Source organism: Polynucleobacter sp. MWH-Spelu-300-X4 (genome assembly GCF_018687515.1).
GTDB lineage: Bacteria > Pseudomonadota > Gammaproteobacteria > Burkholderiales > Burkholderiaceae > Polynucleobacter.
In genome coordinates this window covers 1,381,078-1,496,420 of sequence record NZ_CP061294.1, presented here as the reverse complement: position 1 = coordinate 1,496,420, position 115,343 = coordinate 1,381,078, and the positions used below count along the sequence as shown (strand labels likewise).

The window sequence follows — 115,343 nt, the reverse complement described above, 5'->3', positions numbered from 1 at the left end:
ATTGATCAAGACGACAAAGTAGTTTTAGATTTTGATGCTCCTGTAAGGCCTGCCGTCAAGAAGCTTGAGGCAGGCGATATGGAGAAGATTTAAGAGAGAAGGCTTAAGCGCGGCCAGTGCTACCAAAGCCGCCAGCACCACGGTCGCTGGCGGTAAACTCTTCCACTTCGTCCCATTCAACTTGAGCAACAGGAACAATCACGAGCTGAGCTAGGCGCTCCATAGGCTCAAGCTTGAAGCTAGTTTGACCTCTGTTCCAAGTGCTGACCATTAATTGGCCTTGGTAATCAGAGTCAATTAATCCTACTAAATTGCCTAAAACGATGCCATGTTTATGACCTAGACCTGATCTAGGCAATATCAATGCAGCATAGCCTGGATCATCTAAATAAATAGCGATACCTGTTGGTACTAAAACTGTTTGGCCTGGTTCAATCGTGATGGCTTCATCTAAGCAAGCCTTTAAATCAAGACCAGCACTGCCTGATGTGGCGTATTGCGGCAAATTATTTTTAATTCTTTCATCAAGAATTTTGACTTGTAATTTCTTCATACTATATTTTTTTAGATATATGGTTAATAAGCTGTCTGGCTAGTGTGAGCTTGTTTGCTCTTGGCATTTTTGAGGTGCCACTTTCTTCAACAAGTAGTAACTCGTTGTCATCAAGGCCAAAGGTACTTGGCCCTAAATTGGCAACTAATAAAGGAATATTTTTCTTTACACGTTTTTCTTTTGCATGACTTTCCAGATCATTTGTTTCGGCAGCAAAACCGACGCAAAATGGCTTTTGACTGGCTTGAGATTTCTTGGAGACTTCCGCCAAGATGTCTGGGTTTAATTTGAAATTTAATTCTGGGCTGGCCTGGTTTGAGCCGTCTTTTTTAATTTTTTGTGTTGCGGCATTTTCAACCGTCCAGTCTGCAACAGCAGCAACAGCAAAGAAAATATCCGCATCCAATTCTTGCATGACGGCATCAGACATTTCTTGCGCGCTAGTGACATTAATTCGATTAACAGAGCCAGTGAACTCAAGTGGCGTGTCTAAATGACATGGCCCTGCTATTAATGTCACTTTGGCGCCAGACTCGATAGCTGCTTGCGCAATCGCAAAGCCCATTTTTCCAGAGCTTTTATTGGTGATGCCGCGTACTGGATCAATGGCCTCATAAGTAGGGCCGGCCGTGATGAGTACTTTTTTGCCTGTTAATAATTTGGGCTGAAAAAAGGCAACGACACCTTCAAATATTTCTTTCGCCTCTAGCATGCGACCCATGCCATTTTCACCGCAAGCTTGTGTGCCGCTGGTGGGGCCTAAGATGCCAACGCCGTTGGACTTTAATTTTTGAATATTTTCTTGTGTTGCCGCGTTTTCCCACATTTGTTTATTCATGGCGGGCACAACGATGAGTGGGCATTCGCGAGCGAGGCAGAGTACGCTAATTAAATCGTCAGCTAACCCCAATGAAATTTTAGCCATCATGTCAGCGCTTGCCGGGGCAACTAAAATTAAATCGGCTTTTCTGGATAGCTCGATATGAGCCATGTTGTTTGGAATGCGCGCATCCCATTGATTGGTATATACCGGCTGTCCGGTTAACGCTTGCATGGTAACTGGCGTCATGAATTGTGTAGCAGCCTCACTCATGGCAACTTGCACGCTTGCACCGTCTTGAATTAATAAGCGAGCTAATTCCGCCACTTTAAATGCAGCGATACCACCTGACATAGCAAGTAGGATATGTTTGCCTTGAAGTGAGTTCATGACTTTTTAGCCTTTGTTTACTTGTTGACGCGTTTAATTTCGTCAAAGATTAACAGAATCACGCCTAAAGTGATGGCGCTATCGGCAATGTTAAAGGCTGGCCAGTGCCAGTGCAGGTAATACACATCAATAAAATCAACAACAGCCCCATACATAACGCGGTCAATCACATTGCCAACAGCACCGCTAAGTATGAGACTCATGGCCAAGCAAAAAAGAGTTTGTTGCGCATTTTTGCGAATTAACCAAACAATCAATAGCGCCGCTGCAATTCCTAGGCCTGTAAAAAACCAACGTTGCCAACCACCTGCTTGCGCTAAAAAAGAAAAGGCTGCTCCAGGGTTGTAGACAAGGGTCCAATTAAGAAAGCTAGTTACTGGATTGGAGACACCTTCCACCAAGTTGCCTTTTGCAAGAATTTTGCTCAGTTGATCAATAGCTAGCAAAAGTCCAGATAAACCCAACCAAAGTAGGAATGTTTGATTGCTGTTACTGCTTGATCTATTTGAGCGTGCCATGGGCTGTTAATCCTTAGGGTGTCTTTAAGCAATGTGGCGCTCTTCACCGGCGCCAAAAAGATTGCTGGTGCAGCGGCCACAGAGTGTTGGATGTTCTTGATCGTGACCAACATCATCACGGTAATGCCAGCAGCGGCCACATTTTTGATGGTCAGACGATTTAACTGAAACCAAAATATCTGTTACGCCGTCTTTCGCTTCAACCGTAGCACTTGATGTGATGGTAATAAAGCGCAAATCATCACCTAATGATTGAAGTAGCGCAGCATCCGCAGGACTTGCAACAATATGAATCTCTGCCTGTAATGAAGAGCCTACTTTGCCAGCCTCACGTTCATTCTCAATCGCTTTAGTGATATCTGAGCGCATTTGTCGAATCTGCGCCCATTTTTTAATTAATGTCTCAGCAGATGAGACTTCAGGGAGTTGGTAAAACTCTTCTGTAAAGATCGTATCTTTGCTAGAGGTGTTGTGTGCAAAGATCTTCCAAGCTTCTTCCGCGGTAAATGATAGGAATGGCGCCATCAATCTTAGGAAAGATTGGGTGATGTGGAATAAAGCATTTTGAGCAGAGCGTCTTGCTGGAGCATCTGCTGATAGTGTGTAGAGGCGATCTTTGAGAATGTCTAGATAGAACCCACCCATATCTTCAGAGCAGAATGTCATTAAGCGAGAAACCGCAGGATGGAATTCATAGCGGTTGTAGTGAGCTAGCAAGTCATTTTGTACAGATTGCGTGAGAGCTAGTGCGTATTGATCAATCTCTAACCAATCTTTCGCATCCATCTGATGTTTAGTGATATCAAAATCAGATAGGTTGGCTAATAGGAAACGCAAGGTGTTGCGAATGCGTCGATAGCTTTCAACAACGCGTTTCAAGATTTCATCTGAAATCGTCATTTCACCAGAGTAATCAGTGGAGGCTACCCACAAACGAATAATTTCAGCGCCCATCTTGTCGGCAACTTCTTGTGGAGCAATCACATTACCAATGGATTTACTCATTTTGCGACCTTGGCCATCTACGGTAAAGCCGTGGGTGAGCAATGCTTTGTATGGTGGTTTGCCATCAAGCATGGAGCCGGTAAGTAGGGAGGAGTGGAACCAACCACGATGTTGATCTGATCCTTCTAGATAAAGATCTGCCCACCGGCCTTCGGAGTTAGCGCGGCTAGCATCTTCAAGCGTGCTGGCATGTGATCCGCGAATCACATGCCAATGGGTTGTGCCGGAATCAAACCAAACATCCAATGTGTCTTTATTCTTTTCATACATACCAGCTTCATCACCCAACATATCTTTTATGTCGATGGCTTGCCATGCTTCGATACCTTCTTTTTCTATACGGGCAGCAATTTTTTCTAAAAGCTCTGGTGTGCGTGGGTGCAGCTCACCTGTTTCTTTATGAATAAAGAATGCCATTGGCACGCCCCATTGGCGTTGCCTTGATAGTGTCCAGTCAGGTCTGTTAGCAATCATGCTGTGTAAGCGTTGCTTACCCCATGCTGGATAAAACTCAGTTGCTTCAATGCCAGCAAGCGCTGTTTCGCGCAATGTTTTACCTTCATGCGGTTGCTTATCCATGCTCGCAAACCACTGTGCTGTAGCGCGATATACAACAGGTGTCTTATGTCTCCAGCAATGCATGTAAGAGTGATTCAATTTTGCTGAATTTAATAAAGAGCCAACTTCTTTTAAGGCTTCGACAATGTGGGGGTTCGCTTTCCAGATGGATTGACCTGAGAAGAGTGGTAGCCAAGACGCATAAACACCATCACCCATGACAGGATTTAAGATATCTTTATCTTTTAAACCATGCGCTTTACATGATTTAAAGTCTTCTTCGCCGTAAGCCGGCGCTGAGTGCACTAGGCCTGTACCGCTATCAATCGTGACGTATTCGGCAAGATAGATAGGAGAGCGTCTTTGATAACCTTCATGCGCTTTTGCTAGCGGATGGTGAAATTCAAGGCCGCCCAATGCCTGCCCTTTGCAGGTTGCCACAATCGTGCCTTCAAGGTTGTAATCCTTTAAGCAAAATTCCACGCGGTCTTTCGCCAGAATTAAAAGCCCTTTAGCTGTATCAACTAAAGCGTATTCAATTTCAGGGTGTAGGTTAAGCGCTTGGTTGGATGGAAGCGTCCATGGTGTGGTTGTCCAAATCACCGCCATGCCATCTTTTTTGGGAAGTTGGCTTAAGTTAAACGCTTTGGCAATTAAAGGTAGTTGATCTTCAGGAAATGCAAAGCCAACATCAACTGCGATATCAAGCTTATCTTGGTACTCAACTTCTGCTTCAGCTAGAGCTGATCCGCAGTCAAAGCACCAGTTCACTGGTTTGAGACCTCTGAAGACATAACCTTTTTCTAGAATTTTTCCTAAAGCTCGAACTTCATCAGCTTCATTTTTAAAATTCATGGTGAGGTATGGGTTTTCCCAATCTCCAAGAACACCCAAACGTTCAAAATCTTTTTTCTGTTTCTCAATTTGAACTGAGGCATAAGCGCGCGCTTTTGCTTGAACTTCTGCAGTTGGTAAATGTTTGCCGAATTGTTTTTCAATTTGAATTTCAATTGGCATGCCATGGCAATCCCAGCCGGGCACATAAAGTGCGTCAAAACCAGAAAAACCTTTGGCTTTAACAATCATGTCTTTCAGGATTTTATTAACAGCATGACCAATATGAATATCGCCGTTGGCATAAGGAGGGCCATCATGCAGAATGAATGTATTTTTGCCTGCTTTGGCTGCTCTAATTTTTTGATAAATCTTTTTTTCTTGCCATTCTTTTACCCATAGAGGTTCGCGTTTAGGCAAATCACCTCTCATAGGGAATGTTGTATCAAGTAAGTTAACTGGGTAGTTATTTTTTTTGTCAGACATGGTCGGTTATTTCAAAGTAATTTTTTGCTGCCATTGCATCTGCATGAATGGCATTTTTTAATGTTTCTAAATCGTTGTACTTTTCTTCATCTCTTATTTTTTGAATTAGTTCAATTTGTACTAATTTTCCATAAACAGTTTGATGAAAATTAAAAATATGGACTTCGAGTAAATACCTTCCGGAATCATCTACGGTTGGCCTTTTCCCTAAGCTTGCAACTGCCGGTAGTGGATTGTCGCCTAAGCCGTGAACCTGAGCTATGAAAATTCCTTCTGCGGCAGGTTTTCTTTTGTGAAGGCGATTAGCCATCGAGATATTGAGGGTTGGAAATCCTAGGTCGCGACCTAGCTTTTGTCCATGCAACACATGGCCGCTAATGGTGTAGGGCCTACCTAGTAAATTTTGGGTTAACTTCAGGTCGCCGGTGGCTAAGGCTAGTCTAGTGGCTGAGCTTGAGATACGCGTATCGTTTTCAGATAGCGTATCCATGCGTTCAACTTCAAACCCCCACTTCTTACCGTTATCAACCAAGGTTTGGAAGTTGCCGGCTCGTTTCGCGCCATAGTGGAAATCATCGCCAATGAGGATGTATTTCACTTGCAAGCCTTTAACTAAAACCTTTTCAATAAAATCATCCGGAGCTAGAGAAGCAAATGCTTGATTGAAATGCTCGACCAATACTTGATGAATGCCGGTTGATTGAAGGGCTTGTAATTTATCTCTTAAGCTTAAGATTCTAGAGGGGGCTTTTTCGGGGGAAAAATATTCAATGGGATGTGGTTCAAATGTCATCACGCATGCTTGCAGCCCTTTATCCCGGGCTTTATCTACAAGCTTTGTTAGTAAAGCCTGATGCCCCCGATGCACGCCATCAAAATTACCGATGGTGAGCGCGCAGGGGGTCCAATTGGATGCCTGAGGAATGCCTCTAATTACCTTCATGTTGAGGTATGAATTATATTGGCGGGCATGACTTCAATTGTTATTCTTATTTCAGGCCGTGGTTCCAATATGGAAGCCATTGTTAAAACTGCCCAAAAAGATGCTTGGCCAGCCAAAATTGCTGCGGTAATTTCTAATCGACCAGATGCCTCTGGCCTTGATTTTGCTAGGTCTCACGGCATTCCTACGGCTGTCTTGGATCATAAAAAATTTAAAGATCGTGCTGAATTTGACCATCAGTTAGTGCAGTTAATCGACTCTTACACACCTGATTTGGTTGTTTTAGCAGGGTTTATGAGGATTTTGACTGGTGATTTTGTGAGCCATTACGAGGGGAAATTATTAAATATTCACCCATCTTTGTTGCCTTTATTCCCTGGTTTACATACTCATGAGCAGGCTTTGGCGGCTGGGGTGTCTGAGCATGGAGCCACCGTTCATTTTGTGACCGAGGCTCTAGACCACGGTCCAATGGTGATCCAAGCCTCTGTACCGGTGCTTCCTGGGGATGATGCGGATACCTTAGCTAAGAGAGTTTTAAAGCAAGAACATATTATTTATCCCCGCGCTGTGCGCTGGTTCATTGATAATCGTATTTCTATTGACCAGGGTCGTGTTCTGGTTAGTCCACCAGAGTCCCAATTACTCGTATCTCAGGATAAGTAACTAATGCGTATTGACCAAAAAGCGGTAGCAGCAAGAGCGAAGGCTTTGCCGCAACATGTTGAGCACCTCTCTATTTTGATTACGGAGTTGGCTCGTTTTGCCCACCCAGCGGATATGGTGGTGAGTCGCTATTTCCGTTCTCAACCCAAGCTGGGTAACCGCGATAGGGCATTGATTGCCGAAGCTTCATTTGCTTTTTTGCGCCGTAAAACTGAGATTTCTCAATTTGCCGAGAGTGGCCAGGGCCCTTTGGGTCGCCGCTTGGCATTGCTATCTCTTTTCATCACGATGGTTGAGAGTGGCTTGGGAAGTGGTAATCGCGCAGAAAGCGCATTGGCAGATTTAGCTTTTGTGGTGCACCCTGGTGAAATTGATTGGTTGCAGCGTTTTGGCACAATCGAGCGAGAGTCTTTGGCACCTCTGACAAGAGTTAACCTGCCAGAGTGGATTTGGAATGCTCTTGGTTCTTCCGTGCCTAAGGATCAATGTTTGCCGCTTGCTGAGGCGATGCTGAAGGCTGCGCCTTTAGATTTGCGCGTGAACACCATTAAAGCTGCGAGAGAAGAGCTTCTAGGCGTTTTAAATGACCTTGGCGGCCGCTACGCTGCTGAGCCTACCCCTTATGCTCCAAATGGAGTGAGATTAAAGGGTAAGCCTGCTTTACAAACTCAGGAGTTCTTTAAGCAGGGGTTGGTCGAAGTGCAGGACGAAGGCAGCCAATTATTGAGTATGTTGCTTGAGCCTAAGCGTGGTGAGATGGTGGTGGATTTCTGTGCTGGCGCTGGTGGTAAAACATTGTCTTTGGGTGCAATGATGCGCTCGAGCGGTCGCCTATATGCCTTTGATGTATCAGAAAAGCGCTTGGCTAATTTGAAGCCTCGCTTGGCGAAAAGTGGCTTATCGAATGTTCACCCCGTATGGATTGATAACGAAAACGATGCCAAGGTGAAGCGTTTGGCGGGAAAAATTGATCGAGTTTTGGTGGATGCTCCCTGTAGTGGTCTGGGAACTTTGCGTAGAAACCCAGACTTAAAGTGGCGGCAGTCGCCCCAAAGCGTGGCGGAGTTAACTCAAAAGCAGTTGTCGATTCTTCAATCGGCTTCTAGATTGTTAAAGCCGGGTGGGCGCCTGGTTTATGCGACCTGCAGTTTAATTTATCAAGAAAATCAAGGGGTTGTTGAGGAATTCTTGGCAGCCAACCCCAATTTTGAACTTAAAGATCCTAAAGAAGTATTGCGCGATAGCTTCCCAGCTATGGATAATTTGCCGATTGGCGCTAGTGCTAACTCTAAGTGGTGGCAGTTATTCCCACATTTACATGGTACGGATGGATTTTTTGGAGCCATTTTGGAGCGCAAGTCTTAAAAGTCATTAATTTTCTTTAACTTGCATTTAAAAGTAGTGATTTAGGTCAAAATCTTCTATAACTTCAGGGCGGTATACAGCAATTTTTGGTAAAATTGCTGTATTACATTTATAGAGGGATGGCCGGATGGCTTTTTTAGATTCAACAAGAGACTTTATTTTGCAATGGTTGGCCCATGGTTACCTTGATTGGGGTTGGGTTCAGATACTTGTTTTCACACTGGTTTTAACTCATATCACTATTGCAGCGGTAACGATCTTCTTGCATCGTTGCCAAGCGCATAGAGCTCTTGAGTTACATGCTATTCCTTCACATTTTTTCCGCTTTTGGTTGTGGCTCACAACCGGTATGGTCACTAAGCAATGGGCGGCTATTCACCGTAAACACCATGCTAAGTGCGAGACAGTTGATGATCCTCATAGCCCACAAATTTTAGGTATTGAGACCGTGCTGTCTCGTGGTGCAGAACTATATCGAGCTGAAGCTAAGAATGCAGAGACGATTGAGAAATTTGGTCACGGCACGCCAGACGATTGGATTGAGCACAACTTGTACTCCAAGTTTCAGTGGCAAGGTGTTGGGTTGATGTTGATTATTGATCTGTTCTTATTTGGAGCGCTAGGCGCTACTGTATGGGCGGTTCAAATGTTATGGATCCCGATTACTGCTGCGGGCATTATTAATGGGGTGGGGCACTATTGGGGTTACCGTAACTACGATTGTGAAGATGCCTCTACCAATATTTTGCCGTGGGGCATCATTATTGGCGGAGAAGAGTTGCATAACAATCACCATACCTATGCAACAAGCGCTAAGTTATCCAATAAGTGGTACGAGTTCGATATCGGTTGGGCTTATATTCGTGCGCTTGAGATGATGGGTTTGGCGAAGGTTAAAAAATTACCGCCTAAGCCAGTTCTAAGTGAACTGCGTCAAGCCTCTGAGCAAACTTTGCAGGCTGTCATTACAAATCGCTATGAAATCATGGCGCGCTATGCCAAGGTTCTACGTCAAACTTTTGACCAAGAGGTGCAGCATATGCGTGATTTAGCAGTGCAGTTTGGTGATCGTGGTGCATGGCTATATAAAGATGAGTCTAAATTAAGTGCTGAAGAAAAACAGCGCTTAGAAAAGTTGATGATTGCTAATAAGTCAGTTCAGTTAATGGTTGAGATGCGTCGTGATCTAGCTGCTTTGTGGGAGAGGTCTCACGTGACTAAAGAGCAGTTGTTGGCGCGTTTGCAGGAGTGGTGCCATAAGGCTGAGGCCAGTGGCGTAACTAGCTTGCAAGATTTCTCATTGCGCCTGCGTCGCTATGTGGCGTAAATCAAATCCGAAATACGCATAAATAAAAAACCCGCTTTAAGCGGGTTTTTTGTTGAAGCCATTAAAACTAAAGCAAAGTAATAAAGTGCTTACTTGATCTTAGTTTCTTTGTATGAAACGTGCTTACGAGCTTTTGGATCAAACTTCATGATTTCCATTTTCTCTGGCATGTTACGTTTGTTTTTTGTTGTTGTGTAGAAGTGACCAGTACCTGCTGTCGACTCTAACTTGATCTTTTCGCGACCACCTTTAGCCATTTTGTTGCTCCTTAGATTTCACCGCGAGCACGCAAATCAACCAAAACTGCGTCGATGCCTACTTTATCGATTAAGCGAAGACCGGCATTGGTAATGCGTAAGCTTACCCAACGGTTTTCTGATTCAACCCAAAAACGACGGTTTTGCAAGTTAGGCAAAAAGCGACGTTTAGTCTTATTGTTAGCGTGGGAAACATTGTTGCCGACCATCGGCTTCTTCCCGGTGACTTGGCATACTCTTGCCATGACACACTCCTTGAAATGCGAAAAAAAGAGATTGTAGCAGGTGGAACAAAACAATGCCACTACTTCCCCTTTATTTTTCACTCATTCATGGGGTTGAAAATAAAATAATATTCAAAATTAATAGGTTATAGATTTTTTGGGTGAGCAAATAACAATGTTAGTGCTCACTAGCTTGATTGGGTAAAATCGCGAGTTCTAACATTGAAATAGCTCCATTTTTAGAAACAATGCAGTGGTCCAATAGGTGAACTTCAATAAGGGCTAAAGATTTGGCGAGTGTTTTAGTTACGGCAAGATCTTCTTTGCTAGGGGTTAAATGCCCACTTGGGTGGTTGTGAGCCACTATCAAGTTACTGCAATTTCTGAGTAGACACGCCTTTGCTACTTCTCGAATATAAATCGCAGTTTGATTAATGGAGCCTCTAAAAATTTCTTCGCTATGAAGAAGTCGATTGTGAATGTCTAAATAAAGGCACATAAACACTTCATGATCTTTATGACCAATCGTATTAATTAGGAAAGACTTCACCATGTCGATGGAGCTGAATACATCTTGCATATGCAATTGCTCTAACTGGCTTCGCCTGACGAGCTCATGAGTCGCTCTTAATTGAGTCCATTTGGAGATGCCAATGCCTTTGAAATTTTTAAAGTCATCCAATGTTGAATTAAGGATCGAAGTAATCGAGCCAAAGTGAGTAAGTAGTTTTTTGGATAGTTCTAAGGAGTTTTCTCCTTGGCTGCCTGTGCGAATAATGATGGATAAAAGCTCCGCATCATTTAAAGAGTTGGGTCCTGAATGTGAAAGTTTTTCTCTGGGTTGGTATGGCTTACCCCAGTGTTTTATGGAATTTTGTGCATTTTTATCAGGGGTCGCTAAAATGCCATCATGACTGATATCAACACCTCCCCTGATGCTGGCGACCTTGTCGTGACAGCTACTTCTTATTTGACCCTTAATTACCGCATTGGTTTGCCTGAGGGTGGGGATTTGATTAATACTTTTGAAGATAAGCCCGCTACGCTGATGATGGGTACTGGGCAATTTTCCCCTGGTTTGGAGCAAGCTTTGCTTGGTATGCGTGTTGGTGAAAGAAAAACTTTTACCTTGGACCCTGAATCTTCTTATGGGGTTAAAAATCCTGAGTTGGTTCGCCGCATTTCGTTGAAAACGTTGCATGAGAACAGTTCTCCAGAAGAAGATTACTTGCCAGGCGATATGATTGAGTTCAATGCACCTAATGGCGCCACGTATTCTGGAACGTTGGTTTCGATGAGTGAAGACTCTGCTTTGTTCGACTTTAATCATCCTTTGGCGGGTAAGACGATTCAGTTGGAAGCTCAGATCATAGGTATTCTTTAAATGGCAGACTTGACCAATGAAGTGATGGTTGATGAAATTTTGCTGGCTCAGCCCAGAGGATTTTGCGCAGGTGTGGATCGCGCCATCACAATCGTTGAGCAAGCATTGTTGAAGTTTGGCGCGCCAATTTACGTTAGACATGAGATTGTGCACAACGCTTATGTTGTTGATGATTTGCGCAAGCGTGGTGCCGTGTTTGTTGATGAGTTGTCGGAAGTGCCGGTAGGTAGCACGGTTATTTTTAGCGCGCATGGTGTCTCCCCCGCAGTTAGACAAGAAGCTGAAGTTAGAGGTTTGAAAATATTTGATGCGACTTGTCCTTTGGTGACAAAGGTGCATGTTGAAGTGATGAAAATGCGTAAAGAAGGTATGCAAATCATCATGATTGGTCATAAAGGACATCCTGAAGTTGAGGGCACCATGGGCCAGGCACCTGAAGGCATTCAGCTGGTGGAGACAGTGAGTGACGTGGAGAAGTTAACGATTCCCAGTCATCTTCCAATTGCCTATGTCACTCAAACAACCTTATCGGTTGATGAGACTAAAGAAATCGTTGATGCGTTAAAGGTTAAGTTTCCAGAAATTCAACAGCCTAAAAAACAAGATATTTGTTACGCCACTCAAAATAGACAAGATGCCGTTAAGTTCATGGCTCCACAAGTTGATTTGGTGATTGTCGTTGGTAGCCCTAATAGCTCTAACTCGAATCGTTTGAGGGAATTGTCTGAAAAACTGGGTGTTATTTCTTACATGATTGATCACCCTGATCAATTAAAGCCGGAGTGGTTTATTAATAAGAAGCGCGTTGGGTTAACCGCAGGTGCTTCTGCTCCTGAGAGTTTGGCTCAATCGATTATTGATCGCATTAAAGAGCTAGGGCCACGTACGGTTAGAAATCTAGATGGTATTGTTGAGAACACCGCATTCCCATTACCAAAGGGATTAAATTAGGAGCCGAATTAATTCCCTTCTCCCAAATAAAAAAGCGGCCTAGGCCGCTTTTTTATTGCTTGGAAAATCTAAATATTGCTATTTAGATTAAAGCTACATTTTTAGAGATTACTGCATCTCTTTAAGAATACCTTTGAGCATTTCTGCCATTTTCTTCAGTTCTTCTCTACTGATGTTTAACGCAGGCATAAAACGCAGTAGATTAGGTCTTGGTGAGTTAAGCAGTAGACCGATAGGCTCGAGATTGCGAGCACGCTCAACAATTTCTGGCCCAATATCTCTATTTAATTTGAGAGCTCTTAGTAAGCCTTCGCCGCGCTCGCCTTCAAAACCAAACTCTTGGCTAATATCCAGTAAAAGTTCTCTTAAATAAGCGCCCTTAGCAATGACTTCATCTAGGAAGCCTGGTGCTAGTAACTGTTCAATGACGCTGCATCCCACCGCTGTCATTAATGGGTTTCCGTTATAAGTGCCGCCTTGGTCACCTGGCTCAAAACAAGCAACAGCATCGGTTGCTAACAAGGCCGCTAGAGGCACGCCACCGCCAATACCTTTGCCTAGCGTCATGATATCTGGTGTGATGTTATATAGCTGGTGACCAAATAACTTGCCAGTACGACCACAGCCTGTTTGCACCTCATCAACCATTAAAAGAATATTCTTTTCTTTTGTTAATTGACGTAATTGGCGCATGAATTCATGATCACTTGGAATCACGCCACCTTCGCCTTGAACAGGCTCTAGCATGACGCCAACAGTTTTGTCATTGATTAGTTTTTTAACTGATTCAATGTCATTGAGCTCTGCCTTGGGGAATCCTGGTACTTGAGGCGCATACATCGTATCCCAACCATCTTTACCGGAAGCGCTCATGGTTGCAATGGTTCTGCCATGAAAGCCGTGGTTAAAGGTGATAATTTCATAAGCACCATTTTTATGGAGCTTGCCCCATTTGCGAGCCAACTTAATGGCGCCTTCATTTGCTTCAGCACCACTATTCGCAAAGAAAACCTTATCAAAGCAGCTATTGGAGGTTAATAGATCTGCTAGCTTGATCATGGGCTCGTTATAGAACGCAGGGCTTGGATTAATAATCTTGCGCGCTTGTTTTTCTAGTGCCGCAATCATGCCTGGGTTCGAGTGGCCAAGACAGTTAACAGCCCAGCCTTGCAAGAAATCAAGATATTTTTTCCCTTGATGATCCGTTAACCAAGACCCTTGGCCTTCTGTGAAGACTAATTCAGGGCGTTTAGTGATGTACATCACTGAGTGGGTATCAATATTCATAGGGTTTGTATTTTCAGTCATATTGAAAGAAGGTTAGCAGAGTCATGTTAAGAATTTGAGGCAGCTTTTTTGGCTAGATCTGCTGCTGATGTAAAGGCATCCGCATAAAACTCATCACTAGGAAGTTTAGATTTCGCAACAAAATCATTTTTAGCAGATTCAACGACAATTGGGGCCCCGCAAGCATATACCTGATAGTTCGACATATCAGGATGGTCCTCTAATGCTGCTAAGTGAACAAAGCCCGTGCGGCCAGTCCAGTTATCTTCGGGAAGTGCATCTGATACGACAGGAATGTATTTGAAGTTAGGAATTTCTTTTTCCCAAGACTGGCAAAGTTCGTTTTTATAAAAATCTTTCGGGCGACGGCCGCCCCAGTACAAGCTGACTGGGCGTTGAATGCCCTGATGGCGCATGTGTTCAATGATGGCTTTAATGGGCGCAAAACCAGTACCTGAAGCGATGAAGATAATTGGTTTTTGAGAGTCTTCACGCAAGAAAAAGCTTCCTAAAGGGCCTTCAAAGCGCAGGATATCTTTTTCTTTCATCATCGTGCCGGACTCGCTGCTGCCGAAAACAAAATCAGTAAAGGAGCCGCCAGGCATATGACGAATATGTAACTCAATCGGACCTTCTTCATGAGGGGCGCTTGCTAGAGAGTAAGCGCGACGTTTATCTTTGAGCAAGAATTCAATATATTGACCTGCCACAAATTGAAACTTTTCTGTTGCGGGTAATTGGAGCTTAACAATAACAACATCATCAGCCACTCTGTCTAAGCTGCTGACGCGACAAGGAATTTTCTTAACAGGGATGTCGCCCAGACCTTCTACTTCTTTTACATTAATCGTTAAGTCAGACTGTGCTTTTGCGCAGCAAAATAGCGCGCAACCATCTAGAGCTTCTTCAGGGCTAAGCGCTTTTTCACTATGATTGCCATGAGTTACTTGACCGCTTTCTACTTTGCCTTTGCAAGAACCGCATGCGCCATTTTTGCAACCATAGGGTAAATTGATGCCTTGGCGGATAGCAGCCTCAAGAACGGTTTCATCTGGATTGGCAGTGAAAATTTTGCCGCTAGTTTTTAGAGTTATTTGATAAGACACGCACATTCCTTTTTAAAGCATTACGATTGAGCTCATGCAACGTTTAGGTAAACCTAGAATTCTAATAGTTGGTTGCGGTGATGTTGGACTGCGCTTACTTCCTCAATTAACGTCCTTTTATAAGGTTTTTGCCTTGACGTCTTCTGAGGATCGAGCGCCTATTTTAAGAAAAGCTGGTGCTGTTCCCATTTTTGGAGATTTAGACCGAGCTGATACTTTATGGCGCCTACCGCAGTTAGCTTCACAGGTAATCCATCTTGCTCCACCGCCATCGATAGGGCAAACAGACACGCGCACGCACAACTTACTCAGGATTTTAGCCCAGGGGGGCGGATTTATCAGGCAACTGATCTATATCAGCACCACGGGGGTCTATGGAGACTGTGGTGGCGCTTTTATTGATGAGGTAAAAGCCGTTAATCCTCAAACTTTAAGAGCTAAGCGACGGGTGTCGGCCGAGGCTCAAATTAGGGCTTGGGCAATACAAACCGGAGTGGCTGCACATATTTTGAGGGTGCCAGGTATTTATGCTCAAGATCGCTTGCCACTTGAAAGAATTAAGCGTGCCACCCCTGCTCTAGAGGCGTCAGAAGACGTCTATACCAACCATATTCATGCGGATGATTTGGCTAGATTAATTAAATTAGCGCTTTACAGAGCAAAACCACAACGAGTGCTCAATGCTTGTGATGATAGTCAAATGAAAATGGGGGACTATTTTGATGCGGTGGCTGATACTTTTCAATTACCTAGACCTCCGCGTGTCAGTAAAAAAGAGTTGGAGGCAAGGATAGATCCCATGATGCTATCTTTTATGAGTGAATCAAGGCAGATTCAAAATCAACGCTTACGCGAGCTTGGATTCCGCCTTCAATACCCAACAGTCCAGGATTATTTGAGTTTTACTTCCAAGTATCTTTTAGGCCAACACAACGATTAAACACAGGGTTTGCCGGAGTGTGGTCATTGCGATCGGCCACAAAGTAACCATGGCGTTCAAATTGGAAGCGTTGCTCGGGTGCCACATTTGAAAGACTTGGCTCTAAGTAACAGGTCAAAGTTTCTTTTGAATGTGGATTTAATGCATCCAAGAAATTTTTATCCCCGCTATCTGGGTGTGGGTCTGTGAATAATCGATCGTAAATGCGCACTTCCGCTTTGATGGCGGTTTTAGCGCTGACCCAGTGTAAGTTACCCTTAACCTTGTAGTTGTCAGAGCCTGGTGTGCCACTTTTGCTATCTGCAAAATAATTGGCGTGAACAGCAGTTACTGCTCCATTTGCATCTACATCGTAGCCGGTGCATTCAATCACAAAACCATGGCGTAGACGCACTCGACTACCTGGTTGACCGTCTTTCGGTGGCGTTAGTCTAAAGAAACCTTTGATGGGCTCAACCATGAAGTCATCGGCTTCAATCCATAATTCTTTGGTTAGATTGAATTCGCGGCGACCCCAATCTTCATGGTGAGGATGTTTGGGAGCGGAGCAAGGTTCTGAGTGGTTTTCGTCAAAGTTATCAAGAATAAGTTTGAGTGGTTTTAGAACAGCAAAAGCTCGCTCTGCACGCGCGTCTAAATCATCGCGGAGAGCTTGCTCTAAGACAGACATGTCAATCCAGCTATCCGCTTTGGATACACCAATTCTTTCGCAGAATAACCGCAAGCTTTCAGGGGTGAAGCCTCTGCGGCGAATACCAACAATGGTTGGTAGGCGTGGGTCATCCCAACCATCGACACGTTTTTCATCAACTAGCTGCAATAGTTTTCTTTTGCTTGTGATGGCGTAGGTAAGATTTAAGCGTGCAAATTCATACTGCTTTGGTAGGGGGTCTTTAAATACACCAGCCTCTTTTAGTGCTTCAAGCACCCAGTCGTAAAGAGGACGGTTATTTTCAAACTCTAAGGTGCAAATCGAGTGAGTGATATTTTCAATTGCATCAGAGATGCAATGGGTGAAATCGTAGAGCGGGTAGATACACCATTTGTCACCAGTTCTATGATGGTGTGCGTGGCGGATACGGTAAATCACGGGGTCGCGCATCACGATATTTGGGTGGGACATGTCGATTTTTAATCGTAGGACGAGGGCGCCATCGGGATATTTACCCGCTTTCATATCCCTAAATATCTCAAGACTCTCAGCGTTGGGGCGATCTCTGAAGGGGCTATTTTTTCCTAATTCAGAAAAGTTACCACGGTTTTTGTGAATCTCATCCGCTGTTTGACCATCGACATAAGCTTTGCCCGCTTGAATCAGTATCTCGGCAAATTCATAAAGTTTGTCAAAGTAATCACTTGCATAGTGTTGATGAGCCACACCATCTTTAACCCAATCAAAGCCTAACCAACGAACCGCGTCAATAATGCTGTCCACGTACTCTGTTTCTTCTTTGGTCGGATTTGTATCGTCAAAACGTAAATGACAACGCGCGCCATTCGGGGCGTGAGCATAATCGCGCGCTAAACCAAAATTAAGGCAAATGCTTTTAGCGTGACCAATGTGGAGGTAGCCGTTTGGTTCTGGTGGAAAGCGTGTGATGATGCTGGGCAGAGGTTTGCCGGTTGCATCTACACGGTTGGCATGCTTACGAGTATTTAAGTCGCCATCAATGATTTGGCGCAAAAAATTCGAGACCTCAGGGGTCTCGAATTTTGAAGGATTTGGGTTCTTCTTTTCAGACATACCCATATTGTAGATTTATTCTTCGACGAAGGCTTCTTCTCGTGTTTTCTTAACCGCTGGCAAGGTCACAATCACCACTAACGCTGCAGCTGCAATTAAGAGACCTAAGGACAATGGGCGAGTAAAGAATACCGTGAAATCACCTCTTGCTAGAAGCATCGCACGACGGAAATTTTCTTCCATCATCGGGCCTAGAACAAAGCCAAGAAGTAATGGCGCACCTTCGCATCCTAATTTTGTAAATAAGTAACCAACAATCCCGAAGGCTGCTGTTAGATAAATGTCAAAAGTTGTGTTGTTAACTGTGTAGACGCCGATACAGCAGAACACCAGAATGGCTGGATATAAGTGTTTGTATGGAATAGTTAATAGCTTGACCCAAACACCGATCATTGGCAAATTCAAGACGATTAACATCAAGTTACCAATCCACATAGAGGCAATCAAGCCCCAGAATAATGCTGGATTGGAGCTCATCACTTGTGGGCCAGGTTGAATGTTGTGAATCGTCATCGCGCCTACCATCAAAGCCATCACCGCATTAGGAGGAATGCCTAATGTAAGGAGTGGAATGAATGATGTTTGAGCGGCTGCATTATTAGCAGACTCTGGGCCGGCAACACCTTCAATCGCACCTTTACCAAATTCTGCGCTGTATTTAGAGGTTTTCTTCTCTAATGAATAAGCGGCAAATGAGGCTAAAGCTGCACCACCACCGGGTAAGACACCCAGTAATGAACCAATTGTTGTGCCACGTAAAATTGGTGGGATCATGCGCTTGAAGTCTTCTTTACCAGGCCATAAGCTGGAAACTTTATCCAAGAAGGTTTCACGATTTTCTTTTTGCTCAAGGTTGGTCATGATTTCAGCAAAACCAAACATGCCCATGGCAACTGCCACAAAACCAATACCATCTGTTAATTCAGGAATATCGAATGAGTAACGCGCTGTTCCAGAGTTAACATCCGTTCCGACTAAACCAAGCAATAGACCTAGAACAATCATGGCAATCGCTTTAATCAGTGAGCCAGATGCAAGTACTACCGCGCCAATTAAGCCTAAAACCATTAAAGAGAAGTATTCGGCGGGGCCAAATTTAAATGCCAACTCTGATAAAGGTGCTGCAAAAGCAGCCAATACCAACGTGGCAGCGCATCCAGCAAAAAATGAACCCATGCCGGCTGTAAATAGGGCAACACCTGCGCGTCCTCGTCTAGCCATTTGATAGCCATCAATCGCCGTTACTACCGAGGAGGATTCTCCAGGGATATTCACCAAAATAGCTGTAGTTGAACCACCATATTGGGCGCCGTAATAAATACCCGCCAACATAATAAGAGCTGCAACTGGGGGGAGAGCGTAGGTAGCAGGTAATAGCATCGCAATGGTTGCAATAGGACCTAGTCCTGGTAGTACACCAATCAATGTGCCTAGTACGCAACCAATCAAGCAATAAGCTAAATTTTGAAGTGTGAGCGCTGTTGAGAAGCCTAGAGCTAAGTTATCTAATAATTCCATGATGTGCTCCTCTGTTTAAGCAGTAAAGAAACTTGGCCAAACTTGGAACTGGAGTTTTAAGCCCCAGACAAAAGCCACATAAGCAATCACATTCAGAATCACGGCATTAACAACCGTGCCTTTCCAGTGGAATTCGTGACTGGCCATTGCGGAGATAAATACCAATACAAATAAGGAAAGTACAAGACCCAAGTCAGCTAGAACAACGCCGAATAGAACTACCGAGCCTGTTACCCATAGAACGGAAGGCCAATCCCATTTAGGAATCTGATCTTTTTCACCCTTTTTAGAGAGTGCGCCCATTGTTACGATGGCTCCTAATATGGCTAAGACGATACCAAGCCAGAACGGGAAAAATCCTGGACCCATTTTTGCAGTTGTACCCATGTTGTATGTGGTGGCGACATATGAAAATATGAGACCAATCACCACAAACATGAGACCCGAAGCAAAGTCTTTTTGGCTGCGAATTTGCATCTTGCGCTCCTTTATATTTGTTATTTATTTATGCCTACTGCGGCACATTGTAAGCTTCATTAAAGGTATATTGATACCTTTGTTACTTAGGGTTTATACGGAAAGGCTCGCTCTGAGCGATAATCACGGCTATGAAAGTTACTCAAATTCGCGAAAATTTCCTTAAGTTCTTTGAATCAAAAGGGCACCAAATTGTTGCCTCTAGTCCAGTCGTTCCTGGTGATGATCCAACCTTGCTATTTACCAATGCGGGTATGAATCAGTTCAAAGATGTGTTTCTTGGCTTTGATAAGCGCCCTTACACGAGAGCAACCACGGCGCAAAAGTGTATTCGCGCAGGTGGTAAGCATAACGACTTAGATAATGTAGGTTATACCGCGCGTCATCACACTTTCTTTGAAATGTTGGGTAACTTTTCGTTTGGCGATTACTTCAAACGTGACGCGATTACCTATGCTTGGGAGTTGCTGACGACTGTTTATAAATTACCTGCTGATAAGTTGTGGGTGACTGTTTATGCGGAAGATGATGAGGCTTACAACATTTGGGCAAAAGAAGTGGGTGTGCCTACTGAGCGAATTATCCGTATTGGCGATAACAAAGGTGCTCGTTACGCATCTGATAATTTTTGGATGATGGGCGATACAGGTCCTTGCGGACCTTGCACTGAAATTTTTTATGATCACGGCGAGGAAATTCCTGGGGGTCCTCCTGGCAGCCCTGAAGAAGATGGTGATCGTTACATAGAAATTTGGAATAACGTTTTCATGCAATTTAACCGCGATGAAGACGGTGTGATGCATCCATTGCCGAAGCCAAGTGTTGATACAGGTATGGGCTTAGAGCGTATTGCTGCTGTTTTGCAACATGTGCACTCAAATTATGAAATTGATTTGTTTGTTAATTTGTTGGCAGCAGCTAAGGCAGCTGTTGATGAAGCTGGGGCCGGTAATTGTGACGCTGCTAGCCCATCATTAAAGGTTATTGCCGATCATATTCGAGCTTGCACGTTTACCGTTGTTGATGGGGTGATTCCGGGTAATGCTGGCCGTGGTTATGTGTTGCGCCGTATTACGCGTCGCGCGATTCGTCATGGTTATAAATTGGGTGCTCGCGCGCCATTTTTCCATAAGCTTGTTTCTGCATTAGTTAAAGAGATGGGTGATGCTTATCCTGAATTAAAAGCTAACGAGACAAAAGTTATTGAAGTACTTAAGCAAGAAGAAGAGCGTTTTTTCCAAACGATTGCGAATGGTATGGAAATTTTGGAAGCTGCCTTATCTGCTAGCTCTAAAGTGATTGATGGTGAAACAGCATTTAAATTACATGACACATTTGGTTTTCCGTTAGATCTGACCGCCGACGTATGTCGCGAGCGAGGTGTGACGGTAGATGAAGCTGGTTTTGAAGTGGCAATGAATCGTCAGCGTGATCAAGCAAGAGCTGCCGGAAAATTCAAGATGTCGCAAGGCTTGGAGTACAAGGGCGCGCCAACAGTGTTTCATGGCTATGATTCCTTAAATCGAGAGGGCGCTAAAGTTTTAGCCCTGTATGTAGATGGTACGCAAGTTAACTCTATTCAGTCTGGCGATAGCGCTGTGGTTGTTTTGGATCACACGCCTTTTTATGCTGAATCCGGTGGTCAAGTTGGCGATGCTGGGGAGCTGCGCAATGCTTCGAGTCTTTTTGACGTTGAAGATACTCTTAAGATACAGGCGGATGTGTTTGGGCATCATGGTCAAGTATTAGAGGGTGAGATTAAGGTGGGCGATCAGTTCAACGCTAAGGTCAATGCTGAGAGGCGAGCTCGAACGATTCGTCACCATAGCGCCACTCATTTGATGCATAAAGCTTTGAGAGAAGTTTTAGGTGCGCATGTGCAGCAAAAAGGTTCTTTGGTGGATGCCGATAAGACACGCTTTGACTTTACACACGCCAGCCCAATGACTGCTGATGAAATCGCTCGTGTAGAAGAGATTGTTAATGCTGAAATTTTGGTAAATGCGCAAGCTTCTGCGAAAGTGATGAGCTTAGATGATGCGCAGAAGACTGGTGCCATGATGTTGTTTGGCGAGAAGTATGGTGAAACCGTACGCGTTTTAGAAATTGGTTCTTCAAAAGAGTTGTGCGGTGGTACGCATGTGCAGCGTACAGGTGATATTGGCTTATTCAAGATTCTTTCTGAAAGTGGCGTGGCTGCGGGTATTCGTCGTGTAGAAGCAATTGCAGGTGATCGTGCTCTTGCTTACTTGCAGCAGTTAGATGCTCAAGTTAATCAATTGGCGGCAAGCTTGAAAGCAACGCCAAATGATTTAGCCCAACGTATTTCACAATTGCAAGAACATGCCAGATCTTTAGAAAAAGAACTTGAGCGTTTGGGTTCCAAATTAGCTGCTAGCCAAGGAGATGAGTTGTTATCGCAGGCTATTGAGTTAAAAGGTATCAAGGTCCTTGCAGCTCAGTTAGATGGCGCAGACGCTAAGGTTCTTAGAGAAACCCTAGACCAGTTGAAAAATAAATTGAAGTCGGCTGCGATTGTTTTGGCATCGGTGCAAGATGGCAAGGTTCAATTAGCAGCGGGTGTTACATCGGATGTTTTGGCAAAGGTCAAGGCTGGCGAGTTAGTTAATTTTGTTGCTCAACAAGTGGGTGGCAAAGGTGGCGGTAAGCCGGATATGGCGATGGCTGGTGGTACTGACCCTAAAGGCTTGCCTAGCGCATTGCAAAGCGTACAGAGTTGGGTAGCTGAACGTTTATGACAATTCCAGATGTTATTCATAAGGAAGTGGATGCTAGCGGACTTAATTGTCCGCTACCTATTTTGCGTGCCAAGAAAGCTCTAGCTGATATGCAGACTGGTGAAATTTTAAAAATCATCGCCACAGATAGTGGTTCATCTCACGATTTCCCAACTTTTGCAAAACAAACAGGTAATGAGCTAGTTGCTTCAGAAAGTCTGGGTGAAGCTTTTGTCTTTTATTTAAAGCGCCGATAGCAATAGACTAAATGTTGATGAAAATCCCTTGCCTTATATTTTCATGGCAATAACTAGTTGTTTTTTCTGAGTGCTATTTATTAATAGCAGCTTTGAATGTGTATGAGATTAACAGCAAGCTAATTTCTGCCCACAATGTTAATCATTGAAGTCGTGCCAATCTTTTCCTCGCTCTAGATCTACTCTGATAAGACGGGGGTGTCATTGAGAGATCCTCTATCTAGATTGCGAGTTACTCCAGTAATAGCAAAAAACAAAAGAACTGTTGCTAAGAAAGACGATCCAAAAATTAGCGGTGAAACATTCTTCTAGCTCACTTCGGATCCTAATAACCCATATAAATTAGAGGTAATTTATCTTCATATCTTGATTGAATATATACCAAGTTTCATATATTATTTACTTTAATATATGATTTAAGGTATAAAAAATGAAAAATACCATCAAAACTATCCCTCATGTCACCCAAGACCTTAAAGAATTAGGCTCGTTTCTGCGTATTGCCCGCAAGCGCAGAAGGCTCACCATGACAGAGGTCGCAGATCGCCTTAATTTAAGCTATCAAACGGTTACCAGAATAGAAAAAGGCGATCCGTCAGTTTCGGGTGGTGGCTACTTTAGTGCCCTATGGTTATATGGCCTAGATGGTGCTGCATTAAGCGGCGTTCATCCTGATAATGATAAGCAAGGCAAGGCGCTCGAGGTCTCTCGTCTGCCGACTCGCGTGGGTGCAAAACGGTTAACCAAGGATAAGCATGATTTCTGAAATTATTGTTTTTGTGTATTTACCAGGAGAACTCGAGGCAGTCCCCGCAGGTACTCTGACGCTTACTCAAATTGGCAAAGAACTTTCGAGTAAATTTGTGTATGGCTCGCGCTACATGCAGCGCAGTAATGCTATCGAGCTAGACCCCATTAGCTTGCCTTTTAAATCAGTTCCCCGAAATGCTGGTGAAGAAATTACTCCGATTGCAGGATTGTCGGTATTCGGTGCCTTTCGAGATGCTACCCCAGATGCTTGGGGGCGCAGAGTCATTGAGAAGCACCTTAAAGCAGTTAACTTACCGGAAATCGAATACATTAAATATTCTTACGATGACCGTGTTGGAGCGCTTGACTTTAGAGATTCGCCGACTGCCCCACCTCGGCAGCATCCTTTTAATAGAGTTTTAGATTTGCAATATCTTCTCGATTGCGCTGACAAAATTGAATGTGATGAACCCGTTCCAGATGACATGTTGCAAATGTTTAACTATGGTGCAAGCATGGGTGGAGCAAGACCCAAGGCTGTTGTTGAAGATAATGCTGGTCTATGGTTAGCGAAATTTCGAGCACGTAATGATAAATTTGATTACGCTAAAGTGGAGTCGGCTACTTTATTGCTCGCCAAAGAGTGTGGTATTAATATCCCTGAGGTTCGTGTCCAAGCAACGGGTGACGCCAATATTTTTCTAATCAAACGATTTGATCGCCACAAATCAGGAGCTAGTTATACCCGCACACATTTTATTAGTGCCCTAACTTTACTTGGTAAAGATGAGTCTGAATCTCTTGGCTCATCTTATACAGATATTTTGACTGCCATCATGCGTTATGGGCCGAAAGAAAATTCTCCCATGAAAAAAGAGTTATATCGCAGAATGGTCTTTAATATTTTGGTGGGTAATGATGATGACCATCTACGCAATCATGGCTTTATTTACCAAGATGGTTGCTACTGCCTCTCTCCTGTTTATGATATTGTGCCTGCCCCAGCGATTGCTACGGAGCGTTATCAACATTTAAATGTTGGTCAATATGGCCGCCTGGCTACTCTCAATAATGCCCTCAGCCAATGCGAATTATTTGGGCTCTCGAAAACTCAGGCAACTGTTTTAATAAAGGAAATGCAAAGCATTGTTTCAAATTGGAGAACTTTTTTTGCAGAGCAAGGGGTGAGCTCGAAAGATGTTGCTGTTCTGGAGAAGGCCTTTCACCGAGCGGAGACTCTCCCCCTCAACACATAATTTCTCACCCTAAATCATTAGGCTTAACGGATTGATTACTTTATCTATTTTTTAAGAAGTCAGCAAAACTATCTTTTACTTCAGGGTGTCTTAAAGCAAATTCAACTGTTGCTTTAAGGTAGCCAAGTTTGCTGCCGCAGTCATAGCGGGTGCCCTCGTATTCATACGCGAGGACTTGTTCTTGTTGTAATAGTGATTGAATCGCATCAGTTAGCTGTAATTCGCCGCCGGCGCCTGGTTTGATTTGGCGAATATGATCAAAGATTCTTGAAGACAAAATATAGCGACCTACAACACCCATATTAGATGGGGCTTTGGATGGCTCTGGTTTCTCAACTATTCCGTTTAATTTGTAGATGTGGTCTTCAAATACCTTGCCATCGATGACGCCGTATGACTTACTTTGTTCCGGAGCAATTTTTTCCACGCCTAAGATGGAGCTACGGTAGTGTTGGTATTTATCGACCATTTGTTTCATAACGGGAACTTTGCCATCTAATAAGTCGTCCGCCAAAATGACGGCAAATGGTTCGTCGTCAATTAATTTTTCAGCGCATAACACTGCATGGCCCAAACCTAGCGCTTCTGGTTGGCGGATGTAAATACAGTCCACATGACTTGGTTTAATGCTTCTGACTAATTGAAGAAGTTCTTTTTTATTTTTAGCTTCTAACTCTGCTTCTAATTCGTAGGCTTTATCAAAATGATCTTCAATCGCACGTTTGCTACGACCGGTTACGAAGATCATTTCAGTAATGCCAGCAGCCATCGCTTCTTCAACCGCATATTGAATCAATGGCTTGTCCACTACGTTGAGCATTTCTTTTGGGCTTGCCTTGGTGGCAGGCAAAAAGCGTGTGCCAAGACCTGCTACTGGGAATACTGCTTTGGTAATAGTATTTTTCATATTTATGATGGTAAACGACTTAATTGACTTTCCAATTTTTCGCGCAAAGATTCAAAATCTGCCAAACGTTGTTTTTCCTGAATCACTACAGCTTCAGGGGCTCTTGCAACAAAGCTTTCATTATTTAGTTTGGAGTTGGCTTTAGCGATTTCAGAAGAGATGCGTTCAATTTCTTTATTGAGGCGAGCGCGTTCAGCAGTGGCGTCAATTTCGACCTTGAGCATCATCTTTGTGTTGCCGACAATAGCAACGGGAGCTCCTGCGCCATCTTTTTCTAGCTGGGCATCATCTTCATAAATCTTTACTTCCGAAAGCTTAGCTAGTGCTTGAATATAGGGGGCTGCTATTTGCAAATAAGCGGAGTCTCCACAGATATATAGCGGAACTCTTTGAGCCGGGGAGATTTGCATTTCACCGCGAAGGTTGCGACACGCATCGACAAGAGACTTAATTTCCGCAACCCATTTCTCGCTTACCTCATCAATCTTTTCCGGTTGTGACATAGGGTAAGCTTGAAGAGCAATCGTTTGCTTTTCGTCTTTGGAAATATCCTTGCCAGACATTGGCGCTACGATTTGCCACAATTCTTCCGTGATAAATGGAATGATTGGGTGGGCTAAGCGCAGAATAGTTTCAAGAACTCTTAATAGAGTTCTGCGGGTGGCGCGTTGTTGAGCTGGCGTGCCATTTTGTAGTTGAACTTTGGCAAGCTCTAGGTACCAGTCGCAGTATTCATCCCAAACGAATTGATAAATAGAGGTGGCGATATTGTCGAAGCGGTAGTCTTTGAAACCCTTTTCAATATCTGCTTCTACTTTTTGCAATAAAGACACAATCCAACGGTCTGCTGCAGAAAAGTCTAGTTGGCCATCAGGCCCGCAACCACCTTTGCATTCACCAAAGCCATTATCTTCAAGAGAGCCTTGGCAATTCATGAGTACGAAACGAGTGGCGTTCCATAGTTTGTTGCAAAAGTTTCTATAACCTTCACAGCGTTTTTGATCAAAATTAATATTGCGGCCTAATGTTGCCATGGACGCAAACGTGAAGCGCAATGCATCGGTGCCAAAAGCGGGAATGCCGTCTGGAAATTCTTTTTTGGTTTTCTTAGTGATACTTTCAGCTTGTTTTGGATTCATTAATCCAGTGGTGCGTTTTGCTAATAAAGTATCTAAATCAATGCCATCGATTAAATCAATCGGGTCTAAAGTATTGCCTTTTGATTTACTCATCTTTTGACCTTCCGCATCGCGCACAAGACCATGGACGTAGACTGTTTCAAAAGGAATCTTGCCGGTAAAGTGACAAGTCATCATCACCATGCGAGCAACCCAGAAGAAAATAATGTCAAATCCAGTAACTAACGCTGATGAAGGTAGGAAGTGAGCTAATTCAGGCGTTTTTTCTGGCCAGCCTAATGATGAGAATGGTACGAGAGCTGAGCTAAACCATGTATCTAAGACATCTTCATCTCGACGAAGGCTACCGTTGTAACCGTTGGCCTTCGCTTTTGCCGTAGCTTCAGCTTCAGTGCGCGCAACAATAATCTTTCCATCTTCTTGATACCAAGCGGGAATTTGGTGACCCCACCAGAGTTGTCTAGAGATACACCAATCTTGGATGCCTTCTAACCATTGGTTATAGGTGGTAGTCCAATTTTCCGGAACAAACTTCACATCGCCACATTTCACGGCATCTAAAGCCGCATCGGCAATGGATTTTCCTGGGCGGTATTGATTGTGCTCAGTTGGTTTGGACATGGCCACAAACCATTGATCTGTGAGCATAGGTTCGATGACCGATTTTGTACGATCACCTCTTGGCACCATCAATGTGTGAGGTTGAACTTTTTCAAGTAGTCCGGCAGTTTCAAGATCGGCAACAATTAATTTTCTAGCCTCAAAGCGATCAAGGCCGCGATATTTTTCAGGAGCGTCATCATTAATCTTGGCATCGAGCGTCAAGATATTGATCATTGGCAATTGATGGCGTAAACCGACTGCATAGTCATTGAAATCATGCGCAGGGGTTACTTTGACAACCCCTGTGCCGAATTCTTTATCCACATAATCATCCGCGATGATTGGGATATCTCGATCAGAAAGCGGTAAGCGTACTGATTGACCAATGAGATGCTTGTAACGCTCGTCTTCCGGATGCACCATCACGGCAACGTCGCCAAGCATGGTTTCTGGTCGAGTGGTCGCAACCGTTAAATATCCTTGGCCGCTGGCGAGTGGGTAGCGAATATGCCACATCGAGCCTTGCTCTTCTTCACTCTCCACCTCAAGATCTGAAACGGCGGTGCCCAAGATGGGGTCCCAGTTAACTAATCGTTTACCTCGGTAGATAAGACCTTGCTCATATAGGCTAACAAATACCTCAACGACTGCTTTGGACATTTTGGCATCCATCGTGAAATATTCACGACTCCAATCAATGGAGGCGCCTAGACGACGAATTTGACGGGTGATAGTGGAGCCAGATTGTTCTTTCCATGCCCAAACCTTTTCTAGGAACTTTTCTCTGCCTAGGTCGTGCCTAGAGACCTTCTGAGCGTCTAATTGGCGTTCTACGACGATTTGGGTGGCAATACCGGCATGGTCGGTGCCAGGAACCCATAGGGTGTTTTTGCCGCTCATGCGAGCATGTCTGGCTAACCCATCCATAATGGTTTGGTTAAAGGCATGCCCCATATGAAGGGTGCCAGTGACGTTTGGCGGAGGCAGTTGAATGCAAAAATTGGCCTTATTGGCATCTAAAGTGCCGGTGGCAATACCCTGTTTTTCCCATTCGGGGCCCCATTGAGCCTCGATGTTGGCGGGTTCGAAAGATTTAGCGAGATCAGAAAGATTTTTTGACATATCCCCGAATTATAATTTTTTGTTAGAACTTAAAGGCGTATGTGACAAATATTCTTCAAAACCTCAATCCCGAACAGCTAGAAGCGGTAACGCTATCCCCTGTGAATAATGACGGCAAAGCCCAGTCAGCTATGATTCTTGCGGGTGCTGGAAGTGGCAAAACCAAGGTCTTAACAACCCGTATTGCATGGTTAATTCAAACAGGACAGGCCTCTCCTATTGGGATTTTGGCGGTTACTTTTACAAATAAAGCCGCTAAAGAGATGTTGACGCGCTTATCGGCCATGATGCCCATTAATACACGAGGAATGTGGGTGGGCACTTTCCATGGTTTATGTAATCGGTTATTAAGAGCTCATCATAAAGATGCGGGTTTGCCTTCAACCTTTCAGATTTTGGATACTCAAGATCAGTTGTCGGCGATTAAGCGTTTATTGAAGTCATTAAAAATTGATGATGAGAAATATCCGCCTAAGCAATTACAGTATTTCATCGCGCATGCCAAAGAAAAAGGTTTACGTTCTAAAGATATGGATCGTGGAGATTCTTTTCAGAACACCATGGTTGAGTTGTACCAAGCTTATGAAGAGCAATGCCAAAAAGAGGGTGTTGTTGATTTTGCGGAGCTTTTATTACGTAGCTATGAGCTGCTCAAAAACCACCAGCCCATTCGTGAGCATTATCAAGAACGTTTCCGCCATATTTTGGTTGATGAGTTTCAAGATACCAATGCCTTGCAATATGCGTGGCTTAAGTTAATTTCTGGTTATGGTTCATCTAATCCAAGCTCTGTTTTTGCTGTGGGTGATGATGACCAAAGTATTTATGCTTTCCGCGGCGCAGATGTTGAGAATATGCGCTTATTTGAGCGCCACTTTAAGCCTCACTTGGTTAAGCTTGAGCAGAACTATCGTTCTTTTGGGCATATTCTTGATGCGGCTAATCATTTAATCGCGAATAACACTGAGCGTTTAGGTAAGAATTTGCGCACAGATGCTGGTCATGGCGAGCCTGTAAGAATTTATGAGGCATCAACGGATGGCACCGAAGCTGCTTGGATGGTTGATGAGATTAAGAGTCTCATTAATACAGGTAGCGCTAGAAGTGAGATTGCTATTCTTTATCGTAGCAATGCGCAATCCCGCATCATTGAGCACGGCTTATTTTCCGCGGGCATTCCGTATCGTGTTTATGGTGGTTTGCGATTCTTCGAGCGTGCTGAGATTAAGCATGCGTTGGCTTATTTGCGACTTTTAGAAAATCCCAATGACGATACCTCTTTTGCACGGGTAGTGAATTTCCCAACTAGAGGTATTGGCGCTAAGAGTGTGGAGACTTTGCAAGATAGTGCAAAAGTTAATAATTGCTCTTTCTATGCAGCAGCTCCTTATTTGGATGGTAAGGCGGGCAGTTTGATTGGCGCATTTGTGCGGTTGATTGATCATATGAGAGATTCCACCCGCCATTACACATTGCCTGAAACAGTCGATTATGTGATTCAGAACAGTGGTTTGATTCAACACTATTTGACGGAGCGAGAAGGTCAGGATCGCGTAGAAAACTTGCAGGAATTGGTCAATGCCGCAACAGCTTTCATTGCTGAAGAAGGTTTTGCGCAAGACACCGTAGCTGGCACTTCCCAAGATGAGCCTGTGATTGAGATGTCTCCTTTAGCTGGATTTTTAGCGCATGCTTCTTTGGAGGCTGGTGATAACCAAGCTCAAGCTGGACAAGATGCGGTTCAATTAATGACTGTGCATGCGGCAAAAGGCTTGGAGTTCACGACAGTATTTATTACAGGGTTGGAAGAGGGTTTATTCCCTCATGAAAATAGTGTGAATGAAGAAGATGGCCTAGAAGAAGAGCGCCGCTTGATGTATGTGGCGATTACACGTGCTAAAGAGCGATTATTTTTATCGCATACGCAATCTAGGCTTTTGCACGGTCAAGTGCGCTACAACTTGCCATCAAGGTTCTTGGATGAGTTGCCGGCGGAATCTTTAAAACATCTAACACCTAGAAATAAAGATGCAAGATGGGGGGGTACAACGACTCGAATGCCATCTTGGTCAGAGGGCAGTGATTGGGGTGGTCCTGCTGCTACAAGGCATCGTGGTGGAAGTTTTGATGTGACGCCAAGCGCAATTGCGGCCCCAATTAGTTCAATGCCTAGAAAAGATAATGGCCATGGTTTCAGAGTGGGGCAAAGCGTGTTCCACACTAAATTTGGCGAAGGCAGAATTTTAGCTATTGAGGGTAGCGCTGCTGAAGCTAAGGCGCATGTGAACTTTAATCGACATGGCCCTAAGTGGCTTCAGTTAGCGATTGCTAAGTTGACCGCTATTGATTGATGGCGGCTAATTAATAAAAAAATTAATTAGTCGTTGTTAAAGCAAGCTTTCCAAGTCGCGAAGAAAGAGCAGTACATCACAGTCAGTGCCGCCATTGAGTAAGGCGGTATGACAAATGGGATGGCTGCTCTAGCGCCAAAGCTATCAAGTATGGCCTCTATAAAAAATGGTACAGCCACAATCACAATGCCCCAAATGGCTAAGTAATAAATAAAGGCAGCTTTGTTTGTCCAGCAAGCAATCCAACTTGAAAACAAAGCTTGCCCTACAGACATTTTTTCCCAAGCAACTAAAACTGGCGCAAACCACATCACCATAGCAATTGGCACGTACAGACATGCGCCAATACCTAAGCTGAAATAAAGTTCTTTGACTTCGCGAATAGTGGGCTGTTTTTGTTCTGTCAGCATGGGAATCAACTGCTGAAAATCTATAAAAGCGCTCGCTATTAGGCTGAGTATTAAAACTAGAAATGCGTAAATAGTCCCCAGTACCAAAAGATTCTTTCTGATGTTGGGTATGACATTTTTTAATCCCACTAGGTAAACGCCAGGCGTAACGCGTTCTCCCTTAATAACCATTTGGCATGCAGTCATGAAGCCAACTGTTAGAGCTGGTGTTAAAAGTAAGACGATAAATACGCCAAAGACTGGAATAAGAATTAAGAATTGTGCAATAAAGATGTAAAGAAAAATGAGCATGAAAAATGCCAAAGGATTTTTCTTGAATAGCCAAAGTCCTTGACGTATCCATAGGTAGCCATCGCGGGCTTTAGCTTGTCTTAATTGCATATTTAAATGATTGCTAGATTGGTGCGACGTTGCGTTAGCACACGTTCAAAATGGGTTGGATCATGAGGTGTGAGCATTTGCGCGTCGCGAGGCAGGTAGTAATCCCATAAACGCGACACCCAGAATCTCAGTGCTGCGGCTCTCAACATAAGCTGCCACGATGCTATTTCTTCTGGTTTTAATGTACGAACTGATTGATAACTAGACATCATGGCGTTATAGCGTGGGGCATCTAATTCGCCGGTGACCAAATTAATGCACCAATCATTTACGGTAACTGCCAAGTCAAATAACCATTTATCCGTGCCGGCAAAATAGAAATCAAAAAATCCGCCAAGCTCATTATCTGAGTTAAATAAAACGTTATCTCTAAATAGATCACAATGACTAGGGCCTGAGGGGAGAGCTGCATAGTCGTTGCTGGTAAAGAATGCTATTTGTGCTTCAAGTTCTGTATTAATTAATTCAAGCTGCGTTGGATTAAGGTGGGGTTGGACGCTTGGGATGGTTTCTTTCCACCAAGACAAACTTCTCAAGTTGCCTTGGAACATCTTAAAGTCTGCGCCAGCTAAATGCATCTTAGCCAACATTTGACCGACTGCCTGGCAATGTTGAGCGGTAGGTGTTAATTGAGACTTACCGGAAAGTTTTGTGACAATCGTCGCGGGCTTGTTATTCAGTGATTCGAGAACTTCTTGCTGCTTATTTTTCATGGGCGCAGGCACGGGTATGCCCTTTTCCGCCAAATGCCCCATAAGGTTTAAATAATAAGGGAGCTGTTCTGGTTTGAGGCGTTCAAATAAAGTCAGTACGAATTCTTTTTGAATGCCATCTTTTTCTAATGTTAAAAAGAAATTTGAATTCTCGATGCCAGAGCTAATACCTTTGAGATCTGTGGCAATGCCAAGATCATATTTTTTTGAAAGCCAATTATTGACTTCTTCTAGGGTAACGGGGGTAAAGACAGCCATAGCGATGAAATAATTAGAAAGGCATTCGAATGGTTGGCACGCGATTCACATCTTGATTGCGTACATTCGGTGCGGGTGCGTCGGATGGCGCGCTCATTTCATAGCGAGTGCCCATTGGGGTTTCCACAATCACTTCAGTCGCTTTGCCACCTTCTTTGTATTCTTTGATGTTGGTGCCATCCGCTTCTTTATGCTCAAAAGAAGGCTTTTTAGGGCCAGCTTTGCCACTTTCGCCATTATTTTTGATGGCGGGCACAGCTGGTTGCTGATTAATCTTCTGCAGTTCTTCCGCGCTTAATGCTTGCACAGGTTGAGCGCTAAGTCCTTGTGATGTAAAGGAAAATATGGAAAATGCCACGCTCAAAAGAGCCACATTTAAAGAATTTTTTGTTTGCATAGAATAAGAAAATACCAAGCTAATCGTTCATCAATTGTACGATTGTGGGATGTCTACACATCGCCTTTTGCTAGTTGACGGTTCTAGCTACCTTTACCGTGCCTTTCATGCCATGCCAGATTTGAGAAATTCTCAGGGATTTCCTACGGGAGCTATTCAAGGAATGGTCAACATGATGCGCCGTGCGCGCACTGAATTAGATGCGGATCATATTGCCTGCGTATTCGATACCAAAGGTAAAACATTTAGAGAAGAAATGTATCCCGAGTACAAGGCGAATCGTTCTTCGATGCCGGAAGATTTGGCGATGCAAATTGAATCCATTCACCAAGTCGTCAAAGCTTTGGGGTGGCCGGTGTTGGCAGTTGAAGGTATCGAAGCAGATGATGTGATTGGCACTTTGGCTAAGCAAGCCAAAGCTCAGAATTGGACAGTGCTCATTTCGACGGGTGATAAAGATTTAGCGCAGCTAGTTGAGCCGGGTATTAGTTTGATTAACACCATGACTGAAGAGCGTTTAGATACAGATGGCGTGATTGCTAAATTTGGCGTGCCACCTGAGCGCATTGTTGATTATCTATCCATCATGGGTGATGCTGTTGATAACGTTCCCGGTGTTCCTAAGGCGGGCCCGAAGACAGCGGTTAAGTGGATAAATGAATTTGGCACTTTGGATGAGTTAATGCGTCGTGCTGATGAAGTTAAAGGAGTTGTTGGTGAGAATCTGCGGGCAACTCTAGGGTGGCTTCCTAAAGCTCGAGAGTTGGTAACCGTCAAAATTGATTGTGATTTAAAAGAGCATTTGATTGGCCTGCATGAGTTACATGCTAAAGAAGAAGATAAAAATGCTTTAAGAGATTTATTTACGCAGTTTGGATTTAAATCTTTATTAAGAGATTTGGATAAAGGCAATCCTGCAAGCACGACAAGTCCCCTGGCACCCAAGTCTACGCCACTCCCAATGCAGACAACTCAAGCTGCAGGCGATTTATTTGGCTTTGTCGCCAATCAGGTGCCTGCTCCTTTAGAGAGGAACTATCAATGCGTGACAACGCAAGAACAGTTGGCTGGCTGGATTAAGAAAATAGAAGCGTCTACTTTGACATGCGTTGATACAGAAACAACTGGGTTAGAGCCTTTGCGGGTTGGTTTGGTAGGCATTTCTTTATCCACTGAGCCAGGGGTTGCTTGTTACATACCTTTAGCGCACACCACGAATGAAGATCAATTAAATAAAGCAGATGTTTTGGCGCAGCTAAAACCTTGGTTGGAAGGTGAGCAATATAAAAAGCTTGGCCAAAACCTTAAATATGACATCCATATTTTTGCCAATGAGGGTATTCAGTTAAAGGGTGTGGCGCATGACACCTTGTTGCAATCCTATGTGCTTGAATCACACCGAAGTCATGACATGGATAGTTTGGCTTCTCGCCATTTAGGTGAAAAAACCATCACTTATGAAGAGGTGTGTGGCAAGGGCGTTCATCAGATTACTTTTGATCAAGTTGATTTGGAGACTGCAACTAAATATGCGGCGGAAGATGCTGATATCACGTTGCGATTGCATCATGCGATGTATCCAGCCATTGAGGCGGATGAAAAGTTATTAAAAATTTATCGAGAGATCGAAATGCCGGCGATGCACGCATTGGCGGTCATGGAAAGAAATGGCATTTTGATTGATATTCCTAAGTTGGCTGCTCAAGGTCAGGTCGTTGGTCAGCGATTGTTGGAGTTGGAAAAACAAATTCATGAGTTGGCCGGACAACCTTTTAATATCCAATCTCCTAAACAGATTGGTGAAATATTATTCGGTAAATTAGAGTTGCCGGTGGTTAAGAAAACCCCTTCTGGGGCACCTTCAACCGATGAAGAAGTTTTGCAGAAACTCGCTGAAAACTATCCTCTGCCGGCTAGGATTTTGGATTACAGAAGTTTGGCCAAGTTGCAGTCGACTTATATTGAAAAATTGCCGCGCATGGTTCACCCAAAAACGGGCAGAGTGCATACTAGTTTTTCTCAAGCGGTAGCGGTGACCGGTCGTTTAGCTTCGAGTGATCCTAATTTACAAAATATTCCTGTTAGAACTGAAGAGGGCCGAAAAATTCGCGAAGCATTTGTTGCGCCGACTGGTTCTCATTTGGTATCTGCAGATTATTCACAAATTGAATTGCGCATCATGGCTCATATTGCTGAAGATGAAAGCTTATTAAAAGCTTTTGCTGCTGGAGAGGATATTCATAAGGCGACGGCTTCCGAGATGTTCCATGTGCCTTTAGATCAAGTGAGCTCAGAGCAGCGTCGCTACGCCAAGGTTATTAACTTTGGTTTGATCTATGGCATGAGCGCGTTTGGTTTGGCTTCTAACTTAGGGATCGAGCGTTCTGCTGCTCAGCAATACATTGATACTTACTTTGCGCGTTACCCTGGAGTGGCTCAGTACATGGCTGATACGCGCGTCTTGGCAAAAGAGCATGGGTATGTTGAAACTGTTTTTGGGCGCCGCCTTTGGTTACCTGAGATTAGAAGTGCCAATGGGATGAGGCGCCAGGGTGCTGAGCGTGCTGCGATTAATGCGCCGATGCAGGGGACGGCGGCTGATCTAATTAAGATGGCGATGATTGCCGTGCAAGAGTGGTTAGAGAAGAATAAACTAGAGACTCGTCTGTTATTGCAAGTGCATGATGAGTTGGTGCTTGAGGTGCCTGATCATGAGTTGCAATTGGTGAAGGAGCAACTGCCTGGTTTGATGACGAATGTGGCCCAATTAAAAGTACCATTATTGGTTGAGGTGGGCGTTGGCCTTAATTGGGAAGAGGCACATTAATAAGTGGATAAAAACAACGGAGACTGCTGTGGATAAAAACTTAATGAGTGAAGCAACATCTTTATTAAATCCGTCAAAACCAAATAGACGTGAATTTTTAAAGGTAGGGGCAACGGTAGCAACTGGTTTAGGTTATGTGGCAGCTGCTGAGCCAGCCATGGCGCAGGCAATCAAAACAGACTTTGAAGGTATTCAAGGTGGTGAAGTCAGTTTTATGTCTAAAGATTTTCAAATGTCTGCTTATGTTGCTAGACCTAAAGTCACTCCTAAAACAGGGTTGCCGGTGGTTTTGGTGGTGAGTGAAATATTTGGTGTGCACGAATACATCGCTGACGTTACAAGACGCTTTGCTAAATTGGGCTATTTGGCGATTGCGCCAGAATTATTTGCAAGAGCGGGAGACCCCAGTGCTATGGGTACGCTTGCCGAGATCATGAAAGAAATCGTGGCCAAAACACCGGATGCTCAAGTCATGGATGATCTAAAAGCAACCATCGCTTGGGCTGGTAAGAATGGCGGTGACTTAAAACGTATGGGCATCACAGGATTTTGTTGGGGTGGTCGCATCACTTGGTTAGCGAGCGCTCAGATTCCTCAAATTAAAGCAGGTGTTGCTTGGTATGGCAGGTTGGTGGGAGACAAGACACCTAATTCCCCGTTACATCCGATTGATTTGGCTGCTCAAATGAAAGCGCCGGTGCTAGGTCTTTATGGAGGTGCTGATACGGGTATTTCTGTCGAGAGTATTAATCAGATGAAGGTTGCCTTATCTGCAGCTAAAGACAATAAAGCAGCGCAAGCGGCGACTTTTGAGATTTATCCTGATGCGCCACATGCTTTCCATGCAGACTACCGCCCAACATATCGTGAAGCACCTGCAAAAGATGGTTGGGCTAGATGCCTCGCGTGGTTTAAGCAACAGGGAGTGGTATGACCTTATTTTGGATTGTTTTAGCAACGACCGTTGCTGGAGTATTAAGTATTGCTGCGGCAGCTAGTTTGTCTTTAACTATTTTGTCGCGCATGGTTGATAAGATGGTGAGTCTTTCTGTAGGCGTGCTCCTATCAACAGCGTTATTGCATTCATTACCTGAGGCATTTACTTCTGAGGGTGTTGATATTCCAGCGCTCTTTATTGCTTTATTTGTGGGTTTGCTTGGCTTCTTTGTTTTAGAAAAAGCTGCCTTATTACGCCACACACATCACCATGAGCATGATGGGCATGGACATCATCATGGCCATGATGCTGAATCAGCGGGTCGTAGTGGTTGGGTCATTCTATTGGGTGATGGCTTACATAATTTTGCTGATGGTATTTTGATTGCAGCCGCATTCTTAGCGGATCCTCAAGTGGGTATTTTGACTGCGGTAGCGATTGCTTTACATGAAATTCCTCAAGAGGTTGGCGACTTCATTGTTTTACTAAATGCCGGATTTACCAAGGCTAGGGCTTTGGTCTATAACTTGATTTCAAGTTTGATGGCTGTTGTTGGCGGTGTCTTGGGTTATTTCTTCTTGGATAAGGCTGAAGCGCTTATTCCATATGTGATCGTTTTCGCATCCAGCAGTTTTATTTATATCGCTGTGAGTGATTTGATGCCGCAAATGCATCGTAGGCCTAAGCTTAAAGAATCTATTGAGCAAGTAGCTCTAATTATTCTTGGTGTGGTGCTAGTTCTATCGATTGCTGAGCTTGGCCATGTTCATTAAGAGAGCTAAGAGCTAATACTTTCTCGGGATTGAGTGCGCCTATTTTAATAAGGCTAGCAATTGTTTCTTCCATTTCAGAAATGATGCGACTCTTTTGTTTGATTGGGTCCATGAATTATTTTTCTATCGGGCGAGTAGGGTCTGCGCACCACTCGCTCCAACTGCCTGCATAAACAGACGATCCTGAATGGTTCGCTAATTCCATCGAAAAAAGATTGTGGCAAGCGGTGATGCCCGAGCCACATTGATGGACTATTTCGGAGCTAGGCAGGCCTCCTAAAAGCGCATCAAATTCTTGACGTAAAGCCTCAATTGATTTGAATTTCCCATCACCATCAAGATTGTCTTTAAAGCAACGATTGATGGCTCCTGGAATGTGTCCGCCTACAGGATCTAAGACTTCATTTTCACCATGGAATCGATCATTGGCGCGCGCATCCAAAATAGTGAAATTTTTATTTTTAAGATTGTTGACAACGGCATCTACTAAAACCAAATTTTTATAAGGTTGTAATTTTGTTTCCGCTACTGGCTGACGAAACGTCTCAGAGTCAGTTACTGGAAAACCAAAATTTTTCCAGGCACTAAAGCCACCATTTAAAATGGAAACGTGTTGATGTCCCGTTGCTTGTAACATCCACCATAAGCGTGCGGCATACATGCCACCTTGATTGTCATAAGCGACCACATGTTGATGGGGTGTGATGCCTAGGTTGGCGTAAGTCTTTTCCCATGCGGAAAGGCTAGGTAACGGATGGCGACCATTTTTACCATTTTTGCTGGTGGCTAAATCTTTATCAGAGTGAATATAGACGGCGCCAGGAATGTGGCCTTCTAAGTAAGATTGATAACCAGCTTCTGAGTCGACTAAATCAAATCTGCAATCAAATAAGAGGATGGGGGTCTTGGTATCAAGAAGATCTTTAAGTTGATCTACTTCAATTAGTGATGCGCCTGACATATCACCCTCTTATTGAGATTTAAGAATTTGGGATTTAAAAATTATTTTGAATCTTGGTAAGCCATGGTGTTTCTGTACCACTCATGGAAGTGTTGCATGCCATCTTCCATAGGGCTTTGATAAGGACCCACTTCGTTAATGCCGCGATCAAGTAAAGCTTTTCTGCCGGCATCCATGCGCTCAGCGATTTCATCATCTTCAATACATGTTTCCATGTAGGCAGCTCTTTCAGCTTCGATGAATTCTCTTTCGAAGAGCGCAATTTCTTCAGGGTAATAGAACTCAACAATATTGCGAGTTTTGTTCGGGCCTAAAGGTTGCAAGGTTGAAATACAAAGAACACCCGGATACCACTCCACCATGATGTTAGGGTAGTAAGTTAACCAAACGGCACCGTATTTAGGCATTTGCCCATTGTGATGGCGTAAAACAGCCTCGTGCCAACGTTGATAGGTTGGCGAACCGGCTTGCTGCAATTGTTTGTGTATACCTACGGTTTGTACGCTATACCAATCACCAAATTGCCAATTCAAATCATCGCAAGAAACAAACTTGCCAAGACCTGGGTGAAATGGTTCTACGTGGTAATCCTCTAGGTAGACCTCAATGAATGTCTTCCAGTTGTAGTTGCATTCATGAACTTCCACGTGATCCAACATGTAGCCAGAAAAATCCAAATCTTTACTGACCCCCATTTTTTGCAAATCAGCGTGCACATCGCGTGGACCTTCAAAAAGAAGACCTTGCCAGTTTTGTAGTGGTGACTTACCTAAATTTAAACAGGGTTGCTCATCAAAATGCGGCGCTCCTAATAAAGTGCCGTCAGTTTTGTAGGTCCAGCGATGTAATGGGCAAACGATTTGATTGGTGTGACCTTTGCCGTTAAGCATGATGGCTTGGCGGTGGCGGCACACGTTTGATAAAAGTTCTACGCCTGACTGGTTTCTAACTAGAACACGACCTTCACTCTCTGAAGTCAGTGTTTGATAGTCTCCAATCTCAGGTACCATTAATTCGTGACCGACATAGCCAGGCCCTTGCTTAAAAAGCAATTCAATTTCACGTTGGTATAGCTCGGCATCAAAATAAGCCGATACCGGTAGTTGTAGCTTGGACGGTGCAAGTTGCTGCACGGTAGCCAGATTAGTCATTCTTCCCACCCCCGAAAAAAGTCAGCCGAAGCTAAGCGGAATAACCAATCCAACCATCGACATGTCGATATTGGAAAGGAATCGATGATTATAGCGGCCAATAAAGCCTTAAAATCTATCCGTATATTGTTTTAAGACAAATAAAGGGGTTTTATGCCTAAAAAATCTGATTCAGTTGAAAATTCGGTGGATCCTAAGCTTCGCTATGAAGATGCTGTGGGGCAACTTGAGGTGCTGATTTCACAAATGGAGTCAGGAAAACTCTCCTTGGAGGAGACTTTAGAGGCATATAAACGGGGTGCCGAGTTGTTAAAGCACTGCCAGCAAGTACTTCTACAGGTGGAGCATCAGGTGAAGGTGTTTCAGGGTTAATTTTGAGTCTAGATGCTATGACAGCCGCGTGGCTAGAACAATCAACTCAGCGTATTGAGACTGAGCTAGAGGCTTCTTTTATCCATTTGAATGAGCCCGCTAAGCGTTTACAGGATGCCATGCGTTACGCCGTTATGGGGGGCGGTAAAAGAATTCGCCCTTTATTGGTTTACGCGGCAGCGAGCTTAAAAGGACAGTCTTTAGAGAAGGTTCCTGGAATTGATGCCAGTGCGGTGGCGGTGGAGTTGTTTCATACATATTCCTTGGTTCATGATGATTTGCCTTCCATGGATAACGATGATTTAAGGCGAGGTAGAGCTACTGTTCACAAGGCTTATGATGAAGCTACAGCCTTGTTGGTAGGGGATGCTTTGCAAACGATGGCGTTTGAATTAGTAGCAGGTAGCGCATTAAAAGATGAACAAAAAGTAGCGACGATGCTTTTGCTTTCGAAAGCAGGTGGTTTGGCTGGTATGGCTGGTGGTCAGGCTATTGATCTAGAAAGTGTTGGGGCTTCTCTTGAGCAGCCTGAATTAGAAAGAATGCATCGTCTCAAGACCGGCGCTTTATTGCGAGCTTGTGTTGGTATGGGTGGCGTTGCAATTGATTTAGATGAGGTTGAGCTTGAGCGGCTAGATCAATATGCTTCCTCATTAGGTTTGGCATTTCAGGTGGTTGATGACATATTGGATGCCACATCGGATAGTCAAACATTGGGAAAAACAGCTGGGAAAGATGCCGCTGCCGATAAGCCCACCTTTGTTTCTTTAATGGGTTTAGATGGGGCGCAGGATTTTGCGAGAAAATTGCATCAAGAATCTATCGATAGCCTGAGCGTTTGGGGCGACAATGCTAATTTATTAAAGGCATTAGCCAATAAAGTTCTGTATAGGCAGAATTGATAGCAAATACAGATAAGTGTCATATGAGCGATTTATTACAAACAATTAACTCACCTGCTGACTTGCGACTATTAGAGCGCGAGCAGTTACCATTGCTTGCTAAAGAGCTCCGAGAATTTTTGGTTAATTCTGTTTCTAAAACAGGCGGCCATTTATCTTCAAATTTAGGAACAGTAGAGCTGACTGTTGCTTTGCATTATGTTCTTCAAACTCCCTATGACCGTTTGGTATGGGATGTGGGTCATCAAAGTTATCCCCATAAAATTCTCACGGGGCGTCGTGATTTGATGGGTAGTTTGCGCCAATATGGTGGCATCTCTGGATTCCCGCGCCGCTCTGAAAGCGAGTACGACACATTTGGTACAGCGCATTCTTCAACCAGTATTTCCGCCGCTTTAGGTATGGCTTTGGGCGCTAAAGCCCAAGGTGAAAAGCGAGTGGCTGTTGCTGTGATTGGCGATGGTGCGATGAGTGCCGGTATGGCATTTGAAGCTTTAAATAATGGCGGTATTCATAAAGATGTGCCACTCGTAGTCATCTTGAATGACAACGACATGTCAATTTCTCCAGCGGTTGGCGCTTTAAATCGTTATTTGGCTAGACTAATGAGTGGACGTTTTTATGCTGCCACAAAAAAAGGTTTAGATAGTGTTTTATCCATGGCGCCGCCATTGAGAGAGTTTGCGAAGCGATTAGAAGAGCATGCCAAGGGTATGGTTGTGCCAGGCACTATTTTTGAGGAATTTGGTTTTAATTACATTGGCCCAATTGATGGTCATGATTTAGATTCATTGGTGCCAACGCTTCAAAATGTCAGACGCTTAGCCTTGAATGGTGAGGGCCCTCAGTTTTTACACGTGGTGACTAAAAAAGGGCAAGGGTATAAGTTAGCGGAAGCTGACCCAATTTTGTATCACGGACCTGGAAAATTTGACCCATCTCAAGGCATTAGCCCATCGACAGTAGCAAAGAAAACATTTACACAGGTATTTGGTGAATGGTTATGTGACATGGCTGCTGCTGATAAGCGCTTGGTAGGCATTACACCTGCAATGCGTGAGGGCTCGGGTATGGTCGAGTTTGAGAACCGTTTCCCTGACCGTTATTTTGATGTGGGCATCGCTGAACAGCACGCAGTAACCTTTGCAGGTGGTATGGCCTGCGAAGGCATGAAACCAGTTGTTGCGATTTATTCCACTTTTTTACAACGTGGCTACGATCAATTAATCCATGATGTAGCACTTCAAGATTTACCAGTGGTGTTTGCATTGGATCGCTCCGGCTTGGTGGGCGCAGATGGCGCAACACATGCGGGGGCTTATGACATTCCATTTATTCGATGTGTGCCAAATATGTTATTGATGGCGCCAGCGGATGAGGCAGAGTGTAGGGATTTATTAACGACTGCATTTAAACAGGATCATCCATCCGCAGTTCGTTATCCAAGGGGTGCAGGTGTTGGTGCCGAAGTCAGTAAAGAATTAAAAACGCTACCTTTAGGTAAGGGTGAGATACGTCGTCAAGGGCAGGCGCCTCATGGCCGACGTGTTGCGATTTTGGCTTTTGGAACCTTGTTATATCCGGCATTAGCGGCTGCTGAGCAGCTGGATGCCACGGTAGCTAATATGCGCTTTATTAAGCCACTCGATGTTGATTTGGTTTGCAAGTTGGCTGCTGAAAATGACCTGATTGTCACCCTTGAAGAAGGTGCTATTGGCGGCGGCGCCGGCAGTGCTTGCTTGGAAGCCTTGGCTGCTGCCGGCATAGAGGTGCCATGTTTACAGTTGGGGTTGCCCGATCGCTTTGTGGATCATGGTGACCATGCGTTATTAATGAAAGAATGTGGTTTAGATGCCGAGGGCATTGCTAAAGCCATTGCTGCTAGGGTGGGAATTATCCCAAGTAAGCAAGTCGCTTAAATTTATCGGACAATAAGGCTATGAACGATATTAATCCAACCTTTCTGAAAAACTCAGCCATGCCAGATGTGCAATCTAGCGTGGATCATCGCAATATCGCTATTGATCGTGTGGGTATCAGGGGTGTTCGTCACCCTATTCAGGTGAAAACGGCGCAAGGCGTTCAGCCAAGCGTTGCAACCATTGATTTGGATGTGGCTTTACCTGGTGATAAAAAAGGTACACATATGTCACGTTTTGTGGCTTTGTTGCAAGAGCATCAGGCGCCATTGGATGCGGCTGAATTGCGCGCTATGGCAAGCAAAATGTTGCCATTGCTAGAGGCGGAAGCTGGTCAAATTTCTTTGAAATACACCCACTTTATTAATAAAATAGCCCCTGTTTCAGGTGTGCAAAGTTTGTTGGATTACGACATTACTTGGATGGCGTTTGCTAAAAAAGTGAATGATGGTGTACAGGTTGACTTGCGTTTACAAGCGGTTGTGCCCGTCACAAGTTTGTGCCCCTGCTCTAAAGAAATTTCAAAATATGGCGCTCATAATCAACGTTCTCATGTCACGATGAATGTTGAGTTAAACAATAGCCAAGAATTAAGTATTGAAGATCTTGTACAGATCGCAGAGTCGCAAGCTTCTTGTGAATTGTGGGGTTTGCTCAAACGTCCAGATGAAAAATTTGTTACTGAGCGCGCGTATGACAACCCTAAATTTGTTGAAGATTTGGTGCGTGATGTGGCCGATCGTTTGAAAGCAGATGCCAGAATTAAATCATTTGTCGTTGAAGCTGAGAACTTTGAATCAATTCATAATCACAGCGCATATGCCTTGATTCGGTCTAGTTAAAAATATTTAACCTATCTGGTCTAAAGGCCATCTGGGTCGCACATCGAACCCCCAATCTTTCTTTGCAAGTTGGGGGTTTTTTCTTAAGCGCATGGCTCCTGCAAATGCAATCATGGCGCCGTTATCTGTGCAAAGTTCTAGTGGCGGATAGTGCACGCTATACCCAGCTTGAGCACAAGCTGTTTCAAGTCCTTGGCGTAATTGCGTATTGGCGCCAACCCCACCTGCAACTACTAAAGTTTTATGACCAGTTTGCTTAAGTGCCGCAATTGATTTTGATACTAAGACTTCCACGATGGCATCAACGAAGCCTCGGGCTATAGATGCTTTTTGTGCCTCGAAAATATCATCGCCTTGAGCTTTTAGTTTTTTTACTTGCGTTAGTACGGATGTTTTTAAACCGGCGAATGAAAAATCTAAATCGCCAGAATGTTTCATAGGGCGTGGGAATTGATAGATGGAGGCATCCCCTATTTCAGCTAACTTTGATACGGCCGGACCACCTGGGTAGCTTAAGCCTAATAGTTTGGCAGTTTTATCAAAAGCTTCGCCAGCGGCATCATCCAATGTTTCCCCAAGAATGGTGTATTCACCAACAGCTTTTACTTCCATGAGCTGTGTATGCCCACCGGATACAAGCAGTGCGACAAACGGAAACTGAATATTCGCATTCTTGGCCAAAAGTGGTGATAGTAGGTGCCCTTCTAGATGATGAATGCCTAAAACGGGCTTATTCATCGAAAGTGCCAGCCCTTTGGCAATTGAAGCACCCACTAAAAGTGCGCCAGCCAAGCCGGGGCCTTGGGTAAATGCAATCGCATCAATCTCATTTAGAGAAGTATTCGAATCATTAAGTGTTTGATTTATAAGGGGTATTACTCTTTTTATGTGATCCCTGGAGGCTAATTCAGGGACAACCCCACCATAATCAACGTGCATAGCGATTTGTGAGTAGAGCGCCTGACCCAAAAGTCCCTTGCCAGCCGGCTCTCCAGCCTCCCATGGGGCTGTGTCAACAATAGCTACGCCAGTTTCATCACAAGAAGTTTCTATACCAAGTACTCGCATGACTCTATTTTGCCGTGCTACAATCTCGTTTTACAGTTTTTTCTGACTTTTTTCAGAACCTTTTAGAGAATTACAGCATGACAACTATCCGCTTACGCGAAAACGAACCATTTGAAGTTGCATTACGCCGCTTCAAGCGCACAATTGAAAAAAACGGTCTTTTGACTGAGTTACGTGCTCGTGAGTTCTACGAAAAACCAACAGCTGAGCGCAAGCGCTTGAAAGCTGCTGCTGCTAAACGCCATTACAAGCGTATTCGCAGCCAAATGTTGCCTAAGAAAATGTATTAATTCTTTCTCGGGCTGGATTTCTAGCCTTGGGATACGATGAGCCCACTGACGGTTATCCCGCAGTGGGTTTTTTCATTTGAGGAGTGATGATGAGCTTAAAAGAACAGATTACAGAAGATATGAAAAACGCTATGCGTGCCAAAGATACTGGACGCTTAGGAACTATTCGTTTGCTTTTAGCAGCGATGAAACAAAAGGAAGTGGATGAGCGCATCGAATTAGATGATGCGGCTGTGATTGCTATTGTTGAAAAACTGATTAAGCAACGTAAAGATTCTATTTCTCAATTTCAGGCAGCCGGTCGTGATGATTTAGTTGCCATTGAAAATGCTGAGCTCGTGGTTCTGCAAGCATATATGCCTGCACAAATGTCAGAAGCTGAGGTGGCTGCAGTGGTTGCTGAGGCTGTTGCTCAAGTGGGTGCTACTGGCCCTCAGGATATGGGTAAAGTTATGGGTATTGTTAAGCCTAAGTTGGCTGGCAAAGCCGATATGGGTGTTGTCTCCGCTCAAGTTAAAGCAGCATTGACTAAGTAACTAAGCAGCTCATTAAAAGTGACAACAGTTCAATATTAATAAACATCAAACGCAATGATTCCTCAATCATTTATTGCTGATTTATTAAATCGCGTCGATATCGTCGAGGTGGTTGGGCGCCATGTCACTTTAAAAAAGGCGGGGGCTAATTATCAGGGGTTGTGTCCGTTTCACAATGAAAAGTCCCCTTCGTTTAGTGTTTCACCAACGAAACAGTTTTATCACTGCTTTGGGTGTGGTGCGCATGGCTCGGCAATTAGCTTTTTGATGGAGCACTCTGGCTTAACGTATGTTGATGCCATTGAAGATTTAGCGAGGTCCGCTGGGTTAACGGTTCCACATGAAGAGCGTAGACCTCAAGATTTGGCAAAGCAAAAGCAAGCACTTGCTTTAAGCGAGGTAATGAGTCCTGCGGCTGATTGGTATAAGCAACAATTAAAAGCCACGCCACGTGCGATTGAATATCTTAAAAATCGCGGCTTAAGTGGGGAGGTCGCTAAACGATTTAATTTGGGTTATGCGCCTGAAGCCTGGCAAGGATTAGAGGCAGTCTTTGGTTCTTATGGTGAAGATACCTTAGCCCATGTATTAGTTGAGGCTGGTTTGATTATTCAAGCTGAAGCCAAACGTTACGACCGTTTTCGCGATCGCATCATGTTTCCGATTCGTAACACTAAAGGTCAAGTCATTGCCTTTGGTGGACGCATCTTAGATAAAGGTGAACCTAAGTACCTTAATTCTCCGGAAACACCGCTCTTTTCTAAAGGTAATACCTTGTATGGCTTATTTGAGGCTAGACAGGCTATACGTGATAAAGGTTATGTAATTGTGTGCGAGGGCTACATGGATGTAGTCGCTTTAGCGCAGTTAGGTTTTCCTAATGGCGTTGCTACCTTGGGAACTGCTTGCACGCCTAATCATGTTCGGTCATTGATGCGTCAAGCGGACCGAATCGTATTTTCATTTGACGGTGATTTGGCTGGACAACGTGCTGCTAAGCGAGCTTTGGAGGCTTGCCTGCCTATGATGGCAGATGATAAGGAAGTGAAGTTTTTATTTCTGCCAGAAGAGCATGATCCTGATAGTTTTGTTAGAGAGCGTGGTGCGCCAGCATTTGAGGATGCAATTGCTCATGCGATGCCTTTGTCGTCATTCTTTATCAAGGTGGCTAATGAGGGGCATGATTGGGCTACACCAGAAGGTCGTGCTCAGACGCAACATGATGCCAAGCCTTTATTGTTAGCCATGCCTGCTATTGCGTTGCGCGCACAAATTATTCGTGAGCTTTCTCAAAAAATTGGAATTACGCCTGCCGAATTGGAAAGTTTTTGCGGGATTAAAACGGTTGCGCCAACACCGCCATCATCTCAATCAAATTATCCGGCTTCGCCAAATTATGTGGGCGCTGGTTCAGATAAGTCTAATGCCAAAAAACCTTGGTCAAAAAAATCTACCATTCCTCAAGGGCCACCTCCAACGGCGCCAACTGATTTAGCTGAGCAGGCTTTAAGAATTTTGTTGCAATTCCCTCATTTGGGTCGAGAGTTGGATTTGGAAGCAAAGCGCCTTGTTTTAGCTGCGGCGGCTAAGCGTTCAGAAAAAGCTAAAACTCTCATGGAGGATTTAATTGCTCAATGTGAGCAAATGCCATCCAACGTTGGATTTGCAGTTTTTCAAGAACAGTTAGATAAAAGCACTTTTTCTAAGTCTTATGCCATTTTGCGCGAACGCATTATGTCTAGTGATATCACTGAAGATGTCGCAAAAGAAGACTTTATTGGTACTTTGAAAAAGCTGGAGTTGATTGATTCAAAAGATCAAATGACTGAGATCGCCTCTAGAATCTCTGCGGGGCAGGCCAAAGAGGGTGACGCAGAACGTTACCGTCAATTAATGGCAAAACTTAAATAATCTGGAAAATCTTCAGGTCACCGACTATAATATAAGGTTTTCGAATTTCCAATAAAATTCAATAAGTTAGCAGTTATATAACTTTTTAGCCAACTAAGTGAGCGAGTACCAACATGCCAGCATCTAAAGCCAAAAAAACGATTACTAAGGCTGACCTTAAAAAAACAAGCGCTAAACCTGCAGCTAAGAAGCCTGCCGGTAAGGTGGTTGCCAAGAAGCCTGCGGCTAAGGTTGTTAAGCCTGTAGCTAAAAAACCTGCAAAACCAGTGGCTAAAGCTACTAAACCTGCCGTTAAAAAGCCTGTAGCTAAGCCGGCAGTTAAGAAGCCAGTGGCTAAGGTAAATAAACCGGTTGCTAAAAAAACTGCAAAACCAGTAGCTAAGCCAGTGGCAAAAAAGCCAGCAGCTAAGCCAGTTGTCACAAAAACCACAAAACCGGTAGCTAAGCCAGTAGTTAAGCCCGTGGCGAAGAAGGTGGAAGTTAAAGCAAAAGCACCGGTAAAAGGGAAAGTGGCTGAAGCTAAAAAGCCTGAATTAAAAAAGGCGGATGCTAAAAAGGTTGAAGTTAAAAAAGGTAAAGAGAAAGAAGTTGTCGAGCAAGCTGCTGTTGCTGAAGAGTTAGTGGAGCAGCCTAAAAAGACACGTGGCCGTAAACCAAAACCAGTTGAGCCTGTTGATCCTAATGTAGATAACAGAACCGATCGCCAAAAGGCGCGTGATCGTAAAGCTAAAGAAAAAGCTTTGTTACAAGAATTTAATGCTCAAAAATTAGGTAGCGAAGAGCAACAAGAGTTACGTCGTGCACGCTTAAAGCACTTAATTAAGATGGGTAAGTCACGCGGCTATTTGACGCATGGCGAAATTAATGACGTGATGTCGGATGAAATTTCTGACTCAGATTCATTAGAAACCTTGATTGGTTTATTAAGTGATATTGGTATTACTGTTTATGAGCAAGCTCCTGATGCTGAGACATTGCTCTTAAATGAGAACGCACCTTCAGCAACTACAGAGGAAGAGGCTGAAGAAGAGGCTGAAGCAGCGCTATCAACTGTTGACTCTGAGTTTGGTCGTACAACCGATCCTGTGCGTATGTATATGCGCGAGATGGGCACTGTTGATCTATTGACTCGCGAAGGCGAGATTGTGATTGCCAAGAAAATTGAGGCTGGCCTCAAAGAGATGGTGATGGCTTTGTCTGCTTGCCCAGTAACAATTATTGAAATCCTAGATAACGTGCAGAAGATTGAAGAAGGCACGATGGAAATTGATGAGTTTGTGGATGGTTTGGTAGATCCTAATGCTGAAGATATTCCGATGACCGCTGTTGAGGAAGAGGAAAATCTTGATGAAGAAGACGGTGACGAGGAAGATGAAGGCGGCGGTGGTGGCGGTGGTAATACGGCCTCAGCTAAGCAATTAGAAGAATTAAAGCAACTTTCTTTGGTGAAATTTGCGGTAATTCGTGCGCAGTTTGACAAAATGCGTAAGGCCCATGAGAAAGAGGGTTACAACTCACCAGCTTATAAAAAGGCTCAAGAAGCGATTCGTCATGAGTTGATGGGATTCCGTTTGACAGCGAAGTCTGTTGAAAAACTTTGCGACACAATGCGTAAGCAGGTAGAGCAAGTTTGGAATTTAGAACGCAGTTTGGTGCGTATTTTGGTGGACAAGGTGGGCGTGCCTCGTAATGAAGTTCTAGCTGCTTTGCCAAAAAATGCTTTGAATTTGAAGTGGACTGCGATGCTTCTTAAAGAGAGCAAGCCATATAGCGCTGTTCTAGAGCGTAATGTGCCTGCTGTTCAAGAAGTTCAACAAAAGTTAATTGATATTCAAACAAATGTTGTATTGCCACTTCCTGAGTTGAAGGAAGTGAACAAGCAGATGAATGAAGGTGAGAAACGTGCACGCGCTGCGAAGCGTGAGATGACCGTTGCTAACTTGCGTTTGGTTATCTCGATTGCTAAGAAGTACACCAATCGTGGTTTACAGTTCTTGGACTTAATTCAAGAAGGTAATATCGGCTTGATGAAGGCGGTTGATAAATTTGAATATCGTCGTGGTTATAAGTTCTCAACTTATGCAACATGGTGGATTCGTCAGGCGATCACACGCTCGATTGCTGACCAAGCAAGAACAATCCGTATCCCTGTTCATATGATTGAAACAATCAATAAGATGAACCGTATTAGCCGTCAGATTCTTCAAGAGACTGGTAATGAGCCAGATGCAGCAACGCTTGCGGCGAAGATGGAAATTCCAGAAGATAAGATTCGTAAGATCATGAAGATCGCTAAAGAACCTATCTCTATGGAAACACCGATTGGTGATGACGCAGATTCTAATTTAGGTGACTTCATTGAAGATACCAACACATTAGCGCCTGCTGAAGCTGCGTTGCATGATTCAATGCGTGATGTGGTGAAAGATATTCTTGATTCATTGACACCGCGTGAAGCCAAGGTTCTTAGAATGCGTTTCGGTATTGAAATGAGCACCGACCACACATTAGAAGAAGTGGGTAAACAATTCGATGTAACGCGTGAGCGTATTCGTCAAATTGAAGCTAAGGCTTTGCGTAAAATGCGTCATCCAAGCAGAAGCGACAAACTAAAGAGCTTCTTAGAGGAAGATTAATCCATAAGGGCCCTTAGCTCAGTTGGTTAGAGCAGAGGACTCATAATCTAATTAAGTTTTTTGATTTATTAAAATTACTTAATTAAATCAAGTAGTTACATGTAGTAAAAGTAGTAAAAATTGCTTCTACAGTGCTTCTACACTTTTTAGACCTAATTAATGGCCTAGCGAGTGCAGAAGTAGTGGAGCAAGTAATGTGAAGTTTTAGGGCCTATAGCTCAGTTGGTTAGAGCAGAGGACTCATAGCGAAAGTTGTGCCTTATGCGTGGAAACTGCATAAGGGATGGTGTCAAATTCGGCGAAACCTAAAGTCGTTTAAACGAGTTAATGTATTTTTTACTAAATGCACAAATCGTTTCAAACGAATATGGCAACACCGAGCGAAGCTCAGTAAGAAATTACTTTGAACGTGTAGAGACTAGACGGCACCCATCTAAGTCCAGCAATGGATATGATGAAGGCATAGTCCAGGGAGTTGTGAAAGCAACACAAACCGGAATCCTTTGGTCCCAGGTTCAAGTCCTGGTGGGCCCACCAGAAAGCAAGCCCTCATCAGCAATGGTGGGGGTTTTGTTTTTTAATTGGATAATAAAAAAATGAATATGCAGACAGACCTTCTTCAGCAAATGGAAAGATTTCCATTGAGATTTTGTAAGCCAATTTATTTTGGGTTGACCCCCAGAAAAGATGCAGGAGTATCGATTAATAATGGCACGTCTACTTTATTGCAATATCAAAATAAATTTTTAGCTTTGACGTGTCATCATGTATTTAAGCACTATAGGAAGAGATTGAGAGAGGAGAGGGAAATATTTTTCTCAATATCAAATGTCCATTTTGATCCTGAAAAGCAGTTGATATATGAAGATGAGGCCTTGGATGTGGTTGCTTTTGAATTGACCGAAGAACAGGCCTCCATGGTTTCAGAGGGGAGTATTGGTATTGGTGAAGCATTTTTCCGCATCCATGACGGTGATTTAGCAATTGTCAAAAATAATGATTTTGTTGCATACAGTGGATTCCCTGGTGATTTACGTAGACTTGATTCTTATGCGGAAATTAATTTTGGGTCTTATAGCAGTGGGGCGTGCCGCGTGTCTGATATCTATTCAGATTACATTTGCTGTGAGTTTGAAAGAGAGCACTGGATATCAAGCTCTTATGAGCTAGAACCAAACTGTTTAGGCGGGATTAGTGGAGGCCCCGCTTTTTTAATCTGTAGAACCCCAGAAAATATTCAATACTATAAATTTGCTGGCGTAATTTACAAAATGCATGAGTCTACAGAGAGTTTATATATTAGGGCTGCTACTTCATTTCCATTTTTGAAAAATTGAACTTAATTTAGGGGTTGACAGCCCATTTGCTTGATCTAATGGGCTGTGTATTTGAAGTTGGTACGGATTTGATGTCGAGCATATTTTTTATAGAAATTAGAATAAACTTAAGTCACAAAGAGTGGAAATATAAAAATGAAACTTACTAATATTGACATAAAAAACTATAGAAGTATTGATACATTGTCTCTCTCAGTGAGGGACGGCGTGACAAGTGTATTTGTTGGCATGAATGAGTCTGGAAAATCAAATATATTGAAGGCCATCAATTTGCTGGCAAGCAATTCGAAAATATCTAGAAAAGATTGTCGAATGAGCGCAGATCCAGACCAAATAATAGATGAATCATTCGTCAAATTTATATTTCAAATGAATGAAGATGAAATTAATGAAGCATATAAAAAATTAAAATTAAATGTTATTGAGCCGGCTTCGGGGAAGTTGATAGTTTCGCTGGGAGATAAGCAAGAATTGTCTTTGCAAGACTTTTTTAATGCAAAAGGTAGGCTGCAATATAAGGCAAATATCATTTCCGAGGAGAAGACTCTGCAGTATTTTCAGCTCCCTAAAACAGCAAAAATAATAGGGGAGTGGGGGTATATAGAAAAAAGTGAAATTAATGGGGAGTCCAAGCTCAAAAAAATAGACGATGGCGTTGAAGTTCAGGCAAGTACCGTTGACCTTGTTGAATTAAATTCGATAGAAAATAGATCCGATGCCTGGATTAAGCCTTTAACTCCAGAGAAGTTAAACATAATTGTTGGTGGGGCAATCATTGCTTTGGCTAAAGATTTGTTGCCAGAAGCATTGTTGTGGAACTTCGACCCAACTAACATATTGCCAAGTGAAATCGATATTGATGCATTTTCTAAAAACCCTGACAGTTGTGCGCCATTAAAGAGTATTTTCATGTTGGCAGGAATTTCTGATTTAGAGAAAGATCTTCTTGGAGAAAAAATTCTTGGTCAACATCAATTTAAAGCTGTGTTAAAAAAAGTATCATCGGCGGCCACTCAATATCTTAAGAATATATGGCGTGATTACAAAGATGTGAGATTGGAAATTACTCCGAATGGATCTTTGATGACTATATCGGTTGTTGATGATGTAACCGACTTCAGTTTTCAGGATAGGAGCGATGGATTTAAGCGATTTGTTTCACTATTGCTTTTGATTTCTGCAAAAGTAAAAAATGGTGAAATGAAAGACATGGTTCTCCTATTTGATGAGCCAGAAATTAGCCTTCATCCAAGTGGTATTAAAAATCTAAGAGATGAGCTTCTTAGGATGGCTCAAACAAATGCTGTTTTTATAGCGACGCATTCTCCTTATATGATTAATAAAAAAGATTACGATGCAAATTTTGTTGTGAAGAAAGCATCGGAAATTACAAAGGTGTATCAAGGGAGTGAAGAGTCTAGGCTTTATGAGGATGAAGTTTTATATAGCGCACTAGGAGCATCTATTTTTGAAGTAATTTCCGAAAAAAATATTCTATTTGAGGGTTGGCAGGATAAAAGAATATTTGATCTATACATAAGCGGCCAAAGTAAAGCCATTCGAGACAAATTTAGTCGTGTTGGATCTTGTTTTTCACAGGGCGTTAAGTTGATAAAGAATTTGACTCCTATGTTCCAGGTTGCAAATAGAGAGCTCCTGATCCTTAGTGACTCAGATAAGACTGCCCTGCAATACAGAGATGAACATAATAAGTTTCATGGGCATGGCGAGTGGATAACTTATGCCGATATTTTTGGTAATCCTGAATATCAGATCCCTGAAACTATTGAAGATTTTTATTCTGATGAATATTTTCTTCAAAAAATTTCTGAAAATGCCATTGAGCTTGGCATAAAGGTGAATCTAGCGGATATAACCTTTCCTGAGGTCGGTAAATTAAATTTTCTTAAGAGCATATTGCACAAACAGGGCATTGAAAGGGATCTTATCAACCCTTTCATTGATTCATATAAATTAAAACTCGTTAATGATTGTGAGTTGAAAAATATTTCTGAAAAGTACAAAAACGTCGTAGATTTTATTAAGTCAAAAATTTCTTGAAATAGACAAGCGAATGAATCAGGACGAAATCAAAGATTTTATTGATAGACAGTCGGCCATTGCCCAAGAAAATTCTCGCATTCGTAAGCTTGTTAAAGGGTATAAGAAATCTACTCCAAAAGTAAATCCTATTTGGGATCATTCTCATGAGTCAATAAGTTATAACGATTTATCCAAGGAAGTTTTGAGTGCTGGACTAGTGATTTTTAGTGCGAACTTTAGTGATGTCTGGAGTGCTTTACATAGACCCGAAGTTTACGAAGCTACTACTTTATGGAAGTCTGGGGCGCAAGGACATAACCCCGCAAATATTGCAAAAGTAATTGAATGCTGGGCGCAAGAAATCAAGTTGTCACCTATTTTTTTGTGCCCCCATGAAAATGGCCTTGCCCTTGTATGTGACGGCAAGCATAGGTTGACGGTGGCTAGGTATATGGGGGCGGAGATCATATCGCTTATGGTTTGTGCCGACAACCTGGCATGGTTTCAGAAATTAATCCCTAATGCCCATTTAGTTTTAAATATCAATTGATTTGCTTCTACAAAATCCGTTGACGTAAACGTTATAAAAATTTAAAGTGTTGTGATGCCTGAAAAGCTCGACAGCACCTATGAAATCTACCCGCGTGAGCTTATTCTCTATAAGCGCCCAACGAGTACTGTTTGGCAGTGCCGTTACAAGGTGGATGGTAAGTGGTTAATAGCTTCCACAAAATTGCGTGATCGTGAAAAAGCCATTGAACGGGCAAAAGATCTCAAGCGTATCGCCGAACTTAAAAAAGAAGCCAACCTTCCTGTAGTTACCAAGAAATTTAAAGATATCGCTCGCTTAACCAAGCAGCGCATGGATGACAAGGCTAAAAAGGGTGAAGCTCCCGTTTCCTACAATGTCTACAAACGCATCATTGATGACTTCTTGATTCCTTGTCTGGGTAATAAGAATATCGACAAGATTGATTACGCAGCTTTAAAGCAGTACGAAGAAGACCGAGCTAAGTTAATGGGCAAAGAGCCCGCTTATAGTACGGTGCGTAAACATAACGTTACGCTGAATTACATCTTTGAAGAAGCTATCTTGCGTGGGTTTATGACCAGGGTGAATAAGCCCGAGTTAGAAACCAAAGGGCGCAAGGGTGAAAACTACGCCACTTTCAGTGTGAAAGAAATCAACGCCATCTTGGCTAACTTCCCTGATTGGATTAAGCGGGGAAGATCAGAAGCTAAGCGAGAGCAAAGAGAGCTGTTGTATGACTATGTGCGTATCTTGATCGATACGGGTGCTCGCCCTGGTAAAGAGCTGCTTGATTTGCAGTGGAAAAACATCAAGTACAAGGTGAGGGTTGTTGATGCACCGAAACAAGAGCTTGATGAAGATGGCTTTTTGATTGAAGATATTAAGAAGGATGAGCTCATCGAAGAATATGATGAGGAAGGTAATTTAATTGAGTCGATTGAATGGCAGCCAACAGTGATACTTTCTGTTTATGGCAAGACCAAGGATCGTAACGTTAATGGCTTTGATGAAACATTCAAAGTATTAAAAGAGATTGTGGCTCGTAATTACCCTGATTCTGAGGTAACCCTTAAGAAGCTTACCGAGAATAACGACCCGGGTTATGTATTTAGAACTAGAAGTGGTGGCAAGCTGGGTACGAGCAATCATATGTTTGATCGCTTTTTGGATGAGCATAATTTATTGTATGACCCTAACTCAGGTAAAAAAAGGGTGTTCTATAGCTTCCGCAGTGCTCACACGACAGCTGTACTAAATTTTGATGGGGTACCGCTCAGAGACATTGCTTTGCAATTGGGTAATTCACCTGGGATTATTGCCAAGCACTACGATCGGGCTACTGGCGAGGCTATTGCTGAAAACGTTCGTGCACCAAAAGCTAGGCAAGCCCTGTTTCATGAGATTGATGTACCCGAGGTATATCAGTCGAAAAAACTTAAGAAGCAGCAGGAAGAAGTTGCTGAGAAAAAGAAATCTTGAGTATCGCGTTTTGTGAGAGGAAAAAATAAATGCAATTGAACATGGATCAAGTTGAACGTTTGTATGGCATATTTTCTCCTCGCGCTTCAGCAAGACAAAAGAAGATGGTGGATGGCGAAGGTAAATTAGTTCATTACACGTCCGCTGAAAATGCGCTAAGCATTCTTAAGAATGGAGAGTTATGGCTAAGAAATGCTCGTGCGATGCAAGATTTTTCCGAAGTTGAGTATGGCTATCACCATTTGCATAGTCACTTTTCTCTGGAAGAAAACAGAAAGAATTTCAATGAGGCGTTAAGTTTTCTGGATGAAAATTTAGGTCAGGATGGCATTAGACATTTTGATGCGTGGTGGAATAGCATTCAAAACGCAACCTATATAGCTTGCTTTTCTGAGCATGATGCTAATGAGGGCGAACATGGAAGATTGTCGATGTGGAGGGGCTTCACTCAAGGGGTGAATGGAGTTGCGTTGATATTCAAATTCCCGACGCCTTATGCTGCATTGCCATTAAATGTCTTTTTCACGCCTGTTGAATACAGAACCTCAATTGATTTTCAAGATGAGTTTGGCCGGATATTGGAAAACATTAAGAATAATCAGGAATTTTTGAAGACCGTGGATAGGCAATTAATTGTTAGTTCAATTTATGTAATGTTGATGACCATGTCAGTTTCTTCTAAACATCCTGGGTTTCATGAGGAACGAGAGTGGAGGCTAGTACATGCTCCATTGCAAAGTGCATCAACATTTGTTCCTAGGAGTGTAGAAGTTGTTCATGGAATTCCTCAATTGGTACATAAAGTTCCGTTGAAGAATCATGCCGATCAGGGAATCCGAGGCGTAGAGATTTCTGATCTTTTGGAGCAGGTGATTATTGGGCCCACGAAATACCCGCATAGTATTCGAGAGGCCTTTGTACATAAGTTGACTGAGCTTGGGGTTGCAAAGCCAAATCAAAAAGTGACAGTTTCAGGAATCCCGGTCCGAGTGTAATTTAACGCTTGCCTAGCAAACAGTTGGTATCCATTTTCACATAGCCTCTGTCGTGCCGGTAGCGCACTTTTCTGCGTTATATAGATCCCCAAGATAACCGCTCTGCCGGCTCTCTAGCCCCGTTCTTTGTCTATATTCCTCTGAACTATTGGATCGGACTTGGCATGAATCATGGCTACTAGACCGCTTGGCAATTCGCGCATACTGGGCGGTAATTTGGCATTTTGTGGTGGGGGCTTGGGTTGGTTTCTTGCGGCCACAGTTTTAGTACCAGCGGGTAGCGGGGTGGGTGCTTTAACTGGTTGATACGCTGGGGTGCCAGGTGCAGTAGGCAGGGGTTGCTGCTTGGGTTTGGGCAAGGGCTTAGGCTCTGCAACTTGGGCAGGACGTTTTGCTTTGCGAGCTAGGGCACGTGCCTTTTTAGTTGTTGCTGGTTTTAATTTAGTAGCTAGGGGCTTGGGGGCATACTGCGCAGCACGTTGTTTTTGATAAGCATTTAATGCTTCCCAGACGCTTGCATACATAATTCGTTGCAAACGAATCCACTCATCATTACTTAAAAATTCATTTAATCTCATTGGGGCTCTCCATTTCTTATATTTATTTAAGGTAGAGTTAAAAAATACAAAGCTAACTGGAATTTAATAATGCTAAGACCTGCACCTCAATCAAGATCTGGAAGTTCGCAGCAAGATGTAAAGAAAGATTTTTCTAGTGATCAGTTGGCTGGTATCGGCGCTGTTGTGATGGTGTGGAATGAGCTGGAATTTATGCTCGATTGCGCCTTGTATAGTGGTGAAGAGTTGCCGGCTGAATGTCTGCAAGATGATCTTCCAAAAAGAGGATTGGATGAGAAAGTTAGGCAAGTTGGACAGGCTGCAGATAAATGGGGCTTACCGGAAGCATTTATTGCGTCTATTCGAGCATCAGCAAAAGCGTTTAGCGATTTGAAGAATTGTAGAAATGCAGTTGTCCATTCCCGCATATATGATTCTTCAAATGCTATATGCAGTCGCATTACTAGATCTGGTGATATTGAAGAGGTGCTTATAACTCCCCAATCCTTAAATTGGCTATACGAGCAGATTGCAATCCTTCGTTATGAAATGAGGTGTGTAATTGCGGTTTTTGATTTGGTACGCAACACCGCCATAGGCGAGAGGGCCGGAATGTTTGCTCCAAATGAGCTTGATCCAATTCCTGAGGCCTCAGGATGGGTGAGTCAGATTGACGAATGCCGTCAGAAACGTGAGCTTTTAGGTGCAGCCCCCAGCTTTTGAATCAATATTCGCTGGGCAGTAGCAGCACCCAAAAATCACCACCCCAGCAAGCGTATAGGGTGATAGCGGGCAAAGGAAAGTCGGTAAATGGGATATGCTGGCGATCAAGCACTTTGCCATTGCCGTTATCTAACACTAGCTCGGCACTACCTCTTGTCACAGTGAGCTTGGCTGATATAAATTCCTCACGTCCCGTAAATTGAGGCAAATAACTAGCAATGGCATCCATTAGCCAATACGCCTCAGCTTCATCAGCTAGATATTTGCAGCCATCTGTAATGACAGTGCTGGGGCTGATACGGTAATAGTGCTCAGTACCTGTAAATTGGCTAAGCATTGCAGCGTCAAACTCAGTATTTGACATGCTTAATTAACCTGCACGGGCAAGTGAACTAAGTTGTCTGCACCATATTGCCCTTTAAGTAAAAAGATTGCATCGGCCATATTGTTAGCGCAAATACGAGTTTGCACCACATAACCATTTGCACGTACGTAAGCTGAGTAAGTATTCATTTGTATCTCCTAAAAGTAAAAATGGGCTAGATGCACGATTGCAAGCTAGCCCTGGGTCATCATTTCTTAAACGAATTGCGAGTCATCTCGCTTACTTCGTTAATTGCTTCATCTAAATCACCGTTTAGTACAGCGGCTTGTAGATTTTTCAACGTAGCAATCAATTCATCGCCTGTAGCAAGTTCAATCGCATTGGCACCTTTCTTGTTTAGAGGCAATACTTTGCTGCCGTATTTGAGTGTCAAGTTAATCTTGCCCTCGGGGCTGATGTAAAACCACTGACGTACACGCTTAACGGCATCTACAGTCATGCGCTCACCCGTTTGCTTGTTTGTATAGGTGCGGGTGACTTTGGGTTGATATTGTTGCCCTGATTTTTGGGCTTCGCAAAGTGCCAATTGCTCAGCAATTTTGCTGGCCATCTTGTTTCTGCGTGAAACGATTGGGCTTGCGCTTACTGGGCGTTTACCTGTTACTAATTTAAGACTTGTTAGAACTGACATTTAAAACTCCTTTGTTGTTTGGGAGTCTTCAATCTATAGATGGCCTTGTACGGAGTCGACCTAAATAGGCATGGAAAAACAACAGATCTCCTGGTTTTTGTAAGGATTTCATAAATACCAATGAAGAAATTACTTTTGCTAAATAAAAGCATAAGAAATACAAGTAAGGCAAAGGTTGGCACGCCGAAGGAATAGTGCTGCGAAACCCGTTCTGATGTGTGACGGATAGCAATTCGGATCTCTTACTATCTGGCCTCATTGCACTACCCAACGATTTTCGTTGGATGCTTTAAACGACACCCCTATGTGGTAGTAGCGTTTGCAATGCTGTATATAGTTGGTAACGTAGAAATATGTGAACGTAGGCTGAATGTCGAAGTAATTCGTCCAGGCTGAAAGTGAGTGGGAAAGCCAATGAAATAACCCCACAAGCTAATTTGCATATGCTCCCTTGATATAGAGCGCAGATTAGTTGCGTACGGCGGCACATAAAAGGAGATCGCAAAACCTGCCTTCCTTGTTTAACAAGTTGTGCGTATATCAGTTGATCGCAAGACCTCAGTGAAAGGTTTGCTTCAAGTCAAGCCTAAAGGGGCTTGGCTTGAGCTTCCTAGTGAAAGAGGTCAAGAAAAGATAAAAAGAATAGATTCTTAAATTAAAAGAAAGAAAAGTGTTTCGAGCGAGAGCGAGGAAACAAGCGAGCTAAAGCTCGCTAATGAATGTTTGAACAATTAATGATCCAATCAATGTTCTTTATCTTTTGGTGGATTCGGATCATTCCCTGGTGCAATAGTATCTTTGCTGCGAATTTTTCCATCTCGCCCCATTACCTTAAGCTCGCCCCCGCCAGATCTAAATAGCATCTCCTTTGCAGCCCTCTCAGCCTCTGATTGGGTGGCATGTTTACTGGCAGCTTTTGTTGCTCCATCCCTTTTGTTTGCCCATGAGCCATCTTGAGATTTAAAAACTGATCTTGAGTTCTTGGTCGCCATAAGTGTCCCCTAAAAATTGCTGTTATTAGTATAGATATTAAATCTAAATTTGATAAAAATTAATTTGAATATAAGCAAATAAGTAAAACCTTATATTTGCCTGCTGATCATCTCTAAACCATTGTGATCATTGATGAATTTGCACTAAATACTTGTATGCCTTTTTAGGTCGACTTCACACAAATAAGAAATTACATTGAATGTGTGACTTTTATTTGATTTAGGGAGATTACAAGATGAAACAAGCAAAAACATTAACACCACAAGAATTACGTAGAGTTTTAGATCACATAGCTACACGCAAGCATTCAGCTAGAAATAGGGCGATGCTGCTTATTACGCATTACGCAGGGCTACGTGTTGCAGAAATGGCGTCTTTGCGCTTTGTAGACGTTGTTGATGCAGAAGGCGCAATTAAAAACGAGATAATGCTGCGCCCAGAGCAAACCAAGGGCAATTACGCCCGTACGGTCTTTATTAGTGAAAAACTCAAAAAGGAGCTGGCCGCCTATATCAAGTTCTACACCCCAAAAGACCCCCAAGAAAAACTGTTTTATTCCCAGAAGAAAAGTAGTGATGGCTTTAATGCCAATACCGCTACCCAGTTTTTTCACTATCTATATCAAAGGGCAGCGATCCCAGGGGCAAGTAGCCACTCAGGTAGACGCAGCTTTATTACTAACTTAGCTGCTAAGGGAGTTGGGGTCAGGGTGATCATGGGGCTATCAGGGCACAGACAGTTATCTAGCGTGCAGCACTATATAGACTGCAACGATGATCAAAAGCGCAAAGCAGTAGAGCTGATCTAGTAATTCGTTTAAAACGATTTGAACTCGGTCACGCTTATTCGTTTTGGTCGCCTTGATCCAATAGGTCTCCCAGCTGGTCTCTTGTAGCTCTTAAGCTTGGCTTGCGGAAAGGGTTTATCTAGAGGAAATCGTCCTCGGGCAGCATTTTCTGCAATTAGTAGGGCGGTTTTTACAAGTCGCAATGCCATGATACTCAGAACTCTCTTGTGTTCGGCTAGCTTATCTTGATCCATATCTAAATCTGAATCTTTGATTAGATGATCGGGGCTTATTTTCAGTTGATTACCAATTTTCCATAGTGGCATTCCCTCTCTGTACATCGCGATAGCACTGGCACCTTTAATTACAGTATCTTTGCGCAGCTTGCTGGGTTCTAGTTTGTATTCAGAGTCATATTTTGCTGGCAGTGGCGTTCCAAACTCTACATTGAATAACTCTCTGTTGATATAGAAAATTTGCCGTATGCGGCTAATCGCTTCTGTCGCGGTTAAGTTGGTCGGAATTTGCAGAACGATAGTTGGTGATTCTTCGCTTGTAACCTTAACTGTCTGGGTCTGACCTGCCTTGACTAGTTTTTGCTCAATGTCGGGTATGGCGTGTTTTGTGCCATAAAGATGTTTTCCAGTGGTATTCCACCACTTAATGTTGAAAAAATCATCGAAGCCATATTCAACATTTAAAAGCCCAAATTTCTTGGCAACCTCAAAAACCAGTTTTTCGTCTTTCGGTAGTTCAGCCCTTGGAACTTTGAGCCCTCTATGTTTTTTGGTGACCGCAATAAAGCTCGGGCTCTGTGTGATGTAAGGAAGGATGAGCGGATAGCGCCAGTTTGCGACCACATCAACACCTTCTAAGTCCCAATGCGCATCGAATGGTACAGGTTTTTTTGCCATAAATGTTAACAAATAGAAATTATCAAACTAGCGTGAATTTTAACATTAATGAATTCTTGCTGTAATCACCTATATCGCAGCAATGCTGCCGTTCTTTAACAACTTAGCCACACCTATAAGCAGTTTTAACACTGCATAGCACTTGCTAAGTGCAGGCGCTGTGCGGCATTTATTAATGCAGTTTTTTACATGCAACGGGGGATGTATGCAGCTTTTTCAAGAAACAGCAACAAAACAATCTTGCTATTTGCTAGATAGCAAGCGAATTCAAGAGCAGCAAACGGTAAAGCGCAAAGCTAGCTTGGTAACAGATTTTGGTTTGGCATTAAGCGATTTTCATCGCGAAACACAGTGGGAAACAAATTTTTGGGAAGAAATGGGCGGCGTTATCGAGTACCGCAAATATGTTGCAGAACTCAATGACGACGAGATGGCTCTTTCAAAAATGTACTAGTAGCAAACAAGTAACAAATAACGCAGTACTTTCAAACAAACATAAGGGAAGCATATGGACAATATCCAAGCAGCAGTAAACACAAATTCGATCAACACAAATTTTGCAATCAACTTAGAAGAGTTTGCAAAAACTACTGGTGCAGAGATCACCGTTAGCGGTGCATCTGCTGAGCAGCAGGCCAAGATTGAGGAGGCGCAGCAGATATTGCGCGATCTCGAAAAGGCTAGCGTAAACCAAAAGACAGGTTGGTACGACGTGCGAGCGCAATACATCAGTGATGGCACTGGTCCTGCTGAGCCAATCGCATTCGAGTCGTTAATTGGCGAACCACGCATGGGCGATATTGAAAAGCAGCTAGATGAGCTAGCAGCAGAATATGGTCGTCATGTAGGCGAGCTGCAGGTCGCAGAGGCACGCAGCAATAAGTTTTTAATCGGTATGGTTGGTAAATGCCACGACAAGTATGCTCAGTTCTTAAAGCAAAGCATAAAAGAGCAAAAGCGCATTGTTAATCGCATTGACGCATATATGCTCGATCGCAACATCAATGTAACCAGCAAAACATATACGTTAAGTAAGTTATTAATGTGTGTATTTGTTGGTGCGGATGCTAAAAAAATTAATAGCTACTACTCGGCTATTGCTTATGCACAAAAAAACGGTTGCTTGATCGGTAGCTTTGAGCAGTATGTGCAAGAGTGCGGTGGTTTGCAAGCAATGCGCCTAGCAAATGCGCAAAGCAAAAAGTCAACAAGTGCAAGCGCACAAGCAGTGTTATCGCGTGACGAAAAGTTGGCGCAAGCAACGCAATGGGCTAATGCGCGAGAGATTGCCGTGTTCGATAGTGAAGTGCTGGCGCAAAACGTGGACGCAACCGCGGGCAGCATTGTGTTAATTGCTACGCCGTTGTCAGGTGGTAAGTATGCGGTACGTGCCGGTCTGAGCGACAAAGCCGTGGTCGATGCAGCATTGTTGGCTTTTTATAAAGCTAGCAAAGAAGCTATTGGCAATGGGCAAGAAGAACAAGAGCACACGCAAGAAGCCGATCAAATTGATCAGTTGGCAGCGCAAGCAGCGGCAATGGCTGAGTAATTTTTTAACTAAACAGATTGCTACAGGGCCACGCGCCTTGTAGCATTTTTTTCTGGAGGCTATATGAGTGTTAATTTTAGTAATTTTGATGAACTATTTCAGCCTAAAACATTGGGTGATGTGGTTTTTAAAGATACAAAGGCAAAGCAGACGATTGAGGCCTGTATTGCTAAAGATGGTGGTTTCCCCGGCTCGGGTAAAAATGGGATTTTGTTGTACGGAGATGTGGGGACTGGAAAGAGTGCTTTGGCAAAAATATTGCCTGATTTGATTGAGCAAGTGCATAGCGGACAAGATGCGCAGTTAACACAGTATTACGATATTTCGACTACGTCTAATCACGCAAAAATTATTTCAGACATTACCAATCGCACCAATTTCACACCAATTGATGCGTTTCACTACTTTGTGCTTGACGAGGTAGACAACTTAACTAGCGCACACATGCCATCGCTCAAAACGGCGATGAATGCAGGCGGACGATTTGCAGTATTTGTACTAACAACAAACAATTTGTCAAAAATCGACCGCGCAGTGATGGATCGGTGTCATGTGGTGGACTTTACAGCAGCACCAAGCAGTCATTGGCTCCCTGTTATGGGCAAAGTGTTGAGTTATTACGGCGTACTGGGAATTCCAGATCAAGTGTTGATTGATCTGGCAGCAGTTTGTAGAGGTAGTGGTCGTGGGGTACTAAACGGCTGCAAGCAAATCGTGAAGCATTACTACGCAAATAAATCTGTAGTCATTTAACTTATAAGGAGAGATGGTATGGCAATTCAATTGGCAACTTTAAATATTCAATTTATAGAAGGTGACGATACAAACGACACCATCTTGGCGATGGAGAAAATTTTGGAGTGCGCTGCAAATGATGCTGATGTAGAAGATGTCCAAATTTCATACGTTGAGAAGGATAGGGTTATCAGTGTTGGCATATTTTTTGATAGTGACTCACGGCTGAGTTTTTTAGAGGCTGGTATTGCGCTGGGAAATTGCAAAAAAGAGTGCATGGATTCAGATTTAGTGCGCTGTTTGTCATTTTGGAATTCTGTCAACGCTATTGACGGAACCACTATCGCTTCACCCATCTAAAAATCGTTTGAAACGATTTGGTGCCTGCAGCTAACACAGTGCAGGCTTTTTTATTGGTACAAGGAGAGAATATGAAACAAAGCAAGGCAAAAAGTGCTTTATATATGCCGCATTATGGAATTAGCACTGTTGTGATGACTAATGGGGTAACAGTGGAAAGTTATCTAAAGGGGTATTGTGATGATGGGCTGCATTTGTGGTCGCAAATGCAAAAGCAATTAACTTTTAATGAGGTGAAGCTGAGCTTATTGAAAGAGGATGAATACTTTAATAACCATCCTGATGAGGCTATCGGGGATAACACAAGGTGGGCTAAGTTTTGCGATGGGTGTGTTGAGCTGGCTACATTAGATTGCTATCTTTTTGGTAATCCTATTAGATTGGTTCACCCAGATAGTTATAGTAGTAAAGCGCTCAATTCAAAAGAGGCTGCTCGTATTGGAATGCCCGATCTGATTAAAGGCATAGCGGTGCAAAGACGCAATCACTAATTCGTTTTAAACGATTTGCCGGTAATTCTTAATGGATTGCCGGCTTTTTTGTTTTCTGCAGCTAGATAAACCTGTAAGAGTTCTCGTTAAATTTGAGGATTATGAGTATTGGGGTGTAAGGGTATTTTTCCGAGACTCAAATCAGCAAAATTGCTACTAAATTTCATATTTTTTAAGCGATAATGAGCTAAATTAATCACTTAAAAAGCTCACTCATGCTTGACGATATTAAGAAAACTCTTTGGGCGACCGCCGATAAATTGCGGGCAAATATGGATGCTGCCGAGTACAAGCATCTTGTCCTTGGTCTTATTTTTGTCAAATATATCTCTGATACCTTCGCGGCAAAGCAGCAGGAGTTGAATGTGCGCTTGCGTGATCCAAAGGATGAATACTACCTCGCTGATGCAAGTGATGCTGATGTTGTTGCTGAGCTTGAAGAGCGTGACTACTACACAGCTGCGAACGTTTTTTGGGTACCTGAATCTGCACGTTGGGAAGCTATCCGTGCAGCTGCCAAAGCCCCCGACATTGGCAAACGTATTGATGAAGCGTTGACTGTTATCGAGACAGAGAACCCTAAGCTAAAAGGCATTCTTGACAAGCGATATGCAAGAGCACAGCTACCAGACGGCAAGATGGGTGAGCTGGTTGACTTGATTTCAACTATTGGCTTTGGCGACAACGCTAGTGCTGCACGTGATGTTCTTGGGCAGGTATATGAGTATTTCCTCGGTATGTTTGCCAATGCAGAGGGCAAGCGTGGCGGACAGTTCTACACGCCAGCATCAATTGTTAAAGCATTGGTTGCTGTTCTGTCTCCGCACGAGGGCAAGGTATATGACCCTTGCTGTGGTTCGGGCGGTATGTTTGTGCAGAGTGAAAAGTTTATTGAGGCGCACGGTGGCAAGATTGGTGACGTAGCCATTTACGGGCAAGAAGCCAACCCAACAACGTGGCGACTTGCTGCGATGAACTTGGCTATTCGTGGCATCGACTTCAATCTTGGTCGTGAGCCAGCTGACACATTCACGAAAAACCAACACACTGACCTTCGTGCTGATTACATCCTCGCTAATCCACCGTTCAACATCAGCGATTGGTGGCACGGGAGCTTAATGGGCGACCCGCGTTGGGTGTATGGCGACCCACCGCAGGGCAATGCAAACTATGCGTGGTTGCAGCATATGTTGTATCACCTCAAGCCCGCTGGACGTGCAGGCATCGTGCTTGCAAACGGCAGTATGAGTTCCAGCCAAAATAACGAAGGCGCAATTCGTGCGGCAATGGTTGATGCGGACGTTGTTGAGGTAATGATTGCATTACCTAGTCAGTTGTTTTTCAACACTCAAATTCCAGCTTGCTTGTGGTTCTTGGTTAAGCAAAAAACCAAACGCAAAGGTGAAGTTCTGTTCATTGATGCGCGTAAGCAGGGGTCGATGATTAGCCGTGTGCAAGCAGAGTTTACGGATGAGGTGATTAGCAACATCGAAAAAACTGTTGCTGCTTGGCGTGGTGAAGGTGGCGATTACCAAGATATTGCTGGCTTTTGTCGCAGCGTCCCTCTAGCTGAAATTGCATCTCACGGACACGTGCTCACTCCGGGGCGCTATGTAGGTGCAGAAGAAGTGGAAGACGACGATGAAGCATTTGCCGACAAGATGCAAAAGCTGACAGAAAAGCTAGGTGAGCAGATGGCTAAAGGTGCTGAGCTTGATGCAGTGATTAAGCAAAAGCTTGGAGGTCTAGGTTATGACTTCTGAATGGGAGGATTCAACGCTTGGTGATGTATTGACCTTGCAAAGAGGTATGGACTTGCCTGTTCAAGAAAGAAAAGGGGGCAAGCACCCAATTGTTGCTTCAACTGGAGTTGTTGGCTTTCACAATGAAGCACCAGTTAAAGCTCCCGGAGTTGTGATTGGAAGAAGCGGGAGTATTGGCGGCGGTCAATTCGTAGCCCAAGACTTTTGGCCGTTGAATACAACGCTTTGGGTTAAAGATTTCAAAGGAAATGACCCTAGGTATTGTTATTACCTTTTGAAGTCAATCGACTTTAGCTCGATGAATGCTGGAAGCGGAGTGCCAACACTAAACCGAAACCATTTACATCCTATGCGTGTAGCGAAGCCTCCAGTTTCAGTACAAAAATCAATTTCAGGAATGTTGGGTAGTCTTGACGACCGCATCGCACTCTTGCGCGAAACCAATCAAACCCTAGAAGCCATTGCCCAAGCATTGTTCAAGTCTTGGTTCGTGGACTTTGACCCTGTTCGTGCAAAGGTAGAAGGCAAGTTACCCGAAGGTATTGATGCTGCAACTGCTGCACTTTTTCCTGATGGGTTTGAAGAGACTGAGCTTGGGTTAGTGCCGAAGGGTTGGAAAATTAGTACTGTTGAGGAAATTTCTGAACGAGTTGGTATGGGACCGTTCGGTTCGAACATTAAGGTAGAGACTTTCGTTGAATCAGGTATTCCTGTAATCAGTGGCCAGCATTTGAAACAACTGCTTGTTGAAGATAATACTTTTAATTTCATAACTTTAGAACACGCACAGCGACTGTCTAAATCCTGTGTTCAAGCTGGTGATGTGATATTCACGCACGCAGGTAGTATTGGTCAAGTTAGTTTGCTTCACGCTGACTCCGAATACAACAAATACGTTCTTTCACAACGGCAATTTTTTCTTCGCTGCAACAGCTCACTTATAAGCCCTGAATGGATTGTTTATTACTTCAAGTCTGCAGCGGGTCAACATCAGTTGCTCGCAAACACATCTCAAGTCGGTGTTCCATCAATTGCGCGACCAGTTAGTTATTTAAAGTCAATACGATTGATAGTTCCATCCTCCCAAATCAACCAAAAATTCGCTGCGATCGTTGCTCCAACTCATAACCTAATAATTTCAAATCGCAAACATATAAGCACACTCACAGCGTTACGTGACACCTTGTTGCCACGTTTAATCTCGGGGCAGCTGCATATTGCTGACGCAGAAGTAGAACTAGAAAAGGCAATAGCCTAACTATGACCGAAGACCAACTTGAACAAGAGGCATTAGGCTGGCTGAGTGACGTTGGTTACACGTTGCTCAATGGCTATGAGATTGCCGTTGATGGGACAACTCCTGAGCGTCCTGATTACAAGAACACGCTGCTGCCATTCCGCTTGCGTGAGGCAATTAACCGCTTAAACCCAAACATTCCACTTGCTGCACGTGAAGATGCGTTTAGGCAAGTGCAAGACCTTGGCATTCCATCGTTGCTGTCAGCTAACAGGCACTTTCACAAGCTGTTGGTAAACGGTGTCCCCGTGCAGTACCAAAAAGACGGGGAAACTCGCGGAGACTTCGTGCGCTTGATTGATTGGGAAACGCCTGCCAAAAATGATTGGGCTGCAGTCAATCAGTTCACGATTAAAGGCGCACGGCACACACGCCGCCCTGACATTATTTTGTTTGTGAACGGTTTGCCGTTGGTATTGCTGGAGTTGAAGAATCCCGCCGATGAGAACGCTGACATTTGGAAAGCGTTTGACCAAATTCAAACCTACAAAGAGCAAATACCTGATGTATTCCAGTACAACGAGGTATTGGTAATTTCCGACGGTACGGAAGCCCTGCTTGGCTCGTTGTCTGCTGATGCTGAACGCTTTATGGCTTGGCGCACGATTGATGGCAAAACAATTGACCCGCTTGGACAGTTTCAAGAGCTTGAGACATTAGTGCGTGGCTTGTTAGCCCCTGAGTACCTGCTTGACTACCTGCGTTATTTCGTTCTGTTCGAGGATGATGGCAAGCTGGTTAAAAAGATTGCTGGCTATCACCAGTTCCACGCTGTACGTGCAGCCATCGAACAAGTTGTGCAAGCATCACGTCCCGATGGCTCACATAAGGGCGGCGTTGTTTGGCATACGCAGGGCAGTGGCAAGAGCATCACGATGACTTGCTTTGCTGCAAGGGTGATGCAATCTGCTGCGATGGAAAACCCAACAGTTGTAGTCATCACTGACCGCAACGACTTGGATGGACAGTTGTTTGGCGTGTTCAGCTTGTCCCAAGACTTGCTGCGTGAACAACCAGTTCAAATTGGCACTCGTCAAGACTTACGTGCAAAACTTGCCAATCGTCCATCGGGCGGCATTGTGTTTGCAACTATTCAAAAATTTATGCTGGGCGAAGACGAGGACACGTTTCCTGTCTTGTCCGACCGCAGCAACATCGTGGTGATTGCGGACGAAGCGCACCGCACTCAATACGGATTTGATGCCAAGCTAAAGGGCAAGGCGGGTGAAGAACGTTACCAAGCTGGCTATGCACAGCACTTGCGTGATGCTTTGCCAAACGCAACCTTTGTCGCTTTCACGGGCACTCCCGTAAGTAGTGAAGACCGTGACACTCGCGCAGTGTTTGGTGACTACATCCATATTTACGATATGCAACAGGCCAAAGAAGATGGCGCAACTGTTGCAATCTATTACGAATCACGGCTTGCCAAGTTGAAGCTCAATGAGCAGCAGATGCCCACTATTGATGCAGAAGTGGATGAGCTTGCAGAGGATGAAGAGGAAAGCGCACAAAGCAAACTCAAAAGCCGGTGGGCCGCATTGGAGAGGGTTGTTGGTGCTGAACCTCGTGTAGCGCAAGTGGCTGCTGATTTGGTTGCGCACTTTGAAGAGCGCAACAAGGCAATGGCTGGCAAGGCAATGGTTGTTGCAATGAGCCGCGATATTTGCGTTCACCTCTACAACGAAATCGTCAAGCTGCGCCCTGATTGGCACGATGAAGACCCCGAAAAAGGCGCAATAAAAATCGTGATGACTGGTTCGGCAAGTGACAAGGCTTTACTGCGCCCCCATATTTACGATGGCAAAACCAAAAAACGCCTTGAGAAGCGGTTTAAAGACCCAGGCGACGAGTTGAAGTTGGTGATCGTTCGCGATATGTGGCTGACAGGATTTGATGCGCCTTGTGTGCATACACTGTACGTTGATAAGCCGATGAAAGGGCATAACCTGATGCAAGCCATTGCACGGGTTAATCGCGTGTTCAAGGATAAGCAAGGTGGCTTGGTCGTGGACTACATCGGCATTGGCAACGAGCTAAAAGCCGCGATGAAGGAATATACGAACAGCAGCGGACGGGGTAGGACAACAGTTGATGCCCACGAAGCCTACAGCATACTCGCCGAGAAGTTGGACATATTGCGCGGAATGCTGCACGGCTTTGACTACAGCAACTTTTTGGCGGCTGGTCACAAAACGTTGGCTGGTGCAGCTAACCACGTGCTTGGCTTAAAGGATGGCAAGAAACGATTTGCCGATACGGCAGTTGCATTGAGCAAGGCATTCACCTTGTGCTGCACATTAGATGAAGCCAAATCTGTTCGCGAAGAAGTCGCGTTTATGCAGGGCATCAAAGTCTTGCTGACAAAGCGTGACATAACTGCACAGCGTAAGACAGATGAGCAGCGTGACTTAGCGATTCGTCAAATTATTAGCTCTGCTGTGGTGTCGGATAGCGTAGTAGATATTTTTGATGCTGTGGGCTTGGACAAGCCAAACATTGGACTGCTGGACGATGAGTTTTTGGCGCAGGTTAAAAACATCCCTGAACGCAACCTAGCTGTTGAGCTGCTTGAGCGTTTGTTGCAAGGTGAAATCAGAAGCCGATTCAGCAGTAATGTGGTGCAGGAGAAAAAGTTTAGTGACCTGCTGACCAATGTGATTCAACGATACCAAAACCGCGCTATTGAGACAGCGCAGGTGATGGAAGAACTTATAGAGATGGCTAAGAAGTTTCGAGAAGCTTCAAGTCGGGGGGAGCAACTAGGACTTACGGATGATGAAGTTAAGTTTTATGATGCGCTTGCAAATAACGAGTCAGCAGTTCGTGAACTCAATGACGAGATACTCAAGAAGATCGCACATGAGCTGACTGAAAACCTACGTCAAAATATCAAAGTAGATTGGGCGGAGCGTGAAAGCGTCCGCGCCAACTTGCGTCTAATGGTTAAACGTATCTTGCGAAAATACAAATACCCACCAGATCAACAAGATGGAGCTGTTGAGTTAGTGTTGCAACAAGTCCAGGCGCTTGGAGATGAATGGGTTGATGCTGCCTAATTTTGTGCTGAAACTAATTCTTTGAAGATGGTTAAAAATTTATGAGTGAACCTACTGCTACATCGTACCTGACGGCTAACTTTGGCGAAGAAGGTGGAATCTATAGCTGGTCTAGTTATGATGAGGTAAATGCTTGGGTATCTAAGCAACGAAATGATTGGCAGTGGATTTCTCAACAGAATACCAATCCAACCAACACCGCATGGGCTGTCATATGGAACGCCGTAAGTAATTTTACGAATAACTTAAATAGTGCAGAACAGCACAAAGATAATGAAAAACATAATGAACATATGAAGTCTGAGGCTGGGAAGGCTTTAGAACGGTTATTTGGAAAATATCCATTCCTTTTGCCAAATAGCTCTTATGGAAAATACATTTTTGATTTGCGAGATGGGGGTAGGTCAGTTGAAGCTGGGTTAATAACATCGTATTTGCTCGACCAAGATTTAAACGGAGCGCCACTTTCTAAACTTATCCCAGCTCTTGTTGAGTTTGAACTCTTTTCTCGCGGCATAAAAGATCGTGTGAAATCTGAAGGTGCCGCTTTGAAAAGGCTTGTTGGTGATATGTCTACGTTATTGGATGAGCATAAGCAGTTAAAGGCCGCCCAAGTTGCTGAATTCACTGCATTAAATTTAGGTGTCTCGAATCAGGTTGCGGCACAAGGTGAGAGCTTTGAACAGGCTCAAACTGAACGTGATTCGCAATGGACTGCTCAACTAACAGCAACAGCAGAAGAACTTAAACAGCTGAATGCTACATATGATGCGTATATGGCGTTGGCAGCTCCAGTTAGTTACTGGGAGGAGAAGCAAAAGAAACATGGCAAGTGGGCTAAGTGGTCATTCATCGGATTGACACTTTGTATGGTCGCATTTGGAGGTGTACTGTTTTGGGAGTTGCGTGGTGTAGCGCAAATGATTGAAGACACAAGAATTGCCGCTGTTGCCTCAAGTGCAACCAATGCAAAGCTAGGAAGCACAGTTGCAACAGCGACTGCCTCTAGTACGTTGTCGCCATTACTTGATGTCTTGGCAACGTGGAAGATTGGAGCCTACATTCTTCTTGTGACCTTGGCGTTTTGGTTTATTCGCTTGCTTGTTCGAATTTTCCTCAGTCATATTCACCTTGAGAATGATGCGGCTGAACGTGTCACTATGGCTAAAACGTATCTTGCCTTAATACGTGATGGTTCATTTGAAGGTAAAGATAATATTGGAACAATCCTTGCTGCGCTTTTTAGACCAACGGGTGATGGCATAGTGAAGGACGAGGGCTTGCCTCCTACTGCAATGGAATGGCTTACAAAGTTAAGTGGTAAATGACATTCTCTGCGTTATTTAAATCGTTTCAAACGTATTGTTATATATTTTTGATTTGAAGCGCAGAAAAAGCGAACGAACGCGAATTTGAATATAAAAGTATGCAAATCGTTTAAACGATTTGTTCATTATATTTTTGTAGTGATACACTTTTGTTACATGCAGTTGCAGTGCTTTATTGTGTTGCAAAAGCTAATCTAATAATTTCAAAAAGAGCTTCTACATTCACCTCTACACTTTACTTAAAGTGCTTCTAAGCCATATTCTATAAGGCTTAGGTAGGGGTTGCTCTTCTCATAATCCTTTGGTCCGCGGTTCAAGTCCGCGAGGGCCCACCAGTAATGGAAATACCAACCTTCGGGTTGGTATTTTTTTGAGTCACTTTAAGTAGTCTTTAGTAATCTGCAAAAAATTATTTATCGCAATGGGGTATTTGGGTCGCTACCCTAAATATTTTTACAAACTAAGCTCATACAACAGTTTTAAAAATATTGGGTTTTAACTACATAAATGCTTATATAAATAATCAGCCTTATCTCACAAAATATGAAGCTTTTTGGGGCTGTTATTGAGTTTTTTGTGTGTTAAAATGCATGAAATTTTAATTAAAAATCATGCAAAATAACTTAATTAAACCTTCTTTAAATGAACGTTCTAAATCTGAAGATAGTGCTTTGGGAAGACTTCGTTCGCATTTAAAAAAGGGCCATGTCTATAGAAGGGAGGATCTTCTAGTCGGCTCTAGTGCGATTGACCGCCATTTAAGGCAATTGGTTGATGCGGGTGATTTAGAGAAACTTGCTCAAGGGCTATATTACGCACCTAAATCCTCAGCATTTGGTAGGGTGCCTCCTAAAGATAGTGAGTTAGTAGGAGCTTTTTTAAAAGATGAAAATTTTTTATTACTTTCGCCCAATAGTTATAACTCTTTGGGTCTAGGAACAACCCAACTATATAACAAGATGGTTGTGTATAACCACAAACGTCACGGTGTCTTTAAATTGGGTAATAGAAGTTTTGAGTTTCGGTTAAAGCCGAACTTTCCCAAAAAAGTAGATAAAGAGTTCTTGTTGGTCGATCTATTAAATAACCTTGACTCCCTTGCCGAGAATCAAGGCGATGTGTTGGCTATGGCAGAGAAGCAGTTAGATAAGTTTGAAACTGGTAAATTGCAAAAAATGGTTAGTGCTTATGGTGCAGGAAGAACTAAAAAGCGGTTTTCGTCTTGGTTGCATCACCTCCAAAGAGTGAGCGCTTAATGCTGTTGCATGACCATAAAAATTTCAAAGATCTGATTGCGACAGTATCGGATGCAATGAATATTGATCCCACCTTGGTTGAAAAAGACTATTGGATCATGCATTGTTTGTGGGGATTGAAGCAACAAGGATTTGCATTTGAATTGAAGGGTGGAACTTCACTATCAAAAGGATTTGGGCTAATCCATCGTTTTTCTGAAGATATTGATATCCGCATTGAACCGCCAACAGGCATGAATGTTAAGGTTGGTAAAAATCAAGATAAAGAAGCGCACATAAAATCTAGATTTGAATATTACGATTGGGTTGCCAGCAACTTGAAAATTTCTGGCATACAAGATGTAGTACGAGACCATGCATTTGATGATGAAGAAAAAATGCGCAGTGGTGGGGTTCGCTTAAATTACCCATCTGCAACACCATCGTTGCGTGGATTAAAGGATGGTGTGTTATTGGAGCTCGGCTTTGACGATACGGCGCCCAACAAACCTGTAGATATTTCATCATGGGCATATGATTATGCGGTTCAGTATGTTAAAGATATTGATGACAATAGGGTTAAAAATGTCTTGTGTTATTTGCCTGAGTACACCTTTGTGGAAAAGCTACAAACTATTTCTACAAAGTATCGCCAGTACAAAGACGGCAAGGGGTTTCCTAAGAATTTTTTAAGACATTACTACGATGTATATTGCCTTTTGGGTTATCAGCCTGTCCTAGAGTTTATTAAAACTGATCGGTATCAAGCTAGAAAGAGGGAGAGGTTTTCTAGGTCAGATAATTTGATCATTATTCAGAATCCAGCTTTTCTTTTGGCTGATATTGAAGACAGAAAGTTATTTGAGTCTGAATATCAAAAAGTAGCTAGCCTATATTACAAAGGCCAGCCAAGTTTTTCTGATTTGATAAATCGAATTAGTGAACATCTAAAAATTTTGTAGGCAATCTCTAATTTTTTAGAATTTACTAATCACAAAGTTTTTTGGCGTTGGAATAATTAGCTGTTTTCGAAATTTATCAAAAATTGGCTATGGGTTTAAGTAATAAATATTGTCATTGAACATAAATTGCCTAGAGGTATGTGGTTTAATAAAATCAAACCAACTTCTGACATTTATGGCGAATCAATTTCTCATTTCTAATCGTGCAAAACACATCTTCTTAATTGAAGATGATGAATCTATGCGTGCGACCTTAAAAGGGTTGTTGGAATTTGCCGGTTATCAGGTCCACGATTATTCATCGCCCCTTGAGTTTTTGGGCGTTGCCCAAGCTTTTAAAACCTTTACTGTTGTGACGGGGGAGCAAGAGAGAGCCGGCACGCCGCCGATTTTCTCAGAGATCATGCAAGCGCGTTATTTGGGGACGGTCACTATTTCGGGTGATGTGACAACTTTAGGTAATCAGGAATATACGGCGAATCAAATTGATATCGGTACCAGCCAGTCAACAAGCGCTTATACCTTTACCGCTTCTGAGGGTCGTGTGATCTTTAACACTGGAGCAACGGGTTCCAATGTGGCGCCAACAGCAGTAGGAGGTAATACATATAGAGTTATTGATACTGAATCCATTAGATTGGCAAAGTTATCTAGTAACGATATTACTGCTGCATTGGTGTTATCTGAAATTCACCGTACATCAAAAGTGAATAGCGACATCATAGAAGAGTCTCGAAAAGTTTCTAAAGGTGGTACTGGTTTAGAAATCGTCTGTCTTGACTATGACGGTGATGGTAATTGCCGTTTAGATGACTAAATAACCAAGCTTTTTTTCTATAGTTGGTAAGTAGTAAATCCCCACAAAAATGACTCTAAACCCAATTGATCTATAGAAATTTATTGGGGCAATACAGTATTTATTTATGCCGTTGCCAGTATAAATAAGGGTTAACCCTTATAAAAAGCGTGGTTAATCCATCTATTTTTTAGTAATTAATTGTAATAGTTTGTAATTAATTGCAATAATTAGCCCTAAGGCTAATAGCCATTAATTAATCAATTAATTTCTGAAAAATATCACTATGTCTACTCGTCAACTTAAAAAAGTAAAAGCAATTCCTTTGGTTGTTGCTCTTGTTTTGGGTGGGTTATTGCCCTCAACATATGCAGAGGCTGCAGATTTCATCAATGGTGGTTTTGAGACTGGTGATACTTCAGGTTGGTCTATTTATGGTGGACTTTGGCAAGGTTCTACACCTTCTTTAGCGCCGTTGGATCCATTTAGTTCAGCGTGGTCATTAAACTCATCTAATGCTTCAGTGACTGTGGTGAACAGTACTACTACTGATACGTATATTACTCAATACAATGCGGCCAACAACACCAATATAACTCCTGTATTTGACGGAAGTAATGCTGTTAGAGTTAACAATAACGCTAATAATTTTTCCGTTAGCGTTATTCGCCAATCCGTAACCAACTATTCTGCTTCCACTATTTATGTGGCATGGTTGGCTGTTTTGCAGGGTTCTCATGGTCCAACGGATTCAGATCATTTTGTGATTAAAGTTCATGATGACACTACTAATACCGATGTGGCATCTATTTCATATAGCTCTGCAACAACTGCATCATTTTTTACTAATCTAAATGGCGTTTATGTTTCTGGTTGGCGTGCTGATGGTATTAACGTGACAGCCGGACATGACTATACACTTGCATTGCTGGCATCAGACTGTAATGCTGGTGGGCATTGGGGGTATGTTTATTTAGATTACATGGGCGCAAATGCACCGCAGGGCCTGACAGTTAATGTGGCAGCTCCTACGGCTCATGATATTGTGGGGAGTAATGAGTTAGCGGCAAATTTGGGAACGACTTTAAATCCGAGATTTGATGGCGGTACTTTGGTTCTAGATGGCACATCGTTAGGTAGCACGTATACATTCACGATTACAAGTAATAACGGTACTGTAGATGTAAGTGGTAACACTGCTACGATAGATACTGTTATTGCAAATGACTCAAGCGCAGCTGGTAGTTTAAGAGTAACAAACTCTGGCTCTGGAGGTGTTCTAACATTAACAGCGATTAATACATATACTGGTACGACTACTATTGATAGTGGTGCAACTTTAGCGTTAACTGGATCTGGCTCAATAGCCGCATCAAGTGGCGTTATTGCTAATGGTACGTTTGATATTTCTGGCACAACTACTGGTACGTCTATTCAGGCTTTAACTGGTTCTGGTTCTGTTATCTTGGGTTCAAAGACGCTGACTATCACAAATGCCTTAGGTATTTTTTCTGGGGTAATGTCGGGTACTGGGGGGGTAAATTTAACTAACGGCACTCAAACCTTGAATGGCGTTAATACTTATACTGGTGACACGACTATTAATGGCGGTACATTAATAGTTGGCGATGCTTCAAATCAATCATCAGCTGCTATTGTTAGTTCCACAACAGTTTCATCTGGTGGAACGCTTGCTGGCTATGGAACTGTTGGTGCTACTGGAACAACTCTAACTAATTCAGGAACAGTATCCCCTGGTAATAACAGTATAGCTACGTTATCAGTGGGCGGTGCTTATGTTCAAAATAGTGGGGGCAATTTACTTTTAGGATTAACTCCTACGACAAACGACTTGCTCGCTGTTGCTGGAACTGCAACGCTTGATGGCACATTAACAGTTAATGGGTCTTCAGGGACTTATACCCCAACACGTTACACACTTGTAACATCATCAGGACGGTCTGGAACCTTTAATACATTCTCGACAGATCTAAGCTCATATACAACATTGGGTTACTTTTTAAGTTATGACAATAACAATGTCTACTTAACGCTAGGCCCAGATTACGTTAATACTACTGTTAGCTTAAATGATAATTATGAACAAATAAGAAGTGTGTTTGCATCCGAAAGCTCGGCGTTAATGAATGGCCTTAATTATGACTGCTCACTTTTTGGTGAAAATAATATTTGCTTGAACCTGGGAGGGCGGATTAGTTATGTGTACAACAAGCTAGATGGCTTTGATGGACATAGCCCAATGACTACTTCAGCATTATTAATTGGTGCCTATAGAGTCGATCCAACATTAAGGGTTGGTGCTTGGGTTGATCAAGACTTACATACACAGGGTGGTAATGTAAAAGTATCTAACTCTAATCCAATGTTTGGTATTTTTGGTGTGTATTACCCATCGGGTAATAACACGGAATGGCAAGTTAAGTTAGCTGCCTCATATGTTGATAAGAACATTGATATTACTCGTAAGCAGTTGCTAAATACTGAGCCAGGTCATGGGAAAACATCCTATCAAGGTGTGGCTGCTTTGGCTGAGCTAGCCTATGGTTTTGATCGTGTTGTGCCTGATTCAGTAGTTTCTCCATTTATTGGATTTAAAAATGTTAACGGTAGCATGGGAGCGTACGCAGAGTCAGCAAGCGCATCTGTCCAGGTGCCAGTGACATACGCCAAGTATTCTCAATGGGCAACCATGGCATATGGTGGCCTTAAGTTTGATGGTAATTTGGATCCTAAAGTGAAGTACTCTGCTTCAGTGGGTGTTGATACAGACATCAAACACAATGACCCAAGTTATTCTGGTACGAGCAATATCTATGGTTTAAGTAGTTTTAATTTGGCGCCATCAACAGCCGCTCGTCATACAAGATCGTTTGCCACTCTTGGTTTTAGTTATATGTTGGAAAAGAATGAATCTGTTTACCTTGGTGGGTCATATCGCCAAGATCAATTTAAAGGTATCAGCTCATTATCTGGTATGTTGATTTACACAGTAGGTTTATAAAATAGCCATGATTTATCGACTATTATTTTTATTGTGTGTATTAGCGAACCCTATTTTTTCGATCGCAGCTGATGTAAAACATGATGCATATATTTCTTCATGGAGTAGTAGTTGTAATTCTTCTACTGCTTCATCGGCGAAGGTGTGTGTGATGGAGAAGCATTTGTTCTATGACAAGTCTATGTCACAAAGAATGGTTTCTGTTGGGTTAAGAACTGCACAAAATGAAGCAGTTGTTCTAACTCTAGTTACGCCATTGGGTGCTTTAATATCGGAAGGATTGACTCTAGATCTTCAGGGGCTTGAGGAAAAGAAATTATCATTTTTGTTTTGTGATCAGACTGGTTGCGTGACGCAAATTAAACTTACTGACGATATGCTAGCTAGTTTGAAGAAGAAAAAGACATTAGTTCTTAAATACCAAGCTTTTAATGCAAATAAAGCAGTTATTAACTTTGATTTCTCAGGTTTTGATTCGGTATTTGAGAAAATTAAGCAATAGCGTTAAATACCCTAACTAGTGGTTTTTTAATAAAAAGACCACTTTTTAGTCATAATGTCACTATGACTAAAAAAATTCTCTATTACATAGCAATTTTTCTAATGGCATTATCTATGCAAGTTGCTAATGCTAAAAAAGATTATGTGATTGCCCAAGGATATTTTGAAGATGTTAGCAATCAATTAACTTTTGAAGAAGTTAAAACCAAAAGCTTCTCCGTTTATCAGGATATCCTAACTGGAGGGTATAGCCATTCAACTTTCTGGTTAAAGCTCACGATAAAAGGTGGTCAGCTAAATGAAGTCAATGATTCACTGGTTCTTCGATTGAGGCCTAGTTACACGGATGAAATCGAGCTATTTGATCCACTCGATCAAAATAACAAGCTGAAGCCTCGTTTGACGGGTGATATGCATGCATGGTCTGACGATGAATATCAGTCACTCAACTTAAATTTTAAAATTAAAAAGACAGCGTTAGACCGCGATGTTTATTTGCGCGTTAAAAGTGCCCACACCTATATGCTTCATGCTGAGGCGCTAGATTTATCAACCGCTGAGGCTTCAGATAGAAAATTAGAGCTAATTTATTTCTCGTATCTGGGATTTTTGGTCATTTTATTTGTTTGGCTAATTAGTGCCTGGAGCCTCAATAAAGAGAAAGTGCTTGGGTTGTTTTCAATCACTCAATTAGCTGCTATTTTTTATGCAGCAGCCATGTTTGGGTTTTTTCGAGCTATCTTTGATGATGTAATTTCTCCACATCATTTAAATGATGTGACCAATTATTTAATTGTTAGTTATGTGGGAATTGCACTTTACTCACATGTCAATTTATTGAGTGAATATGGGGTTAAAAAATCTTTTAAATGGATATTGTGGATTTTCTTATTGGTACCAATTTTTTCATTCATTTTGATCGCTTTGGGTTATGTGACTAGTGGCTTACAACTTAATGCTACTAGTTTGATTTTCGCTACAACTTTCCTTGCTATAACCACATATTATGGATTTGATTCTAATGCCGTTAATCCAGTGGGAGCTGTCTTGCCAAAATCATTTATTAAGGCGTATTACACCTTATTACTACTTATTCTCTTGGTGACTTTATTACCTATGATGGGGTTAATTAAAGCGGTCGAGTTTAGTTTGCATGCTCTTTTCATTCACGGGTTATTAAGTGGGTTGATGTTGTTTTCACTGTTACAGTACCGCGCTAAAAAAATAAGCGAAATGCAGCTTGAGAGAATCTTAGTTGAATCAAGTAAGGCGCAACAAGAACAAATACGTAGAGAAGATCAAGGTCGTCTTGTGGGTATGTTGACGCATGAGTTGAAAAACTCTTTAGCTGTGGTTGATCTGGCTGTGAGCCTTATTTCTTCAAAGTTGAAGGGAGATTCACCTTCATTAGATAAAAACCTAATTAATATTTCAAAGGCGATGGATGATATTAATTTGGTGATTGCTAGATGTATTGATGTTGATCGTTTAGATCAAGAGAAAATTTATGTTTCAAAAAAGAATACTAATTTGGCTGATTTCTTTAGAGAGTTGGCGCTAGAAATGCAAGGCGCTAACAGGTTGCATTGGGATTGCAGCAAGAATGTCTATGTCGATCTTGATCCTGATTTGCTTAAGGTGATTGTTATTAATTTAATTGATAACGCTATTAAGTATGCTGAAGCTGACTCGCCGATTGATGTTCAAGTGATATCGGATGATCTCAAAACTGCTATTTCCATCAAAAACCAAGCTGGGTATTCTGGATTGCCGGATGAAAAAAAATTGTTTGAAAAATACTATCGTTCAGAGAAGGCGCAGAAAAATCGTGGTACGGGTTTAGGTTTGTGGTTAAGTCGTTCTATTGCTCATCTCATGAATGCTGAATTAACTTATGACGCTAAGGGAGATGTGATTAATTTTTCAATTGTGTGGGCTCGAGATGGTCAATGAAAATCCATACGTAGTTCTTGTTGAGGATTACGAGTTATTAAGAGAACAATTAACTGAATTTCTTCAGGCTAAGGGCTTTGATGTGGCCGCCGTGGATGGTGGAGAACAGCTTAATGATGCCCTAAAACTAAGGCTTCCAGACATCTTAATCTTGGATCTCAATTTGCCGGGTGAAGACGGTCTAAGTATTGCTAAGCGAGTAAGGGCTCTACAGCCTGCAATTGGCATCATCATGATGACAGCTCGCATTACTGGAGCTGATAAGGTCGTTGGTTACGAGTCTGGTGCAGATGTTTATATTACTAAGCCAGCTAAGCCAGAAGAGTTGCTGGCAGCTATGTCTAATTTACTCATTAGATTACAGCCGGTTGCAAAAAGAGACAGCCTATGGAGATTGCGGCCTAAAGAAAATATACTCCAGTCTCCAGTTGGAGTAGAAGTAAAGCTAACTTCAAATGAATTGACTATTGTCGAAATGCTTGCTTTATCTTCTGAGAGAAAAGTTCGAACAGATATTTTGAGTAGTAAATTGGGGAAAATAGAAGGCGAGTTCTCTAAAAATCAACTTGAAGCCATTATTAGCAGATTGCGGAGAAAAATTGCCGAAGTAGCCATGGCAAAAGATGTTATTAAATCAGTTTGGGGTTATGGTTATCAGTTATGTGTGGATTGCATTATTGAATAGTTAAAATACAAGTCGAATTGAGAGTCATCGATCAAGTTGTCACTGAACAGAATGTGAAATTTTTGAAAAAGAAGCGGCCAATTAACCCTATCAAGTCAGCCATTAATTTGTATATGGTGAAGGCCAGTGTTTTTATTGAAAATCATATTCATTTAAAGGCTTTAGATTTTGTAGGTCGTTGTCAACAGATCCTTACCCATTTACCAGATAAATTAGCCGGTATTTTTTCTAATTGGCAATGTCCTCACTCGCTGAGATTTTTGTTGCCGATTTTTAATAAAGTCACTAAAGAATTCATCAATCTTCAAGGATGCGTTACCTTAAAACTCAGTCCTCCCTTGAGTTATTGTGCTCGACAGTTTTATAAATTTCAGTATTGGTTGATTAACTCTGATCAGGTTAGATTTAATGGTGGGGTTGCAATTTTTTCTTATGAGAGTAAAGATGCAAGAAAAACTTTTCTTTTTGTTGCATTAGTTCATGCGATTCTCTTTTTTTTAGCCTTAAGTTTTTCTGAATTAAATAGTAAGAAAATTCCAGACCTTATGATTGAGTTATCGGGGTCACCGGCAGCTTCTGATGGCTTGTCTCAATCGCCTGGTGAGCAGGGTTTACCTAATCCTGTGAAGGATGTACCTAAAACATCGTCGGTAACTGAAAATGTTGATACACAGCTTATGAAGGAGCGCGAGCTTAAGCGTTTGGAGAAAAATAAAGAGCTAGAGTTGGAGCGGGAGAGGCGAAAAGAAATTGAGCGTGAAAGACAAAAGCAAAAAGAGAAAGAGCGAGAGCTTAATTTGGAGCGGGTTAAAGAGCAGGAGCGTGATCGCCAAAGAGCTAGAGAGTTAGAGCAGGAGAGAAAGAGGGAGCTTGAGAGAGAGCGTCAAAGAATTAAAGATTTAGAGCAAGAAAAGAAAAAAGAACAGGATCGAGCAAGAGAGCAAGAGAGGCAAAAACAAAAAGAAGTTCAGGAGCAAAAGCAACGAGAAAAGCAATTAGAGCAACAACAAAAGCAACAAAAACAAAAAGAGAAATTGCCTGAGCCTAAGAAATTGGAGAGGGATGGTACTTTGCCACCTCCTCCAGCCCCAGCGACTCCTGCGGCGCCATCAATACCTGCGCCGAGTGCTCCTGCATCATCCCCGCCTCCATCCAGCTCAGCGACCCCATCTTCTTCAGCTGCTGCATCGGCACCACTAACATCTGGTGGTTCCTCATCGTCCGCATCGGGGGCTGGTGGCTCTATGAGTGCTAGCATTTCTAATGCGCCAGCATCCGCACCAACGCTTGATGCTGAGCCTAAAGCTCTAACCCAAAGCAATCCTAAGCCAGCCTATCCATTGCTAGCATTTAAGATGAAGATTCAGGGTAAAGTTCTCTTGACAGTTGATGTTGCTGAGAATGGTTCTGTGAATAGGGTGACGATTGCTGAGTCAAGTGGTAATGAATCTTTGGATCATTCCGCATTGGATGCAGTGAAGAGTTGGAAATTTACACCAGCAAGAAAAAATGGCGTGATTGTTAGTCAAGTTATCAAAGTGCCAATCACATTTAGTTTGAAAAATCGTTAATTAGAAAGTTATTTATGGATACCTTGATTGTTAATTCTGTATTTTTATTATTAATACTCGTATCAATTGCAACTTGGTCAATTGCTTTTATGAAATACAAGCAAATGAAGCAGGTTGCTTTGGTTGCCGAAGAATTTAATAAAGAATTCTGGAATGCTAAAAGCTGGAAGGAAGGCGAAAAGATTGCTGATGATAGTCAGTCAGATTTAGCCTTAATCGCCCAGGAAGGTTTTAGTGTTTTTAATGAATATAGTAAAAATACCGGTGCCTTAAAGTATGCTGGAGATATACGCGAGGCGTTAGAAAGCCCGCTTCATCAGGAAACGCAGAAAATCTTGCGCCGTCATGAGCGTGGTTTAGCAGAGTTGGCTTCTATTGGGTCAACGGCCCCATTCATTGGCTTGTTTGGTACGGTCTGGGGCATCATTAATGCAATGCGTACGATTAGTGAGAGTGGTCAGGCTACGATTGATATGGTGGCGGGCCCGATTGGTGAAGCTTTAGTGGCTACAGCGATTGGTATTGCGGCGGCTTTGCCAGCAGTTATTTTTTATAACTACTTTTTACGTAAGATGAAAATCTTAACGACTGAATTAGATACTTTTAATGAGGCTTTTATTCGATTGGCTAGCCGTCAGATTAAGCCTAAAAAAGTAGCGGGTGAAGACAATGCAAAGTAAAAGTGGGGCTGATGATGGCTTGATGGCGGATCTTAACGTCACTCCCTTGGTGGACGTGATGTTGGTTTTGTTGGTAATTTTTATTTTGATCTCGCCACTCATGGTGCCTCAATCTATGAAAGTGAATCTGCCTAAAACTGCTGCCGTGACGCAAAAAGATCCCGTCAAAAATGTACAGTTGGTTGTTTTATCTGATGGGTCTTTGGTTTATCAAGATAGTCCGATAACTGATAAGGAGTTGATGGAAGAGTTTAAGAAAAAATCTTCTGACAAGACTTATCAGTTACAAATCCATGCGGATAAGAAGGCTGAGTATGGTCGTATTGCAGAGATCATGGCTTTGGCGCAATCTAATGGCGTTACTAAACTATCTTTTGTAACCCTATCCGGTAACAGTACCAAGAAGAAATGAGAGATATCGTTATTGCGCTAACGTGTTAACGGATAGTACTTTTGCAACTCCAGGAAGTTAGTTTATTTTTCTCCACGCACTTGGATTCTTGCTTGACGCAGCTCCTCAATGTGTTCCTGGCGCAGCTTTTGGATAACTGCTGGCTTTAGGCGCTCTTTGCTTTCGGCAAAGCTAGAAGGTTTACCTTCACGGCGCTCAAAAAACTTAATGATGTGCCAGTTTCTACCAATTTGTATGGGGTTTTTAATGATGTGAGGTTGGTTCTTGTGCGGTAACGCCGCTTTTAAAGCAGGAGATAGTTGGACAACATTCACCCAGCCTAAATCGCCACCATTGCTAGCAGAAGCATCTATAGAATATTCTGTGGCTAGTTGAGAAAAGCTGACAGTTTTAGTTCTATCAAGAATTTCTTGGGCGAGTTTTTCATCGGCGACGGCGATTGTTGCCAAGTGGTATTCGACCAAAACTCCTTGAGGACTTAATTCTTTAACTAGACGATCATATTCTGCTTTTAATAAGCGGTCTGTTACGGCATGGCTCTTCAAATACTCCTGGAATACAAGGTCAATATAGACATTTTCTTGTGTTTCTTGCGCGAGTAATTTGACGCTTTTATTTTTAGTAAAGCCAGCATTTTTAGCCTGCTCCATTAGGAGGGCGCGGTTATACAACTCATCTCGAATCGCTATACGTAATTCAGTGCTGTCTGTTTGACCATTTTGCAATGCGTTTTGTAAGCGAAATTCAAATAAATCCTTATCTAAAACGATGCCATGGAGTAACAAGTTAACTGCGGGTACTTGACTAGTTGTTTCGCTAGTCGCTTCATTGTCTTTTGGGTTGGTCTGGCCAGTTTGAGCTAGGGCTAGTTGGCTACATAAAAAAAGACTAGTGGTTAAGAGTGCGGACTTTATAAAAGATGCGGGAAGTTTCATAAGAGTTTTGTGTAATTAAGTTAGGCTATTTTATATAAAATTCATAAAAATCAATACTATAAGATGTTAAAATTGTTGGGTTAAGATTTCATAAAGAGGTTAGCGATGCTTGGCATTCACACATTAACAGTGCTTTACTTAACCGGGTTGGCCAGTTTGGGCCAAGCTCTTATCTACTTTCTTTTATTAGGTCGAAAAGTATCTCGCGAGCAAGCGGCATGGTTAGGCTATCAGCTACTTATGGGCTTAGGGTTTTTGCTTTTAGCTAGTGGCTTAGTTGGTGAGGTTGCTGATTTTTATGTGCTTTCAGTTCTTTTTGTGTTGGGAGCTTATTTAGCACGTTTTGTTGCAATGTCTTTATCGTTGGGTGCAGCCTTAACCAAACGCTTTTTAGGTTTGGGGCTTGGAACAATTGTTTTTGTGGGTATTTTATTTAGCTGGTGCCATTCTTTAGGTGCGCCACTAGGTAGTTTGGAAACGATTGTTTTGTTGCCTTTGGGAGTTGCTTCTGGATTAACAGCTAAGTATTTATGGGATCAACGTCAAGATCTTCAATTGTCACCGATGCTATTGATGACGTATATCCTTTGCTTAGAATGTGCTATCTATGGTGTGTTGGCAATAGGAGCTTTGGCAGGTATCGGTCAAGATTATGTTCATCCAGAAACCTTGGTTCCGAGTACGGTAGCTTTAATTTCTTTTGTTATTCAATTGGCATTACCAATGTTGTGGGTAATTGATGTGGCTATCAAAAAACAAGAAACATTTGCTGGTGTATTGAAGTTAAATCTATCAGCCACAACAAAAAATAATAAAACCTCTGGGATAGCAAACCAAAGCGTTTCATCTAAACGAAAAAAAGATGCGGTATCGGCTGACGCAAATAAAAATTCAGCAGATTCTGTACAAGATTCTCATTTAACAGCCAAAGAGTTAGAGGTCTTACGTTTGGTAGTTTCTGGAAAAAAGAATAAAGAGATCGCCGATGAGCTACAGATCTCTGAAGCAAGTGTGAAGGTTCATAAGTCTCGTATGACAGCTAAATTAGGTGTGAAAACCTTGCCGGAATTAACTTTGTCATTGCAGCAGATAGATGCGGGATCTCCACAAGAATCAGTGCCTGTAGCTACCACTGCGACTGCCGCTGTTGAAATTGCTTCTGATACCACCTCACAGAATCAGTCATAAAGGTTATTTTGTTATGAAGTCGACTATGTTTATTAGAAATTTTATTGTTGTATGTGTAGGCCTAAGTATGTCTGGTGTTTGGGCTGTCACTCCAGCGCCAGAGCGATCTGCTCAACCGAATGATCCAACAGCAGGTTCTATTCAACGAGGGATTGAGCGTGAACTTCCTCAGCCTGCACTACCGTTGCCAGGTCCAGAAAAACGTTCTCAAGAGTTGTCTGCTCCTGAAACATCGGATGTGACTGTACATGTCAAGCGATTCCGATTAGAGGGCGTGACTTTATTACCTGAAGCAGATTTACTGGCTGTTGTTGAACCTTGGTTAAATAAGACATTGAATTTGACTGAGTTAAATAAAGCAGCAGATGCTATTGCTCAGTACTACCAGTCAAAAGGATTTTTAGCGCAAGCTTTTATTCCGCCACAAAAAATTGAGTCAGATGGTGTTGTACTCATTAAGGTATTAGAGGCCAAGTTGGGCGCTGTGAATGTGGAAACGGAAGGTGAGACGCGTTTTGATAAAGACATGGTAGCCAAATACATTCTTTACCGTAATCGTATTGGACAATTTGTGCAAACAAAAGATATTGAAGAAGCGATTTATGTCATCAATGAAATGCCTGGCATGGCTGTTACTACAGAATTAGCGCCTGGTGAGAATGATGGTGAGATTGCTTTAAATGTGAAGGCTGCGAGTACGCCTCTTATATCTGGTAGTGTCACGGTAAGTAATTACGGTAGTGCTTCTACTGGCCAAGAACAGGGCATGGTCAATCTTAGTTTAAATAATCCATTAGGTATTGGCGATCAATTAAGTTTGAATGGATTTAAAACAAAGGGAACTGATTATTCTCAAGCTAGTTATAGTGCCCCGATTCATGAGAGCGGCTTACGTTTAGGCGCATCCATTAGTGATATGAAGTATCACACCGTTAATGAATTTACCGGTAGCCTAGGTTCTTCAAAAACCAGTGGGTTGAATTTGTCTTATCCATTGTTGCGTAGTCAAACGACCAATGCTAATGCGACTTTAGCCTACGACCATAAGTCTTATGTGAATAGCCTGACTTCAGGAGTTACTAATAGTGACTATAACGTCAAGACTTGGACTTTGGGTTTTTCAGGCAATCACTATGATGCTTGGATGGGTGGTGGCATTTCCACAGCCTCTTTAAGTATGACAAAAGGTAAGTGGACAAATCCATTATGGGATACAACAGCCACTAATAATTATGGCCAATACACAAGCCCTAATTACAGTAAGTTCAATTTTTCCCTTAGCCGTAATCAACAATTAGTTACAGACCAAACTGTTTTAACGGCTACTTTATCGGGGCAACGCGCAGCTAATAATTTGGATACGGTAGAGCGTTTCTTTTTAGGTGGTCCTAACGGGGTTAGAGCTTATCCATCCTCTCAAGGTTCTGGTGACGAAGGCGCTATGTTAAACCTAGAGGTTCAACAACAGTTACCAGAAGGGATTGTTGGTTACGCTTTTTATGATAAAGGTTGGGTCCAACAGTACAAATCAGAAAGTGTTTACCAACAAGTAAATGCACAATACTTTAAGGCAGCTAATAACTATAGTTTGGCCGGTTACGGTATTGGAGTTAAATATACTTGGCAAAGTATTACGGTAAACGGTTTTTATGCTATCCCAGTTGGTAGCAACCCTCTTTACCGATATAACAGTACTGATTACGTAAAACAAAATAGTGATGGCCGCGCAGGTAACTATTTCTGGTTACAAGGTATCTATAAATTCTAATTTTTATAATGATTTTTAATGTTAACAACCATTTCAGGTTAAGATAAAAATAGAAAAAGTAAAGTTTCAAAAATATTAACCTTTTATCTATGTAAACCCCTCCGTTGAGGGGTTTTATTTTGGCTATTTTTATTTTTGAATTGATCTAAAAAGAGCTCATTTTTAACTGGTCTAGTTAATTGGCTTTTATGGGGGATAACCATGGTTTTTTCATGCCCGGATTTAAAGTGGTCATTTGCGCTTATTTTTAGAATTATTTTTTAGAAATAATTATTGAGAATAAAGCGTCAGGAAGTGTCAGTTTTTGGGTGTCTAAAATCCTCTGGGAGCCTTATTTATTGCGCCTCCCAGGGTTTTCTTTTATCATTCCATTCCCTCAGATTTTTTGGGTCTGAGGACTATGTGAATGATCATGAATCAAAACCATTTTTTTGCAAATTCTGTAGCAAGAAAAAATTGGCTGTTTAGCCAAGGGTTTTGTGCAATCAAAAATTTCCTCACGCTGCCTGACAAGCCATATTTTAAAAGTGTTTCAGGGAGTATCCTTGTTTCGATCTCAGGTGTTTTTTTAGCATTGAGTGCGGTGCCTGCATTTGCGCAAAATGTCACGTCTGCTACTTTGCCAACTGGTGGTCAAGTTGTAGCGGGGAGCGCCAATATTACGAAAAATGGCAATACGCTTAATGTGGTCCAGTCTTCCCAGCGTGCTGTTGTAAATTGGAGCTCTTACAACGTAGGTGCACAAGCGAAAGTGGTGTACCAACAGCCTGATGCGAATTCGGTGACATTGAACCGTGTGACGGGGGTTTCAGCTTCACAGATTGATGGCGCTGTTCAAGCAAATGGCACGGTGATTTTTGCTAATACCAACGGTGTTACTTTTGGTAAAACAGCTCAGGTTGACGCGGGTGCTGTAGTTGCTACGACCATGAATCAAAGTAATGAAGAATTCATGGCGGGTAAGACAACTTACACCGCGAAGGGTGGTGTGAATGCTCAAGGCAAAGTGACCAATCGCGGCCAGATTAAAGCCAATGATTACGTGGCTTTAATGGCGCCAGAGGTGCGTAATGAGGGAGTGATTACAGCGCAAGGCGGCACTGGTAATGGTGCTGTAGCTTTAGCGAGTGGTAGCGTTGTGACATTGAATTTCAATGGCAATCAATTCGTGAGCGTGAAGGTTGATGCATCGGTTTATAAATCGCTCATTGTCAATCGCCGCTTGATTGAGGCGCCAGGTGGTGCGGTCTTTATCGCGGCGAACTCAGCTGCTCAATTGATGGCGTCTGTCATCAAAAACTCTGGACGTGTATCTACGACATCCATGGTCAGCAATGGCGGCCGTATTGAAATTATTGCGGGTACTGTGAAGAATGCTGGCGTCTTCGAAGCTAATGCAAATGGGGCTTCTGGGAACGGTGGTCAGATTGCCGTGAATGGTGATGTGATTAAATTAGGTGCTAGTAGCAATATTCAAGCGAATGCAAAAACTGCCGGTAATGGCGGCAAGATTGTGGTGATGTCAAACAAGTCAACCACCGTGGCTGGTAGCTTGAGTGCTCAAGGTGGTTCTAGTGTAGGTAATGGTGGTTTGATTGAGACTAGTTCTCATGAGAGTTTAGCTATTGCACCTAATGTGAAGGTAAGTACTGTAGCTCCTGCAGGCAAAGCTGGTACTTGGTTATTAGATCCTAATGACTTAACTATTGATGCTGCTTCAGCAGCGGTTATTTCATTAGCGTTGCAGAATTCGAATGTGACCGTGCAAGTGGTCGGTAATGTTTGTTCAGGGGGAACTTGCACTCAAAATGGGTCTGGTAACTTGACGATTGCTTCCGGGGTTGAAATTCTAAAGTCCGGAGCAACACCGACAACTTTGAGCTTATTTGCGGACGGCACTTTCTTTAACTATGGATCGATTAATGCTGCACCAGGATCCTTGTTAAATGTTTTAGTTAACTCTAGTGCGGTAACTTTAGCTGCCGGAAGTAACATTGCTGCCAATCAGGTAACAGTGATAGCTCAGGGACCAGTTAACATTTTTGGCTCTATAACTGGGATAGGCTCTAATCCATTAGTTAATATTTTAGCTGGGGTATTTAACCTTTATGGAGCGATAGCGGTTGACTTAACAATAGGTAACGGTGGCAGGGTTGTCGTTACCTCAAATAAGGTTACGTTAAGCTCTGGATCCAGAATTGAAGCTAATGGCTTAACTGATGGTGGTGAGGTTACGGTAACATCTAATTTGACTGGCGAGATTAATTCTCAAGGTTACGTTCAGGCAAATGGTGGCACTGGTCGTGGAGGTACAATTACCTTTACCGATACCCAGACAATCTTTATCCAAAATGCAACTCTGCAAGCCAATGGTAACGATGGTGGTCAAATCACCTTATCGAGTTACTCTGGCGACATCAACATTCAAAATAGCTTAATTCAGACGAACGGCTCAACGGGTCGTGGCGGCAGCATTGGCATTTCTGGCGCTAACTCCACAACACTCGTTGCATCCACAATTAATGCACAAGGTTGGAGTCAAGGCGGAACCATTCTCATAGGCAATGATGCGAAGAACGGCACATTGCCTTTTTCTTTGTCCGCTAATTTAGATGCACAAACTACTATTAGTAGTAATCAGTTAGATATTGCTAATGCAATCAATGGCGGTTTTATTGAAACTTCGGGCCATACATTAAATCTACTAGCTAGCATTAATGCCGGTCGCGGTGGTATGTGGCTCATCGATCCAAATGACATCACGATTGATTCAACTTTTGCAGGAACTATTGTTACTGCATTGGCAAGCAGTAACGTCATTGTTTCAACAACTTCAACTGCGTGTAGTGGAGTTAGCTGTGGTGGATCTGCAGGCAGTGGCAATATTTCTATTACAGGTAATATCACTACCAACACTAATTACGATTTATCCATTCTAGCTAGTGGAGCTATCTCGGTTAGTGGTGGCGTAAAAATTTGGCTTAATACTTCAAATAACTCGACCTACACTAAATCAACAGGCACAGGTTCTCTTTACATGGGAGGGCAAGATGTTGCCACCATTACTTCATCCAATTGGAATTCTGCTTGTAGTAATTGTTACGCATTAGCTAATACTGCTACTACGGCTGCAAATTATGCGGCTATTAATTTAGGTACATCCGGTGCTGGTTCCTCTGCCGTCGATGTACGTGTTGGTGGCGATGTTGTTATGGCAGGTAAAAATACTACTGGGTCTGGCGGCTATGCGGGCATCACTATGTATTCTGGTTCTATTGTTTATGGTAGAAATATTTCCTTATTTGGCATTAGTTCAGCGGGTGTGGGTATGCAACTTAGCTGGGGAAGTTCAGCAACGATTGATCTTCGCGCAACGTCAGCAACTGGAAAACTATTATTGGCTGGGGAGTCCAGCTATGTTGATGCTGGAGCAACAGGCACTAATGCTTTAGGTGTATTTGTGAATGGCTCCGTGCTTAGGGCTCCAACTCTAGAGATTATTGGTCGAAATACGAATGCTTCTTGTACTAGCAATATTGCCTGTGCTGGTATCAGTCTTGGTTGGTATACAACATCAGCTCAAACAACCAATATCTATACCAATTATCTAAAGCTCACTTCAGATAAAGTGGTCCTTGGTCTGAGCCCAGTGGCTGTAGCGCTTTGTGATTCTGGTTGTGCATCAGCTGGCTCTAATTTTGGTATTGATTTTTCGAGCTATGCTTCATCGAGCGCTATGACTTTTTATTACCCAAGCACTAGCTCTAATGCGATGGCGGTGTTGGGAAATAACTATGGTAACTATTTAGTTTTGCCTGCAGCTGGCACAACATTGAATGCTTATAAATATAGTCAAAACGCTGATATTGTATTGAGCTCTTCTATATCTGTCGCTGGTCCGATTAGCCTTACTGGGACAAATATTTATCTCAATGATGCCAGTTTGACTAGCACTGCTTCAGGCGCAAGTATTTTGCTCAAAGCAACAGGATCAATTACTGTTGGATTAGGATCTACTACAACTCTTAAAACCAATAACGGTAACATTACTCTTTGGGCTGATTCAGACGGAAATAATGATGGCTATATTCGCGTACGTGAAAACGTAACTTTTAATAGTGCTAATGGGTTAACTAACCAGTCTACAGGTGGCGGCGCTATTACCTTGGCTGGCGGTAGCGCGACAGACAGTCTGACAGGGCTCCCAAATGGCTACGCTTATTCCCCAAGTGGCAATACGGCGACTTGGGGAAGCACAGCTGCTGCGGGTGTTCAGTTAGCCGCATATACCACTGTGGCTAATAGCATCGCATTCTATAGTGGTGGCGGTAATGTCGTTATTAAAGGTAAGTCGGCAAATGGCATGCCTGGAATTGCTTGGATTTCAGGTAACAGTTCAGGCGCAACACAAATTATTGATGCGGGTGCCGGCACGATCACGGTAGATGGTCAAGCTGTTGGCACGGGGCATGGGATTGAGTTCACTTATGGTGGAGGCGGCGCTTCGCCAACACTAAAATCGGCTAGCTCCGCAACCGTCGCAATTTCCGTAACTGGTGCAACGACGTCAACTGGTGCATATGCCGGTTATCAAGGTATAGCAACTTTTATTGCGAGTGGCACAGGTGGCATTAGTTTAAGTGGTGCAACTTCTGCCACGGCATACCGCTCAATTCAAGCGAATCCAATCAATCTCTATGCGGCCAGCGGCGATATCACGATAACCGGTACGGGCGGCACTGGTATTAATATCGATGGTACGTGGGGCAAAGGAACTCTCGCCTCTAGTAGTAGCAATATTACGGTGACAGCGGCTAGCATCACGCTTAATAGCACGACTACTAGCACATCTGGTAATATCAAATTTGATGGCGCATTAACCGTCACGGCAGATGAAACATTTACCACAACCGCTGGCATTGTTACATTCACGGGTGCGATTAACAGTGATTCTTCCACAACACCTCGTGCTCTAGTAGTTAATGCCGGTACTGGCTCAATTATTTTCAATGGTGCTATCGGAGGCATTTATCCTATAGCTAGTTTGGTGGCATCAGCATCAGGGGGTATTACCATTAACGGTAGTATCACTACTGCGACTGGTTTTTCTGATGGCTTGCTTTTTGAGAAATTTGATGGCTATGTTGGTAACAATTTAACTGCTTTTACTACCGCGCAAAACGTTCAGGCTTCTGAAGTTTCTGGGGCGCCTGGTAATACAACTTCTGTTGTTAGCACCACAATTGATGTGTGTCCTAGCGGCTCTTGTGATGATACCTACTCATATCGTATTACTGGTTACTTTGTTCCTAAAGTATCTGGGGTATATACATTCCAGATTAATGGTGACGATAGCAATGCGATATTTATGGGCGCTGCCAATCAAACAATTGCGCAACTTAAAAAACAAGTTGAGGTGAACCCCATTTCATCTAGCACACCAGGTTTCCTAGCGAGTTGGAATGGTACCAACTGTTGTGTAAACAATACTGGTAACACGCCAAGCTTAACGGCTGGTCAAGCTTATCCAATCTATGCGATGTTTAGTGAAAATGCTGGCGGCGATAATTTGAAAGTTGCTTTCAAATTATCGGGTGATAGTAACTGGATTAGTGCAAATTCAAGAGATGCTTCTAATGGTGTTGGCTACTACTTTAATGGCGTGCCTAATGCTGGCGTTAATTTGACGGGTCCAGTGACTATCAATAACGCAACCATCACAGCACCTAACGGTCGTGTGCAGGTGAATGGTGCGGTCACTGCAAATCAAATTAATGTCAGTGCGAAAAATGTGATGTTTAGTGGTGCTAGTACGGTCAGTTCAGCGGGAGGTGTGACCATCAGCGCAACATCAGATATTGTGCTTAATTCAGCGCTTGCTTATACGGGAACAGGTGCCGGCACTTTCTCATTCACCGCGGGCGATAGTATTTTTGTCAACAATACCATCACATCAACTGGTGGTCCACTTGCGTTGCAATTTAATGCTGATGCATCAACTGGGTATATTGGTATTGAAAACAGCCTCACTACTAGAGGTGGAGCGATTTCTTTCACTGCCGCCACCATTTCCTTGCAACAAAATGCATTTACGATTGATACAAGCCTATCTGGTAGCACTGGTGGAAGCGTTACATTCAATGGTAATTTAATATTAGCTAAAGATTCTGGCGATATCACCATTAATACAGGTGGTGGAACGGTAACATTTAATGGCAGTGTCGATTCTGCTTCTTCTTATTTACGTCAGTCAGATTTATTTGATGATTTGGTTTCAACAACAGATGGTTGGACCTTAGGTACTAACGGCACTTATTCTGCAGGATCATGGGGCACGATACTTGGTTTATTTGGCTCAGGCGGCACTGTCAATCGAGCGATTAATTTAGGCGGCGCTGCGAGAACTATCGCATTTGAGTTCTACCGTGTGGATTCTTGGGATTCTGAGTACTTCTACGTGCAAATTGGCGGTAATGATGTTTTTACAGGTCGCTTTGTGTGTTGTACTGGGGTCTTGGCAACAGAAATGTTAACGGCTGCTAGTCAAACAACAAACGGATATACAACCTTGATACAGCCAATCGGGGCAGGTTTGGTAAATGTTACTGGTAACGCTGGATGGGATGATCAAAAATATAAAATTAGTATTACAACTCCGTCAGCGTTAACAAGTCTTAATGTGGCACTCCGTTCTAATTTGGATAGTGCTTATACAGATGAAGCTTGGGGAATTAAAAACTTTACTGTTTCAGGTGCGGCGACAACCTATATGGGTAATGCGAGTGGCTTGAATATTAATGCTGGCACTGGCAATGTTAATTTTAATAATGCTGTCGGCGGTAATAAGGCTACAGGCAACATCACTGTAAATGGCGCTGCAGTAAATGCAAGTAATATCAATATCTACAATGGTGGTACGTTAAGCGTCACTAATACTGCAGCAAGTAGTATTTCGGGGGTCATTTCAGGCGGGATGACGCTGACTAAAGCAGGTGCTGGAACTTTAACTCTGACTGGCAACAGTACTTATACTGGTTTGACAACAGTCAATGCGGGTACGCTTAAGTTTGCACCTTCGTCTGGTTTTGCAATGGCCTTAAGTGGTGGCATTACTAATAATTCTGACGTGCTATACGACGCAACAAGCGCCAGTGTTTTATTTTTGGATGGCGCAGTTTCAGGTGCTGGTACATGGACAGTCAACAGTGCGACCAGCAACACAACCTTTAATAATCGTATGATATTTAGAGGTACGGCCACTACCTCAGGTCAGGTGACGGTGACCAACTACGGTAACTTCTGGCTTGAAGGTGCTTCCATTAATACAACTTCACCAATTTATCTAAATGGCGCTAATACTTATTTGCGCGTTTATGGGTCGGCTGGCGCAACCATTAAAGCAGGAACGATCACCGGTAACGGTACAGTTGATTTCACCTCAGGTGGTGGCGGTAAAGCACTTACACTTTCAGTGGGTAATGACAACGGTACAGGCACGTTCAGTGGCGTGATTGCCAATTCTAGTGCTGATAACGGGCCTACTGTATTGAGTATCGCTAAAGCAGGGACAGGCACTTGGACACCATCTGGTACCAATACTTATACAGGTAGCACAACTATTACTGGCGGTACTTTGGTAATTGCTGCGGATGCGAATTTAGGGACAGCACCAACTTCAGCAACTGTAAGCTCGCTTGTGTTGAATGGCGGTACTTTATCCGCAACTGCTGACATCACACTCAACACAAATAGAGGTATTAGCCTTGGTGCAAATGGGGGCACCTTTAACGTGGCTAGCGCTAAAACACTTACTTATGGTGGCATCATGGCTGACATAAGTGGAGCAGTGGGGGGTTTAACTAAAACAGGAGCAGGTACCTTAACACTCAGTGGTAGCAGTACTTACTCTGGTGCAACTAATGTCAATGCAGGCACCTTAAAACTTACTAGTACTGGTGTAATTTATAACTCAACAAGCATCGCTGGCTCTGCCTCAGCAATAACTACTGTGGCTTCAGGCGCGGTCCTGGAGTTGACCAGTTGGGGTTGGGCTGGCACAGGGGGGCTTGGTCAAAGGTATTTTGATGCAAGTGCTTTAGTAATTAATGGTGGCACTTTGCGTTACTCTGGCACAACTAACACAGTTGACTCTTCAGCTACTCGGGGTCTTACTGTAGGAGTAAATGGCGCAATTTTTGATTCGGTCACTTCAGGTGTGACATGGACAATGAGTGATGGAAGTGCTACACCATCTTATAAATCTATTTTCAATGGAAGTGTCACATTTATGGGCGCGGGCAATATAGGCTTTGCGCATGTAATTACTGGATCTGGCGCTACTGTTACTAAAAATGGTACCGGTACTACTACCTTGAGTGGCGCGAATACTTACACAGGTATCACGGCAATTAATGGAGGTATTTTATCGATTAGTTCTGATGCTAATTTGGGGGCTGTGCCAGCATCAGTAACTGCAAATTCAATCGCGCTTGGTGGTGGCGCTCTACAAGCGACAGCTAACATGATTCTTAATCCGAATCGTGGTATCACTATGACGGCTAATAGTGGCTTGGCGGCGACTTCAACAAACGCGCTCGTTTACGCTGGTGCTATTACTGGCGGCTTTGGTTTAACCATTAATGGCGCAAGTCAAACAGGTACCGTTTCTTTGGCTGTGGCTAATAGCTACACTGGCGGTACAACGGTTACAGCCGGCTCATTGGGTGTTTATAACAATGGTTCCATAGGTGCGGGTGCGTTGACCTTGGGCAACAACAGCACGCTACTTTTAGGTCGTGCGATTACAGAGGTAACTAATAACATCTCCCTAACAGGTAATGCCACAGTGGCTTTTGATACCAATGTGGAATATCTCATCGTCGGCGGCGGTGGCGGTGGTTCAGGTGGTGGCGGTGGCGGTGGTGGCGTTGTTTCTCAATCAGCAAGCTTGGCTGGTACTACCTACGCGGTGGTAGTTGGTGCTGGTGGTACGGCTGGTTCACCTAACAACGCGCCTAAATCAAATGGCGGTACCGGGGGCAATTCATCGTTTAATAGCGCTATCGCATATGGCGGTGGTGGCGGTGGTCAAGTTGTTACCGCTGGTCAATCGGGGGCCTCTGGTGGCGGCGCTGGTCAAGACAGTGGCGCAGCAGCAAGTACTGCGACACAAGGTTATGCGGGTGCCGCTGGCGCTTGCGCCTGTGGTTCAACAGGTGCAGGTGGTGGTGGTGGTGCTGGCGGTGTAGGTAGTCTAGGTTGGACGGTGGGTGCTTATAACACTGCTTATGGTTTGACTGGCCAAAATACAATGGGTGGTAATGGTGGTATTGGTGCTGCCAATTCAATTACTGGCACATCAACTTACTATGGTGGTGGCGGTGGCGGTGGTGCGAACAATAACAATGGTTCGCAGCCAGTAGCAAGGGCAGGTCAAGGTGGCTTGGGTGGTGGTGGTACTGGTGCAAATGCGGATAGAGGTAATGGTGTAGCTGGTGCTGCCAATACTGGCGGCGGCGGCGGCGGCGGTGACTACGAAGGTGTTGGTGCAGCCGGCGGCTCAGGTGTCGTGATTGTACGTTACCTAGGCGCTGATGCAGGTTCTGGTGGCACAGAGACTGTCGGTACTGGCACAGCCACTGGTTATAGCTTGCATACTTTCACAGGTAGTGGCACTCTGACACTTAATGCAATCGCTGCAAAACTATCAGGTGTTATTTCTGGCGCGAATAAATTAACAGTGAATGCTGCGCCAGGCACCTTGACACTCTCTGGTGCTAATACTCATACAGGTGGCACTACTGTTTCTGGCGGTATGTTGATTGCAGGTATCGCTTCTACTGGCTCTGCTGGTGCAGTAACCAACGGCCCATTTGGTACAGGCACGGTGACAGTGAACTCTGGCTACACGGTAGAGTTAAATGGTTACGCAATTGCTAATACCTTTAACTTAAGCGGCGCAGGTTTAAATAGTAATGGTGCATTGATTAACTCAACATCAACAGCTCTGACTTTACCAGGGGCTATAACTTTGGCTGCTGATACGACTATTAGCAGCACGGGTGATCTAACGCTTTCAGGTGCGATCACCTCAGCAACCTTCGGTTTGGCATTTAAGAATGGTGGTAACTACACGTTAAGTAATACCTCAAATAGCTTAAGCACAATTGCTGCGACTGGTATTTCATCACTGACTGTGACTAATAATTCAACATTAACTGTAGGTACGGTGAACACCATCGCTGGCATTTCATCAGCGGGTGTGATTTCACTTACCTCTAACGCGATAGAGTTAAACGGCAACTTAACCGTGACAACATCAACCACGAATGGTGTGAGCTTGTTGTCTAAAACCTACATCAAAAATACTGGGTTATCGTCAACGACGATAAATACGCAGGGCGGCGCTTTAATCATCGCATCTAATATTGATGACGCGACAGACGGTGATACAACCACTAATGGTTACATCATGCTTCGCGAAGGCTTAACAGTGAACACCCGAGGCGGTGATATTACCATTGGGGGTGGTGATGCCAGCGGTACTGGTTATGCCTTAGGTAGTTCGGCCAGCACACTCACTGAAGGTGTGCGGATTGATAAAGTACTTTCATTAGCATCTGGCGGCGGCAATATCAGTATCAAAGGTAAGTCTTATGCTGTGAGTGTCGGCGCTGCTACCGGCGGGGCAGGTTTTGGTATTTACTATTTGAATAGTGCTGGGTTAATTAACTCTGGTACAGGCACTATTTACATTGAAGGTTATAGTCAAACAACGAATACCTCTACTTATGGTTCAGGCATTCTTTTTGCCTTGAATAGCTCATACGCCACCACGATTACTTCAGCGAATACCACGGCAAATGCAATTAAATTGGTTGGCATCGCCACGGGCACCAGTGCCGATACTTGGGGTATAGAGGTTGAGACAAATTCCCCGCTTAATCTTTATGCAACGGGTGTTGGTGGTGGCATTAGTGTCTTAACGTCTCAGAAAAATACTGGCTCAAATTATGACGCTGTTTATAGAAGCGCCGTAGAAATATTGGCCAATGGTGGGGATATTAAATTACTAGGTGGTCAAACATTGTCGGGCTCAGCAGGTATTGCTAATGGCATTTGGCAAATTGAAGCCGCTTGGGCGCTTGGCTCAAAAACAGGTTCAAGTTATGTAGCAAGTAGCTCGAGTAACCTCACTATCAATTATGACAAGTACTACTTTAGTGGTATCAATCCTACAATTAAAACTACAGGCACATTCACTTGGGATGCTTCTGGTGCTTCAACCACAGGTTTCGGTCAGAGTGTAAATACAGGGTGGTTTGCAATTACAGGTATTAGTGGTTTAAGCATCGGTTCTTTAGCGAATACGCAGAATATTAAAATTGGAAGTAATCTAACCGTAAATGGTAATGTGACTTTGTTGGCGATGGGTGGTACATCAGCTGATATTTACATGGATGATTCCACGGGATCTCTAACTGTGACAGGCGCAAACAGTACTACCCTAATTAAAGCGTCAGAACATGTGTATATGTATAGTGCCAGTGGTGGTATCACCGTCAATGGTGCTGGTAGCAATACCCTGACCATCATGGCCGGTAAAGATATCATGATTAATCAGGCAATTAATGGCGCTTCAGGCAAACCGCTGACGGTCAATTTATATTCTGATGTGGATAACACCGGTGGCGGCGCGATTTTGCTTGCTAGTACAGCTAGCATTGCCACTTATGGTGGCAATATTACTTTACGTGGTGGTACAGGTGACATAACTACAGGTTGTGCGGCCGCTAAAACTTGTATAGCAGGCTATGCCTCAAATTCTGGCGGTGACTGGCTTGGTTGGAATGGCGCTATTTGGGTGCCGGGCTATCAGGATAACGTTGATGGCATCACGATTGTAAGCTCAGGCTCGATTGATGCGGGTGCTGGCGCTATCACCATGATGGGTCGTACTTCTGATTCTGGTTACTATGGTGTTTTGATTTATAACGGTGGTACCACGATTAAAGCGGGTGGCGATATTACGATTAGCGGTATCGGTGCAAGTGGCGGTAGTGGATGGGGTTTGTATCTTGGAAATGGCACCGTGTGGTCGACGGGTGGCAATATCAGCCTGACGGGTACTGGTAGCAACGGGATGTATCTAGGTTCGCAAACGGTTGCTGCTGGTAATAGCACCACATTTACGAGCATGATCTCTGGCGGTACTATTACCATCAATGCGACTGGCAATACCTCTGGTTACAAGGGCTTGCGCCAGGATACATCTTCAGTAGTGGCTTTTGGCGCAATCTCGGTGACGGCAACCGCTATTGGTGAGCATGCGTTCTACATGCATGGCACAGGCGCTAAAATGCAATCGGCTTCAGATATTACAATTAGTGGGACTCAAGGTTCTTGGGGTCTAACGATGTATGACAATAGCTTTATTCAATCGACTAAGGCTAATTCAGCGTCAACGGGCAATATCTCGATTACTGCGAGTGGTACGAATGGTGGTTTATATACCAATACTACAGGCGGTATTTATGCAACTAGCAATACGGCCACGCCAACAGCTACACCCACTGCTGGTGGCACATTAAGCATTACCGCTACAGGAGCCTCACAACAGGGTATTTATCTAAATGGTGGATCTTTAATTTCGTACGGGGCAATGACTCTAAATGGAACTGCTTTAACGACTGATAATGGTGTGAGGTTCGTAGGTTCTGGACAAGTAAAAGCAGTTGGCGATGTGATCATTAATGCTATTACAGGTAGCGGTAATGCTAGTTGGTCTTTCTACCAAATTGATAGCCGTTTCACTCAATCAACAGCTGGCAATATTAATATTACCGCTACTGCGGCAGTAGGGTATGGTATGTACATATCTGGCGGTGGCTTGGTGGCGGGTAATGATACGACCACGCCAACAGCCGGCGGCTCAATTACGATTAACTCGACCTCTACCTATAATGCGATTGATGGTGCTGCTTTAAGATTGGATGGTACGAGCACAAAGATTATTGCCTATGGTGATATTACTGTTAATGCCAATGGTGCTGCGGCTGGTTTAAGTACAGCTAATCAGCAAGGACATGGCATCATCCTTTGGGGTGGTGCGCAAGTGGTTCGAAGCTATAACGGTGCAGTGAGCATGACGGGTTATGCGAATCATGCGGCCGGTGCGATTACTGACTGGGCGAACATTTCTGCTGGTATTACCCTTTATTGCGGTTGTGTGACGATTCAAGCTAAGGGTGATATCACGCTCAAAGGGGTTTCTTCGTCAGGCATTGGTCTTTATCTCACCTATGCCACTGGGACTGGCGGTGGAATCACCTCTGAAACTGGCAATATCGTGATGAGTGGTTTAAGCAATGCCGCTTCTTATGGTGGCGCTATCATTCGTCTACCAATTACCGCCACTCTAGGTTCAGTAACCGTTTCTGCGCTCGGGCAAAATTACGCGTATTACCAAGATGCTTGGTATGGTTCGGTGTCTGCTGGAACTGATGTGAATATCATCGGCTATGCAACTGCTGGCCATGGTATTTACCTAAATATTGGGTCAATAACATCAAGTAACGGTAATGTGACTTTGTCTGGCTATACTTCGAGCGCCACCACGACTGATTACGGTATTTATTCAATTTCTAGGGCTGTTTCTGCGGTCAACGGTTCGGTGACGTTCCAAGGTTCAAAACTGGATACCGTCACAACGCTTGCAAATGCTGTAAGCAATGTAGTTAGTGGTAGCCCAGCCCCATACTTTGCGATTGCAGATTCTGCTAACCCTGCAAGTGCTGCCACAACTGGTATCAGCTGGAGCGGTACAGTGACCGCTAATACAACCAGCGGCTACATTTCTATTAAAGCTAAAGCGCCTTCAATCACAGGCGCAATGACCGCTTATGGTCTGGCCTTATTAAGCAACAATCAAAGCTATACATTGAATAGCGCAAGCAACGCAATTTCATCATTGGCAGCAAACATTGGTACAGGTAGCTTAAGCTTTACGACAACCAACGTATTAAATATTGGCACCTATAATGGCACGACGGGCATCACGGCTGCTTCCGTCACCTTAAGCGCTGGTGGTTTAACCGATACATCTGATGCTGGTATTACAGTGACCTCAAGCAGTACGGTTGCTATTACCAATGCGAGTGGTAGCTATGACTTTAGCGGTGTGATTGCTGGCCCTGTTGCCCTCACAAAATCTGGTGCAGGCACACAAACACTTTCTGCCGCCAACACTTATACCGGACTCACAACGATTAGTGGCGGTACGCTAAGACTTGGTGTTGCTGGAGATGCAACCAATACACCACTAGGCACAACGGCAGCCGGCACTACTATCTCTGCTGGCGGTACATTAGATCTGAATGGGTTCACTTTAGGAACAGTTGAAGCCCTAACAATTAATGGTTATGGCGTTGGTAACAACGGCGCATTGATTAACTCAAGTACGACGAATGCAGCGACTTATACCGGTGCGATTACTGTTGGCTCTGCTTCATATATTGGTGGTGCAGGCACCATGACATTGTCTGGTGCTGTTGGCGCAGCGAGTTATGGCGTAGCGTTTATCGGTGCGGGTAGCTACACTGCAACGAATGCAAGCAATACCTTTAGCACGATTGCAACTAGTGGTATTGGCTCACTTTCTATTAAAAATAATCAAGCCCTTAGTATCGGAGCAGTGAATACGATTACTGGTATGACATTTACTGGTGATGCAATGATTGATAACGCTGGCACGATTACGGCAAGAGGTTTAACTATTCAAAAGAATGGTGCATTAGACTCAACCCTGACTTTAAAATCTACTGCGCGTATTGATTTTTGGGATTCAAGCCTTGTTGTTAAGTCGGCAATAGGTGCTGGTAAGCTCAATATTATTTTCTGGTCTGAGTCGGATGGTGGTAATGGCTTTGGCACAACGCTAGCTGGTACGTACACCACCAATGGTGGGCATATTTGGGCGGGTGGCGGTGCAACATCAACCACTTGGAATGGATTAACAGTCGGGAATGGTGCGGCTGGCGCTGGCGGTGGTGCTAACGGAAATGCGATTGACACGCAAGGTACTTGGACAACCAGTGGCGGTTCTATTTGGTTAGCTGGTAATGTCGGTAGTGGTACTGGTTATGATGTAGCTATTGCGAATGGTGCCGCACAAGTGTTCAACGTTGGTAGTGGTTCTATCACGATCCTAGGCGATTACTTTTATAGCAGTACGACTACGATTACAAGTACGGGTACTTTGACCTTTGCGCCATTTGGTAATGCATTCACAGATAGCGCTGGCACTGCGAGAACATTTACCTGGAGCGGTTCAGGCACTAACTTTGCCGGTACTGGCTCAATTAATGCAATCACGATTAACAGCATTGCAAATCTCACTGGCTTAACGATTGGTAACGCAAGTTCAACATCGAATTCAGCAGTCACGATTAGCAATGACATCGGTATTTCTGGTCCGATTAATATCTACGGTGCTGCAGTCACGTTGACTGGCGGCTTAACTACAACAAACGCCACGACAGGTAATATTGGGATTACGACGACAGGCTTAACAGGCGCTGGCGCAATTACTTTAGCCACTGGTCGTGCACTGACTGTAACTCAGTCTGGCGCATCAACTTATAGTGGTGCGATCTCTGGTACATCGGCTACCGTGACAAAACTTGGTGCTGGAGTATTAACCGTATCAGGTAATAGCTCATACACAGGCTTGACGACTATTTCAGCAGGCACCTTGAAATTAGGTGCTTCTAGCAGCGGTGCTAATTCACCATTAGGTACTGCGGCTACTGGTGTCACAGTTGCTGATGGCGCAGCATTAGATTTATCTGGTTATAGCATCACAACATTAGTGCCAATCACATTAAGTGGTTCTGGTGTTAGCGGTAGTGGTGCTTTATATAACTCAAGCAGTACTGCTTCTACTTATGCTGGTGCGATTACCCTAGCGGCTGATACCACTATTAAGAGTACGGGCGCATTAACCTTAAACGGTGTGATTGCGGGTGCTTTTGGCTTAACTGTGACGAATACAGGTGACTTAACTTTAGGTTCAACTGTTGGCACTTCTTCAACTCGCCTTACTAGCTTGTCAGTGAGCGGTGCAGCTAACTTATATGGCAATGTGTGGACAACTGGCGCACAAATTTACACTGGTAATTTGGGTGTTGGTGGTGATATTGGTCTGAACTCAACAAGTGGTGGTGTGACTATTGGTGGTGCAATCACTGGTGTCGCGGGCTCAAATTTCTTGTTGTATGAAACAACTACGCCAACACGCTCTGGTAATTCGATTGTCTACAGTGTGGATAATTCTGGCTCGTTGAGCACGCCTATTACCCGCATCACTTACCGTATGGAAGTGACTTATGGCGGCACACCTTACTGGGTTCAGGTGACGTTTGACGCATGGGCAAATAACTTAACTGCGGCTGATTTACGCATCCCTGATGTGTCAAATAATTTAGTGTTGCAAAAAATCGTCAATAACATGGTGGTGAGCTCTAACCAAACTGCGGGTATTGCTAGTAAAGCTAGTGGTGTGATCACAGGCTCAGGTTTCACAGGCTATTTGGAGTTGTGGCCATTAAATTACACTCAAACTATCAGTAATGCTGGGGGGCTATCTTCAGGTAGTTCGTCAGCGTATGACTACAATGATACGCCTGTGGCGGGTACGTACGGGTCATTCCAGGTTCATAACATCACCTCGGGTTCAGTTCAGACCGTATTAGCTTGGAATAATCATGGCGCTACGCCAGATGTAGGTATGGGTAACTATATTGGCACCACTACAGGTACCGTTGGGAATGTTGACTGGACATTTACAGGTCAAAACTCTGTGGGCATGGGAACAACAGCCTTTAAGATGCAGGTATCGGTGAATGGTGGAAACCCAAGTCTCAATATTAACGCTGGCGCTGGTGCAGTGAACATTACAGGCGCAACCAGTGGCTTACGAGCTCTGACCGTTAACTCAGCTGCTACCACTAGTACGATTACTGGCGCGATTGCCAATGCAACTGGCTATACAACGACCATCACCAAACAAGGTGCTGGGGCTTTAGTACTCAATGGCGCTAACACCTATGCAGGCGGCACTACTATTTCAGCAGGTACTGTAAAACTGGGTAATGCATCTTCCCTAGGTGATTCTGCTGGTGCAGTTTCAGTGGCTGATGGTGCAGTACTTGATTTAAATGGTCAAACAGTGGCTAATACAAATGCCTTGACCTTGAGTGGCACAGGTATCAGCTCAGGTGGTGCTTTGATTAATAGCTCAGTGACTGCGGCAAGTTATGCTGGTACGGTTGCATTGGCGGCTGATACTTCAATTACTGCAACAGGTAATATCACTTTAGGTGGCGTGGTAAGTGGTAGTGGTGCTTTAACTAAACTGGGTGCAGGTACATTGGTTTTATCTGGCACTAACACTTATACGGCTAGCACGGCTATTTCTGCAGGTATCTTGTCTATTACAACGGATCGAAGCTTGGGTGCTGTGCCATCTTCAACAACAGCAAGCTCAATCACGCTTGGTGGCGGTGTGCTTCAAGCGGCAGGCTCATTTACATTGAGTGCTAATCGCGGCATTACCATGACTGCTAACAGTGGTTTGGCAGCAACTTCTGGTAATAACTTAATAGTCAACGGGGTTGTGGATGGTGCTTACAACCTGACGATTAACGGGGCTAGCCAAACAGGTGCTGTGACATTAGCTGGTGCTAATACATATACTGGCGCGACTACTGTCAGTGCAGGTACTTTGAATATTACCAATAATGGTGGTCTAGGTACGACTGCAAATGGAACGACAGTAGCTAGTGGCGCAACGCTTGACTTAATTGGTGTAACAGTAGGTGCAGAAGCGATTGCTTTGAATGGTGGTACCTTAGCTGATGCAACTAGTAGCTTAGCTGGGGATGTGACACTATCAGCTAATAGTACGATCAGCGTGGCAAATGCTGTAGATACCTTTACCATGTCTGGTGTTATTTCTGGTGCCTTTAGCATAACTAAGACTGGTGCGGGTACCTTGATATTGACTGGTGCTAATACATATGGTGCGACAACGATTTCAGCAGGTGTGTTACAGGTAGGTGCAGGTGGGGCAGTCGGTACTTTGGGCGCTGGTAATGTAACTAATAACGCAACTTTGACCTTTAACCGTAGCGATGACTTTAGTTATGACAAAGTGATTTCAGGTTCTGGTGCTTTAATTAAAAATGCATCTAACACCATCACGCTCACAGGTGCTAACACCTACACTGGTGCAACAACTATTAACGCCGGTCAGTTGGTGATTGAACGTGACACCTTGACATTTGCAACTAGCGGCTTTACTGGTGCAGGTACTTTAGTGGTGCAATCAGCTGCTGCAAACTTTGCTTCTCCTTATACCTTCAATGCCACAATCAGTAATTTGGGTGGCTTAACGATTGGTAAAACTGGCAATGCCACAGCGGTGACTTTGTCTGGCGCGATTAATATTAACGGTAACTTGCTTGTGAATGCACCAACAACATTGGGCGCAAACATCACTACAGGTGGCACGCAAGAATACACGGGCAATGTGAGCATCTCAGCATCTAGCGTTTCACTATCGACCATGGGTAATAGCTCAACAGGCAACAGTATTACCTTTGGCGGTAATTTGAATGGCACAATCGCAAACGGTAATAGCTTGTATATATTGAGCGGAACTGGTTCTGTCAATGTGATAGGTAGTGTGGGTAATATCTATGCATTGAATTACTTTGGTTTGGGTGGTACAGGACAGTATCAAGCGGGCTCTACTACTAACTTTGCTTATACAGGTGCAGTGCAAACCTTCACAGCAACTTATGCTGGCACTTACACATTCTATACATGGGGTGCGCAAGGTGGCGATTCAGCTCAAGCTAATGCAAGCGGTGGTATGGGTGGTTACTCTTACGGTAATTATGTATTAAGCGCTGGTCAAACGGTTTCAATTTATGTCGGTGGTACGGGTGCAGATAGTGCTGCATCAGGTCTGACGACTGGTTCTGCAGCTGGCGGTTGGAATGGCGGCGGTACTGCTATTAATTCGGGTTCTGGCGGCGGCGGCGGTGGCGGCGCAACAGATATTCGTGTTGGTGGAACTGCGTTGACCAATCGTGTGATTGTTGCTGGCGGTGGTGGTGGTGCTGGTTATCTATATACGGTGCCAACAACTGGCGGTTATGGTGGTGGACTCACAGGTGGTGCTGGTAATGCTATTACTGAAAGTAATGGTGCTGGTGCTGGTGGTACGCAATCTGCAGGTGGTGCATCAGGGGCAGCTCAATCGGGAACATTATATTTTGCAGGTTCTTTAGGTGTTGGTGCGGATAGTAATGGTTGGAGCTGGGGTGGCGCTGCTGGTGGTGGTGGTTACTACGGTGGTGGTTCAGGCTTCCATGGCGGCGGCGGTGGCTCGTCCTATATTGGTGGCGTAACAGGCGGTGTAACGATTGCTGGTAATGCGACGCAGACCTCAACTGGCGGTGGCACACAAACTGGCCAAGCAGGTAATGGTTATGCTCGCATTGTGCTTGCAAGCTTTACCACGTTTAACGCCGGTACTCAAACAGGCGCAGTGACGATTGGCGGTTCTGTTAATGCAGCTAATGTACAAACTGCCTCGACTAACTTTGCGGTCAAGATTGGTCAAACAGTTGCATCAGGTACTTCTAATATTTAACGCCGGTACTCAAACAGGCGCAGTGACGATTGGCGGTTCTGTTAATGCAGCTAATGTACAAACTGCCTCGACTAACTTTGCGGTCAAGATTGGTCAAACAGTTGCATCAGGTACTTCTAATATTGGTGCAAACACCACCTTGAATAACATCGGTGGTTTCATCATGGGTACTGCTGCGAATGCACATAACCTATCTGTAACTGGCTCATTTGCAACTGCTGCCACAGGTACTGCTAAATTAAGCGGTGGCGTAACAACGACCACCACACAGACATATGCTGGCCCTGTTCAGTTAACAGGTGACACAACATTCACCACAACAAACTCAGCAGTGACATTCAGCGGTGCAGTGGATGGTACTACAGCAAATACGGAGTCACTCACTGTGGCAGCTGGTACAGGTAACACGACATTTACTGGTGCAGTGGGTGTTACTACATCACTCAAAAATATCAGTGTCACGACTGGTGCTTTAACTGCTGCGGCTATCAAAGCAGACACAGGTATTACTGTGACTAATACTGCTGCCTCAACTATCAGTGGCATCATCTCTGGTACAGCAAGCCTAACTAAAGCTGGCGCAAGCACGCTGACATTAAGCGGTGCTAATACTTATAGTGGTACAACAGCCATTAACGCAGGTACTTTAATTTCTGCAAATACCAGCGGCACTTCGATTGACGATAGCAGTGCTGTGACTGTAGCAAGTGGTGCAACGCTTGACTTGCGCTATGCTGAAACACTAGGCTCCTTAGCGGGTGCAGGTACGATTACCACAGGAACTGCTGGTGCTAAAACATTGACAGTTGGTGGTCTAAATACTGATACAACATTCAGTGGTGTGATTCAAAACGGTAGTGGAAGCTTGTTACTAACTAAATCAGGTACAGGCACAACAACCTTAACTGGTACGAACACGTACACAGGTGCGACAGTGGTTAATGGAGGTAGCTTGGTATTTGAGAACAATGTGCCAAGCATCACTTCAAGTGGCTTTAGCGGTGCGGGCACATTGGTGATTCAATCTGCAGGTGCTAGCTTCACCGGTGCTTATACCTTTAGTGTTCCAACAACTAGTCTTGGCGGTTTAACCATCGGCAAATCAGGTAATACGGCAAATATCACAATCTCTGCAGCGCAAAGTGTCGCTGGTGCTGTAAAAATCTACGGTGCGAATATTGCTATTAACGCTGCCTTGACCGCAACTGGTGCTAACACAATTTGGCTGTACGGTTCAGGTTCGGTGAACGGTACAGGTGCAATTACTGCTGACAAGCTTGCGTTAATGGGTGGTGCAGTGAGTTTAACCACTGTGACGAATAACGTTGCCACCTTAGCTGCGCAAGATATCAGCTCACTCAGCTATGTTGATAGCAATGCTTTAACCGTTGGCGTGGTGAATCCAACAGGTATCGTAGCAACTGGTGCTATTCGAATTAGTACAGTGACGGGTGACTTAACTGTTTCAGAAAACATTAGCACGACCGACACAACTAGCAGTGCAATTGTATTGATTGCTGCTAGTGGAGCAGCAGCAGGCACATCGACTGGTGGTAACGTTACGATTGCGAGTGGCAAAACAATCACCGCAGGCACCAATGGTCGCATAGTAATTTACACGGGTTCAGTGAATGACAGCGCAGGTGTAACTGATTATGTAGGTTCAGGTTCTGGTAACTTCCGTTACAACGCTAAAGAAGGCACTGCTGGCAGAACAGCTCTTGGTGCAAGTGGCAAGTATGCGATTTACCGCGAAGCGATTGCAGTGACGATGAGTACTTCATCAGCCACCATGACATATGGCGATAGCTTGTCATCAATCACTGGCTCAGTGAGCGGTTTGGTGAATGGCGATAGCCCAATTTACGCAATTAGCAACCGTGTGAACTCTACTTCAGGCAACATCAAAGTGGGTACTTATAGCTTGACTGATGGTGGCATGGCTGCCCTTGGTTACACCGTGACAGCTACTAATGGCACATTAACTGTGAACCAAAAAACCATCAGTATTTCTGGTTTCACTGTTGCTGATAAGACGTATGACGGTACAACAACAGCCACTGTGACTAACTCAGGTACGGTATCAGGTCAGATCACCAATGACTTGGTTTCAGTATCAAGTGTGACCGCAGCATTTGGTGACAAGCATGCAGGTCAAAACAAGACACTTACAATTAGCGGTGGCACTTTAACTGGTGCTGACAGTGCTAACTACACAGCTTCCATCTCTGGCTCAGCTACTGCAACAATCACTGCTAAGGCTGTGACATTGACTGCTCCAAGCATCACTAAAGCTTACGATGGCTTACTCACTTATACGACTCAAGCAGCTGATCGTGCAGCCATTGCCTCGGCTCTAGTGGGTGGCGATACGATCTCAGCGATTACCTTGGTTTACAGTGATAAAAACGTCGGCACTTCAAAGACAGTGACGCCAAGTTCTGTCACCATTAGCGATGGCAATAACGGTAATAACTACACCGTAACTTACGCAGCGGCAAATAGCGGTACTGTGACGCGTCAAGCTTCAGTGACTTGGATTGGTGGGGTCGCAGGTGACTGGTTCAACCCGGCTAACTGGGCGGTGACAGGTACAAGCGCAGCAGGTGCAATTCCTGATTTGAGCAACGTATCAGCAGTTGTGATTCCATCTGGTAGCACAGTGACATTTAATGACTCAGTAGCTGGTCGCTCAGGCACAGCCCAAACTGGTACGGTGAATATCACAACACTCACTGGCGGTTCGCTAGAAGTGACGAACGGTGCTTTATCAACTACCTCAGTGAACGTCACAAACTTGAATACATCAAGCGGTACGACATTGACTGCAAGCACAGGTTACACAGTTGCCCCAGTTTCTGGCGATACGTTGACGGTGGCAGGTGTATTGGCTGGCGGCAGTTTAATTAAAAATGGCGCCGGCACAATCCTACTCGCTGGTGCGAATACTTACACGGGTGTCACAACCATTAATGCAGGTACTTTAATTGTTGAACGTGACATACTCACTTACACATCAAGTAGCTATACAGGTGCAGGTACATTGTGGGTGCGTTCAGCCGCTTCTAGCTTTGCAAGTGCATATACGTTTAATGCACCAATTAGTAGTTTAGGTAGTTTGATTATTGGTCAAACCACAAATGCCACAGCTGTTACCTTGCCTAATGCCATCACGTTGACTGGTAGCTTGCTGGTTTACGGCCCAACGACTTTAGGTGGCAATATCGCTACTGGCAGCACACAAGAATACACGGGTAATGTGACGATTTCAGCGACTAATATTTCGCTTTCGACGACTGATAGCGCCATTACCTTTGGCGGTAATGTGAATGGTACAAGCGCTGGAGCTAATAACTTGTTTATGTTGAGTGGTAGTGGTGCCATCAATGTAGCAGGTAACGTGGGTGGTACCTATGCATTGAACTACTTCGGCCTGGGTGGTACGGGACAATATGTTGCGGGTTCAACAAGTAACTTCACTTACACAGGTGCAGTTCAAACATATACAGCCGCGTCTGCTGGTACCTATACATTTTATGTTTGGGGTGCTTCAGGTGGAAATGCTGCAGCAAATTCTGCTAGTGTCTTTGGTAATGGCGGTTACGCCTCAGGGACTTATACCTTGACTGCTGGTCAGACAATTAGTATTTACGTCGGAGGGCAAGGGGGTAGCGTCGCTGGTACAGCTGGAACCGCTGGTGGTTGGAATGGTGGTGGTCGCGGCGGTAGCATGAATGGAGGCTCAGGTGGTGGTGCAACTGATATTCGTATTGGTGGAACAGCGCTTTCAAATCGTGTCATCGTAGCAGGCGGTGGCGGTGGTGCTGACAATGGAGGTGCAGGCGGCGCAGGTGGTGGTTTAACTGGGATAAGTTCTTCTGCAGGTGGTGGTGTTGAGGCAACGGGTGGTTCACAAGTATCAGGTGGTACTGCTTCTTCTTCTAATGGATATACTGGCACTGCTGGCTCTCTTGGTGTGGGTGGTGACAATGCTGTTTATAGCGGTTCTTACGAACATGGCGGTGGCGGTGGCGGTGGTTATTATGGCGGTGGTGGTGGTACACCATGGAATGGTGGCGGTGGCGGTTCATCTTATGTTGGTGGTGTAACGGGCGGTGTAACGATTGCTGGTAATGCGACGCAGACCTCAACTGGCGGTGGCACACAAACTGGTCAAGTGGGTAATGGTTATGCGCGAGTTGTATTTGGAAATGGTGTGGGTGGCACATCATTTAACGCCGGTACTCAAACAGGCGCAGTGACGATTGGCGGTTCTGTTAATGCAGCTAATGTACAAACTGCCTCGACTAACTTTGCGGTCAAGATTGGTCAAACAGTTGCATCAGGTACTTCTAATATTGGTGCAAACACCACCTTGAATAACATCGGTGGTTTCATCATGGGTACTGCTGCGAATGCACATAACCTATCTGTAACTGGCTCATTTGCAACTGCTGCCACAGGTACTGCTAAATTAAGCGGTGGCGTAACAACGACCACCACACAGACATATGCTGGCCCTGTTCAGTTAACAGGTGACACAACATTCACCACAACAAACTCAGCAGTGACATTCAGCGGTGCAGTGGATGGTACTACAGCAAATACGGAGTCACTCACTGTGGCAGCTGGTACAGGTAACACGACATTTACTGGTGCAGTGGGTGTTACTACATCACTCAAAAATATCAGTGTCACGACTGGTGCTTTAACTGCTGCGGCTATCAAAGCAGACACAGGTATTACTGTGACTAATACTGCTGCCTCAACTATCAGTGGCATCATCTCTGGTACAGCAAGCCTAACTAAAGCTGGCGCAAGCACGCTGACATTAAGCGGTGCTAATACTTATAGTGGTACAACAGCCATTAACGCAGGTACTTTAAGCGTGACTGGCTCACTCAATGATGCAACTGCTGTGGCAGTTGCATCTGGCGCAATCTATAACTTGGGTGCAAGCGACACGATTGCATCGATTGCAGGTGCAGGTAGCATCAACCTTAACAGCTACACATTGACTGTTGGTGATGCCACCAACACCACTTACAGCGGTGTCATGAGTGGTATTGGGGCATTGGTTAAACAAGGTAGTGGTGCCTTGACGATGTCAGGCGCGAATACTTATAGCGGTGCAACAACAATTAATGCTGGTCAGATCATTATTGAAAATGATGCACCTAGCTTTAGCACAAGTGGTTTTAGTGGTGTAGGCAGTTTGGTGATTCAGCCAGCATCTACGAGCTTTACTACTGCTTACACCTTCAGCAAAGCAATTAGCAGTCTTGGTGGTTTAACCATTGGTAAAGACGGTAATACTAGAGACATTACGATGTCGGCTGTGGAGACGATTGCTGGACCAATCAGCATCTATGGTGGCGCAATTACAATTAACGCAGCTTTAACTGCAACTGGTAGTACGATCACCCTAAAAGGCGCGGGTGCTATAACTGACGGTGCGAATGGTTATGTTGTTGCATCTAACTTGCTATTGCTTGGCGGTAGCGTGACTTTAGATAACAACACGAATAACGCAATTGGCACCTTGGTAGCTAGTGGTGTGAGCACTTTAACTTATGCTGATAAAGATGCATTAACCATCGGTACTGTAGGTGCTACAAATGGTGTGTCTACATCTGGTGCAATTAATATCAGCACTTACACGGGCGATTTAACCATTGCTAAACAAGTGGTGACAGCTGATACTTCTTCATCAGCAATCATCTTGAATGCAGGTACGAGTACTGCAGCGGGTACGTCAACTGGCGGTAATGTAATTATTAATGGTGGTGTAGCTGTTTCAACTTCTGTGCAGACCTTAGCAAGCAATTCTTTCAATTCACATATCTGGATTAACAGTGCTGACTATTCTGGTGACTTGGTTGCTGACTATTCAGCTAACTCAAGTGGATGGACGTATGCTGGCGAGACGATTACCAGCGTTGCTGTGAATAATACATTTGGCGCTGGTTATGTCGTTACTGTGGCTCAAATGCCTACGGTTTATAACACTCAGTCTTATGCGTTGGTTTCACCATCGACTATGCCTGCGATTACAGCGGGTACTAATGGTCGCGTAGTGATTTACACAGGTTCAGTAAACGGCAGTGCTGGCGTGACAAGTTATGTAGGTTCAGCGACTGGTAACTTCCGTTATAAGAGTAAAGTTGGCACAAACAACTTTACGACGGCTTTAGGTGCAAGTGGCAAGTATGCGATTTACCGCGAAGCGATTGCAGTGACGATGAGTACTTCATCAGCCACCATGACATATGGCGATAGCTTGTCATCAATCACTGGCTCAGTGAGCGGTTTGGTGAATGGCGATAGCCCAATTTACGCAATTAGCAACCGTGTGAACTCTACTTCAGGCAACATCAAAGTGGGTACTTATAGCTTGACTGATGGTGGCATGGCTGCCCTTGGTTACACCGTGACAGCTACTAATGGCACATTAACTGTGAACCAAAAAACCATCAGTATTTCTGGTTTCACTGTTGCTGATAAGACGTATGACGGTACAACAACAGCCACTGTGACTAACTCAGGTACGGTATCAGGTCAGATCACCAATGACTTGGTTTCAGTATCAAGTGTGACCGCAGCATTTGGTGACAAGCATGCAGGTCAAAACAAGACACTTACAATTAGCGGTGGCACTTTAACTGGTGCTGACAGTGCTAACTACACAGCTTCCATCTCTGGCTCAGCTACTGCAACAATCACTGCTAAGGCTGTGACATTGACTGCTCCAGCAATTACTAAAACCTATGATGGTGGGTTAACGTACACAACGACTGCCGCTAATTTAACTGCATTGAGCTCACAATTAGGCGTTAGTGGTGACACAGTGACCGCAGCTACCCTAGCTTTTACAAATAAAAATGCTGGCACAGCTAATAAGACAGTAACAACAAGCAGTGCAACGATTAGCGATGGCAATAGCGGTAATAACTACAGCATTACTTATGCCGATAACACTGCAAGCACGATTAACAAAGCAACGGTGAGTTTATCGGCAGCTAAAACTTATGATGGCACAACGACTTTGGGTGCGGGCACAGTTACAATTGTTACAGGCGTAGGTTTAGAAACTCTTACTTACACGGGGGCAGTTGCTAATAATGCTAACGTGGCAGCTGCAAGCAAATATATTAGCGCTATTACTTTGAGTGACGCTACAGATAGCTCGGGTGGCTTAACAAGTAACTATCAATTGCCAACCTTGAATGCGGCAAATGCACCAGTGACGATCTCTGCCAGAGCGTTGACTATTACTGCAAATAACGACAGCAAAACTTACGGCACAGCTAAGACCTATGGTGCAGGTTCAACAGCGTTTACTTCTACCGGTCTACAAAATAGTGAAACTATTGGCAGCGTGACCATTACGGATACAAATGGCGGTGGTTTAGCAACAGCAAACGCTGGCGGAACTTACGCTTTAACACCGAGTGTAGCAACTGGCGGCACATTTACAACCTCTAACTACAGCATTACTTACACCGCTGGTGGATTGACAGTAAATAAATACACAATTTCAATTAATGCACCAAATGTGACTAAAGTGTATGACGGTAGCTTGGCATACGCTGCTTCGAGTGCTGATTTAACAGCCATGAGTGCTGGTTTGAAAAATGGTGACACTATCACTGCGGCAACGATTACTTACGCAAATAAGAATGTGAGTGCTGGCGATAAAGTGGTGACATTGGATGCCGTTACTTTAGTTAACAGTAACAACTATCAAGTAACGCTTGTTGGTAACTCAGCAAGTACGATTACTCGTCAATCTTCAGTGACTTGGGTGGGCGGTGCCACGGGTGAGTGGTTTAATCCTGCCAACTGGGCATTGACCAGTAATAATAATGTGACAGGTGTTGTGCCTGACTTATCTAATGTGCAAGCGGTGATAATTCCATCCGGTACAACGGTGACTTTCAATCCTTCAGTAAGGTCCGGTTTAGCTGAGGCGGGTACCGTGAATATCACAACATTGACAGGGGGTTCACTCAATTTAACTGCTGGTGCTTTATCAGCAACAAGCGTCAACCTTATAGACCTTAATACATCAAGTGGTACTACGTTTACTGCAAGTACAGGGTTAACTGTAGCGCCTACTTCAGGTACTTCGTTGACTATAGCTGGCGTTTTGGCAGGCACAGGTAGTTTGACGAAAAATGGTGCTGGCTCAGCTACT

The 115,343-nt window shown here is 43.7% G+C and carries 81 protein-coding genes (2 of these 81 only partly in view); 53 read left to right on the top strand and 28 right to left on the bottom strand.

All coding sequences use genetic code 11. The features are described from left to right. Positions 1 to 93, top strand: partial view of an ATP-dependent Clp protease ATP-binding subunit ClpA gene (clpA, locus tag ICV01_RS07620; protein ID WP_215287156.1) — the 3' portion only. 2,211 nt of this gene lie to the left of the window's left edge; the window shows 93 of its 2,304 coding nt (coding positions 2,212-2,304); the start codon falls outside the window, past its left edge; the stop codon is at positions 91 to 93. Between the two features lie 10 nt (positions 94 to 103). Here clpA and dut read toward each other — a convergent pair whose 3' ends face one another. The 5 genes from dut to ICV01_RS07595 are packed head-to-tail and all read right to left on the bottom strand — an operon-like array spanning position 104 to position 6,107. Next, positions 104 to 553, bottom strand: coding sequence for a dUTP diphosphatase (gene dut, locus ICV01_RS07615; RefSeq protein WP_215287154.1), 450 nt, complete (start codon positions 551 to 553; stop codon positions 104 to 106). A gap of 1 nt (position 554) precedes the next feature. Continuing rightward, positions 555 to 1,763 (bottom strand): bifunctional phosphopantothenoylcysteine decarboxylase/phosphopantothenate--cysteine ligase CoaBC, encoded by a 1,209-nt coding sequence (gene coaBC, locus ICV01_RS07610; RefSeq protein ID WP_215287150.1) that lies wholly within the window; start codon positions 1,761 to 1,763, stop codon positions 555 to 557. A gap of 17 nt (positions 1,764 to 1,780) precedes the next feature. Beyond that, a complete protein-coding gene (lspA, locus tag ICV01_RS07605) occupies positions 1,781 to 2,281 on the bottom strand; it encodes a signal peptidase II (RefSeq protein WP_215287149.1) in 501 nt (166 codons plus the stop codon). A 24-nt stretch (positions 2,282 to 2,305) separates the two neighbouring features. Next, complete coding sequence (ileS, locus tag ICV01_RS07600) at positions 2,306 to 5,164, bottom strand: isoleucine--tRNA ligase (RefSeq protein ID WP_215287148.1); 2,859 nt, start codon at positions 5,162 to 5,164, stop codon at positions 2,306 to 2,308. Then, positions 5,157 to 6,107, bottom strand: a complete 951-nt coding sequence (locus ICV01_RS07595) for a bifunctional riboflavin kinase/FAD synthetase (protein ID WP_215287147.1) — start codon at positions 6,105 to 6,107, stop codon at positions 5,157 to 5,159. Before ICV01_RS07595 ends, ileS begins: the two co-directional genes overlap by 8 nt. 27 nt (positions 6,108 to 6,134) lie before the next feature. Here ICV01_RS07595 and purN point away from each other — a divergent pair, with 27 nt between their 5' ends. From purN to ICV01_RS07580, 3 genes are all read left to right on the top strand, one after another. Further along, positions 6,135 to 6,773: a phosphoribosylglycinamide formyltransferase gene (gene purN, locus ICV01_RS07590; protein ID WP_215287146.1), complete on the top strand. Its 639-nt coding sequence runs from the start codon at positions 6,135 to 6,137 to the stop codon at positions 6,771 to 6,773. A gap of 3 nt (positions 6,774 to 6,776) precedes the next feature. Further along, entirely contained in the window at positions 6,777 to 8,138 is a 1,362-nt protein-coding gene (locus tag ICV01_RS07585; RefSeq protein WP_215287144.1) for an RsmB/NOP family class I SAM-dependent RNA methyltransferase, read from the top strand. A gap of 127 nt (positions 8,139 to 8,265) precedes the next feature. Continuing rightward, positions 8,266 to 9,465, top strand: a complete 1,200-nt coding sequence (locus ICV01_RS07580; RefSeq protein ID WP_215287142.1) for a fatty acid desaturase — start codon at positions 8,266 to 8,268, stop codon at positions 9,463 to 9,465. 89 nt (positions 9,466 to 9,554) lie between these two features. On the opposite strand, the gene rpmG is transcribed toward ICV01_RS07580, so the two are convergent. From rpmG to radC, 3 genes are all read right to left on the bottom strand, one after another. Continuing rightward, positions 9,555 to 9,722, bottom strand: coding sequence for a 50S ribosomal protein L33 (rpmG, locus tag ICV01_RS07575; protein ID WP_088813097.1), 168 nt, complete (start codon positions 9,720 to 9,722; stop codon positions 9,555 to 9,557). 11 nt (positions 9,723 to 9,733) lie between these two features. Beyond that, positions 9,734 to 9,967, bottom strand: coding sequence for a 50S ribosomal protein L28 (gene rpmB / locus ICV01_RS07570; RefSeq protein ID WP_215287141.1), 234 nt, complete (start codon positions 9,965 to 9,967; stop codon positions 9,734 to 9,736). Positions 9,968 to 10,124: 157 nt separating this feature from the next. Further along, positions 10,125 to 10,814, bottom strand: coding sequence for a DNA repair protein RadC (gene radC / locus ICV01_RS07565; protein WP_251369423.1), 690 nt, complete (start codon positions 10,812 to 10,814; stop codon positions 10,125 to 10,127). A gap of 42 nt (positions 10,815 to 10,856) precedes the next feature. On the opposite strand from radC, the gene ICV01_RS07560 reads away from it, so the two are divergent. Both ICV01_RS07560 and ispH read left to right on the top strand, forming a co-directional pair. Beyond that, complete coding sequence (locus ICV01_RS07560; protein WP_215287139.1) at positions 10,857 to 11,330, top strand: peptidylprolyl isomerase; 474 nt, start codon at positions 10,857 to 10,859, stop codon at positions 11,328 to 11,330. Continuing rightward, on the top strand, positions 11,331 to 12,281 hold the full coding sequence (ispH, locus tag ICV01_RS07555) for a 4-hydroxy-3-methylbut-2-enyl diphosphate reductase (RefSeq protein WP_215287137.1): 951 nt from the start codon (positions 11,331 to 11,333) through the stop codon (positions 12,279 to 12,281). A gap of 108 nt (positions 12,282 to 12,389) precedes the next feature. Here the strand turns inward: ispH and ICV01_RS07550 are convergent, their stop codons facing one another. Both ICV01_RS07550 and ICV01_RS07545 read right to left on the bottom strand, forming a co-directional pair. Beyond that, positions 12,390 to 13,568, bottom strand: a complete 1,179-nt coding sequence (locus tag ICV01_RS07550; RefSeq protein ID WP_215289177.1) for an acetylornithine transaminase — start codon at positions 13,566 to 13,568, stop codon at positions 12,390 to 12,392. A gap of 47 nt (positions 13,569 to 13,615) precedes the next feature. Then, positions 13,616 to 14,674, bottom strand: a complete 1,059-nt coding sequence (locus tag ICV01_RS07545; protein WP_251369339.1) for a CDP-6-deoxy-delta-3,4-glucoseen reductase — start codon at positions 14,672 to 14,674, stop codon at positions 13,616 to 13,618. Between the two features lie 34 nt (positions 14,675 to 14,708). On the opposite strand from ICV01_RS07545, the gene ICV01_RS07540 reads away from it, so the two are divergent. Then, positions 14,709 to 15,614, top strand: coding sequence for an SDR family oxidoreductase (locus ICV01_RS07540; protein WP_215287127.1), 906 nt, complete (start codon positions 14,709 to 14,711; stop codon positions 15,612 to 15,614). Here ICV01_RS07540 and ICV01_RS07535 read toward each other — a convergent pair. Genes ICV01_RS07535 through ICV01_RS07525 form a run of 3 tightly spaced genes read right to left on the bottom strand, consistent with a single transcriptional unit; the run spans position 15,577 to position 19,353 of the window. Beyond that, positions 15,577 to 17,358 (bottom strand): glutamine--tRNA ligase/YqeY domain fusion protein, encoded by a 1,782-nt coding sequence (locus ICV01_RS07535; protein WP_215287125.1) that lies wholly within the window; start codon positions 17,356 to 17,358, stop codon positions 15,577 to 15,579. The genes ICV01_RS07540 and ICV01_RS07535 overlap by 38 nt on opposite strands. A 15-nt stretch (positions 17,359 to 17,373) precedes the next feature. Continuing rightward, positions 17,374 to 18,876 carry a tripartite tricarboxylate transporter permease gene (locus ICV01_RS07530; protein ID WP_215287123.1) on the bottom strand — a complete coding sequence of 501 codons (1,503 nt, stop codon included), beginning with the start codon at positions 18,874 to 18,876 and terminating at the stop codon, positions 17,374 to 17,376. Positions 18,877 to 18,891: 15 nt separating this feature from the next. Next, entirely contained in the window at positions 18,892 to 19,353 is a 462-nt protein-coding gene (locus ICV01_RS07525) for a tripartite tricarboxylate transporter TctB family protein (RefSeq protein ID WP_215287121.1), read from the bottom strand. A gap of 131 nt (positions 19,354 to 19,484) precedes the next feature. Here ICV01_RS07525 and alaS point away from each other — a divergent pair, with 131 nt between their 5' ends. From alaS to ICV01_RS07505, 4 genes are all read left to right on the top strand, one after another. Continuing rightward, positions 19,485 to 22,112 (top strand): alanine--tRNA ligase, encoded by a 2,628-nt coding sequence (gene alaS / locus ICV01_RS07520; RefSeq protein WP_215287119.1) that lies wholly within the window; start codon positions 19,485 to 19,487, stop codon positions 22,110 to 22,112. Beyond that, entirely contained in the window at positions 22,109 to 22,348 is a 240-nt protein-coding gene (locus ICV01_RS07515) for a sulfurtransferase TusA family protein (protein ID WP_215287117.1), read from the top strand. The genes alaS and ICV01_RS07515 overlap by 4 nt, the downstream gene beginning before the upstream one ends. A 430-nt stretch (positions 22,349 to 22,778) precedes the next feature. Next, positions 22,779 to 23,114, top strand: coding sequence for a helix-turn-helix domain-containing protein (locus tag ICV01_RS07510; protein ID WP_215287115.1), 336 nt, complete (start codon positions 22,779 to 22,781; stop codon positions 23,112 to 23,114). Then, a complete protein-coding gene (locus tag ICV01_RS07505; RefSeq protein WP_215287113.1) occupies positions 23,104 to 24,354 on the top strand; it encodes a type II toxin-antitoxin system HipA family toxin in 1,251 nt (416 codons plus the stop codon). The genes ICV01_RS07510 and ICV01_RS07505 overlap by 11 nt, the downstream gene beginning before the upstream one ends. A gap of 40 nt (positions 24,355 to 24,394) precedes the next feature. Here the strand turns inward: ICV01_RS07505 and galU are convergent, their stop codons facing one another. Both galU and ICV01_RS07495 read right to left on the bottom strand, forming a co-directional pair. Then, the gene (gene galU / locus ICV01_RS07500; protein WP_215287111.1) at positions 24,395 to 25,261 is read right to left on the bottom strand and encodes a UTP--glucose-1-phosphate uridylyltransferase GalU; all 867 of its coding nucleotides are present in this window, start codon (positions 25,259 to 25,261) and stop codon (positions 24,395 to 24,397) included. Positions 25,262 to 25,263: 2 nt separating this feature from the next. Next, a complete protein-coding gene (locus tag ICV01_RS07495; RefSeq protein ID WP_215287109.1) occupies positions 25,264 to 28,125 on the bottom strand; it encodes a valine--tRNA ligase in 2,862 nt (953 codons plus the stop codon). 41 nt (positions 28,126 to 28,166) lie between these two features. On the opposite strand from ICV01_RS07495, the gene ICV01_RS07490 reads away from it, so the two are divergent. Further along, a complete protein-coding gene (locus ICV01_RS07490; RefSeq protein ID WP_215287102.1) occupies positions 28,167 to 30,476 on the top strand; it encodes a UvrD-helicase domain-containing protein in 2,310 nt (769 codons plus the stop codon). Between the two features lie 26 nt (positions 30,477 to 30,502). Here the strand turns inward: ICV01_RS07490 and ICV01_RS07485 are convergent, their stop codons facing one another. From ICV01_RS07485 to ICV01_RS07475, 3 genes are read right to left on the bottom strand one after another with little or no spacing between them, the layout of a single operon-like run. Further along, a complete protein-coding gene (locus ICV01_RS07485; protein WP_215287100.1) occupies positions 30,503 to 31,267 on the bottom strand; it encodes a BPSS1780 family membrane protein in 765 nt (254 codons plus the stop codon). A gap of 2 nt (positions 31,268 to 31,269) precedes the next feature. Beyond that, entirely contained in the window at positions 31,270 to 32,238 is a 969-nt protein-coding gene (locus ICV01_RS07480) for a homoserine kinase (RefSeq protein ID WP_215287097.1), read from the bottom strand. A gap of 13 nt (positions 32,239 to 32,251) precedes the next feature. After that, a complete protein-coding gene (locus tag ICV01_RS07475) occupies positions 32,252 to 32,635 on the bottom strand; it encodes a hypothetical protein (RefSeq protein ID WP_215287095.1) in 384 nt (127 codons plus the stop codon). A gap of 49 nt (positions 32,636 to 32,684) precedes the next feature. Between ICV01_RS07475 and polA the strand changes: the two genes are divergently transcribed. The 3 genes from polA to ICV01_RS07460 are packed head-to-tail and all read left to right on the top strand — an operon-like array spanning position 32,685 to position 37,172. Beyond that, complete coding sequence (gene polA / locus ICV01_RS07470) at positions 32,685 to 35,462, top strand: DNA polymerase I (RefSeq protein WP_215287094.1); 2,778 nt, start codon at positions 32,685 to 32,687, stop codon at positions 35,460 to 35,462. A gap of 43 nt (positions 35,463 to 35,505) precedes the next feature. Continuing rightward, the gene (locus tag ICV01_RS07465; RefSeq protein ID WP_215289176.1) at positions 35,506 to 36,396 is read left to right on the top strand and encodes a dienelactone hydrolase family protein; all 891 of its coding nucleotides are present in this window, start codon (positions 35,506 to 35,508) and stop codon (positions 36,394 to 36,396) included. Then, positions 36,393 to 37,172, top strand: a complete 780-nt coding sequence (locus ICV01_RS07460) for a ZIP family metal transporter (RefSeq protein WP_215287092.1) — start codon at positions 36,393 to 36,395, stop codon at positions 37,170 to 37,172. The genes ICV01_RS07465 and ICV01_RS07460 overlap by 4 nt, the downstream gene beginning before the upstream one ends. A 115-nt stretch (positions 37,173 to 37,287) precedes the next feature. Here the strand turns inward: ICV01_RS07460 and ICV01_RS07455 are convergent, their stop codons facing one another. Next, positions 37,288 to 38,133 (bottom strand): sulfurtransferase, encoded by an 846-nt coding sequence (locus ICV01_RS07455; protein WP_215287090.1) that lies wholly within the window; start codon positions 38,131 to 38,133, stop codon positions 37,288 to 37,290. Positions 38,134 to 38,174: 41 nt separating this feature from the next. Next, on the bottom strand, positions 38,175 to 39,284 hold the full coding sequence (locus ICV01_RS07450) for an aromatic ring-hydroxylating dioxygenase subunit alpha (protein ID WP_215287088.1): 1,110 nt from the start codon (positions 39,282 to 39,284) through the stop codon (positions 38,175 to 38,177). Between the two features lie 153 nt (positions 39,285 to 39,437). Here ICV01_RS07450 and xseB point away from each other — a divergent pair, with 153 nt between their 5' ends. Genes xseB through folE2 form a run of 4 tightly spaced genes read left to right on the top strand, consistent with a single transcriptional unit; the run spans position 39,438 to position 43,319 of the window. After that, on the top strand, positions 39,438 to 39,656 hold the full coding sequence (xseB, locus tag ICV01_RS07445; protein WP_215287086.1) for an exodeoxyribonuclease VII small subunit: 219 nt from the start codon (positions 39,438 to 39,440) through the stop codon (positions 39,654 to 39,656). A 17-nt stretch (positions 39,657 to 39,673) separates the two neighbouring features. After that, positions 39,674 to 40,558, top strand: a complete 885-nt coding sequence (locus ICV01_RS07440) for a polyprenyl synthetase family protein (RefSeq protein WP_215287084.1) — start codon at positions 39,674 to 39,676, stop codon at positions 40,556 to 40,558. 23 nt (positions 40,559 to 40,581) lie between these two features. After that, on the top strand, positions 40,582 to 42,477 hold the full coding sequence (gene dxs, locus ICV01_RS07435; RefSeq protein ID WP_215287083.1) for a 1-deoxy-D-xylulose-5-phosphate synthase: 1,896 nt from the start codon (positions 40,582 to 40,584) through the stop codon (positions 42,475 to 42,477). A gap of 20 nt (positions 42,478 to 42,497) precedes the next feature. Then, positions 42,498 to 43,319 (top strand): GTP cyclohydrolase FolE2, encoded by an 822-nt coding sequence (folE2, locus tag ICV01_RS07430; RefSeq protein ID WP_215287081.1) that lies wholly within the window; start codon positions 42,498 to 42,500, stop codon positions 43,317 to 43,319. 6 nt (positions 43,320 to 43,325) lie between these two features. Here the strand turns inward: folE2 and tsaD are convergent, their stop codons facing one another. Beyond that, positions 43,326 to 44,387 (bottom strand): tRNA (adenosine(37)-N6)-threonylcarbamoyltransferase complex transferase subunit TsaD, encoded by a 1,062-nt coding sequence (gene tsaD / locus ICV01_RS07425; protein ID WP_215287079.1) that lies wholly within the window; start codon positions 44,385 to 44,387, stop codon positions 43,326 to 43,328. A gap of 77 nt (positions 44,388 to 44,464) precedes the next feature. Here tsaD and rpsU point away from each other — a divergent pair, with 77 nt between their 5' ends. The 9 genes from rpsU (at position 44,465) to ICV01_RS07380 (ending at position 56,146) form a co-directional block, all read left to right on the top strand. Further along, positions 44,465 to 44,677, top strand: coding sequence for a 30S ribosomal protein S21 (gene rpsU / locus ICV01_RS07420; protein WP_088813122.1), 213 nt, complete (start codon positions 44,465 to 44,467; stop codon positions 44,675 to 44,677). 89 nt (positions 44,678 to 44,766) lie between these two features. Further along, entirely contained in the window at positions 44,767 to 45,213 is a 447-nt protein-coding gene (locus tag ICV01_RS07415; protein WP_215287077.1) for a GatB/YqeY domain-containing protein, read from the top strand. Positions 45,214 to 45,267: 54 nt separating this feature from the next. Continuing rightward, on the top strand, positions 45,268 to 47,124 hold the full coding sequence (dnaG, locus tag ICV01_RS07410; RefSeq protein WP_215287075.1) for a DNA primase: 1,857 nt from the start codon (positions 45,268 to 45,270) through the stop codon (positions 47,122 to 47,124). Between the two features lie 113 nt (positions 47,125 to 47,237). Then, on the top strand, positions 47,238 to 49,760 hold the full coding sequence (gene rpoD / locus ICV01_RS07405; protein WP_215287073.1) for an RNA polymerase sigma factor RpoD: 2,523 nt from the start codon (positions 47,238 to 47,240) through the stop codon (positions 49,758 to 49,760). Positions 49,761 to 50,356: 596 nt separating this feature from the next. Continuing rightward, complete coding sequence (locus tag ICV01_RS07400; RefSeq protein WP_215287071.1) at positions 50,357 to 51,097, top strand: hypothetical protein; 741 nt, start codon at positions 50,357 to 50,359, stop codon at positions 51,095 to 51,097. Between the two features lie 135 nt (positions 51,098 to 51,232). Beyond that, the gene (locus ICV01_RS07395) at positions 51,233 to 53,158 is read left to right on the top strand and encodes an AAA family ATPase (protein ID WP_215287069.1); all 1,926 of its coding nucleotides are present in this window, start codon (positions 51,233 to 51,235) and stop codon (positions 53,156 to 53,158) included. Positions 53,159 to 53,171: 13 nt separating this feature from the next. Continuing rightward, positions 53,172 to 53,690: a hypothetical protein gene (locus ICV01_RS07390; RefSeq protein WP_215287067.1), complete on the top strand. Its 519-nt coding sequence runs from the start codon at positions 53,172 to 53,174 to the stop codon at positions 53,688 to 53,690. A 54-nt stretch (positions 53,691 to 53,744) separates the two neighbouring features. Further along, complete coding sequence (locus ICV01_RS07385; protein ID WP_215287065.1) at positions 53,745 to 55,151, top strand: hypothetical protein; 1,407 nt, start codon at positions 53,745 to 53,747, stop codon at positions 55,149 to 55,151. A 29-nt stretch (positions 55,152 to 55,180) separates the two neighbouring features. Further along, positions 55,181 to 56,146 carry a DUF2971 domain-containing protein gene (locus ICV01_RS07380; RefSeq protein WP_215287063.1) on the top strand — a complete coding sequence of 322 codons (966 nt, stop codon included), beginning with the start codon at positions 55,181 to 55,183 and terminating at the stop codon, positions 56,144 to 56,146. A gap of 113 nt (positions 56,147 to 56,259) precedes the next feature. Here ICV01_RS07380 and ICV01_RS07375 read toward each other — a convergent pair whose 3' ends face one another. Next, a complete protein-coding gene (locus tag ICV01_RS07375) occupies positions 56,260 to 56,724 on the bottom strand; it encodes a hypothetical protein (RefSeq protein ID WP_215287061.1) in 465 nt (154 codons plus the stop codon). 69 nt (positions 56,725 to 56,793) lie between these two features. Here ICV01_RS07375 and ICV01_RS07370 point away from each other — a divergent pair, with 69 nt between their 5' ends. After that, positions 56,794 to 57,426 carry a hypothetical protein gene (locus ICV01_RS07370; RefSeq protein WP_215287059.1) on the top strand — a complete coding sequence of 211 codons (633 nt, stop codon included), beginning with the start codon at positions 56,794 to 56,796 and terminating at the stop codon, positions 57,424 to 57,426. A gap of 1 nt (position 57,427) precedes the next feature. Here ICV01_RS07370 and ICV01_RS07365 read toward each other — a convergent pair whose 3' ends face one another. The 4 genes from ICV01_RS07365 to ICV01_RS07350 all read right to left on the bottom strand — a co-directional run bounded on the left by ICV01_RS07365 (position 57,428) and on the right by ICV01_RS07350 (position 59,434). Continuing rightward, positions 57,428 to 57,790, bottom strand: coding sequence for a DUF6876 family protein (locus tag ICV01_RS07365; RefSeq protein ID WP_215287057.1), 363 nt, complete (start codon positions 57,788 to 57,790; stop codon positions 57,428 to 57,430). 2 nt (positions 57,791 to 57,792) lie between these two features. Next, a complete protein-coding gene (locus ICV01_RS07360; RefSeq protein ID WP_215287050.1) occupies positions 57,793 to 57,939 on the bottom strand; it encodes a hypothetical protein in 147 nt (48 codons plus the stop codon). Between the two features lie 59 nt (positions 57,940 to 57,998). Beyond that, a complete protein-coding gene (locus ICV01_RS07355; RefSeq protein WP_215287049.1) occupies positions 57,999 to 58,442 on the bottom strand; it encodes a DUF6641 family protein in 444 nt (147 codons plus the stop codon). Positions 58,443 to 59,185: 743 nt separating this feature from the next. Continuing rightward, complete coding sequence (locus tag ICV01_RS07350) at positions 59,186 to 59,434, bottom strand: DUF2188 domain-containing protein (protein ID WP_215287047.1); 249 nt, start codon at positions 59,432 to 59,434, stop codon at positions 59,186 to 59,188. Positions 59,435 to 59,670: 236 nt separating this feature from the next. Here ICV01_RS07350 and ICV01_RS07345 point away from each other — a divergent pair, with 236 nt between their 5' ends. Beyond that, positions 59,671 to 60,243 (top strand): site-specific integrase, encoded by a 573-nt coding sequence (locus tag ICV01_RS07345; RefSeq protein WP_215287045.1) that lies wholly within the window; start codon positions 59,671 to 59,673, stop codon positions 60,241 to 60,243. Positions 60,244 to 60,251: 8 nt separating this feature from the next. Here ICV01_RS07345 and ICV01_RS07340 read toward each other — a convergent pair whose 3' ends face one another. Further along, the gene (locus ICV01_RS07340; protein ID WP_215287043.1) at positions 60,252 to 61,136 is read right to left on the bottom strand and encodes a hypothetical protein; all 885 of its coding nucleotides are present in this window, start codon (positions 61,134 to 61,136) and stop codon (positions 60,252 to 60,254) included. A gap of 205 nt (positions 61,137 to 61,341) precedes the next feature. On the opposite strand from ICV01_RS07340, the gene ICV01_RS07335 reads away from it, so the two are divergent. From ICV01_RS07335 to ICV01_RS07245, 19 genes are all read left to right on the top strand, one after another. After that, entirely contained in the window at positions 61,342 to 61,590 is a 249-nt protein-coding gene (locus tag ICV01_RS07335; RefSeq protein ID WP_215287041.1) for a hypothetical protein, read from the top strand. Between the two features lie 54 nt (positions 61,591 to 61,644). Further along, positions 61,645 to 62,685, top strand: coding sequence for a hypothetical protein (locus ICV01_RS07330; RefSeq protein WP_215287039.1), 1,041 nt, complete (start codon positions 61,645 to 61,647; stop codon positions 62,683 to 62,685). Positions 62,686 to 62,748: 63 nt separating this feature from the next. After that, complete coding sequence (locus ICV01_RS07325; RefSeq protein WP_215287037.1) at positions 62,749 to 63,438, top strand: AAA family ATPase; 690 nt, start codon at positions 62,749 to 62,751, stop codon at positions 63,436 to 63,438. An 18-nt stretch (positions 63,439 to 63,456) separates the two neighbouring features. Next, entirely contained in the window at positions 63,457 to 63,780 is a 324-nt protein-coding gene (locus tag ICV01_RS07320; RefSeq protein ID WP_215287035.1) for a hypothetical protein, read from the top strand. A gap of 71 nt (positions 63,781 to 63,851) precedes the next feature. Beyond that, a complete protein-coding gene (locus ICV01_RS07315; protein WP_215287033.1) occupies positions 63,852 to 64,271 on the top strand; it encodes a hypothetical protein in 420 nt (139 codons plus the stop codon). 215 nt (positions 64,272 to 64,486) lie between these two features. After that, positions 64,487 to 66,034 (top strand): class I SAM-dependent DNA methyltransferase, encoded by a 1,548-nt coding sequence (locus tag ICV01_RS07310; protein WP_215287031.1) that lies wholly within the window; start codon positions 64,487 to 64,489, stop codon positions 66,032 to 66,034. Then, positions 66,024 to 67,292: a restriction endonuclease subunit S gene (locus ICV01_RS07305; RefSeq protein ID WP_215287029.1), complete on the top strand. Its 1,269-nt coding sequence runs from the start codon at positions 66,024 to 66,026 to the stop codon at positions 67,290 to 67,292. The genes ICV01_RS07310 and ICV01_RS07305 overlap by 11 nt, the downstream gene beginning before the upstream one ends. Positions 67,293 to 67,294: 2 nt before the next feature. Next, entirely contained in the window at positions 67,295 to 70,390 is a 3,096-nt protein-coding gene (locus ICV01_RS07300; RefSeq protein WP_215287021.1) for a type I restriction endonuclease subunit R, read from the top strand. 41 nt (positions 70,391 to 70,431) lie between these two features. Next, positions 70,432 to 71,718 carry a DUF6161 domain-containing protein gene (locus ICV01_RS07295; RefSeq protein ID WP_215287019.1) on the top strand — a complete coding sequence of 429 codons (1,287 nt, stop codon included), beginning with the start codon at positions 70,432 to 70,434 and terminating at the stop codon, positions 71,716 to 71,718. Between the two features lie 611 nt (positions 71,719 to 72,329). Next, positions 72,330 to 72,974 (top strand): DUF6088 family protein, encoded by a 645-nt coding sequence (locus ICV01_RS09100; protein WP_251369337.1) that lies wholly within the window; start codon positions 72,330 to 72,332, stop codon positions 72,972 to 72,974. Beyond that, positions 72,941 to 73,915: a nucleotidyl transferase AbiEii/AbiGii toxin family protein gene (locus tag ICV01_RS07285; protein WP_251369336.1), complete on the top strand. Its 975-nt coding sequence runs from the start codon at positions 72,941 to 72,943 to the stop codon at positions 73,913 to 73,915. Before ICV01_RS09100 ends, ICV01_RS07285 begins: the two co-directional genes overlap by 34 nt. Before the next feature lie 175 nt (positions 73,916 to 74,090). Continuing rightward, positions 74,091 to 74,732, top strand: coding sequence for a hypothetical protein (locus tag ICV01_RS07280; protein WP_215287017.1), 642 nt, complete (start codon positions 74,091 to 74,093; stop codon positions 74,730 to 74,732). Positions 74,733 to 74,997: 265 nt separating this feature from the next. Continuing rightward, positions 74,998 to 77,733: an autotransporter-associated beta strand repeat-containing protein gene (locus tag ICV01_RS07275; RefSeq protein ID WP_215287015.1), complete on the top strand. Its 2,736-nt coding sequence runs from the start codon at positions 74,998 to 75,000 to the stop codon at positions 77,731 to 77,733. Positions 77,734 to 77,740: 7 nt separating this feature from the next. Beyond that, complete coding sequence (locus ICV01_RS07270; protein WP_215287013.1) at positions 77,741 to 78,235, top strand: invasion associated locus B family protein; 495 nt, start codon at positions 77,741 to 77,743, stop codon at positions 78,233 to 78,235. Positions 78,236 to 78,336: 101 nt separating this feature from the next. Next, positions 78,337 to 80,187 carry a 7TM-DISM domain-containing protein gene (locus ICV01_RS07265; RefSeq protein ID WP_215287011.1) on the top strand — a complete coding sequence of 617 codons (1,851 nt, stop codon included), beginning with the start codon at positions 78,337 to 78,339 and terminating at the stop codon, positions 80,185 to 80,187. After that, positions 80,177 to 80,872 (top strand): response regulator transcription factor, encoded by a 696-nt coding sequence (locus ICV01_RS07260; RefSeq protein ID WP_215287010.1) that lies wholly within the window; start codon positions 80,177 to 80,179, stop codon positions 80,870 to 80,872. The genes ICV01_RS07265 and ICV01_RS07260 overlap by 11 nt, the downstream gene beginning before the upstream one ends. A 53-nt stretch (positions 80,873 to 80,925) precedes the next feature. Next, positions 80,926 to 82,443 (top strand): energy transducer TonB, encoded by a 1,518-nt coding sequence (locus ICV01_RS07255; protein WP_215287009.1) that lies wholly within the window; start codon positions 80,926 to 80,928, stop codon positions 82,441 to 82,443. 14 nt (positions 82,444 to 82,457) lie between these two features. Then, complete coding sequence (locus ICV01_RS07250; RefSeq protein ID WP_215287008.1) at positions 82,458 to 83,123, top strand: MotA/TolQ/ExbB proton channel family protein; 666 nt, start codon at positions 82,458 to 82,460, stop codon at positions 83,121 to 83,123. Further along, on the top strand, positions 83,113 to 83,535 hold the full coding sequence (locus ICV01_RS07245; protein WP_215287007.1) for a biopolymer transporter ExbD: 423 nt from the start codon (positions 83,113 to 83,115) through the stop codon (positions 83,533 to 83,535). Before ICV01_RS07250 ends, ICV01_RS07245 begins: the two co-directional genes overlap by 11 nt. Positions 83,536 to 83,597: 62 nt before the next feature. Here the strand turns inward: ICV01_RS07245 and ICV01_RS07240 are convergent, their stop codons facing one another. Beyond that, positions 83,598 to 84,470: a peptidylprolyl isomerase gene (locus ICV01_RS07240; protein ID WP_215287006.1), complete on the bottom strand. Its 873-nt coding sequence runs from the start codon at positions 84,468 to 84,470 to the stop codon at positions 83,598 to 83,600. 105 nt (positions 84,471 to 84,575) lie between these two features. Here ICV01_RS07240 and ICV01_RS07235 point away from each other — a divergent pair, with 105 nt between their 5' ends. The 4 genes from ICV01_RS07235 to ICV01_RS07220 all read left to right on the top strand — a co-directional run. Beyond that, positions 84,576 to 85,658, top strand: a complete 1,083-nt coding sequence (locus tag ICV01_RS07235; protein WP_215287004.1) for a LuxR C-terminal-related transcriptional regulator — start codon at positions 84,576 to 84,578, stop codon at positions 85,656 to 85,658. Positions 85,659 to 85,683: 25 nt separating this feature from the next. After that, positions 85,684 to 87,426, top strand: a complete 1,743-nt coding sequence (locus ICV01_RS07230) for a ShlB/FhaC/HecB family hemolysin secretion/activation protein (protein ID WP_215287002.1) — start codon at positions 85,684 to 85,686, stop codon at positions 87,424 to 87,426. A gap of 583 nt (positions 87,427 to 88,009) precedes the next feature. Beyond that, positions 88,010 to 107,146, top strand: a complete 19,137-nt coding sequence (locus tag ICV01_RS07225; protein WP_251369422.1) for an autotransporter-associated beta strand repeat-containing protein — start codon at positions 88,010 to 88,012, stop codon at positions 107,144 to 107,146. Next, a protein-coding gene (locus ICV01_RS07220; protein WP_215286998.1) for an autotransporter-associated beta strand repeat-containing protein crosses the window boundary here: on the top strand, positions 107,073 to 115,343 show its 5' portion. It continues 5,718 nt past the right edge of the window; only the first 8,271 of its 13,989 coding nucleotides appear in the window; it begins with the start codon at positions 107,073 to 107,075; its stop codon lies beyond the right edge, outside the window. The genes ICV01_RS07225 and ICV01_RS07220 overlap by 74 nt, the downstream gene beginning before the upstream one ends.

What these genes read in the sequence shown, in the direction of transcription:
- dut (WP_215287154.1), bottom strand. Translation starts at nt 553, where the DNA reads ATGAAGAAATTACAAGTCAAAATTCTTGATGAAAGAATTAAAAATAAT.
- coaBC (WP_215287150.1), bottom strand. Translation starts at nt 1,763, where the DNA reads ATGAACTCACTTCAAGGCAAACATATCCTACTTGCTATGTCAGGTGGT.
- lspA (WP_215287149.1), bottom strand. Translation starts at nt 2,281, where the DNA reads ATGGCACGCTCAAATAGATCAAGCAGTAACAGCAATCAAACATTCCTA.
- ileS (WP_215287148.1), bottom strand. Translation starts at nt 5,164, where the DNA reads ATGTCTGACAAAAAAAATAACTACCCAGTTAACTTACTTGATACAACA.
- ICV01_RS07595 (WP_215287147.1), bottom strand. Translation starts at nt 6,107, where the DNA reads ATGAAGGTAATTAGAGGCATTCCTCAGGCATCCAATTGGACCCCCTGC.
- purN (WP_215287146.1), top strand. Translation starts at nt 6,135, where the DNA reads ATGACTTCAATTGTTATTCTTATTTCAGGCCGTGGTTCCAATATGGAA.
- ICV01_RS07585 (WP_215287144.1), top strand. Translation starts at nt 6,777, where the DNA reads ATGCGTATTGACCAAAAAGCGGTAGCAGCAAGAGCGAAGGCTTTGCCG.
- ICV01_RS07580 (WP_215287142.1), top strand. Translation starts at nt 8,266, where the DNA reads ATGGCTTTTTTAGATTCAACAAGAGACTTTATTTTGCAATGGTTGGCC.
- rpmG (WP_088813097.1), bottom strand. Translation starts at nt 9,722, where the DNA reads ATGGCTAAAGGTGGTCGCGAAAAGATCAAGTTAGAGTCGACAGCAGGT.
- rpmB (WP_215287141.1), bottom strand. Translation starts at nt 9,967, where the DNA reads ATGGCAAGAGTATGCCAAGTCACCGGGAAGAAGCCGATGGTCGGCAAC.
- ICV01_RS07560 (WP_215287139.1), top strand. Translation starts at nt 10,857, where the DNA reads ATGACTGATATCAACACCTCCCCTGATGCTGGCGACCTTGTCGTGACA.
- ispH (WP_215287137.1), top strand. Translation starts at nt 11,331, where the DNA reads ATGGCAGACTTGACCAATGAAGTGATGGTTGATGAAATTTTGCTGGCT.
- ICV01_RS07550 (WP_215289177.1), bottom strand. Translation starts at nt 13,568, where the DNA reads ATGAATATTGATACCCACTCAGTGATGTACATCACTAAACGCCCTGAA.
- ICV01_RS07540 (WP_215287127.1), top strand. Translation starts at nt 14,709, where the DNA reads ATGCAACGTTTAGGTAAACCTAGAATTCTAATAGTTGGTTGCGGTGAT.
- ICV01_RS07535 (WP_215287125.1), bottom strand. Translation starts at nt 17,358, where the DNA reads ATGTCTGAAAAGAAGAACCCAAATCCTTCAAAATTCGAGACCCCTGAG.
- ICV01_RS07530 (WP_215287123.1), bottom strand. Translation starts at nt 18,876, where the DNA reads ATGGAATTATTAGATAACTTAGCTCTAGGCTTCTCAACAGCGCTCACA.
- ICV01_RS07525 (WP_215287121.1), bottom strand. Translation starts at nt 19,353, where the DNA reads ATGCAAATTCGCAGCCAAAAAGACTTTGCTTCGGGTCTCATGTTTGTG.
- alaS (WP_215287119.1), top strand. Translation starts at nt 19,485, where the DNA reads ATGAAAGTTACTCAAATTCGCGAAAATTTCCTTAAGTTCTTTGAATCA.
- ICV01_RS07515 (WP_215287117.1), top strand. Translation starts at nt 22,109, where the DNA reads ATGACAATTCCAGATGTTATTCATAAGGAAGTGGATGCTAGCGGACTT.
- ICV01_RS07510 (WP_215287115.1), top strand. Translation starts at nt 22,779, where the DNA reads ATGAAAAATACCATCAAAACTATCCCTCATGTCACCCAAGACCTTAAA.
- ICV01_RS07505 (WP_215287113.1), top strand. Translation starts at nt 23,104, where the DNA reads ATGATTTCTGAAATTATTGTTTTTGTGTATTTACCAGGAGAACTCGAG.
- galU (WP_215287111.1), bottom strand. Translation starts at nt 25,261, where the DNA reads ATGAAAAATACTATTACCAAAGCAGTATTCCCAGTAGCAGGTCTTGGC.
- ICV01_RS07495 (WP_215287109.1), bottom strand. Translation starts at nt 28,125, where the DNA reads ATGTCAAAAAATCTTTCTGATCTCGCTAAATCTTTCGAACCCGCCAAC.
- ICV01_RS07485 (WP_215287100.1), bottom strand. Translation starts at nt 31,267, where the DNA reads ATGCAATTAAGACAAGCTAAAGCCCGCGATGGCTACCTATGGATACGT.
- ICV01_RS07480 (WP_215287097.1), bottom strand. Translation starts at nt 32,238, where the DNA reads ATGGCTGTCTTTACCCCCGTTACCCTAGAAGAAGTCAATAATTGGCTT.
- ICV01_RS07475 (WP_215287095.1), bottom strand. Translation starts at nt 32,635, where the DNA reads ATGCAAACAAAAAATTCTTTAAATGTGGCTCTTTTGAGCGTGGCATTT.
- polA (WP_215287094.1), top strand. Translation starts at nt 32,685, where the DNA reads ATGTCTACACATCGCCTTTTGCTAGTTGACGGTTCTAGCTACCTTTAC.
- ICV01_RS07465 (WP_215289176.1), top strand. Translation starts at nt 35,506, where the DNA reads ATGAGTGAAGCAACATCTTTATTAAATCCGTCAAAACCAAATAGACGT.
- ICV01_RS07460 (WP_215287092.1), top strand. Translation starts at nt 36,393, where the DNA reads ATGACCTTATTTTGGATTGTTTTAGCAACGACCGTTGCTGGAGTATTA.
- ICV01_RS07455 (WP_215287090.1), bottom strand. Translation starts at nt 38,133, where the DNA reads ATGTCAGGCGCATCACTAATTGAAGTAGATCAACTTAAAGATCTTCTT.
- ICV01_RS07450 (WP_215287088.1), bottom strand. Translation starts at nt 39,284, where the DNA reads ATGACTAATCTGGCTACCGTGCAGCAACTTGCACCGTCCAAGCTACAA.
- xseB (WP_215287086.1), top strand. Translation starts at nt 39,438, where the DNA reads ATGCCTAAAAAATCTGATTCAGTTGAAAATTCGGTGGATCCTAAGCTT.
- ICV01_RS07440 (WP_215287084.1), top strand. Translation starts at nt 39,674, where the DNA reads ATGACAGCCGCGTGGCTAGAACAATCAACTCAGCGTATTGAGACTGAG.
- dxs (WP_215287083.1), top strand. Translation starts at nt 40,582, where the DNA reads ATGAGCGATTTATTACAAACAATTAACTCACCTGCTGACTTGCGACTA.
- folE2 (WP_215287081.1), top strand. Translation starts at nt 42,498, where the DNA reads ATGAACGATATTAATCCAACCTTTCTGAAAAACTCAGCCATGCCAGAT.
- tsaD (WP_215287079.1), bottom strand. Translation starts at nt 44,387, where the DNA reads ATGCGAGTACTTGGTATAGAAACTTCTTGTGATGAAACTGGCGTAGCT.
- rpsU (WP_088813122.1), top strand. Translation starts at nt 44,465, where the DNA reads ATGACAACTATCCGCTTACGCGAAAACGAACCATTTGAAGTTGCATTA.
- ICV01_RS07415 (WP_215287077.1), top strand. Translation starts at nt 44,767, where the DNA reads ATGAGCTTAAAAGAACAGATTACAGAAGATATGAAAAACGCTATGCGT.
- dnaG (WP_215287075.1), top strand. Translation starts at nt 45,268, where the DNA reads ATGATTCCTCAATCATTTATTGCTGATTTATTAAATCGCGTCGATATC.
- rpoD (WP_215287073.1), top strand. Translation starts at nt 47,238, where the DNA reads ATGCCAGCATCTAAAGCCAAAAAAACGATTACTAAGGCTGACCTTAAA.
- ICV01_RS07400 (WP_215287071.1), top strand. Translation starts at nt 50,357, where the DNA reads ATGAATATGCAGACAGACCTTCTTCAGCAAATGGAAAGATTTCCATTG.
- ICV01_RS07395 (WP_215287069.1), top strand. Translation starts at nt 51,233, where the DNA reads ATGAAACTTACTAATATTGACATAAAAAACTATAGAAGTATTGATACA.
- ICV01_RS07390 (WP_215287067.1), top strand. Translation starts at nt 53,172, where the DNA reads ATGAATCAGGACGAAATCAAAGATTTTATTGATAGACAGTCGGCCATT.
- ICV01_RS07385 (WP_215287065.1), top strand. Translation starts at nt 53,745, where the DNA reads ATGCCTGAAAAGCTCGACAGCACCTATGAAATCTACCCGCGTGAGCTT.
- ICV01_RS07380 (WP_215287063.1), top strand. Translation starts at nt 55,181, where the DNA reads ATGCAATTGAACATGGATCAAGTTGAACGTTTGTATGGCATATTTTCT.
- ICV01_RS07375 (WP_215287061.1), bottom strand. Translation starts at nt 56,724, where the DNA reads ATGAGATTAAATGAATTTTTAAGTAATGATGAGTGGATTCGTTTGCAA.
- ICV01_RS07370 (WP_215287059.1), top strand. Translation starts at nt 56,794, where the DNA reads ATGCTAAGACCTGCACCTCAATCAAGATCTGGAAGTTCGCAGCAAGAT.
- ICV01_RS07365 (WP_215287057.1), bottom strand. Translation starts at nt 57,790, where the DNA reads ATGTCAAATACTGAGTTTGACGCTGCAATGCTTAGCCAATTTACAGGT.
- ICV01_RS07360 (WP_215287050.1), bottom strand. Translation starts at nt 57,939, where the DNA reads ATGAATACTTACTCAGCTTACGTACGTGCAAATGGTTATGTGGTGCAA.
- ICV01_RS07355 (WP_215287049.1), bottom strand. Translation starts at nt 58,442, where the DNA reads ATGTCAGTTCTAACAAGTCTTAAATTAGTAACAGGTAAACGCCCAGTA.
- ICV01_RS07350 (WP_215287047.1), bottom strand. Translation starts at nt 59,434, where the DNA reads ATGGCGACCAAGAACTCAAGATCAGTTTTTAAATCTCAAGATGGCTCA.
- ICV01_RS07345 (WP_215287045.1), top strand. Translation starts at nt 59,671, where the DNA reads ATGAAACAAGCAAAAACATTAACACCACAAGAATTACGTAGAGTTTTA.
- ICV01_RS07340 (WP_215287043.1), bottom strand. Translation starts at nt 61,136, where the DNA reads ATGGCAAAAAAACCTGTACCATTCGATGCGCATTGGGACTTAGAAGGT.
- ICV01_RS07335 (WP_215287041.1), top strand. Translation starts at nt 61,342, where the DNA reads ATGCAGCTTTTTCAAGAAACAGCAACAAAACAATCTTGCTATTTGCTA.
- ICV01_RS07330 (WP_215287039.1), top strand. Translation starts at nt 61,645, where the DNA reads ATGGACAATATCCAAGCAGCAGTAAACACAAATTCGATCAACACAAAT.
- ICV01_RS07325 (WP_215287037.1), top strand. Translation starts at nt 62,749, where the DNA reads ATGAGTGTTAATTTTAGTAATTTTGATGAACTATTTCAGCCTAAAACA.
- ICV01_RS07320 (WP_215287035.1), top strand. Translation starts at nt 63,457, where the DNA reads ATGGCAATTCAATTGGCAACTTTAAATATTCAATTTATAGAAGGTGAC.
- ICV01_RS07315 (WP_215287033.1), top strand. Translation starts at nt 63,852, where the DNA reads ATGAAACAAAGCAAGGCAAAAAGTGCTTTATATATGCCGCATTATGGA.
- ICV01_RS07310 (WP_215287031.1), top strand. Translation starts at nt 64,487, where the DNA reads ATGCTTGACGATATTAAGAAAACTCTTTGGGCGACCGCCGATAAATTG.
- ICV01_RS07305 (WP_215287029.1), top strand. Translation starts at nt 66,024, where the DNA reads ATGACTTCTGAATGGGAGGATTCAACGCTTGGTGATGTATTGACCTTG.
- ICV01_RS07300 (WP_215287021.1), top strand. Translation starts at nt 67,295, where the DNA reads ATGACCGAAGACCAACTTGAACAAGAGGCATTAGGCTGGCTGAGTGAC.
- ICV01_RS07295 (WP_215287019.1), top strand. Translation starts at nt 70,432, where the DNA reads ATGAGTGAACCTACTGCTACATCGTACCTGACGGCTAACTTTGGCGAA.
- ICV01_RS09100 (WP_251369337.1), top strand. Translation starts at nt 72,330, where the DNA reads ATGCAAAATAACTTAATTAAACCTTCTTTAAATGAACGTTCTAAATCT.
- ICV01_RS07280 (WP_215287017.1), top strand. Translation starts at nt 74,091, where the DNA reads ATGGCGAATCAATTTCTCATTTCTAATCGTGCAAAACACATCTTCTTA.
- ICV01_RS07275 (WP_215287015.1), top strand. Translation starts at nt 74,998, where the DNA reads ATGTCTACTCGTCAACTTAAAAAAGTAAAAGCAATTCCTTTGGTTGTT.
- ICV01_RS07270 (WP_215287013.1), top strand. Translation starts at nt 77,741, where the DNA reads ATGATTTATCGACTATTATTTTTATTGTGTGTATTAGCGAACCCTATT.
- ICV01_RS07265 (WP_215287011.1), top strand. Translation starts at nt 78,337, where the DNA reads ATGGCATTATCTATGCAAGTTGCTAATGCTAAAAAAGATTATGTGATT.
- ICV01_RS07260 (WP_215287010.1), top strand. Translation starts at nt 80,177, where the DNA reads ATGGTCAATGAAAATCCATACGTAGTTCTTGTTGAGGATTACGAGTTA.
- ICV01_RS07250 (WP_215287008.1), top strand. Translation starts at nt 82,458, where the DNA reads ATGGATACCTTGATTGTTAATTCTGTATTTTTATTATTAATACTCGTA.
- ICV01_RS07245 (WP_215287007.1), top strand. Translation starts at nt 83,113, where the DNA reads ATGCAAAGTAAAAGTGGGGCTGATGATGGCTTGATGGCGGATCTTAAC.
- ICV01_RS07240 (WP_215287006.1), bottom strand. Translation starts at nt 84,470, where the DNA reads ATGAAACTTCCCGCATCTTTTATAAAGTCCGCACTCTTAACCACTAGT.
- ICV01_RS07235 (WP_215287004.1), top strand. Translation starts at nt 84,576, where the DNA reads ATGCTTGGCATTCACACATTAACAGTGCTTTACTTAACCGGGTTGGCC.
- ICV01_RS07230 (WP_215287002.1), top strand. Translation starts at nt 85,684, where the DNA reads ATGTTTATTAGAAATTTTATTGTTGTATGTGTAGGCCTAAGTATGTCT.